Below are 111,833 nucleotides of genomic sequence, written 5' to 3' on the forward strand. Positions count from 1 at the left end.
GACGGCAGCCGGCTCAGGTACCGCTCGATCGCGGCCAGTGTCATGCCCTGGTGCTGCAACTCCTCGATCAGCGCCAGCCGGGCCAGGTGCTCCCCGTCGTAACGCCCCACCCGGCGCGGACCGAGCACCGGAGGGGGCAGCAGTCCCCTGGTGCCGTAGAAGCGGACCGTGCGCACCGTGAGGCCGGCCCGCGCCGCAAGCTCGTCGATCGTGAGGGTCTGCCCCCCGGCGCCGGCCGCGTCGGTTTCGCTCGTCGTCATGTGCAGCAGTATCGCTGTCCCACCAACGCTGTCACACCTCTTGTGCGGCAGGTGGAGACCGGCGGCGGATCATGTGAGAAGTCACGCTGTGTGACACGGACCACCGCATGCCCACGCAGCGTCGTGGGAAGGTGCTGCCTTGGTCTGTGCCGCGAGGGTGGTGCGGGCCTTGTCACTGTACGGACGACCTGGGCACATCCCGCCCGGGCGCACCAGAGAGTGGAACCACCCGTGAGCAAGGACGCCGTCGCCACGGCACAGGCCGCCGCCCATCCCCAGGCGGCCGAACGACCCGCGGACGCGGGCGACGCCGGCTACAGCAAGGACCTCAAGCCCCGCCACGTCAACATGATCGCCATCGGCGGCGCGATCGGCACCGGCCTCTTCCTCGGCGCCGGCGGGCGCCTGCGCGACGCCGGACCGGCGCTCGCGATCGCCTACCTCGTCGCGGGCGTCTTCGCCTTCTTCGTCGTCAAGGCACTCGGTGAGCTGGTGCTCTACCGGCCCTCCTCCGGTTCCTTCGTGTCGTACGCGCGCGAGTTCCTCGGGGAGAAGGGCGCCTACGTCGCCGGCTGGATGTACTTCCTGAACTGGTCCACGACCGGTATCGCCGACATCACCGCGATCGCGCTGTACACCCACTACTGGAGCATGTTCACGAGCATCCCCCAATGGGTGCTCGCCCTGGTCGCCCTCGCGGTGGTCCTGGCCGTGAACCTGATCTCGGTGAAGATCTTCGGCGAGATGGAGTTCTGGTTCGCGATCGTCAAGGTCGCCACCCTCGTCGGCTTCATGCTGATCGGCATCTTCCTGCTCGCCACCCAGCACGAGGTGAGCGGCCAGACGCCGGGCATGGGCATGATCACCGACCACGGTGGCGTCCTCCCGCACGGAGTGATGCCCGTGGTCCTCGTCATGCAGGGCGTGATCTTCTCCTACGCGGCCCTGGAGCTGGTCGGCGTCGCCGCGGGCGAGACGGCGGAACCGCACAAGATCGTTCCCCGCGCGGTGAACTCGATCATGTGGCGGGTGGCCGTGTTCTACGTCGGCTCGGTCGTCCTGCTGGCCCTGCTGCTGCCGAGTTCGCTGTACTCGGGCGACGAGAGCCCCTTCGTCACGGTCCTGTCGGGCATCGGGGTGCCGGCCGCCGGCGACGTGATGAACCTCGTCGTCCTCACCGCCGCGATGTCGTCGCTGAACTCCGGCCTGTACTCGACCGGCCGCATCCTGCGCTCCATGGCCATGGCGGGCTCCGCGCCCAGGTTCACCGGCGTGATGAGCCGCAGCCAGGTCCCCTACGGCGGCATCCTGCTGACCTGCGCGGTCTGCGTCCTCGGTGTCGGCCTGAACTACCTGGTGCCGAGCAAGGCCTTCGAGATCGTGCTGAACGTCGCCTCGCTGGGCATCATCAGCACGTGGGTGATCATCATGATCTGCCACCTGGTGTTCGTCCGCCGGGCCCGCGCCGGCCTGGTCGAACGGCCGCGCTTCCGGCTGCCCGGCAGCCCCGTCACGGAGATCGTCACGATCGCCTTCCTGCTGGCGGTCATCGGCCTGATGTGGAACGACGAGGAGGTCGGCCGCAAGACCGTGCTGCTGGTACCCGTGATCGCGGTGATGCTGGTGGCCGGCTGGTTCGGCGTCCGCCGCCGCGTCGCCCAGCACGCCGCACAGGAACCGCCGACGCCGACGCAGTAGCGACCGGTGTCCCCGTGACCGTGTACGACCACGGGGACACCGTCTGAGGGGGCGCGGCTCAGTGGTCGTGCGCGTCGTTGGTCGCGGCGATCTTCTGCCACGAGCGCGGCTGGGCGGGGGCCCCGGACGCCCCGGGTGCCTTCGTGAGCGACCGGGCGTGGGCCGCCGCGGTGTCCGGCTTCGACGGCTGGAACAGCCAGGTGTCGAACAGGGCGGCCAGCGGCTTGCCGGACACCTCCTCGGCGTAGCGCCGGAAGTCGGCCACGGACGCGTTGCCGTAGGCGTGCTTCGCCGGCCACCCCTTCAGGATCGCGAGGAAGTCCTCGTCCCCGATCTCGCCCCGCAGCGCCTGGAGGGCCAGCGCGCCCCGGTCGTAGACCGCGGCGTCGAACTGGTTCTCCGGACCGGGGTCACCGGGCTTCACCGTCCAGAACGCGTCGTCGGCCGGGTGCGAGGCGTAGGTGTAGTCAGCCAGTTCCTGCGCCGTGCCCTCGCCCTCGTGCTCGGACCACAGCCACTGGGCGTACCGCGCGAAGCCCTCGTTGATCCAGATGTCCTTCCAGCCCCGCACGGAGACCAGGTCGCCGTACCACTGGTGGGCCAGCTCGTGCACGACCACGGACACGTTCGACCCGTTGGCGAACTGCCGCGGGCTGTAGAACGGCCGGGTCTGCGTCTCCAGCGCGTACCCGGTGGTGGTGTTCGGCACGTAGCCGCCGAGCGCGTCGAACGGATACGGCCCGAAGTAGTCGCTCAGCCACTCGGCGACCTCCCCGGTGCGCTCCACACTGGCCCGCGCCGCGCCGTCGTTCGCGCCCAGGTCCCGGCTGTAGGCGTTGACGACCGGGATGCCGCTCCCGGTGGTGCCGGTGGTGACGTCGAACTTCCCGATGGCCAGCGTGGTGAGGTACGTGGCCTGGGGCTTGTCCGAGCGCCAGTTCCAGCGGGTCCAGCCGAGCCGCGAACTCGTCGACTGCAGGGTCCCGTTGGAGATCGCCTGGGTCCCGTCGGGCACCTGCACCGACACGTCGTAGGTGGCCTTGTCGAGCGGGTGGTCGTTGGCCGGGAACCACCAGGCCGCGGCCTCGGGCTCGTTCGCGGCGACGCCGCCGTCCGGGGTGCGGTGCCAGCTGGTGAAGCCGAACGCCTTCTTCGAGGACGGCACGCCGCTGTAGCGGACGACGACGGTGAGGGGCGTGCCCTTGTCCAGCGGCTTCTGCGGGGTGATCTCCAGCTCCTGCTCGCCCGAGGTCGTGAACGACGCCCTGGCGCCGTTCACCCGCACCTCGCCGACGTCCAGCAGGAAGTCGAGGTCGAACCGCGACAGGTCCTCGGTGGTGCGCGCCAGGATGGTCGCCGTCCCCTCCAGCCGGTCGGTGGCCGGCTGGTACTTCAGGCGCAGGTCGTAGTGCGAGACGTCGTATCCGCCGTTGCCGTAGGCCAGGTAATAGGGGTCGCCGATGCCCGGCGCGCCGGGGGAGTGGGCGGCCGCCGACGCCGGGATCGCCAGCATGAGGGAGGCGGCGCCCAGCGCGCCCGGCACGATGATTCTGCGGTGCACGAAAGCTCCAAGTCGTAGGGGCACGGAGTCTGTTCGGAGCCTATTCAGCTCCTGTGGGCACTGTCGTGTCCACGGCCACTGCCGTCACACGATCGCCATCCGGCCGTCATGAGCCACCCGTGGCACCCTGCCGCGCCGGTGCCGGCCGCTGTACCGCCCCGCGGCATCCGGAACGCAACCGTCCGTGCCCTTGCACCGCGGCCACCGCGACCCTCGCCGCCCTCCTCGGCGCTGGATTCGCGCCGCACGGTGTACAGGTCCGCCGGACCGGGGAGGAGGCCGCCTACGTACCGCTGCGCCGGTCGCGGCGCGCCCTGGTGCCCCTGCTCCTGGGCGAGCGCGCGACGTACAGCCTTACGGCGGGTGAACCCGATACCCGCTGCTGAAGAGGTGAGTTCCGCGCCATACGTGGTAAGGGGCGTAGCGGACGGGTATTTTCGGCCACATCGACTTGAAGGGTGCCGCCTGTGACGCAGGACCGACCAAGCGACAAGGAAGAGCACGAACGAGGCACGCTTCCCGGTGCGGAAGCCGGTCTCCCGGGGCAGGAGCACAAGCCCCGGACCGACCGCGTCGTCTTCGGCGTCACGGCCGTCCTGACCCTGGCGTTCGTCGTCTGGGGAGCCGCCGCCACCGACTCGCTGGAGGACGTCTCCACCAGCATGCTCGGCGGCCTGCTGCACAACGGCGGCTGGGCGTTCACGCTGGCCGCGTCCGGGTTCGTGGTCTTCGCCCTGTGGCTGGCGGCCAGCCGCTACGGCCGCATCCACCTGGGCGCCGAGGGCGAGGAACCCGAGTTCCGCACCGTCTCCTGGGTCGCCATGATGTTCAGCGCGGGCATGGGCATCGGTCTGATGTTCTACGGCGTGAGCGAGCCGCTGGCGCACTACACCTCGCCCCCGCCCGGCACCAGCCCGGCCGACTCCGGCGACCGGATGGCGACGGCGATGGCCACCACCCTGTTCCACTGGACGCTGCACCCGTGGGCGATCTACGCGGTGGTCGGTCTCGGCATCGCCTACAGCACCTTCCGCAGGCGCCGCAGGCAGACCATAAGCGCGGTGTTCACCCCGCTCATCGGCGAGAAGCACGCCAACGGAGCGGGCGGCCGGGTCATCGACATCCTGGCCATCATCGCCACGATCTTCGGCTCCGCGGCCTCCCTGGGGCTCGGCGCGCTGCAGATCGGCTCCGGCATGGAGAAGCTCGACTGGATGGACAAGGTCAGCACCGGGCTGCTCGTCGGCATCATCGCCGTGCTGACGGTGGCCTTCGTGGCCTCCGCGATCTCCGGCGTCGAAAAGGGCATCCAGTGGCTGTCCAACACCAACATGGTGCTGGCCCTGATCCTCGCCGTGTTCGTGTTCGTCGCGGGTCCGACCATCCTCATCCTCGACCTGCTGCCGACCTCGGTCTTCGCCTACCTCGGCGACCTGCCGCAGATGGCCGGCCGCACCGAGATCAGCGGCGGCAAGGAGGTCGCCGACTGGCTGGGCAGCTGGACGGTCTTCTACTGGGCGTGGTGGATCTCCTGGACGCCCTTCGTCGGCATGTTCATCGCCCGCATCAGCCGGGGCCGGACCATCCGTCAGTTCATCGGCGGTGTCATCCTGGTGCCCAGCACGGTCAGCCTGATCTGGTTCGCGATCTTCGGCGGTTCGGCGATGCGGCTGCAGGAGCAGCACCGGCTCGGCGACGACTCGACCCCGGAGGGCCAGCTCTTCGGCGTGCTGCACGAGTACCCCGTCGCCACCGCCACCAGCCTGCTGGTGATGATCCTCGTCGGCATCTTCTTCGTCTCGGGCGCCGACGCGGCCTCCATCGTGATGGGCACGCTCTCGCAGAAGGGCGCGCTCGAACCCAGCCGCTGGGTGGTGGTCGTCTGGGGCGTGGTGACCGGCGCGGTCGCGGCCATCATGCTGCTGATCGGCAGCGGCGAGGCGGACGCGCTCACCGGTCTGCAGAACCTCACGATCCTCGCGGCGGCGCCCTTCGTCATCGTGATGATCTTCATGTGCGTCGCCCTCATGCGCGACCTGCGCCGCGACCCCCTCATGGTGCGCGGCGAGATGGCCTCCGAAGCCGTCGAGCTGGCCGTCATCGAGGGCCACAAGCAGTACGAGGGCGACTTCGAGATCCGTATCGGCCCCGGCCCCGGCACGGACGTGGAGGGCGACCCGATCGGCAAGCACCACGAGCACTGACCCGCGCGGTCCCGTCGGCGGCGAACCGGCACCGGCCCCCACGGGCTCGCCGGTCGGGCACGGCCGGTGCATCCGGCCCGGCCCCGCCGGCCGCGACGCGGGCGGTGAGCCCTGCACGCGGCTCGCTGGTCGGGCACGTCGGGTGAACCCGGCTCGGTCCCGCCGGTCGGGACGCGGGCGGTGAGCCCTGCACGCGGCCCGTTGGTCGGGCACGTCGGGTGAACCCGGCTCGGTCCCGCCGGTCGGGACGCGGGCGGTGAGCCCTGCACGCGGCTCGCTGGTCGGGCACGTCGGGTGAACCCGGCTCGGTCCCGCCGGTCGGGACATGGGCGGTGAACCCCGTACACGACCCGCCGGTCAGGACACGAGCAGTCAACCCGGCCCGGTCCCGCCGTCGGGTCGGCGCACGAGCGTCAGGAGGCGAGCCGGGCCGCCTCCTGCGCGCAGCCCCAGGCCACGGTGACGCCCGCGCCGCCGTGGCCGTAGTTGTGCACCAGCCGTCGCCCGTCCGCCAGCGTCCCGCGCTCCAGTCGTACCGCGTCCCGCGCCGGCCGCAGCCCCACCCGGTGCGCGAGCACCCGCGCCCCGGCTATCTCGGGGCGCAGCGCCGCGCACCGCCGCACGATCGCCTCCGCCACCGCCGGGTCCGGCTCGGCCGACCAGGCGTCCTCCTCGGCCGTCCCGCCCAGCAGGAGCCGTCCGGGCTGCGGAAGGAAGTACGTCGTCTCCCCGGAGTCCGTGTCGGCCGACACCAGCCAGTTCCGGATGCCGGGGTTCTCCACCACGACCAGCTGCCCGCGCACGGGCCGCACGGCCGGATCCGGCACCAGGTCCCGGGCGCCCAGCCCCGTGCAGTTGACCACGACCGGCGCGTCGGCCTCGGCCAGGTCGGTCACCGAACGCTCCTCCACGACGCCGCCCGCCCTCACCAGCCGCTCCCGCAGCCAAGGGAGATGAGTCGACATGTCGATGACCGGCAGCCTCGCCCACAGCCCCGGCCCCGCGTACTCCGCGGCCGTGGACGCACGCAGTCCCGGCAGCCGGGCCGCGGCCCACGAACCCACCTCGTCCAGGCCGGTCTCGCCGAGCACGCCCTCCAGCAGGCGCACGCCGGTCTCCTCGGGACGCGCCGCCAGCTCCTCGTACACGTCGAGGGAACGCAGCGCCCAGGCCTGGGCCAGCGCCACCGGCTCGATCCGGTACGGCCACCACAGCCCGCCCGCGACCACCGAGGTGGTCCGCTCCACCGGGTCCCGCGTCCACAGCCGCACCCGCCTGCCCCGCTCGGCGAGGACGACGGCCGTCGTCAGCCCGATCACCCCGCCGCCGACCACGACGACTTCGCCATCCAGTTCGGTATCCACACCAGGACGTTAACCGAACGCCCTTTCCTGAGGAGCGGGCCCTGCCCCGGCCGGCACGGGGGAACCCGGCCGAGCCGACACCCGGGCGCGACTAGGATCTACGGTCTGATGACTGCCACCCTCGTCGCCAAAGACCTCGCCGCCGGCCACGGCGACCGCTCCCTGTTCACCGGGCTCGACCTCGTCGTCGCGCCCGGCGACGTCATCGGCCTCGTCGGGGCGAACGGTGCGGGCAAGTCCACCCTCCTGCGGCTGCTCGCCGGCCTGACCGCGCCGGAACAGGGCGAGCTGCGCCTCTCCCCGCCCACCGCCACCGTCGGCCACCTCCCGCAGGAGCCGGAGCGCCGCCCCGGCGAGAGCGTGCGGGAGTTCCTGGCCCGCCGCACCGGCGTCACCGAGGCCCAGCGGGCCATGGACGAGGCCACGCAGGCCCTGGTCGACGGCGCTCCCGGAGCCGACGACGCCTACGCGACCGCTCTGGAGCGCTGGCTGGCCCTGGGCGGCGCCGACCTCGACGACCGTGCGCAGGAGACCGCCGAGGCCCTGGGCCTGACGGTCGACCTGGACCAGCCGATGACCTTGCTCTCCGGCGGCCAGGCCGCCCGCGCCGGTCTCGCCTCGCTGCTGCTCTCGCGCTACGACGTCTTCCTGCTCGACGAGCCGACCAACGACCTCGACCTGGACGGACTGGAGCGCCTGGAACGCTTCGTGACCGGGCTGCGCGCCGGCACCGTCGTCGTCAGCCACGACCGCGAGTTCCTCACCCGCACCGTCACCAAAGTCCTCGAACTCGACCTCGCCCAGCGGCAGATCAGGCTCTACGGCGGCGGCTACGAGGCCTACCTGGAAGAACGCGAGGTGGCCCGCAGGCACGCCCGCGACGACTACGAGGAGTACGCCGACAAGCGGGCGTCCCTCCAGGACCGGGCCCAGACGCAGCGCGCCTGGATGGACAAGGGCGTCAAGAACGCCCGGCGCAAGGCGGGCAACGACAACGACAAGATCGGCCGCAAGTTCCGCAGCGAGGCCAGCGAGAAGCAGGCCGCCAAGGCCCGCCAGACCCAGCGCATGATCGAACGTCTCGAGGTCGTCGAGGAACCGCGCAAGGAATGGGACCTGCGCATGGAGATCGCGTCGGCGCCCCGCTCGGGCGCGGTCGTCGCCACCCTGCGCGACGCCGAGGTCCGGCGCGGCGCCTTCACGCTGGGCCCGGTCTCCCTCCAGATCGACTGGGCGGACCGGGTGGCGGTGACGGGAGCCAACGGCGCGGGCAAGTCCACGCTCCTCGGCGCGCTCCTGGGCCGCGTGCCGCTCGACGCCGGGCACGCGGCACGCGGCTCCGGGGTCCTGCTCGGCGAGGTCGACCAGGCCCGCGAGCTGTTCCACGGGCCCGAGCTGCTGCTCGACGCCTTCCGCGCCGCCGTCCCCGACACGGAGCCCGCCGACCTCCGCACCCTGCTGGCCAAGTTCGGCCTCAAGGCCGACCACGTCACCCGCCCGGCGTCGAGCCTCTCGCCCGGCGAGCGCACCCGTGCCGCCCTGGCCCTCCTCCAGGGCCGGGGCGTCAACCTGCTGATCCTGGACGAGCCGACCAACCACCTCGACCTGCCGGCCATCGAACAGCTCGAATCGGCCCTGGACGCCTACGAGGGCACCCTCCTCCTGGTCACCCACGACCGCCGCATGCTCGACGCGGTCCGGGTGACCCGCCGCCTGGAGGTGACGAACGGCAAGGTGGCGGAGGCGGCCTCCTAGTGCGGGCAGTCGTGCCTCCACCGGGTGGAACCCTTAGGCGGCACCCCCGGGGGGCGGCACGGGTGGGCGGTGGGGGCACCTCCCGCTCGGACGAAGCCGAGTGCGGGGGAGGGGCACCCCCGCGGCGCCGGGCGGCGCATCCACCCCGCCCCGTCGCCCCGGGCGTTCAGGCCAACCCGGCCCGCCGCAACGCGTCGGCCATCGCCCCGTCGGACGCAGCGGGAGCCGACGACGGACGCCCCTTCCCCCCACCGCCGGAGCCACCCCGCTGCTGCCGCTGCCGCGGCGGCCTGCCACCCCGCTCCTTCTTCGGCTCCCCCTGCGCGGCCGCCTCGTCGTCCAGCCGCAACGTCAACGAGATCCGCTTCCGCGGAATGTCGACGTCCATCACCTTCACCTTCACGATGTCCCCGGGCTTGACCACGTCCCGCGGGTCCTTCACGAACGTCTTCGACATCGCGGAGACGTGCACGAGCCCGTCCTGATGCACACCGACGTCCACGAACGCCCCGAACGCGGCGACGTTCGTGACGACACCCTCCAGCACCATCCCGGACGACAGGTCGGAGATCTTCTCCACGCCCTCCTTGAAGGTGGCCGTCTTGAAGGCGGGCCGCGGGTCGCGCCCCGGCTTCTCCAGCTCCCGCAGAATGTCCGTGACCGTCGGCAGACCGAACGTCTCGTCCACGAACTGGTCCGGCTTCAGCGACCGCAGCACCGCCGTGTTGCCGATCAGCCCGGCCACCTCCTGCCCGGCCGTCTTCACCATCCGCCGCACCACGGGGTACGCCTCGGGGTGCACGCTGGACGCGTCCAGCGGATCGTCGCCGCCCCGGATCCGCAGGAAGCCCGCGCACTGCTCGTACGCCTTGGGACCGAGCCGCGACACCTTCTTCAGCGCGGTCCGCGACGTGAACGGCCCGTTCGCGTCGCGGTGCGCCACGATGTTCTCGGCGAGTCCCGAGGTGATGCCGGAGACCCGGGCGAGCAGGGGCGCGGAGGCGGTGTTGACGTCCACCCCCACGCCGTTCACACAGTCCTCGACGACCGCGTCCAGCGAGCGGGACAGCTTCACCTCGGAGAGGTCGTGCTGGTACTGGCCGACACCGATCGACTTCGGGTCGATCTTCACCAGCTCGGCCAGCGGGTCCTGCAGCCGCCGGGCGATCGAGACCGCGCCGCGCAGCGAGACGTCCATGTCCGGCAGCTCCTGGGAGGCGAAGGCGGAGGCGGAGTACACCGACGCGCCCGCCTCGGACACCATCACCTTGGTGAGCTGCAACTCCGGGTGCTTGGCGATGAGTTCACCGACGAGCTTGTCGGTCTCCCGCGACGCCGTGCCGTTGCCGATGGCGATCAGGTCGACCGCGTGCTCCTTGGCCAGACGCGCCAGCTTGGCGATCGCCTCGTCCCACCGGTTGGCGGGGACGTGCGGGTGGATCACGTCCGTGGCCACCACCTTGCCGGTCGCGTCGACCACGGCGACCTTCACACCGGTACGGAAACCGGGGTCGAGGCCCAGGGTCGCGCGGGTGCCGGCCGGAGCGGCCAGCAGCAGGTCGCGCAGGTTGGCGGCGAACACGTCGACCGCCTCGTCCTCGGCGGCGGTGCGCAGACGCAGCCTGAGGTCGATGCCCAGGTGCACCAGGATGCGCGTGCGCCAGGCCCAGCGGACCGTGTCGGCCAGCCACTTGTCGGCAGGGCGCCCGCGGTCGGCGATCCCGAACCGGCTCGCGACGATCGCCTCGTACGACGACGGCCCCTCGGTGGGCTCCTCGGGCTCCAGGACGAGGTCGAGCACGTCCTCCTTCTCGCCGCGCAGCATCGCGAGGACGCGGTGCGAGGGAAGGTCGGTGAACGGCTCGGCGAAGTCGAAGTAGTCGGCGAACTTGGCGCCGGCCTCCTCCTTGCCGTCCTTCACCTTGGCGGCGAGCCGACCGCGCGTCCACATCCGCTCCCGCAGCTCGCCGATCAGGTCGGCGTCCTCCGAGAACTTCTCCGTGAGGATCGAGCGTGCGCCGTCCAGAGCGGCCTGCGGATCGGCCACGCCCTTGCCGGCGTCGACGAACGCGGCCGCCGCGGCGAGCGGATCGACCGACGCGTCGGCGAGCAGGCCCTCGGCCAGCGGCTCGAGACCCGCCTCTCGCGCGATCTGCGCCTTGGTGCGCCGCTTCGGCTTGAAGGGCAGGTAGATGTCCTCCAAGCGCGCCTTGGTCTCCGCCGCGCGGATGCGCCCTTCGAGCTCCTCGGTGAGCTTGCCCTGCTCGCGCACCGAGTCGAGGATGGCGGTACGCCGCTCCTCCAGCTCCCGCAGATAGCGCAGCCGTTCCTCGAGCGTGCGCAGCTGCGCGTCGTCGAGCATCTCGGTCGCTTCCTTGCGGTAGCGGGCGATGAAGGGCACCGTCGAACCGCCGTCGAGCAGCTCGACCGCCGCCTTCACCTGCCGCTCCCGCACACCGAGCTCGTCGGCGATCCTGCTCTCGATGGATCCAGCCTCGCTGGACGCGCCGGACGTCCTGGACGCGTTTGACCCGGGTGTCGTCACGATCCCGTACCGCCTTCTCACTGAGGTTGCGCGGCAATTGTGGCAGGTGACACCGACAATCGGGGATCAGGGCGCCGTCCGGGCCGGTCGTGACCGACGGGAGGGGTCCCGGATCAGACCCTGCGGCTGCGGGTGGAGGACGAGGCCCCGCCGAAGAGCCGGGCCACGGCCCGGAAGGGAAGCGTCACCACGGTGGCGACCGCTCCACCGATCTGGCGCAGGACGTCTGCGATGGCACGGAACACGAGTAACCCCTTTCGTCTCCCGGCCGCCTCGGCCGGGGAACCTACGGGTACCTCGGTAGCGGCCTCGCATGCCTGTCCGTACACTCCGTCCGCGCCCGGGCGCGTCGTCAGCGCTTGGCGAGCAGGTCCTTCGGGAAGGCACCCGCCCCGAGCGCCGCGCGCGCGAAGACCGAGCCGAGTTCCGTCAGGCGCGCCACGCCCTCGGCGCCCAGGTGCGCGTACGGGGCCGCGTCCAGCCGGTCCGTCTCCCGCTCGATCCCCTCGCGCAGGGCGACGCCCTCCTCGGTCAGCTCGCCGGCCGCGTCGACCAGCCCGCGCTCGCGCAGCCGGCCCGCGGCCGCGTCCCACTCCTCCTGGGTCCAGCCCCGGGTGGTGAAGATCCACTTCGGTGCCATGCCCTTGCCGGTCGCCGTGTGCGTCACCAGTGCCTCCAGGCCGTCGAGGCCCGCGGTCATCAGGACGGCGAGATGACCGTCGCCGCGGTGCTCGCGCAGCAGCGTCGCCGCGTGCCAGAGCGCCAGGTGCGGGGCATCGGGCACGGGCAGGTCGGCGTGGGCCGAGCAGAGCGGGCGGGCGCTGCGGGCACAGCCCTCGGCGGCGCGCAGGGCCAGGCCGGCCGCCTCCGCCATCTCGGCCGACGTCACCGCCTCCTCGCCCAGCAGACGGCGCAGTGTCGCGTCCACGGCACGCAACCGGGCCGCCAGCGCCTGCTGGGGCGTGACCTTCTCCCACACGGCGGGGACGTGCCGGGCGACGAGGTCGTGCTTGTAGTTGTAGAACGCCGCCGTCACGGCACCGGCGCCCACCGGACCGAGCGCGGCGGCGCGCACCGCGAAGTTGACGGCCCGGGCGTCGGTGACCCCGAGAGCGCCCAGTTCCCGTCCCAGGTCGGGCGAGAAGTAGTGCGTCGAGTGCAGCGAGTTGAGGGCGTTGTGGCAGCGGCGCCCCGCGCGGGGGTCGATGGCGGCAGTTGTCATGCCCCGCACGTTACCAACCGCTCAGTACGTCCTGCGGGCCTGCGCGGCGTACGGCAGGAAAGGTGGGGTTCTCGTCATTGCGGACCTCGGGCGGCGGGCGAAGAATCGACGGCATGGCGCAGCGAACCCCGCAGACCGTCCTCGTCCTCCTCTTCGACCGGGTCCAGAGCCTCGACGTCACCGGCCCCGTCGAGGTCTTCGCGGGCGCCGAGCAGCACACACCGGGGACGTACCGCATCCGCACGGCCTCGCTGGACGGCGCTCCCGTCCGCACCTCCAGCGGTCTGACCGTCGTACCGGACCAGGCGCTCACCGACGCGCCGGAGCCGGACACGCTGGTGGTCCCCGGCGGCCGGGGCACCCGCGACCCCGACCCGCGCCTCACCGCATGGCTGCGCGAGCACGGGCCGCGCGCCCGGCGCCTGGTCTCGGTGTGCACCGGGGCGATCCTGCTGGCCCGGGCGGGTCTGCTGGACGGCCGCCGGGCCACCACCCACTGGGCCTACAGCGACCGCCTCGCCCGCGACCACCCGGCGGTGGACGTCGACCCCGATCCCATCTACGTGCGCGACGGGAACGTGGCCACGTCCGCCGGGGTCACCTCCGGCATCGACCTCGCCCTCGCGCTGGTGGAGGAGGACCTGGGCCGGGACGTCGCCCTGACCGTCGCCCGGCACCTGGTGGTGTTCCTGCGCCGCCCCGGCAACCAGGCGCAGTTCAGCGCGCAGCTCGCCGCCCAGACCGCGCGCCGGGAGCCGCTGCGGGAGCTGCAGCACTGGATCACCGAACATCCCGGTGCCGATCTGAGCGTGGAGTCCCTCGCCGCCCGCGCCCGTCTCTCGCCGCGCCACTTCGCCCGCGCCTTCCAGGCGGAGACCGGCATGCCGCCCGGCCGCTACGTCGACCGGGTCCGCCTGGAACACGCCCGCCGGCTCCTGGAGGACACCGGCGACGGCGTCGAGGAGGTCTCCCGGGCCAGCGGCTACGGCACGCCGGAGACCATGCGCCGCGCCTTCGTCAAGGCCCTCGGCACCTCACCGGCGGAGTACCGCCGCCGGTTCCGGCCCGCGCCGGCCCAGTGAAGCCCGTACCCGCACCATCCGTCACCGATCCACCCCGGAAGGAACCGCGTGCAGATCGCCATCGTCCTCTTCGACCGTTTCACCGCCCTCGACGCCGTCGGCCCGTACGAGACCCTCGGCCGCCTCCCGGACGCGGAGACCGTCTTCGTCGCCGAGCGCACCGGCCCCGTGCGCACCGACACCGGGAACCTCGCGCTCACCGCCGACCGGACCCTGGCGGACGTGCCGAGCCCCGACATCGTCGTCGTGCCCGGCGGTCCCGGCCAGACCCCGCAGATGGAGAACGAGACCCTGCTGGCCTGGCTGCGCGCCGCCGACGCCACCAGCACCTGGACCACGTCCGTGTGCACCGGCTCCCTGCTCCTCGCCGCGGCCGGCCTGCTGGAGGGCCGCCGCGCCACCTCGCACTGGCTGGCGCTGGACTTCCTGCGCCGGTACGGCGCCGAGCCGACCGGGCAGCGGGTCGTCACCGACGGCAAGTACGTCACCGCGGCCGGTGTCTCCTCCGGCATCGACATGGGACTGGCCCTGCTCGGCCGGATCGCCGGCGACGAACACGCCCGGGCGGTCCAGCTGCTGACCGAGTACGACCCGCAGCCGCCCTACGACGCCGGGTCCCCGGACAAGGCACCCGCGCACCTCGTCGAGGAGTTCCGCGGCCGGAGCCGGTTCGTCCTGACGTAGGGCCTGTCGTGCGGATCGTTCCGGCGCCCGGAACAAGAACCCTCAGGCCGGGCCGGACCGATCCGCACGACACGCGTCGGGCCCGCTCCAGCCGAACCGCGGCTGCCTGCGCTCCAGGAAGGCGGCGACCCCCTCCGCGGTGTCGCCGCTGCCCTGCGCCTGCGCCGACCAGTGGGCGTTCCGGTCCGTGCGTCCGTTCGCGAACTCCTTCGCCGCGGCCTGGGTGAGCAGCGAGCGGGACGTCAGCACCCGGGTGAACTCCGCCACCCGCTTGCCCAGTTCGCCCTCCGGCAGCACCTCGTCCACCAGACCGGTGCGCAGCGCCCGCCCGGCGTCGATCAACTCCCCGCTGAACAGCAGGTACTTCGCGGTAGCGGGACCCGTCAGCGCCACCAGCCGCCGGGTCGCGGACGACGGGTACACGATCCCCAGCTTGGCCGGTGTCACACCGAACAGCGCCGTCTCCTCGGCGAACCGCAGGTCGCAGGCGGCCGCCAGCTGCGCCCCGCCGCCCACGCAGTGCCCCCGGACCGCCGCGAGGGTCGGCTTGGGGAACGCGGCGAGGGCCTCCTCGGCCCGTACCGCGAGCTCCTGCGCCTCCTGGGCCGACTCGCGCAGGGCCGAGATGTCGGCCCCGGCGCAGAAGGTGGCGCCCTCACCGGTCAGCACCAGTGCCCGCACCGCAGGATCGGCGGCCAGCTCGTCCAGGACGCGGGGGAGCGCCCGCCACATCGCGGCCGTCATGGCGTTGCGCTTGGCCGGGTGGTGGACGACGACGGTGGCGACCGAGTCGGCGACCCGGTGCAGCAGCTGCGGCTCCATGCAGCGGATGCTATCCACCGGCCCGGCGGCGCCGACCGGCCGGGCGGGACAGGAACGATCGTGTGTCAGGCGCCAACGATCAGAAACCGCTCGATACACGCTGACTTGTGTTCAGTCCACGGGGGCGGCGCGGCGCGTTACCGACACTCAGGGGTGTGGTGACTATCGAGCCCAAGGGTGGCGACCGGACCATGGACGAAACCGCGCCCGCCGGGCCGCTGCCGTACGAAGGTGTCTGGCGGTTCACCGCCCCCGCCGTGGACGCCTCGGTACCGCAGGCCCGGCACGCCGTGCGCGACCTGCTGACCCGCCAGGGCGTCCCCGTCTCCGACGACGTCGCGCACGCCCTGCTGCTGATCGTCTCGGAGCTGGTCACGAACGCGGTCCGGCACGCGGCGGTGCTCTCGCCGGTGCTCGCCGTGGAGGTCGCCGTCGGACCGGAGTGGGTGCGGGTGGCCGTGGAGGACGACCACCCCTACCGGCCGACCGCCCTGGAGACCGACCACGGCCGCACCGGAGGACGCGGTCTGCTCCTGGTCCGCGAGGTCACCCGGGAGACGGGCGGGGCCTGCGACGTGGCCCACACCGCGAGCGGCGGCAAGGTGATCTGGGCCGCCCTGCCCCTCAAGCACACCCCGTAGGTCACCAGCCCGCGGACGGGCCCGTCAGCTCGCGGACCGCCGGACGGGCGGCGTCCAGCACCGTCATGAACCACGCCGAGAAGGTGTCCCGGGCGTGCCGCTCGGCCAGCTCCGCCGGGGAGACGAACACCGTCCCCGCCACCTCTTCCGGGTCCGGACGCAGCTCGGCCTGCACCAGACCGACGAACAGATGGTTGAATTCCTGCTCGACCAGACCGGAGTCGGGGTCCGGGTGGTTGTAGCGCACGGTGCCCGCCTCGGCGAGCAGGGAGGGCGACACCCCGAGCTCCTCGTACGTCCGCCGGGCCGCCGCCGCGAACGGCGCCTCACCCGGGTAGGGGTGACCGCAGCAGGTGTTGGACCACACACCGGGGGAGTGGTACTTGCCGAGCGCCCGCTGCTGGATCAGCAGCCGTCCCCGCTCGTCGAAGAGGAACACGGAGAAGGCGCGGTGCAGCCGCCCGGGCGGCTGGTGCGCGGAGAGCTTCTCCGCGGTGCCGATCGTCACGCCGTTCTCGTCGACCAGTTCCAGCAAAATCGCGTCTGCGGTGCCGTTCGACGAGCTGGGCGTCGCGGTGGCAGGAGTGATCGGCATACCCATCCTTCACATCGGTCCTCGCGCCCCAAGTGTGCCGTACGAATCCGGCACTCTCGGCACTTCCCGGCACACCCGCATGTCCCGGGTGCCCGAGCGGGCACCGGCGACGACCGGTCGGACACCGAGCAGGGGTCCGATGGATGATCGTTCCCGGGAGCCACCTGCCCGGAACCTCCGGGCAGCGCAAAGCGGGAGGACGCCGCGGTGCAGCGGGAGCGTACGGGGGTGTTCAGCGGCGCGGCCCGATGCCTACGCGCCCCCGGGTCACCCGTCGGCCGTGCCCCGCCCCGCTGCCGCTCAGCGGCACAGCCGCGCCTCGTGCTCCGCGTGACCGCTGGGCTCCAGCTGGAAAGTGCAGTGCTCCACGTCGAAGTGGTCGCCCAGGCAGCCCTGCAGTTCGTGCAGCATCTTCTCGTGGCCGATCGCGTTCAGCGCGTCGCCGTTCACCACCACGTGCGCCGACAGCACCGGCATGCCCGAGGTGATCGTCCAGGCATGCAGGTCGTGCACGTCCTCGACGCCGTCCAGGGCCAGTATGTGCGCGCGCACCTCGGCGATGTCCACACCCTTGGGGGCCGCCTCGAGCAGCACGTCCAGGGTCTCCCGCAGCAACCGCCAGGTACGCGGCACGATCATCAGACCGATGAGCAGCGACGCGATCGGGTCGGCGGGCTGCCAGCCCGTGGCCAGGATCACCAGCGCCGAGACGATCACCGCCAGGGAGCCGAGCGCGTCCGCCGCCACCTCCAGGAAGGCGCCCCGTACGTTCAGGCTCTCCTTCTGGCCGCGCATCAGCAGCGTCAGCGACACCATGTTCGCCACCAGGCCGATCGCGCCGAAGACCACGGTGGTCCCGCCCGCGGTGTCGGCCGGCGTGAGGAACCGGTCGATCGCCTCGTACAGCACGTAGCCGCCGACCCCGAGCAGCAGCAGGCAGTTCGCCAGGGCGGCGAGGATCTCGGCCCGGGCGTAGCCGAAGGTGCGCCGGTCGCTCGGCGGGCGGCTCGCGAAGTGGACGGCCAGCAGGGCCATGCCGAGCCCCAGCGCGTCCGTCGCCATGTGCGCGGCGTCGGCGATCAGCGCGAGCGAGTCGGCGACCAGGCCGCCGACGATCTCGACGACCATGACGGTCAGGGTGATCGCCAGCGCCACCCGCAGCCTGCCCCGGTACGCGGCGGTCGCCGTCCCGCCGGCGTGTCCTCCGTGCGCGTGCCCGTGATCGTGCCCAGCCCCCATGAGAAAGCCGCCTCCTCGTCCGCGAGGACGCCCGGCATCCGGCGCCCGCACGCCAGTCAACTACGGGCAGGGGGTATCCGGCAACGCGGCACTGAACACCGTTGTCATCTGCTCTGACCTGGGGAAACGTCCCGCAGGTCAGGGCGGTGCGGGGTGAGAGGAGGAGTCGCGTCCGCCGAACGGGCGCACGGGCCGTCGAGGGGTGGCCTGACCCTGCGCGAACGAGCGCGGACACTGTGCGATGTCCGCGATGCCCGGTCTGGGAGCGCGGTTTGTGGGGCGGGCCCCGGATCCACGATGATGATCGCGGCAAAGGCGGGAGCAAGCGGCGTCGACCGACCGTGAAACGGGCGGTGAACACGGCGTTCCCGGCATCCGATAACCTCTGCCGACATGCCGCCCGGGTGCCCCAGGCACGGGCGCTCCACCATGCACAGGCCCGGCGTCCAGGCGCCGGCACCAGGGAGTGAGTTCGGTTGCCGACCGCCATCCTCACCGGTCAGCAGGTCCCCGGTTCGTCGATCGAGGGCGAGCTGCGGTCCCTGGGCTTCGACGTGCACCTCGCCTCCGGCGCGGCCGACGCCGAGACCCTCCTGGCCCGTGTCCCGGGCGAGGAACGGGTCGCCGTGGTCGACGCCCGCTTCGTGGGCCACCTGCACGCCCTGCGCCTCGGCCTCACCGACCCCCGCTTCCCGCTCGCCGCCATCCCGGGCGCCGTGACCGCCCAGCCGGCCGCCCGCCAGGCGATGACCCGCGCGATGGCCCGCGAGAACTCGGCGGGCGGCGGCACCGCGGTGGCCGTCGACAGCCTCGCCGACCGGATCACGGCCGCCCTCGACGCCGACGGCGCCGCCGTGCACCGCCCCGAGCTCGGCAGTCTCGTCGCCGCCGTCCCCGCCGACCCGCAGGCCCGCAACGAGGCACGGCAGGCCGTCGCCGCCGTGGACGACGAGGCCGTACGCCTGAAGTCGGCGGTCAAGGCCCGCGACGGCTTCGTCACCACCCACCTCGTCAGCCCCTACTCCCGCTACATCGCCCGCTGGTGCGCGCGCCGCGGCCTGACTCCCAACCAGGTCACCACCGCCTCGCTCGTCACCGCGCTGATAGCGGCCGGCTGCGCCGCCACCGGCACCCGCGGCGGCTTCGTCGCCGCCGGCGTCCTGCTCATCGCCTCCTTCGTCCTCGACTGCACCGACGGACAGCTGGCCCGCTACTCCCTGCAGTACTCCACGCTCGGCGCCTGGCTCGACGCCACCTTCGACCGCGCCAAGGAGTACGCCTACTACGCGGGCCTCGCCCTGGGAGCCGCCCGCGGCGGCGACGACGTATGGGCCCTCGCGCTCGGCGCGATGGTCCTCCAGACCTGCCGGCACGTCGTCGACTTCTCCTTCAACGAGGCCAATCACGACGCCTCCGCCAACACCAGCCCCACCGCCGCCCTCTCCGACAAGCTCGACAGCGTCGGCTGGACGGTCTGGGTGCGCCGCATGATCGTGCTGCCCATCGGCGAACGCTGGGCCATGATCGCCGTCCTCACCGCGCTCACCACGCCCCGGATCACCTTCTACGCGCTGCTGATCGGCTGCGCGTTCGCCGCGACATACACCACCGCCGGCCGCGTCCTGCGCTCGCTGACCCGCAAGGCCGTGCGCACCGACCGGGCGGCGAAGGCGCTGGCCGACCTCGCCGACTCGGGACCGCTCGCCGAGGCCGCCGCCAGGGGCCTGCGCCCGGCCGCCCGCCGGCTGCCCGGATTCACCGCTCCCGCCGTCGCCCTGCTCGGCGGCGCCGCCGTCGTCGCGACGGCCGCCCTCACCGGCTTCGGCGGCCCCTGGCCGCTGGTCGCCGCGCTGGTGTACGTCCTGACCTCGGCGCTCGCCGTCGCCCGCCCCCTCAAGGGGGCCCTCGACTGGCTGGTCCCGCCGTTCTTCCGGGCCGCCGAGTACCTCACCGTCCTGTTCCTGGCCGCGAAGGCCGACGTGAACGGCGCCCTTCCGGCGGCTTTCGGGCTGGTGGCCGCGGTCGCCTACCATCACTACGACACGGTCTACCGCATCCGCGGCGACGCGGGCGCGCCGCCGCAGTGGCTGGTGCGGACGATCGGGGGGCACGAGGGCCGCACGCTGGTGATCTGCGTGCTGGCCGTGCTGCTCACCGCCACACAGTTCAAGGTCGCGCTCACGGTCCTCGCCGTGGCCGTGGCGCTCGTGGTGCTCGCCGAGAGCATCCGCTTCTGGGTCGCCGCCCACAAGGTCGGCGCACCCGCCGTACACGACGAAGGAGAACCCGCATGATCGGCCTCGTGCTGGCGGCCGGCGCCGGACGCCGTCTGCGCCCCTACACCGACACCCTGCCGAAGGCACTGGTCCCGGTCGGACCCGAGGGTGCGGAGGACAGCATCACGGTGCTGGACCTGACCCTGGCGAACTTCGCCGAGGTCGGCCTGACCGAGGTCGGGATCATCGTCGGCTACCGCAAGGAAGCCGTGTACGACCGCAAGGAGGAGCTGGAGCAGAAGTACGGCGTCAAGCTCACCCTCATCGACAACGACAAGGCCGAGGAGTGGAACAACGCCTACTCCCTGTGGTGCGGCCGTGACGCCCTCAAGGACGGCGTGATCCTCGCCAACGGCGACACCGTGCACCCGGTCTCCGTCGAGAAGACCCTGCTCGCCGCCCGCGGCGACGGCAAGAAGATCATCCTCGCGCTCGACACGGTGAAGAACCTCGCCGAGGAGGAGATGAAGGTCGTCGTCGACCCCGACAAGGGCGTCCAGCGCATCACCAAGCTGATGGACCCGGCCGAGGCGACCGGCGAGTACATCGGCGTCACCCTCATCGAGGGAGAGGCCGCCGCCGACCTGGCCGACGCGCTGAAGGCCACCTTCGAGCGCGACCCGCAGCTGTACTACGAGGACGGCTACCAGGAGCTCGTCAACCGCGGCTTCAAGGTCGACGTGGCGCCGATCGGCGACGTCAAGTGGGTCGAGATCGACAACCACGACGACCTCGCCAAGGGCAGGGAGATCGCGTGCCAGTACTGACGAGGCTCATCCCGTCGCCGGTCGTCGTGGACATCCGCGCGGGTGCCCTCGACGACCTGGGGGGTGTGCTCGCCGACGAGCGCATCTCCCACTCGGGCAAGCTCGCCGTCGCCGTCAGCGGCGGCTCCGGCGCCCGGCTGCGCGACCGTGTCGCCCCGTCCCTGCCCGGCGCCGACTGGTACGAGGTCGGCGGCGGCACCCTGGACGACGCGATCAAGCTGGCCGGTGCCATGAAGGGCGGCCACTACGACGCGGTCGTCGGCCTCGGCGGCGGCAAGATCATCGACTGCGCCAAGTTCGCGGCGGCGCGCGTCGGCCTCCCGCTGGTCGCCGTGCCGACGAACCTCGCGCACGACGGCCTGTGCTCCCCGGTCGCGACCCTCGACAACGACGCGGGCCGCGGCTCCTACGGTGTGCCGAACCCGATCGCCGTCGTCATCGACCTGGACGTCATCCGCGCGGCCCCGGTCCGTTTCGTGCGCGCCGGCATCGGTGACGCCGTCTCCAACGTCTCCGCGATCGCGGACTGGGAGCTGGCCAACCGGATCAAGGGCGAGCGGATCGACGGCCTGGCCGCCGCGATGGCCCGCCAGGCCGGTGAGGCCGTGCTCCGGCACCCCGGCGGCATCGGCGACAACGAGTTCCTCCAGGTGCTGGCCGAGGCGCTGGTGCTCAGCGGCATCGCCATGTCGGTCTCCGGCGACTCGCGGCCGTCCTCGGGCGCCTGCCACGAGATCAACCACGCCTTCGACCTGCTCTTCCCCGAGCGCGCGGCCGCCCACGGCGAGCAGTGCGGCCTGGGCGCGGCCTTCGCGATGTACCTGCGCGGTGCCCACGAGGAGTCCGTCCACATGGCGGCGGTCCTGCGGCGGCACGGGCTGCCGGTGCTGCCCGAGGAGATCGGGTTCACGCCCGAGGAGTTCTTCCAGGCCGTGGAGTACGCACCCCAGACGCGGCCCGGCCGCTACACGATCCTCGAGCACCTCGACCTGAAAACCGACCAGATCAAGGACCTGTACGCCGACTATGTCAAGGCCATCGGTAGCTGAACTACGCCCGGTCGTCCATCCCGCGGGGGTCAAGGACCGGCGCAGCGGTGAGCACTGGGCGGGACGCCTCTACATGCGCGAGGTCTCGCTGCGGATCGACCGCTACCTGGTGAACACCAGGGTCACGCCCAACCAGCTCACGTACCTGATGACCGTGTGCGGCGTGCTCGCCGCCCCGGCGCTGCTCGTGCCGGGCATCTGGGGCGCCGTGCTCGGCGTGGTCGCGGTCCAGCTGTACCTGCTGCTGGACTGCGTCGACGGCGAGATCGCCCGCTGGCGCAAGCAGTACTCGCTCGGCGGCGTCTACCTGGACCGCGTCGGCGCCTACCTCACCGACGCCGCCGTCCTGGTCGGCCTCGGCCTGCGCGCCGCCGACCTCTGGGGCACCGGCCGGATCGACTGGCTGTGGGCCTTCCTCGGCACCCTGGCCGCGCTCGGCGCCATCCTGATCAAGGCCGAGACCGACCTGGTGGGCGTCGCCCGGCACCAGAACGGGATGCCCCCGGTCAAGGAGGCCGCCTCCGAGATCCGCTCCTCCGGCATGGCACTGGCCCGCCGGGCCGCCGGGGCGCTCAAGTTCCACCGGCTGATCCTCGGCATCGAGGCGTCCCTGCTGATCCTCGTCCTCGCCGTCGTCGACCAGGCGCGCGGCGACCTGTTCTTCACCCGCCTCGGCACCGCCGTGCTCGCCGGCATCGCACTGCTGCAGACCCTGCTGCACCTGGTGTCCATCCTCGCCTCCAGCAGGCTGAAGTGAGCACGCCCATGAAGGTCGGCGCCGTCGTCATCACGATGGGCAACCGCCCCGAGGAACTGCGCGCCCTGCTCGACTCGGTCGCCAAGCAGGACGGCGACCCGGTCCAGGTCGTCGTGGTCGGCAACGGCGCGCCCGTACCGGAGGTGCCGGCCGGCGTGCGCACCGTCGAGCTGCCCGAGAACCTGGGCATCCCCGGCGGCCGCAACGTCGGCATCGAGGCCTTCGGTCCCGGCGGCAGTGACGTCGACATCCTGCTCTTCCTCGACGACGACGGCCTGCTCGCCCGCACCGACACGGCCGAGCTGTGCCGCCGGGCCTTCGCGGCCGACGACGAGCTGGGCATCATCAGCTTCCGCATCGCCGACCCGGACACCGGCGAGACCCAGCGCCGGCACGTCCCGCGGCTGCGCGCCTCCGACCCGATGCGCTCCTCCCGGGTCACCACCTTCCTCGGTGGCGCCAACGCGGTGCGCACCCGCGTCCTCACCCAGGTCGGCGGGCTGCCGGACGCGTTCTTCTACGCCCACGAGGAGACCGACCTGGCCTGGCGGGCCCTCGACGCCGGCTGGATGATCGACTACCGGTCCGACATGGTGCTGAACCACCCCACGACCGCCCCCTCCCGGCACGCGGTCTACCACCGCATGGTCGCCCGCAACCGGGTCTGGCTGGCCCGCCGCAACCTCCCCGCGCTCCTGGTCCCGGTCTACCTCGGGGTATGGATGGCGCTCACCCTGCTGCGCCGGCCCTCGCGCCCCGCCCTGAAGGCCTGGTTCGGCGGCTTCCGCGAGGGCTGGGCCACCCCGTGCGGTCCCCGCCGGCCCATGCGGTGGCGTACGGTGTGGCGCCTGACCCGGCTGGGCCGTCCTCCGGTGATCTGACAAGCTCGTACCGAGAGCGTTCCGGCCCCTACCGGGGCACCCAGGTCCATGCCAGGCCCGCACGGCCGAGCATTTCCGAAGACGAAAGTATCCACCAGTGAGTGAGACAACGCACGACGGCACGGTCGCCATGACCAAGCCCGTGTCGCCCGACGAGGGCCTCACACCGGCCCGGCTCGCCGCCAAGTACGGGCTGTCCGTGAGCGGTGCCAGGCCTTCCCTCATGGAGTACGTCCGTCAGCTCTGGGGGCGGCGGCACTTCATCCTCGCCTTCTCGCAGGCGAAGCTGACCGCCCAGTACAGCCAGGCCAAGCTCGGCCAGCTGTGGCAGGTGGCCACCCCGCTACTGAACGCGTTCGTCTACTTCGCGATCTTCGGCCTGATCCTCGACGCGGGCAAGGGCATGGCCAAGGACGTGTACATCCCGTTCCTGGTGACGGGTGTGTTCGTCTTCACGTTCACCCAGTCCTCGGCGATGGCGGGCGTGCGGGCCATCTCCGGCAACCTCGGACTGGTGCGGGCCCTGCACTTCCCGCGTGCCTCGCTGCCCGTCTCGTTCGCGCTCCAGCAGCTCCAGCAGCTGCTGGCCTCGATGATCGTCATGTTCGCCGTGGCCATCGGCTTCGGCAGCTACCCCACGCTGTCCTGGCTGCTGATCGTCCCGGCACTCCTCCTGCAGTTCCTGTTCAACGTGGGTCTGGCGCTGATCGTGGCCCGCATGGGAGCCAAGACGCCCGACCTGGCCCAGCTGATGCCGTTCATCATGCGGACCTGGATGTACGCCTCGGGCGTCATGTTCTCCATCCCGATCATGCTGAAGGACAAGCCGGGCTGGGTCGCCGACCTGCTCCAGTGGAACCCGGCCGCCGTCTACATGGACCTGATCCGCTTCGCCCTGATCGACGGGTACGGCTCCGAGAACCTGCCGCCGCACGTGTGGGCGGTCGCGCTCGGCTGGGCCGTGGTCCTCGCCGTCGGCGGTTTCGTGTACTTCTGGAAGGCGGAGGAGAGGTACGGCCGTGGCTGAGCAGCAGCAGGACCAGCGGGTGCCGACGGTCATCGCGGACGAGCTGCACATCGTCTACCGCGTCAACGGCGCCCGGACCGGCAAGGGCAGCGCCACCGCGGCACTGAGCCGCATGATCAGGCGGGGCTCCGACGACTCGGCGCGGGGCGTGCGCAAGGTGCACGCCGTGCGCGGCGTCTCCTTCACCGCCTACCGGGGCGAGGCCATCGGCCTGATCGGGTCCAACGGTTCCGGCAAGTCGACGCTGCTGCGGGCCATCGCCGGCCTGCTGCCCGCCGAGCGCGGCAAGGTCTACACCGACGGCCAGCCCTCCCTGCTCGGTGTGAACGCGGCCCTGATGAACGACCTGACCGGCGAGCGGAACGTCATCCTCGGCGGCCTGGCCATGGGCATGACCCGCGAGGAGATCAAGGAGCGCTACCAGGAGATCGTCGACTTCTCCGGCATCAACGAGAAGGGCGACTTCATCACGCTTCCGATGCGCACCTACTCCTCGGGCATGGCCGCCCGGCTGCGCTTCTCCATCGCCGCCGCCAAGGACCACGACGTCCTGATGATCGACGAGGCGCTGGCCACCGGCGACCGCAAGTTCCAGACCCGCTCCGAGGAGCGCATCAGGGAGCTGAAGAAGGAAGCCGGCACCGTCTTCCTGGTCAGCCACAACAACAAGTCCATCCGCGACACCTGCAACCGGGTCCTGTGGCTGGAGCGCGGCGAGCTGCGCATGGACGGCCCGACCGCCGAGGTGCTCAAGGAGTACGAGAAGTTCACGGGCAAGTAGCCCGACACGCCGAGGGCCTCGCCGGAGCAGTTCCGGCGAGGCCCCGCGTCTGCAAAGGAACCGTCAACTCCTGGCGTTTACAGGAATCTTGAAGCCGATCGGTGTGTTGTTGTGATGCGCCGTGCACCCCCGGCGCACGCCCTTGAGTTGTACAACGTAAGCTGTACCGGTCCCGAAACGCGGCACATGGGGCGATAATGCCCGACACCCTGGAGCGGGCCAGCCGCGCGGGTGGCAGGGCGGCGTGTCCGAAATAGTGTGTATTGGGTCGGCAGTGTAGAACGGGAGATGTGACGGCAATGGCTACGGAAACTCCCCCGCTCCGCGAGGCGTGCGCCGTCCCCGCCCGGGGCAGCGCGCGATGACGGCGACCGACACGACGGACGCCGTCGACCCGGAGCGCGTGACCCTCGCCAAGGCCGCCGACGAGAACTTCCCCGTCGCCCCCTTCTTCCTGCCCCGCGCCTGGCGCACCGACCTCATGGCCGTGTACGGCTTCGCCCGACTGGTCGACGACATCGGTGACGGAGACCTCGCGCCCGGCGGCGCCGACGCGCGCCTCCTCGGCGTCCCCGAGGACCGCGCCGACGACCGGCTGCTGATGCTGGACGCCTTCGAGACGGACCTGCGCCGCGTCTTCGGCGGCTCCGACGGCTCCGGCGGCCCGCCCCGTCACCCCCTGCTGCGCCGCCTGGTGCCCACCGTGCGGCGCCGCGCGCTGACTCCCGAGCCCTTCCTCGGCCTGATCGCCGCCAACCGCCAGGACCAGCTCGTCGCACGGTACGAGACCTACGACGACCTGCTCGCCTACTGCGAGCTCTCCGCCAACCCGGTCGGCAGGCTCGTCCTCGCCGTCACCGGCACCTCGACCCCCGAACGGATCCGCCGCTCCGACGAGATCTGCACCGCCCTGCAGATCGTCGAGCACCTCCAGGACGTCGCCGAGGACCTCGCACGGGACCGGGTCTACCTGCCCGCCGAGGACATGAAACGTTTCCACGTGCAGGAGAGCGACCTGGCCGCGCGCACCGCAGGCGCGTCCGTGCGCGCCCTGATCGCGTTCGAGGCCGGGCGCGCCCGCGACCTGCTGAATGAAGGAGCCCCCCTGGTGGGTAGCGTCCACGGCAGGCTGCGGCTGCTGCTGGCGGGATTCGTGGCGGGCGGGAGGGCGGCGCTGCGCGCCATCGCCGCGGCGGATCACGACGTACTTCCCGGCCCGCCCAAGTCCGGCAAGGTCCGCCTGCTGCGCGAGGCGGGCGTGGTCCTGCGAGGAGAGAGGTGATCGGGTCCGTGGAGTCGTCAGCCGACATGCCGGCACCGGTGCTCGCCGCCTACAGCTACTGCGAGGCCGTCACCGGTCAGCAGGCACGCAACTTCGCCTACGGCATCCGGCTGCTGCCCACGCCCAAGCGGCGGGCGATGTCCGCGCTGTACGCGTTCTCGCGCCGCGTCGACGACATCGGCGACGGAGTGCTGGCGGACGACGTCAAGGTGGCCCGGCTGGACGAGACCCGGGCCGTGCTCGCCCGGATCCACGACGGCGCGGTCGACGAGGACGACACCGACCCGGTCGCCGTCGCCCTCGCGCACGCGGCCCGGCAGTTCCCGATCCCGCTCGGCGGCCTCGACGAACTGATCGACGGCGTCCAGATGGACCTGCGCGGCGAGACCTACGAGACGTGGGACGACCTGAAGGTCTACTGCCGCTGCGTGGCGGGCGCCATCGGACGCCTCTCGCTCGGCGTGTTCGGCACCGAACCGGGGGCGCGCGGCGCCGAACGCGCGCCCGAGTACGCCGACACGCTCGGGCTCGCGCTGCAGCTCACCAACATCCTGCGCGACGTCCGGGAGGACGCCGAGGGCGGGCGCACCTACCTGCCCGCCGACGACCTCGCCAAGTTCGGCTGCTCGGCCGGGTTCGACGGGCCCACCCCACCGGAGGGCTCCGACTTCGCGGGTCTCGTGCACTTCGAGGTGCGCCGGGCCCGCGCCCTCTTCGCCGAGGGCTACCGGCTGCTGCCCATGCTCGACCGGCGCAGCGGCGCATGCGTGGCCGCCATGGCCGGCATCTACCGCCGCCTGCTGGACCGCATCGAGCGCGACCCGGAGGCGGTGCTGCGCGGCCGGGTCTCCCTGCCCGGACGCGAGAAGGCGTACGTCGCCGTGCGCGGTCTGTCCGGCCTCGACACCCGCGGCGTCACCCGGCGGGCCGTCAGGAGGCGCGCCTGATGGACGCACCGGGCAGACTCGGCACCCAGGGTCCGCACAGAAGGACCGGCGGACGGCAGAGGGCAACCCTCCGGTGGCGGTCGGCGTCCCTGACTGAGACGGTCGGCCGTACGCCGTTCAAACACCACGGCGACCGGACAGGGAAGGGCGCACCATGACGCAGGGCAACGGCACGCGCGACGGCCGGCCGCTCGCGGACGTCCCGGCCCTCGGCCCCGGCGGGCACGCCGTCGTGGTCGGCGGCGGACTCGCGGGGGTCACCACCGCGCTCGCGCTCGCCGACGCCGGCCTGCGCGTCACCCTGCTCGAAGGGCGCCCACGGCTGGGCGGACTCGCCTTCTCCTTCCAGCGCGGCGACCTCACCGTCGACAACGGCCAGCACGTGTACCTGCGCTGCTGCACCGCCTACCGGTGGTTCCTCGACCGGATCGGCGGAGCGGCGCTCGCACCGGTGCAGGACCGCCTCGACGTACCCGTGGTCGACCTGGGCAGGGCCGAGGGCAACCGGCTCGGCAGGCTGCGGCGCGACGCGCTGCCCGTGCCCCTGCACCTGGGGCGCAGCCTGGCGACCTACCCGCACCTCTCCCTCGCCGAACGCGCCTCGGTGGGGCGTGCCGCGCTCGCGCTCAAGGGACTCGACCTCGCCGATCCGGCCCTGGACACCCAGGACTTCGGCAGCTGGCTGACCGCGCACGGCCAGTCGGCGCGTGCCGTCGAGGCGCTGTGGGACCTGGTCGGCGTCGCCACCCTCAACGCGGTCGCGGGCGACGCCTCGCTCGGGCTCGCCGCGATGGTGTTCAAGACCGGTCTGCTGTCCGACCCCGGAGCGGCCGACATCGGCTGGGCCCGCGTACCGCTGGGCGAACTGCACGACCGGCTGGCCCGCGACGCGCTCGACTCCGCAGGCGTCCGCACCGAGGTCCGCACCCGCGTCACCTCCGTCTCGGCGAACGAGAGGGGCGGCTGGAGCGTTCAGGTTCCCGGCGAGACCCTCGACGCGGACGCCGTCGTCCTCGCCGTACCCCAGCGCGAGGCGTACGACCTGCTGCCGGACGGCGCGCTCGACGCCCCGGGCAACCTCCTGGAGATCGGCACCGCGCCGATCCTCAACGTCCACGTGGTCTACGACCGCAAGGTGCTCGCCGCGCCGTTCCTCACGGCGCTCGGAACCCCGGTGCAGTGGGTGTTCGACCGCACCGAGGCCTCCGGGCTGAAGGAGGGGCAGTACCTGGCGCTGTCCCAGTCGACCGCGCAGAACGAGATCGACGAGCCCGTGGCCGTGCTGCGCGAGCGGTACCTGCCCGAACTGGAGCGCCTGCTGCCCCGCGCCCGGGGTGCCGAGGTGAAGGACTTCTTCGTGACCCGGGAGCGCACCGCCACGTTCGCCCCCGCCCCCGGCGTCGGCCGCCTCAGGCCCGGCGCCCGCACCAAGGCCCCCGGCCTGTACCTGGCCGGAGCGTGGACCGCCACCGGGTGGCCCGCGACCATGGAGAGTGCGGTTCGCAGCGGTGTCGGGGCGGCGGCCGCCGCGCTCGGCGCCCTGGGCCGGTCCCGCGGCCTCCTTCCCGATTTCTTCGAGGAGGCCGCGTGAAAGCCGATCCGCGCGGGACCGGTTCCCGCACTCCCGGCACCGCAACTGGAGGAATGACTGTGCCCACTGTGCCCCCGGCCCCGACGGCCGATCGACGGACCACGGTGGACGTGACCGCGCTTCTGGAGCGCGGCCGGACCCTGGCCACGCCGGTCCTGCGGGCGGCGGTCGACCGCCTGGCGCCTCCCATGGACACCGTCGCCGCCTACCACTTCGGCTGGATCGACGCCCAGGGCAACCCCGCGGACGGCGACGGCGGCAAGGCCGTGCGCCCCGCGCTCGCCGTGCTCTCCGCCGAGGTCACCGGCGCCGCGCCCGAGGTCGGCGTGCCCGGTGCGGTGGCCGTCGAACTGGTGCACAACTTCTCCCTGCTGCACGACGACCTGATGGACGGCGACGAGCAGCGCCGCCACCGCGACACCGTCTGGAAGGTGCACGGCCCCGCCCAGGCCATCCTGGTCGGCGACGCCCTGTTCGCGCTGGCCAACGAGGTGCTCCTCGAACTGGGCACCGTCGAGGCCGGCCGCGCCACCCGCCGGCTGACCAAGGCCAGCCGCGCCCTCATCGACGGCCAGGCCCAGGACATCTCCTACGAGCACCGCGACCGCGTCAGCGTCGAGGAGTGCCTGGAGATGGAGGGCAACAAGACCGGCGCCCTGCTCGCCTCCGCCAGCTCCATCGGCGCGGTCCTCGGCGGCGCCGACGAGCACACCGCCGACACGCTCGAGAAGTACGGCTACCACCTGGGCCTCGCCTTCCAGGCCGTCGACGACCTGCTCGGCATCTGGGGCGACCCGGACGCCACCGGCAAGCAGACCTGGAGCGACCTGCGCCAGCGCAAGAAGTCGCTGCCGGTCGTCGCCGCCCTCGCGGCCGGCGGGCCGGCCTCCGAGCGGCTCGGTGACATCCTCACGGCCGACGCCAAGGCCAGCGACTTCGCGAACTTCTCCGAGGAGGAGTTCGCGGCCCGCGCCGCCCTCATCGAGGAAGCGGGCGGACGGGAATGGACCGCCGACGAGGCGCGTCGCCAGCACACCATCGCCATCGAAGCCCTCGACGCCGTCGACATGCCCGACCGGGTACGGGACCGGTTCACGGCGCTCGCGGACTTCGTCGTCGTACGAAAGAGATGATCATTATCGGTCGAATAGCCCTCGCGTAGTCGCCGGCCGGTGTCGTGGAGACACGAGCACCGGCCGACGGCGGACCCAGCAGACGCACCACATGCACACTGCACGAAGGGGAAGCCATGACAGCGACGACCGACGGAAGCACCGGAGCCTCCCTGCGGCCCCTGGCAGCCTCGGCCAGCGACACCGACATCACGATCCCCGACGCGGCGGCCGGGGTACCCGAAGCCGCCGCACGCGCCACCCGGCGCGCCACCGACTTCCTGCTCTCCAAACAGGACGCCCAGGGCTGGTGGAAGGGCGACCTCGAGACGAACGTCACGATGGACGCCGAGGACCTGCTCCTGCGTCAGTTCCTGGGCATCCAGGACGAGGAGACCACGCGCGCCGCCGCCCTGTTCATCCGCGGCGAGCAGCGCGAGGACGGCACCTGGGCCACCTTCTACGGCGGCCCCGGCGAACTGTCCGCCACCATCGAGGCCTACGTCGCCCTCCGCCTGGCCGGCGACGCGCCCGACGCCCCGCACATGGCGCGGGCCTCGGAGTGGGTCAGGTCCCGCGGCGGTATCGCCTCCGCCCGCGTCTTCACCCGGATCTGGCTGGCCCTGTTCGGCTGGTGGAAGTGGGACGACCTGCCCGAACTCCCGCCGGAGCTCATCTATTTCCCCACCTGGGTCCCGCTCAACATCTATGACTTCGGCTGCTGGGCCCGGCAGACCATCGTGCCGCTCACCATCGTCTCCGCGAAGCGGCCGGTGCGTCCCGCCCCCTTCCCGCTGGACGAACTGCACACCGACCCGGCCCGCCCCGTCCCGCCGCGCCCGCTCGCCCCGGTGGCCAGCTGGGACGGCGCCTTCCAGCGCATCGACAAGGCCCTGCACGCCTACCGCAAGGTCGCCCCGCGCCGACTGCGCCGGGCCGCGATGAACAGCGCCGCCCGCTGGATCATCGAGCGGCAGGAGAACGACGGCTGCTGGGGCGGCATCCAGCCGCCCGCCGTCTACTCGGTCATCGCGCTCTACCTGCTCGGCTACGACCTCGAACACCCGGTGATGCGCGCGGGGCTGGAGTCGCTGGACCGTTTCGCCGTGTGGCGCGAGGACGGGGCCCGGATGATCGAGGCCTGCCAGTCCCCGGTGTGGGACACCTGCCTCGCCACCATCGCGCTGGCCGACGCCGGGGTGCCCGAGGACCACCCGCAGCTGGTGAAGGCATCGGACTGGATGCTCGGCGAGCAGATCGTGCGCCCCGGCGACTGGTCGGTCAAGCGCCCCGGACTGCCGCCCGGCGGCTGGGCGTTCGAGTTCCACAACGACAACTACCCCGACATCGACGACACCGCCGAGGTGGTCCTCGCCCTGCGCCGGGTCAAGCACCACGACCCGGAGCGGGTGGAGAAGGCGATCGGCCGCGGGGTGCGCTGGAACCTCGGCATGCAGTCCAGGAACGGCGCCTGGGGCGCCTTCGACGTCGACAACACCAGCGCCTTCCCCAACCGGCTGCCGTTCTGCGACTTCGGCGAGGTCATCGACCCGCCGTCCGCGGACGTCACCGCGCACGTGGTGGAGATGCTCGCCGTCGAGGGCCTCGCCCACGACCCGCGCACCCGCCGCGGCATCCAGTGGCTGCTGGACGCACAGGAGGCCGACGGCTCGTGGTTCGGCCGCTGGGGCGTCAACTACGTCTACGGCACCGGATCCGTGATCCCCGCCCTGACCGCGGCCGGGATGCCCACCACGCACCCCGCCATCCGCCGCGCGGTGCGCTGGCTGGAGTCCGTCCAGAACGAGGACGGCGGCTGGGGCGAGGACCTGCGCTCCTACCGCTACGTCAGGGAATGGAGCGGCCGGGGCGCCTCGACCGCCTCGCAGACCGGCTGGGCACTGATGGCCCTGCTGGCGGCGGGGGAGCGGGAGTCCAAGGCCGTGGAGCGCGGCGTCGCGTGGCTGGCGGCGACCCAGCGGGAGGACGGCTCCTGGGACGAGCCCTACTTCACGGGCACCGGCTTCCCGTGGGACTTCTCCATCAACTACCACCTCTACCGGCAGGTCTTCCCGCTCACCGCGCTCGGCCGGTACCTCCACGGGGAGCCCTTCGCCAAGAAGGCGACCAGGTCCGTCGTGACCGAGCCCGTCACGACCGAGGTGAAGGGCAGCCGATGACCTCGCGGACCGGCCCGTCCCCGCTGCTGATCGCCTGCGCGCTCGGCATCGAGCACCTCGCCCTGCGCACCGGCGACCGCGCCGGCGCCGGCGGGCCGGTCACCGTCCTGCGCACCGGCATGGGCCCTAAGGCGGCCGCACGCTCGGTCGCCCGGGTCCTCGCCGACCCGGCCCTCGACGGCGCCGCCGTGCTCGCCACGGGCTTCTGCGCGGGACTCGCCCCCGGCATGCACCCCGGCGACCTGGTCGTCGCCGAGGAGACCCGGGACCCCGGCTCCACCGTCGCGTGCGTCGCGACCGACCGGCTCGTGAAGGAACTCACGCGAGCCGTCCCCGGGCGCACCGTCCACACCGGGCCGCTCACCGGCTCGGACCACGTCGTCCGCGGCCCCGAACGCGCCGACCTGCTCGCGACCGGCGCGATCGCCGTGGACATGGAGTCCGCGGCCACGCTCCTGAGCGCCGTCCGCACGGGCCCGCGCCCCGTTGCGGCCGTCCGGGTGGTCGTGGACGCCCCGGAACACGAACTCGTCCGGATCGGCACCGTGCGCGGTGGAATATCGGCTTTCCGTGTTCTCCGATCCGTTCTTCCCGCATTTTTCGAATGGCACCGTTCTTTGCTGCTCCCCCGGAGGTGAGCCAGATGGCCATGCCGCTGCGCCAGTCCATCAAGGTCGCTACATACCTGGCCGAACAGAAGATTCGCCGACGGGACAAGTTCCCGCTCATCGTGGAGCTCGAGCCGCTCTTCGCCTGCAACCTGGCGTGCGAGGGGTGCGGCAAGATCCAGCACCCGGCCGGGGTGCTCAAGCAGCGCATGCCGGTCGCGCAGGCCGTGGGAGCGGTGCTCGAATCGGGGGCGCCGATGGTGTCCATCGCCGGTGGCGAACCCCTGATGCACCCGCAGATCGACGAGATCGTGCGGCAGTTGGTCGCCAAGCGGAAGTACGTCTTCCTGTGCACCAACGCCATGCTCATGCGCAAGAAGATGGACAAGTTCAAGCCCTCGCCGTACTTCGCGTTCGCGGTGCACATCGACGGGCTGCGCGAGCGGCACGACGAGTCCGTGGCCAAGGAGGGCGTGTTCGACGAGGCCGTGGAGGCCATCAAGGAGGCCAAGCGGCGCGGCTTCCGGGTCACCACCAACTCGACCTTCTTCAACACCGACACCCCGCAGACCATCGTCGAGGTGCTCAACTTCCTCAACGACGACCTCAAGGTCGACGAGATGATGATCTCGCCCGCCTACGCCTACGAGAAGGCGCCCGACCAGGAGCACTTCCTGGGCGTGGAGCAGACCCGCGAGCTGTTCAAGAAGGCGTTCTCGGGCGGGAACCGGGCCCGCTGGCGGCTCAACCACTCCCCGCTGTTCCTCGACTTCCTCGAGGGCAAGGTCGACTTCCCGTGCACGGCGTGGGCGATCCCGAACTACTCGCTCTTCGGCTGGCAGCGCCCCTGCTACCTGATGAGCGACGGATACGTCCCGACGTACCGGGAGCTGATCGAGAAGACCGACTGGGACAAGTACGGCCGCGGCAAGGACCCGCGCTGCGACAACTGCATGGCGCACTGCGGCTACGAGCCCACGGCGGTCCTGGCCACCATGGGCTCGCTCAAGGAGTCCCTGCGCGCCATGCGCGAGACCGTCTCGTCCAACCGGGAGTGACGTCATGACCGCCATTCCCTTGGGGCTCCCCGGGGTACCGGTCCGGCCGGTCGCCGAGCGACGCGTGTCGCGGCGGATCCAGGTCGGGCCGGTGGCGGTCGGGGGCGGCGCCCCGGTGTCGGTGCAGTCGATGACGACGACCCGCACCTCCGACATCGGGGCGACGCTCCAGCAGATCGCCGAGCTGACGGCTTCGGGCTGCCAGATCGTCCGGGTGGCCTGCCCGACGCAGGACGACGCCGACGCGCTGCCGGTGATCGCCAAGAAGTCGCAGATCCCGGTGATCGCGGACATCCACTTCCAGCCCAAGTACGTCTTCGCCGCCATCGAGGCGGGCTGCGCCGCGGTCCGGGTCAACCCGGGCAACATCAAGCAGTTCGACGACAAGGTCAAGGAGATCGCCAAGGCGGCGAAGGACCACGGCACGCCCATCCGCATCGGCGTGAACGCGGGCTCCCTGGACCGCCGCCTGCTCCAGAAGTACGGCAGGGCGACGCCGGAGGCGCTGGCGGAGTCGGCCCTGTGGGAGGCGTCGCTCTTCGAGGAGCACGACTTCCGGGACATCAAGATCTCGGTCAAGCACAACGACCCGGTCGTCATGGTCGAGGCCTACCGTCAGCTCGCCGCCCAGTGCGACTACCCGCTCCACCTCGGCGTCACCGAGGCCGGCCCCGCCTTCCAGGGCACCATCAAGTCGGCCGTCGCCTTCGGCGCGCTGCTCTCCCAGGGCATCGGCGACACCATCCGGGTGTCCCTCTCCGCCCCGCCGGTCGAGGAGATCAAGGTCGGCATCCAGATCCTCGAGTCGCTGAACCTGCGCCAGCGCGGCCTGGAGATCGTCTCCTGCCCGTCCTGCGGCCGCGCCCAGGTCGACGTGTACAAGCTGGCCGAAGAGGTCACCGCCGGTCTGGAGGGCATGGAGGTGCCGCTGCGGGTCGCCGTCATGGGCTGCGTCGTCAACGGCCCCGGCGAGGCCCGCGAGGCCGACCTCGGCGTCGCCTCCGGCAACGGCAAGGGCCAGATCTTCGTCAAGGGCGAGGTCATCAAGACCGTGCCCGAGTCCAAGATCGTGGAGACCCTCATCGAGGAGGCCATGAAGATCGCCGAACAGATGGAGAAGGACGGCGCGTCGGGGGAGCCGGCCGTCACCGTGAGCTGACACACCACGGACCGAAGGGGGCCCGAGCGTGACGATTCTGGAGAACATCCGGGGACCACGCGACCTGAAGGCGCTGTCCGAGACGGAACTCGGTGAACTGTCCGACGAAATACGGGACTTCCTGGTGCACGCGGTCGCCCGCACCGGCGGTCACCTCGGACCCAACCTCGGCGTGGTGGAGCTCACCGTCGCCCTGCACCGCGTCTTCGATTCGCCGCACGACCGCATCCTGTGGGACACCGGTCACCAGAGCTACGTGCACAAACTGCTGACAGGGCGTCAGGACTTCTCCAAGCTGCGGAGCAAGGGCGGCCTGTCCGGCTATCCCTCGCGCGAGGAGTCCGCGCACGACGTCATCGAGAACAGCCACGCCTCCACCGTCCTCGGCTGGGCCGACGGCCTGGCCAAGGCCCGCCAGGTCAGGGGGGAGAGCAGCCATGTCGTCGCCGTGATCGGTGACGGCGCGCTCACCGGCGGCATGGCCTGGGAGGCGCTGAACAACATCGCGGCGGCCAGGGACCGGCCGCTGATCGTCGTCGTCAACGACAACGAACGCTCGTACGCGCCGACCACCGGCGGCCTCGCCAACCATCTGGCCACCCTGCGCACCACCGACGGCTACGAGCGGGCCCTGGCCTGGGGCAAGGACGTCCTCCAGCGCACGCCCGTGGTCGGCAACACCGTCTACGAGGCCCTGCACGGCGCGAAGAAGGGCTTCAAGGACGCCTTCGCCCCGCAGGGCCTCTTCGAGGACCTGGGACTGAAGTACCTCGGCCCGATCGACGGGCACGACATCGGCGCCGTCGAGTCGGCGCTGCGCCGCGCCAAGCGCTTCCACGGTCCGGTGCTGGTGCACTGCCTCACCGAGAAGGGCCGCGGCTACGAGCCCGCCCTGCGCGACGAGGAGGACCACTTCCACACCGTCGGCGTGATGGACCCCCTCACCTGCGAGCCGCTCAAACCTGCGGGTGGGCCGTCCTGGACCTCCGTGTTCGGTGAGGAGATCGTCCGGATCGGCGAGGAGCGCGAGGACGTGGTGGCGATCACCGCGGCCATGCTGCACCCCGTCGGCCTCGCCCCCTTCGCGGCACGTTTCCCCGACCGGGTCTGGGACGTCGGCATCGCCGAGCAGCACGCCGCCGTCTCCGCCGCCGGTCTCGCCACCGGCGGACTGCACCCGGTCGTCGCCGTCTACGCCACCTTCCTCAACCGGGCCTTCGACCAGCTGCTCATGGACGTGGCGCTGCACCGCTGCGGCGTCACCTTCGTCCTGGACCGGGCGGGCGTCACCGGCGTCGACGGGGCCTCGCACAACGGCATGTGGGACATGTCCGTCCTCCAGGTCGTCCCCGGCCTGCGCATCGCCGCCCCGCGCGACGCCGACCAGCTGCGCGCCCAGCTGCGCGAGGCGGTCGCCGTCGAGGACGCGCCGACGCTGCTGCGCTTCCCCAAGGAGTCGGTCGGACCCGTCGTACCCGCCGTGGACCGGATCGGCGGCCTGGACGTCCTGCACGCCGCGGACCGGCCCGAGGTGCTGCTCGTGGCCGTCGGCGTGATGGCGTCCGTCTGCCTGGGCGCCGCCGAGCTGCTGGAGGCCCGCGGCATCGGCTGCACCGTCGTCGACCCCCGCTGGGTCAAGCCCGTCGACCCGGCGCTCGCGCCCCTCGCGGCCCGGCACCGCCTGGTGGCCGTCGTCGAGGACAACAGCCGCGCGGCCGGGGTCGGTTCCGCGGTGGCCCTGGCGCTCGGCGACGCCGAGGTCGACGTCCCCGTGCGCCGCTTCGGCATCCCCGAGCAGTTCCTCGCGCACGCCAAGCGTGCCGAGGTGCTCGCGGACGTCGGCCTCACCCCGGTCGACGTGGCCGGCCGGATCAGCGCGAGCCTGGCCCTCGCCGGACCGGCCGGTGCGCAGCCCGGGGGACCGGCAGTGGAACAGTCCGGCGACGGACGGATCGTCATGCCAGCGCAAGGAGAGAACTGAATGACCAAGGGGTTCGACCTCGCCGCGCTCCTGGCCGAGCGCGGGGCCGAGCGGTACGAGCTGCACGCCAGGCACCTCAACCACCAGCTGCCGCGCATGCTGCGCACCATCGGCTTCGACAAGGTCTACGAGCGGGCCGAGGGAGCGCACTTCTGGGACGCCGAGGGCAACGACTACCTGGACATGCTCGCCGGGTTCGCGGTGATGGGCCTGGGACGCCACCACCCGGTCGTCCGCAAGGCGCTGCACGACGTGCTCGACGCCTCGCTCGCCGACCTGACCCGGTTCGACTGCCCGCCGCTGCCCGGACTGCTGGCGGAGAAGCTGCTCTCCTACAGCCCCCACCTGGACCGGGTCTTCTTCGGCAACAGCGGCACCGAGGCGGTCGAGACCGCGCTGAAGTTCGCCCGCTACGCGACCGGCAGGAGGAGGATCCTCTACTGCACGCACGCCTTCCACGGCCTGACCACCGGCTCGCTCTCCGTCAACGGCGAGGACGGGTTCCGCAAGGGCTTCGCGCCGCTGCTGCCCGACACCGCCGTCCCGCTGGGCGACCTGGACGCCCTGGCCCGGGAGCTGAAGAAGGGCGACGTGGCCGCCCTGATCGTGGAGCCGGTCCAGGGCAAGGGCGTCCACGAGGCCCCGCCGGGCTATCTGCTCGCCGCGCAGGAACTGCTGCACCGGCACAAGGCGCTGCTGATCGCCGACGAGGTGCAGACGGGCCTGGGCCGTACCGGGAAGTTCTACGCCTACCAGCACGAGGACGGCGTCGAGCCCGACCTGGTCTGCGTCGCCAAGGCGCTGTCCGGCGGCTACGTGCCGGTCGGGGCCACCCTGGGCAAGGACTGGATCTTCCAGAAGGTGTACTCCTCGATGGACCGCGTGCAGGTCCACTCGGCGAGCTTCGGGTCCAACGCGCAGGCCATGGCCGCCGGACTCGCGGTGCTGTCGGTGATGGAGAACGAGGAGATCGTGGCGAACGCCGCCGCGGTGGGGGAGCGGCTGAAGTCCCGGCTGGCGGCGCTGGTGGACCGCTACGAGCTGCTGGCCGACGTCCGGGGCCGCGGGCTGATGATCGGCATCGAGTTCGGCCGGCCCAGCTCCCTGAAGCTGCGCAGCCGCTGGACGATGCTGCAGGCCGCACGGAAGGGACTGTTCGCCCAGATGGTGGTCGTGCCGCTCCTGCAGCGGCACCGGATCCTGACCCAGGTGTCCGGCGACCACCTGGAGGTGATCAAACTGATCCCGCCGCTGATCATCGACACCGACGACGCCGACCGGTTCGTCGACGCCTTCACCGACGTGATGGAGGACGCCCACAACGGCGGTGGCCTGATGTGGGACTTCGGCAAGACACTGGTCAAGCAGGCGGTGGCCAACCGCTGAGGGTGGCTTTTGCCTCAGAGGCAAGAGATTTGCCTCTGAGGCAAGATGCGGGCTGAATGGAGCCATGAGCTCCTCCGAGACCGGCCCCGCCGAAGGGGCGGTCGCCGCCGTCGCGCCCCGGCTCCGTGAGCTGCGGCGGCGGGCCGCCCTCACCCTGGAGACCGCGGCCCGCGCCGCGGGGCTCTCGCCCGCCCACCTCTCCCGCCTGGAGACGGGGCAGCGCCAGCCCTCGCTGCCGATGCTGCTCGCCCTCGCCCGCGTCTACGGTACGACCGTCGCGGAGCTGCTGGGCGAGAGCACCGCCGACCGGGACGCCGTCGTACGGGGTGCCGACATGGAACCCACCACGGCGGGCGGCTGGACGTACTGGCAGGCGGGCGCGCCGGGCCGCGGCATGCAGGCCCTGCGCGTCCAGGTGCCGTACGGCTCGCAGGGCGACGTCGTGCGGGTGCACCCCGGGGAGGAATGGCTGCACGTCCTGCGGGGCCGGTTGCGCCTGCGCCTCGGGGACACCGAGCACCGGCTCACCGCGGGGGACAGTGCCCACTTCGACTCCATGACCCCGCACCGGATCGCGGCCCGGGACCCCGACGGGGTCGAGCTGCTCTTCGTCCACACCCTGCTGCAGAGCCCGACGGCCGCCCTGTGCCTCGGCCCGACCCCTGGAGAGACGCCATGAGCACCATGGAGGACAAGTTCCCGCGCGCCCTGTGGGTGCGGCTGCTCGTCTACATCGCCCTCGGGCACGTCTTCGGCGGCTTCCTCTACCTACTGTTCGAGGTGGGCGCCAGGTGACGTCGTGCGCCGGCGGGTGGCTCAGTCCACCATCCGCTCGCGCAGCCGCTCCCGGGTCCCGGCCGTGACCCGCAGCCCCCGCTCCAGGTAGGCGTCGACGTCGCCCCAGGTCTCCTCGATCGTCTCCAGGGCCGCCGCCAGGTACTCGGCGCGCGCGTCGAACAGAGGGCTGAGCAGCTCCATGACCTCGGGGGAGTAGGCGGAGGCGGCGGAGCCGCTGCGGCGCACCTTGTAGCGGCGGTGCGCGGCGTTCGACTTCAGGTAGTCCTCGACGACTGCGTCGCGCTCGACGCCCAGGGCGAGCAGGGTGACCGCGATCGACAGACCCGCCCGGTCCTTGCCCGCCGCGCAGTGCATCAGTACGGGGACGCTGTCCTCGGCGAGTGCGTGCAGGACCCGGGAGTGCTCCTCCGTGCGCTCCGTCACCATCGTGCGGTAGGAGTGGATCATCCGGTTCGCCGCCTTGTCGTCGGCGAGCAGCTCGCGCAGCTGGTCGAGGTCTCCGTCACGGACCATCTTCCAGAACTCGGCGCCGTCGGCCGGATCGCTCAGCGGCAGGTTCACGTTGCGCACGCCCGGCAGCTCGACGTCCGCCCCTTCGAGCTTCAGGTCGGCCGCGTTGCGGAAGTCGAAGATCGTGTGCAGGCCCAGCGTGGCCAGGAAGGCGGTGTCCTCCCCGGTGGCGTGCGCGAGGTGGCCGCTGCGGAACAGCACGCCCTGTCGCACCCGCCGGCCGTCCACGGTCGGCAGTCCGCCCAGGTCCCGGAAGTTGCGCACTCCGGTCAGCTCGGGTTCGGTCGACGGGACCTGCTGCGTCACGGGGGGCTCCTCCCACTCGGCGCCGCCGCCGCTGCTCGCCGACGGGCACCTCGACGATACGGCATCACCCGTACGGGAAAGCCGTTCGGTGCGGGCTGTTGCGGGCGGATAAGAGTTATCTGTCCGAATTGGTGGATTGATGACAACTGGCCCTGAAATGGCGAAGGCTGGAAAAGGGGCGCGTGAGCAGCGTCATATCCGTGACGGTGCGTTGTCCGTCATGTTCACGTAATTCAGTTGGTTCTCAAGGACTTTCAGGAAAGGCGGGGTGGCGGAAATCGACGCAGGGTTACCGCTTGTTCCCGTAAAGGATCAATCGGAACACCCGTCCAAGGAATCCCACGCTTGTCCGTGCGTGTCCCGGTCCCTTACGTTCACCACCGATCCGGACGGACGCCTAATCCTGCCGCCGACCGGAGCCCGCACTCATCGACCACCCGTACCCGGCAGGAGCGGGGGACCCACAGGTAGAACTGCCTGTTCCGGTTCCCGGAACGGCTTGGGGTAAAGCCGCGTTTCGACGCGGCCGGGCATCTCCAGCCCGCACCCGACAGCTCACCTCGCAGGCGCCGGAGAGGAATTCGCCATGCCCGCGAAGGGTAAGCACCGCCGTACCAGGGCCATGCGCCTGACCCGCACCATCGCCATCGCCGGATCCGGTGGCGCCGCGCTCGCGCTCCCGCTGATGGGCGCCGCCGCCGCCAACGCCGCTCCGGCGCACTCGGTCTCCGAGCAGGCCGTGCAGTCCGTGGCGACGTCGGCGAAGAAGACCGCCGCGAGCGGCTCCGAGAAGAACGCGGATGCCCGCACGTACACCGTGAAGAGCGGTGACTACCTGTCGAAGATCGCCGACGAGCAGGACGTCGACGGCGGCTGGAAGAAGCTGTACGCGGACAACCGCGAGGCCGTCGGCGCCGACCCGTCGCTGATCCACCCGGGCCTCGAACTGTCCATCGGCGGCCAGGCCGCCAAGTCCTCGGCGCCCTCGCACAAGCCCGCCGAGAAGCCGGCCCAGAAGTCGACGGACGCCGAGAAGACCTCCTCCTCGGACTCCTCCGAGTCGTCCGAGTCCGCCGGCACCGGCACCCAGTCCGCGGCCACCACCAGCGGTTACACCTCCCCGGTCGCGGGCGGCACCGTCGGCACGCCGTACCACCAGTCCGGCAGCATGTGGTCCAGCGGCTACCACACCGGCACCGACTTCGTCGTCCCCACCGGCACCTCCCTCAAGGCCGTCGGCGCGGGCACCGTCGTCTCGGCCGGCTGGGGCGGCGCGTACGGCAACCAGGTCGTCATCCAGCTCGCCGACGGCCACTACGCCCAGTACGCCCACCTCTCCTCGCTCTCCGTCTCCGCCGGCCAGTCGGTGACGGCGGGTCAGCAGGTCGGCCTCTCGGGTGCCACCGGCAACGTGACCGGCCCGCACCTGCACTTCGAGATCCGCACCACGCCGGACTACGGCTCGGACATCGACCCGATCGCGTTCCTGCGCTCGCACGGCGTCTCCGTCTGACGACCCGCTTCCGCGCGGCCTCGCGCCCCGAAGGCCGGACCCCGATCCCCGGGTCCGGCCTTCGGCGTATTCCGGAATTGACGAACACTTTAGGCGTGGCCTTTCTCACCGCCCGTCAACCCCGCCCTACGGTCGCGTAGGTCACATTCCAAGGTGAATCATGGGCCGACGTGGCAGACGATTCGAAGAGTGACAGCAGAGCAGTGATCGGGTCGTACGTGGCGGTGGGGGACAGCTTCACCGAAGGCGTCGGCGACCCCGGTCCCGACGGGGCGTTCGTCGGCTGGGCCGACCGACTCGCCGTACTGCTCGCGGACCGGCGCCCCGAGGGCGGCTTCACGTACACGAACCTCGCCGTGCGCGGCAGGCTCCTCGACCAGATCGTGGCCGAACAGGTCCCGCGGGTCGTGGCCCTCGCGCCGGACCTGGTCTCGTTCGCGGCGGGCGGCAACGACATCATCCGGCCCGGCACCGACCCCGACGAGGTCGCCGAACGGTTCGAACTGGCGGTGGCCGCGCTGACCGCCGCGGCCGGCCGCGTCCTGGTGACCACCGGGTTCGACACCCGCGGGGTGCCCGTCCTCAAGCATCTGCGCGGCAAGATCGCCACTTACAACGGACACGTCCGCGCCATCGCCGACCGCTACGGATGCCCGGTGCTCGACCTGTGGTCGCTGCGCAGCGTCCAGGACCGCAGGGCGTGGGACGCCGACCGGCTGCACCTGTCGCCGGAGGGTCACACCCGGGTTGCGCTGCGCGCGGGCCAGGCGCTCGGCCTGCCCGTCCCGGCCGACCCGGACCAGCCCTGGCCGCCACTGCCGCCCCGCGGCACGCTGCACGTGCGGCGCGACGACGTGCAGTGGGCGCGCGAGTACCTGGTGCCGTGGATCGGCCGCCGGCTGCGCGGCGAGTCGTCGGGCGACCACGTGACGGCCAAGGGAACGCTGTCGCCGCACGACATCAAGACGTGGCTCGCCTCGGTGGCCTGAGGCCGGCCCGAGGCGGGGCGGGCCGGGTCACCGGCGTCCGCTCGGCGCCCCCTGACGCCGCGTGGACGCCGGGACCGCCCGCTCCAGGCCCAGCTCCCGGGCCAGCGCCTCGTCCACCCACTCCTGCGCCCGGGCCCGCGACACCGTGCCCGTGTACGACGTGAGCTGTACGGCGAGCCCGTCCAGCAGCGCCGTCAGACGCAGGGCGGCGGCGTCCGGCTCGGGGCAGGAGAACTCGCCGGCGGCGACACCCTCGGCGATGACCGCGGAGATCGCCGCCTTCCACTGGCGGTCCAGCTCGCGCGTGACCTCCCGCAGCGCGGGTTCGCGCGGCGCCGCCGCCCAGCCCTCGATCCACAATCGCCAGCCCTTGGCCTGACCGGTGGGCGCGTACCACCGCACGGCCGCCCGCAGGCGGCGCAGCGGCGACGTACGCCGGGCCAGCAGCCGGTGCAGGTGGGCGAGGTCGGCCTCGGCGGCGTGGGTGAACGCGGCGGCGACCAGCCGCTCCTTCGTGGAGAAGTGGTAGAGCACCAGGGCGTTGCTGACCCCGAGCGCGGCGGCCACGTCGGCGATCCGCAACGCCGCCACGCCCCGCGCCGAAATCTGCTCGATGGCCGCGCGCAACAGCTCCTCGCGCCGCTCCGCCACGCTCAACCGGACTCTCCCCACGCCCGTCACCCTATACAGGCACTCCGGAGCGCGGCGACGCCCTCGTGGTCAGGTCCGGGCCGGGAACACGGGTGTGACCTCCGTCGTTCGAGGTGACGTAGGACGGGATGACCGTCATGAGAACCCGCACCACTCCACCTGGAGGTACCGTGGCCGCTTTCCGTTCCCCGAGTCCCGGGTTCAGCGTGCCGCGGCCCGCCGCCTTCGGCGTGGCCCCGGGCGGCGAGCGCATGGCGCGCATCCGCAGATCGCCGAACTTCCGCGACGGCGTCTTCCAGAACCCCGGCGGTACCGCCAGGATCCGGCCCTCCGGCTCGGCCGCCGAGTTCGCGAAGATCTACTTCGACAAGGAGGCGCGTCGCCGCCGGGCCCCGCAGGGTTCGATCCCGGTGCACGCCACCACCCTCGCCGACCTCGCCCGGCCGTCGGCCACCGGGCTCCGGCTGACCTGGATGGGTCACTCCAGCGTGCTCGCCGAGATCGACGGGCAGCGGGTGCTCTTCGACCCCGTGTGGGGCGAGCGCTGCTCCCCCTTCCCCTTCGCCGGCCCCAGGCGCCTGCACCCGGTCCCGCTGCCCCTGGCCGCCCTTGGGCCCGTCGACGTCGTCGTCATCTCGCACGACCACTACGACCACCTGGACATGCCCACGATCAAAGCACTGGCCGGCACGGACACCGTGTTCGCCGTGCCGCTGGGCGTCGGCGCCCACCTCGAACACTGGGGCGTGCCCGCCGACCGGCTGCGGGAGCTGGACTGGCACGAGTCGACCCGCGTCGGCGGCCTCACCCTCACCGCCACTCCGGCCCGCCACTTCTGCGGGCGCGGGCTGCGCAACACCCAGCACACCCTGTGGGCGTCCTGGGTCGTCGCCGGCGAGGAACACCGCGTCTTCCACAGCGGGGATACCGGCTACTTCGACGGCTTCCGCGAGATCGGCGCCGCGCACGGCCCGTTCGACGCCACGATGATCCAGCTCGGGGCGTACGCCGAGTTCTGGCCGGACATCCACATGACCCCCGAGGAGGGCGTCCGCGCCCACCTCGACCTCCAGGGCAGCACGCCGCACGGCGCCCTGCTGCCGATCCACTGGGGCACCTTCAACCTGGCGCCGCACGCGTGGGCCGAGCCGGGGGAGTGGACGAAGGACGCGGCCGCGGAGGCCGGTCAGGCGGTGGCCTTCCCGCAGCCGGGCGAGCCGTTCGAACCGGCGGGGGAGCTGCCGACGGAGGCGTGGTGGCGGGCGGTGTCGGTTCCGCTCGCCCGCCCGTGGCGCCGTCCCCGACTTGCCGAGGGCGTGGCCGAGTCGAGCAACAGTGCTCTCGACCTTGCGGGTGAGCGCTGACGTCGGCCGGGGGCGAGCTCGGGGAGAGGCACCCGTCCGACTCGGGCCGCGCTCAAGTCGGTGCGCGGCCGGTCCGGACGGCGTCCCGGTCCACGTGGCGCCCGAGCTCCGGAATCGCACCTCTACCTGCGCTCGCGCAACCGGAACGCCGGTCGGCCCGAAACGCCGGCCGCTCGACGGCCCGAGGTGCCGGCCGCCCGACGACGCGACGTGACCCCATGGCCCACGTGTCAGCCGAGGGCCTCGGCCGCTTTGGTCATCGGCCCGCCCGCGTCACCGGTGTTCATCGTTCCCTTCGGTTCGAACAGCAGGATCGCGGTCTCCTCGTCCGCCACGGGGCAGTGTTCGACCCCACGGGGAACCACGAACAACTCGCCAGGCTCCAGGACCACATCGGTGTCCCTGAGCTGGATCCTGAGCCGCCCGCTGATGACCAGGAACAGTTCGTCGGTGTCCTCGTGGGTGTGCCAGACGAACTCCCCCTTCAGTTTGGCCACCTTGACCTCGTAGTCGTTGACCACAGCCACCCGCTTCTGTGACCACAGCTCGCTGAACCGCGCCAGCTTGTCGGCGAGGTTGACGGGCACAACAGACCTGGACATACGGCATCCTTCCTCAGGGCCGGTCAACCGGGGCGCCTCCTCGGACGCCCTTCGGCCGGCTTCACGAGCCTGCCGCGTTCGGGCGGTGCCGGTCTTGTACGTTCCTGGCATGACCGGACACCGACCCCGCGCGTCCATCAGCGCCTGGCGGCCCAAGGTCCCAGGCATTTCCGAGGTCTTCCACGCGCACTTCACCGACCACGCGTACCCGGCCCACACCCACGGCACGTGGGACCTGATGATCCTCGATGACGGTGCGGTCGACTTCGCACTCGACCGCCGCCGTCATGGGGCGACCGGCAACTGTTCCCACAGCGATCCGCGCGGCGCACGGAGCAGAACAGCCCGGATCCTTTGCCGAGTCGTCGGCACGGATCGGTATGACGCCCGGTGGGGCCGCACGGCGAGACGGCCGGGGCACCGTCGCGAGCGGGCCGGTCCGCGAGGCGTTACGGAGCGGTGGGCGGGTGCGGGGAGCGCAGGACCAGCAGGGTGATCTCGCTGGGGGCGAAGACGCGGAACGGCGGGCCCCAGAAGCCGGTGCCGCGGCTGGTGTAGAGGAGGGTGCGGGCGCCGTGCCGGCTGAGGCCCGCCAGGGCGGGCTGGTCGAGGCGGACCAGGTGGTGGAAGGGCCAGATCTGGCCGCCGTGGGTGTGGCCGGAGAGCTGAAGGTCGACGCCGGCGGCGGCAGCCCGGTCGACGAACTTGGGCTGGTGCGCCAGGAGCAGGACGGGCAGGTCGGGGTCGGCGCCGCTCAGGGCTCCGGCGAGGTGCGCGCGGTGGCCCGGCAGGCCGGAGGACTCGGCGGTGACGTCGTCCACGCCGGCCACCACGAGGGTGTCGCCGCCGCGTTCGAGCAGCAGGTGCCGGTTGCGCAGCGGCTCCCACCCCAGCTCGTCCATCAGGTCGACCCAGCCCTGGGCCTCGCTGTAGTACTCGTGGTTGCCGGTGACGTAGACCCGGGCCCGGGTGGCCCGCACGGTACCGAGCGGGGCGGCCTGGGCGCGGCGCTGTTCGGCCGTGCCGTCCGCCATGTCGCCGGTGTGGCAGACCAGGTCGGCCTCCAGGGCGTTCACCGTCTCGCACACCCGAGCCGACCAGCGGGCGCGGTCGAGCGGGCCGTAGTGGGTGTCGGTGACGAGGACGACGCGGGTGCCGTCCAGCCCGGCGCCCAGCCGGGGGAGTGGCACGTCGAGTCGGCGCACGCGTGGCACGCGCCGGGCCTCGGCGTAGCCCCAGACGAGCAGGACGGCGGACACGCCGAGGACGGCCCAGGTGACGATCCGGGCGCGGTCCTGGCTCTCCCCGACGCCGGCCACGGTCAGGGCGAGCCGCAGGAGGACACCGAGCACCACGGACCAGGTGAACAGGACCCAACTGCTCCCCAGCAGGGTGTCACCGATGATCGCCGCCCGGTCCTGCCCACGCCGTCCGTGGCCGCGCACCATCGCGAGCGGCATGCCGACGAGCCCGAGGGCGAACAGGGCGGTGCCGGCCAGCGTGACGGGCAGTGGCCAGTGCTGGCCGCCGTGCAGGAGCACCCAACAGGGCACGGCCCACAGGAGGACGGGGGCGGTGAGGGGGAGGTAGCGCATCAGGCGGTGCAGTCGGCTCTGCCGCGATGCTCGCGCTCCGTCCTCGGCCGGCCGGGTGTCGCTGGTGTCGGTCACGCTTCCCTCCCCGACGGTGCTGCTCTCCCGCGCACTGTATCCGGTCGTTCCGGGGCCGGTCGGGGGGCGTTGCGGAGAGTGTCCCGTGAGGCGGCTCAGGGGCTGGGGGAAGGCATCAGGGGCTGCCGGGCAGCAACGAGGCGTCGGTGGTCACGGCCCGCAGCCGGCCCAGGACGGCCCGGGCCGCCTTGTCGTAACTGGTGAACTCGTTGTGCAGCACCGACTCGGCGTTCGCCATCTCCAGGAACGCCACCAGCTCGAAGGCGAGTTGGGAGACGTCCGTCCCCTCCGCGATCTCGCCGGCCTGCCGGGCCTCGAGGGCGGTGCGCTCCACGTGCGCGAGCCAGTCCGTCCGGGCGCCCGCCAGGGCGTCGTGGACCTTGCCCTCGCGGGCGTCGTACTCGGCGGTGGTCGAGTAGAAGAAGCAGCCGCCGGGGAAGACGCGGTCGCGCGAGTAGGCGAGCCAGCCGGTGCACAGGCGCCACAGCCGGCCGACGCCGGGCGGCAGGTCGCGGGCCGGCCGGACCACGACGTCCACGTACACGTCGATCGCCGCGCGGACGGTGGCGAGCTGGAGCTCCTCCTTGGAGCCGAACAGGGCGAAGACACCGCTCTTGCTCAGCTCGAGTTCGCTCGCCAGGCGCCCCAGGGACAGTCCCTCCAGACCCTCGACCGAAGCGGTCTCCACGGCGCGCTCAAGGATCAGCTGACGGGTCTGGTTGCCCCGGGCGATCCGGCCGTCGATACGTTCAGTCGTGCCCATGCCCTGCCTGCCCTCCCGGGTGCGACCCCCTCGGTGCCGATGAGGTCGCCCGAGTGTAGCGAAGGGGCGGACGCCCGTGCGGTCAGTGTTGTGGCAGGTGGGACGGGCCGGGCCCGTGCTCGACGAAGTCCACCGCGGCCCGTACGACCTCGGGGTCGCCCAGGATGCGCCGGTGCCCGAGTCCGCTGGTGACCACCAGGCGGGCACGCTCGCCGAAGGCGCCGGACAGCCGCCGCCCCTGCTCGACCCCGATCCGGGTGTCGTCCTCGTCGTGGACGACCAGCAGCGGCGCGTTCACCTCCTCGGCGGTGTGGATCGCGGAGAAGGGCGACCGGCCCGCAGGGAGATCGGGGAAGAGGCGGCTCGCCGTCCGCCGGTGCAACTCGGCCTTGAGCCGCGGACTCAGCCCCAGCGCGGTGGCGAACTCGTCGACCAGGTAGCCGAAGTCGCAGACTCCGCCGATGCTGACGACCCGCTCCGCCTTGACCCCGTGCCGCAGCGCGAAGAACGACGCCAGTGCGCCCAAGGAGTGGGCCACCAGGCCGTCGAACGCTCCGTACCGCTCGTGCAGCGCGGTGAGGACGGTGCGGTAGTCAAGGATGGTCGCGCTGCGGCCGGATGCGGCGCCGTGCCCGGGCGCGTCGAACGCGACGACGCGGTAACCCCGGTCCAGGAACGCGGTGACCAGGTCGGACAGCCGTGATCCGCGCGACTGCCATCCGTGCACGAGGACAACGGTGCGCGCGCCGTCGCCCCACTCGTACGTCACGGCGTGCTTGCCGCCCAGCTCCACCCGTCCGAGGTGCGCCCGCTCGATCAGCTCCCGTTCGGCGGGCCGGACCGTGCTGCGTGCGAGGGGCATGTGGAACAGGGCGTACGCGGCCGCACCCGCCGGCCGGCGGGCGACGCGGGAGAGGGTGTTCAGGACGGCACCCGGCACTGTCCGGCTGAGCTTCATGTCCGCTGCTCCTTCATGGGCACGAGAGGGCTGTTAAATTAGCACGAACGACCGTGCACATTTATTGGAAGAGGAGTCGCCGTGACGGACACCATCTGGTTCGCGCCCTGGCGGGACGGTCCGGTGCCGGACGCGGGCGCCGGTGCGTGCGGCGGGCCGGCGCGGCACGTCGTCGTGAGCGTCACCCAGTTCGCCCCCGCCAGGCCCTGGGCGGCGCCCGGTGTCGCCCTGGCCGGACTGGCCCTGCGCAGGGACTGGCGGCACGTCGAGGGTGCGCTCGGGCTCTGGCTCTGGGCCGCGCCCGACCTGCTGCGGCCCCGCTCGGGCTCCGTGACCCTGTGGCGGCACGAGGACGACCTGGGCAACTTCGTGGCGAGCCCCCGGCATCGGCGGATCGTGCGCGCCTACCGCGACCGTGGTGCCCTGCGCTCCACGACCTGGCACACGGACCGCTTCGATCCGGAAGCCGCCCGGCGAACCGCGCGGTCCCTGATCGCGCGGTGGGGCCGGTCCGCGGCGGAGGCGGGGGGCTGAGCGATCACGGTCCCCGTCTCGGTTTCGCTTTCGGTCACCGACAGTGACTGTTTCTGATCGAGTCCGACCAGATTTTCGCCGTGCCGGAACGCTTGCGTATCCGACTTATCGGTCTGTCGTACGAGGGCTCATACCAGAGCGGGACGTTGTCCGAGGGACTTTGGCAACTGCCCACCGCACATGAGGGCCAGGCGACTACTGTCAGTGTCCGTCGGGCGACGTAGGGCCGACGGACCAGTACACGGACCAGTACGAGGACACCGATGTCTCACCTCCGCGCCCCGGCCGCGCGAGCAGACCGCCGTGAGGGCGGGCGGCACGGCCGGCCGGCCCCACGTACCACCGCCGCGCTGCCCGAGACCCACATACGGTCCCAGCTCGTCAGGCTCGCGGTCCTGCCGCCGGTCGCGGTCGCCCTCAGCGCCTGCGCGGTCGTCCTGGTCACCGTCCGGTCCACCGGCGTCCGGCCCGGGCCCGTTCTGTGGGGCGTGCTCGCCGGGGCCGTCTCGGTCACCGTCGCGGCCGTGGTGATCGCCGCCGTCGCCGCCGACCGCGCCGCCCGGTCCGTGCACGACCGCGTCGGCGCGCTGCGTCGCAGCACCGCGCGCCAGGAGGGCGATCTGCGTGCCGTCGTCGAGGCGTTGCGCCGCGGCGAGTCCCCCGCCCCGCGCAAGCCCCGCGGTGGACCGCCGGACGACGCCGACGACTTCGAGCTGCTCGCCGCCGACCTCTCCCGCGCCCACGACGGTGCCGTCACCGCCGTGGTCAGGGCGGCCCAGCTCTCCAGCCAGGCCGGGAGCGAACAGAAGCTGGAGGTCTTCGTCAACCTCGCCCGGCGCCTGCAGTCCCTCGTGCACCGGGAGATCTCCATCCTGGACGAGCTGGAGAACGAGATCGAGGACCCCGACCTCCTCAAGGGCCTCTTCCACGTCGACCACCTCGCCACCCGCATCCGCCGCCACGCCGAGAACCTCGCCGTGCTCGGCGGTGCCGTCTCCCGCCGCCAGTGGAGCAACCCCGTCGACATGACCGAGGTGCTGCGCTCGGCCATCGCCGAGGTCGAGCAGTATTCGCGGGTCCGGCTGGTACCGCCGGTCGACGGCACGCTGCGCGGCCACGCCGTGGCCGACGTGATCCATCTGCTGGCCGAACTCGTCGAGAACGCCACCCTGTTCTCCGCCCCGCAGACCCAGGTGCTGATGCGCGCCAGCCTCGTCACCTCGGGGCTCGCCGTCGAGGTCGAGGACCGCGGGCTCGGCATGCCCGTCGGCGAACAGGAACGCATGAACGCCCTGCTCGCCGACCCCGACCAGGTCAACGTCGCCCGCCTCCTCGCGGACGGGCGCATCGGGCTGTACGTCGTCTCCCAGCTCGCCAAGCGGCACGGGATCACCGTGCGGTTGCAGACCAACATCTACGGCGGTGTCCAGGCCGTACTGGTCGTGCCGCAGGCGCTGTTGGGCGCGGGGCAGGGCGCCCTGCCCGGGGGCGCCGTCAGGCCGGGGCACGTCGCCGGGACCGAGCCGGTGCCCCCGGCGCCCCTCCCGCAGCAGGCGCGGGCCGTGGCCGCCGCGGTACCGGAGACGGTCCCCGAACCGTCCGTGCGGGCCGTGCCGACTGCGCCGGCCGCGTCCGCGGTGCCGATGCCCGTCGCACCAGTTCCCGCCCCTGCTCCAGTGCCCGTTCCCGTGGCGACCGAGCCCGGCCAGGAGGGCGGGGCCGACGGCGCACCCGTACCGCTCCCCGTGCGTGGCACGCACCGGAACCGTCCCACCCCGGCAGCCGCCGCACCCGGGGTGCGGCCCGACGACCGGGACGTCCTCGCCGAACACGCGAACACCCCGCCCGTCCCGCGGCACAGCGCGGTGCGCGGCACCATGGGGAAGCCGCAACTGCCCCGCCGCCGCGCCCAGGAGCACCTCGCGCCCCAGCTGCGCGGCGGCCCCGCGCCGCGCCAGGAACCCGAGCAGTACACCGGCCACGACCCGGGCCTGATGGCGGCCTTCCAGCGTGGCATCGGCCTCGCGGAGGCCCAGCAGCGCACGGAACCGGCGCCCCTGGCACCGACCCTCGCCGACCCGGGCGCGACAGCCGAATGACCACCACCACCCCCACCCCCAGGAGTCGATCCACCATGGCGAGCGACGCGCCGACCGGCCAAGTGTCCGACCTCGACTGGCTGATGAGCGGCCTCGTCCAGCGTGTGCCGCACACCAGCAGCGCCGTGCTGCTGTCCGCCGACGGACTGGTGAAGTCCGTCCACGGCCTCGACGCCGACAGCGCCGACCACATGGCGGCCCTGGCCTCCGGCCTGTACTCCCTCGGCCGCAGCGCCGGCGTCCGCTTCGGCGACGGCGGAGACGTACGGCAGGTCGTCGTCGAACTCGACACGACCCTGCTCTTCGTGACCACCGCGGGCTCCGGCACCTGCCTCGCCGTGCTGGCCGGCCGCGAGGCCGACGCGGCCGTGCTCGGCTACGAGATGGCGATGCTGGTCAAGAGCGTCCGCCCCTACCTGGTCACCGCGCCCCGGCAGTACGCCGTCGAACCCCCGGCGATGAGGCCTTGAGGGTGGCCGCGGCCGGCGACGGGCCCTGGCTCGACGACGCGGCCGGACGGCTGGTGCGCCCCTTCACCGTCAGCAACGGCCGTACCCGGCCCACCGTCGCGCTGGACCTGATGTCCCAGGTCATGGCCACGGGGGCGACCCCCCTCGGCTACCTCGGACCCGAGCACACGCAGGCGCTCGACCTGTGCCGGGCACCCCTCCCGGTCGCCGAGCTCGCCGCCCGCCTGCGGCTCCCGGTGGCGGTCACCAAGGTGCTGCTCTCGGACCTCGTCGACTGCGGCGCGCTGACCACCAAACCCCCCGCCGCGTTCCACCACAACCCCACGGACCGGGCCCTTCTGGAGGCAGTGCTCGATGGACTACGACGACAGCTCTGACTACGCACACGGCGAAGGCGCCGACCCGTTCCCCACCGCCCTGAAGATCCTCGTGGCGGGCGGGTTCGGCGTCGGCAAGACGACCTTCGTCGGCGCGGTCAGCGAGATCGCGCCGCTGAGCACGGAGGAACTGCTCACCACGGTCAGCGCCGCGACCGACAACCTCGACGGAATCGAGAACAAACTCGAAACGACCGTGGCCATGGACTTCGGCCGCCTCACCCTCGACCCCGAACACGTCCTGTACCTGTTCGGGACGCCGGGACAGGAACGCTTCTGGTTCATGTGGGACGAGCTGTGCGAAGGTGCGCTCGGGGCAGTGATCATCGCCGACACCCGCCGCCTGGAGGAGTCCTTCGCCGCCGTCGACTTCTTCGAGGAGCGCGGACTGGGCTTCGTCGTCGCGATCAACGAGTTCGACGGCTCCCACCGCTACGACCCCGAGGAGGTGCGCGCGGCCATGGACCTCCACCCCGGGATCCCGATCGTGCGCTGCGACGCCCGGATCTCCAGTTCCGGCGTACAGACGCTGCTCACCCTGGTACGCCACCTCATCGCCCACACCCCGGCCCCCGCCCCGGGGTTCGGTGCCGGAGCCCGCCCATGAGCTACGACCCGCCCCGCCCGGCCGGACGTCTGCTGCTCACCCCCGAGGACCGGGAGGCCCCCGAGCGGGTACGACGGCTGCGCCGGCTCGGCCTCGCGGAACGGGCCGACCCGGCCCTCGACGCCTTCGCCACGCACCTCGCCGGCCTCGCCGAGGCGCCGTACGCGATGGTCAACTTCCTGGTGGAGGGCGGGCAGTTCTACGCGGGCCTGCGGGTGCCGGACGTGCCTCCGGTGACCCGGGGGGACGGCACCGGTCCCGACTTCGGCCGGGTCCAGCCACGGGACCACGGCTTCTGCCCGCACGTGGTGGTCCGGCGCAAGGCGCTGGTCCTCGAGGACGTGCGCGACTACCCCCGCTTCGCGGGCAACCCCGTCGTCGACACGTTCGGCATCCGCTCCTACCTCGGCGCCCCGCTCATCGACAGCACGGGGACGGTCCTCGGCACCGTGTCCGCCTCCGACGTGCGGCCCCGGACCTGGGGGACCGCGGGCCTGGCGACGATCAAGTCGACGGCGGCCGACCTCGTACGGCGCATCGAGCGCAGCGCGGAGGACGGGCTCCCGCTGTGAGCCGCGGGCGAGCGCGCGGCGCGTGGCCGGTGCTCACGGGGCGCGTGGCCGGCGTCCGCGGCGGACGCGTGAAGGAAAGCTGCGGCCGGGCTTAAGAAAGGCTCGATGGACCGGAGGCGGTGTCGTACGGCAGATTGCTGTGCGATTCCCCTCCCCTTCCCGGACGCGGGCCGCTTCGGCATGCCACCGCCGGGACCTCACCCGTCAGGAGCCGTAGCGTTGAAGGCGCTGGTCAAGGAGAAGGCGGAGCCCGGCCTGTGGCTCGCGGACGTGCCCGAGCCCGTCGTCGGACCCGGTGACGTACTCATCAAGGTGCTGCGCACCGGCATCTGCGGCACCGACCTGCACATCCGGGCCTGGGACGGCTGGGCGCAGCAGGCCATCCGCACCCCGCTCGTCGTCGGCCACGAGTTCGTCGGCGAGGTCGTCGGCACCGGGCGCGACGTCACCGACATCAAGACCGGCGACCGGGTCAGCGGCGAGGGCCACCTGGTGTGCGGCAAGTGCCGCAACTGCCTGGCCGGACGGCGCCACCTGTGCCGGGCCACCGTCGGCCTCGGCGTCGGGGGGGACGGGGCGTTCGCCGAGTACGTCGCCCTGCCCGCGTCCAACGTGTGGGTGCACCGCGTCCCCGTCGACCTCGACGTCGCCGCGATCTTCGACCCGTTCGGCAACGCCGTGCACACCGCCCTGTCCTTCCCGCTGGTCGGCGAGGACGTCCTCATCACCGGCGCGGGACCCATCGGCCTGATGGCCGCCGCCGTGGCCCGGCACGCCGGCGCCCGCAACGTCGTGATCACCGACGTGAGCGAGGAGCGGCTGGAACTCGCCCGCAAGGTCGGCGCCAGCCTCGCCCTGAACGTCTCGGACGCCACCATCGCCGACGGACAGCGCGAACTGGGCCTGCGCGAGGGCTTCGACATCGGCCTGGAGATGTCCGGCCGCCCCGAGGCGATGCGCGACATGATCGCCAACATGACGCACGGCGGCCGGATCGCCATGCTCGGCCTGCCCGCCGAGGAGTTCCCGGTCGACTGGGCCCGCATCGTGACCTCCATGATCACCGTCAAGGGCATCTACGGCCGCGAGATGTTCGAGACCTGGTACGCCATGTCCGTACTGCTCGAAGGCGGGCTCGACCTCGCCCCGGTGATCACCGGCCGGTACTCCCACCGCGACTTCGAGGCCGCGTTCGCCGACGCGGCGAGCGGCCGCGGCGGCAAGGTCATCCTCGACTGGACCGCGTAAGTCATCTGCTTTCTTAGGAGCTTCTGAGATGTTCGACTCCGTGCGCGACGACCTGCGCGCCACCCTCGACGAGATCCGCGCCGCCGGCCTGCACAAGCCCGAGCGCGTCATCGGCACCCCGCAGTCGGCGACCGTCGAGGTCACCGGCGGCGGCCGCCCCGGCGAGGTCCTCAACTTCTGCGCCAACAACTACCTGGGCCTGGCCGACCACCCCGAGGTGGTCGCCGCCGCCCACGAGGCGCTGGACCGCTGGGGCTACGGCATGGCGTCCGTGCGCTTCATCTGCGGCACCCAGGAGGTGCACAAGGAACTGGAGGCCAGGCTCTCCGCGTTCCTCGGCCAGGAGGACACCATCCTCTACTCCTCCTGCTTCGACGCCAACGGCGGCGTCTTCGAGACCCTCCTCGGCCCCGAGGACGCGGTGATCTCCGACGCCCTGAACCACGCCTCGATCATCGACGGCATCCGGCTCAGCAAGGCCAAGCGCCTGCGCTACGCCAACCGCGACATGGCCGACCTGGAGACGCAGCTCAAGGCCGCGGGCGAGGCCCGCCGCAAGCTGATCGTCACCGACGGCGTCTTCTCCATGGACGGCTACGTCGCCCCGCTCGCCGAGATCTGCGACCTCGCCGACCGCTACGACGCCATGGTCATGGTCGACGACTCGCACGCCGTCGGCTTCGTCGGCCCCGGCGGTCGCGGCACCCCCGAGCTGCACGGCGTCATGGACCGCGTCGACATCATCACCGGCACCCTCGGCAAGGCGCTGGGCGGCGCCTCCGGCGGCTACGTCGCCGCCCGCGCCGAGATCGTCGCCCTGCTGCGCCAGCGCTCCAGGCCGTACCTCTTCTCCAACACCCTCGCCCCGGTGATCGCCGCCGCCTCCCTGAAGGTGCTCGACCTGCTGGAGTCGGCCGACGACCTGCGGGTACGGCTCGCCGAGAACACCGCCCTGTTCCGCCGCCGGATGACCGAGGAGGGCTTCGACATCCTCCCCGGGGACCATCCCATCGCACCCGTCATGATCGGCGACGCGTCGCAGGCGGGCCGCATGGCGGAGCTGCTCCTGGAGCGCGGCGTGTACGTGATCGGCTTCTCCTACCCGGTCGTCCCGCAGGACAAGGCCCGCATCCGCGTGCAGCTGTCCGCCGCACACTCCACGGACGACGTCGACCGCGCGGTGGACGCCTTCGTGGCCGCCCGGGAGCAGCTCGCCGCCTAGACCCCCGGTGACCTGAGAGAATCGGTCCCATGATCGAGGCGCGGCGGCTGCACATCCTGCGAGCGGTGGCGGACCACCGCACCGTGACGGCGGCTGCCGCCGCGCTGTACCTCACCCCCTCGGCGGTCTCCCAGCAGCTGACCGCCCTGGAGCAGGAGACCGGGCACCGCCTGGTCGAGCGCGGCGCCAAGGGCGTACGGCTGACCCCGGCCGGCGAGATCCTGCTCAGCCACACCAACGCCGTCCTCGCCCAGCTGGAGCGGGCGGAGGCCGAGCTGGCCGCGTACGGCTCGGGCGAGGCCGGCACGGTCACGGTCGCCTCCTTCGCGACCGGCATCGCCCTCGTCGTCGCCCCCGCCCTTGCCCGCCTCGCCGCGTCGGCGCCCGGCATCCGCATCCGCGTCCAGGACGCCGAGGGCGACGCCAGTCTGCCGATGGTCCTGGACCGGCAGGTGGACGTCGCCGTCGCCGTCGAGTACCGCGGGGCGCCGTCCGCCGACGACCCGCGGCTGACCCACGTCCCCCTGTACGCCGAGCCCTTCGACGCGGTCGTGCCGGTCGCCCACCGCCTCGCCGACGCCGCGGAGGTGCCGCTCGCCGAGCTGGCCAAGGACACCTGGATCGGCCCCTACCCGGGCAACCCGTGCCACGACGTGGTCGTGCTGGCCTGCGAAAGCGCCGGGTTCCAGCCCCGCCTCGAACACTCCTCGGACGACTTCCGTGCCGTGGTGTCCCTCGCCGCGGCCGACGCCGGCGTGGCGCTCGTCCCGCGCTCGGCGCTGCACGGCACCGACCTCACCGGCGTGGTCGTCCGCCCGGTCGACGGGGTCGCGCCCACCCGCCGCGTCTTCGCGGCCGTGCGCCGGGGGGCGGAGGGACACCCGCTGATCCGCCCGGTGCTGGACGCACTGGGCGAGGCGGCACGGACGTGAGGCTTCCGTAACCGGCTCGTCTCACGAGCGGGATAGCGTCCCGCATATGAGAGAAGACGACAGCCACACGGACGCGGTGGACGCCCGGCTCGCCGCCCGGCTGGCCGAACTGCGGGCCGAACGCGGCTGGTCGCTGGGCGAGCTGGCGGAGCGCTGCGGGGTGAGCCGGTCCACGCTGTCCAGGGCCGAGCGGGCCGAGACCAGTCCCACCGCCGCCGTGCTGAACCGCCTGTGCGCGGTCTACGGACGGACCATGTCCCGCCTGCTCAGCGAGGTCGAGGCGGAGCCCGCGCTGTTGGTACGGGCCGCCGAGCAGCCCGTGTGGGAGGACCGCCCGGCGGGCTTCGTCCGCCGCTCGGTCTCCCCGCCGCACGCCGGCCTGCGGGGCGAACTGGTCGAGGGGCGGCTCGCCGCCGGCGCCGACATCGCCTACGACCGGCCGCCGGTGCCCGGTCTGGAACAACATGTCTGGCTCCTGGAAGGGGCCCTGGAGATCACGGCACAGGACGTGCAGCACCGGCTCGCCGCAGGGGACTGCCTGCGGATGCGCGTGTGGGGGCCGACGCGGTTCCGGTGCGCCGGAACCGAGGGCGCGCGCTACGCGCTGGCGGTGGTGCTGCCGTGATCGTGCACCGCGTCGACGAGCACGGGGTGGCGGCGCTGCTGGACGACCTGGCGGCTCTGCTGACCGACACCGTCGCGGGCGGCGCCTCCGTCGGTTTCCTCGCACCGCTCGGTCACGACGAGGCCGTCGCCTGGTGGCGGGGGCGGGCCGCCGCCGTGGCGGCCGGGCAGCTGACCGTGTGGGTGGCGCGAGAGGGGGAGCGGGTGACGGGGACGGTGAGCCTCGCGCTGCCGGACAAGCCCAACAGCCGCCACCGCGCCGAGCTGGTCAAGCTCATGGTGTCCCGGGAGGCCCGCGGCCGGGGCCTCGGCCGCCGGCTGCTGACCACCGTCGAGGAGGCTGCCGGGAGGGCCGCGATCACCCTGCTGCACCTGGACACCGAGACCGGCAGCCCCGCCGAGCGCCTGTACCGGTCCGCCGGGTGGACCAGGGCCGGCACGATCCCCGACTACGCGGCGGACCCGCACGGCCGACTGCGGCCGACGACGCTGTACTTCAAGCGACTCCACGGGTGCGCCGGCACACCGGTCGGTGCGGCGGACGGCGTAGGGGTCGGTGCGGGGGACGGCCCGGCGGGCGGCACGGGTGGCGCATCGCACGGCACGGGTGGCGGTCCGCGGGGCGGCAGGTCGCGCGGCCCGGCGGGTGGCACGGGTGACGGTGCCAGGGACGGCGCGTCGCACCGCCCGGCGGGCGGCAGGCCGGGCAGCACACCGGACGGTGCACTGCTCGGTGCGGGGCGCGGCCCGGCGGGCGGCACGTCGGGAGATGCGGCGCCCGGCCCACCGGGCGGCGCGGAGGCCGGTGCCTCCGCCGTCGCCGGGTGAGTGTCAGTGGCGGCGGATAACGTGCCTGGCATGCCGGACGCAGAAGACGTACGACGTATCGCCCTGTCCCTGCCGGACACGACGGAGAAGATCGCCTGGAGCATGCCCACCTTCCGGGTCGCGGGCAAGATGTTCGCGACGCTGCCCGAGGAGGAGACCTCCCTCGCCGTGCGCTGCCCGAAGGAGGAGCGCGACGAACTGGTGCTGGCGGAGCCGGAGAAGTTCTGGATCGCCGGGCACGAGGCGCAGTTCGCCTGGGTGCGGGCCCGGCTGGCCGCGCTGGAGGGCGAGGACGAGCTGCGTGACATCCTCGCCGACTCCTGGCGCCAGGCCGCCCCGACCCGGCTGCTGGAGGCCCACCCCCGGCTGGGACTGCCCGCCGGCTGAAAACCCCTCAGGCGTTGTCAGTGCCCCGTGGCATGATCCGAAGACGTGCGTGACAGCCGGGACCGGAGGGGGGTCCCGGCTGTCGGACGCACGGCACGATCGGGGGCCGGGGGCGGGTACGGAGCGGTTGGCCGGCGGGGGCCGGCAGGGGAGGGAGAGAAGGCGGCATGGCCGGTACGTCGTCACACGGGGTGCCCGAGGGCGTGCCCTCGCGCGAGGCGCCGGCAGCGGCGCGGGCCGTCTGGTCGCGGGACTTCGCGCTGTTCTTCACCGCCCGGGCCGTGGCCCGGCTCGGCGACACCATGCTGCCCGTCGCGCTCGCCGCCGGCCTGCTCCAGCACGGGTACGGGGCGGGCGCGGTCGGCCTGGCGATGGCCGCGACGGCCGCCGCCTTCGCCGGTCTGGTCGTCTTCGGCGGGGTCCTCGCCGACCGCTTCAGCACCCGCAGACTGATGATCGGCGCCGACCTGGTACGGCTCGGCACCCAGGCCCTGGCCGCCGCGCTCTTCTTCTCCGGGCACGTCGTGCTCTGGCAGATCTGCGCCATCGGGTTCGCCAACGGCGTCGCGGGCGCCGTCTTCCAACCCGGTGTCGCCAGCACCGTGCCCCGGCTCGCCTCCGACGTCCAGGGCGCCAACGGCGCGATACGCGTCGCCGAGTCCGCCGCCCAGCTCGCCGGCCCCGCCGTGGCCGGCCTCCTGGTCGGCTTCGCCTCACCCGGCGGGGTCTTCGCCGCCCATGCCACCACGTACGGGATCAGCGCCCTGTGCCTGCTGCTGCTCAGGCTGCCCCCGCTCGCGCCGGGGAGCCGCGCGGTGTCCGGCCGCGGCGGCAGGGCCTTCCGATCCGACCTCGTGGAGGGGTGGCGGGAGTTCCGGGCGCGGCGGTGGCTGTGGAGCGTCATCGCCGTCTGGTGCCTCTACATGATCGCCGTCTGGGGCCCGACCGTTCCGCTGGTGGCCTCCGAGGTGGTGCGCGAACACGGCCCGCGCGCCTACGGGTTGGTCAACTCCGCCCTCGGCGCGGGGACCGTCGTGGGCGGGTTGCTCGCCCTGCGGCTGAGGCCGCTGCGCATGCTCCGGGCCGGGGCGATCGCCCTCGTCGGCTTCGCCGCCTTCCCCGCGAGCGTCGGTGCCGGCCTCGGCGTACCCGCGATGGCCACCGGAGCCGCCGTCGCCGGGGCCGGCATGTCCTTCTGGGGCGTGATGTGGGCGACCAGCGTGCAGACCCAGGTCCCGCCGGACGTCCTCAACCGCATCCACGCCTACGACGTGGCGGGCTCCCTCGCGATGATGCCCGTCGGCCAGGCCCTGGCCGGCCCGGCCGCCTCCGCCCTCGGCGCCGACCACGTGCTGCTGGTCGCCGGCGCGATGAGCTTCGCCGTGTGCGCGGCCCTGCTGCTGATACCGGCGGTGCGCGGCCTCGTACGGGCCGACGCGTCCGGAGCCGGGCCAGCCCGCCCGGCGAAATCCGTGGACGAGCCGTCCCGGGCACAGCGGTGCTGACCCCGCGAAGCGGCCCGCCGGAAAAGCGATGCGCGACCACCGGCCCGAGTGCGGTATGGTTTTCCTGCGCGTTCGGCCGAGGGAAACCCCAGGTCAGACGGGCAACGGGACGTGGCGCAGCTTGGTAGCGCACTTGACTGGGGGTCAAGGGGTCGCAGGTTCAAATCCTGTCGTCCCGACTGAGAGCAGTCGTTGATCGAGGGGCGGTTTCGGAGAGATCCGAAACCGCCCCTCGATTGTTGTCCCTGCGGCGTGCCTGGGCGACCGGACGAGATGCCCGATATATCACTGTCGGGTGTCCGTGCTCATCCTCTGCCACTTCGCGCTCGCGCTGTTCGCCGCGCCGCTGGTGAGACGGTGCGGCACCCGTGCCTTCCTGCTGCTGGCCCTGCCTCCCGCCGCGACGGCCGTCTGGGCCGCCACCCGGTGGAGCACGGCGGCCGAGGGCGGCGCCGACACCGCCGTGTGGCGCTGGCTGCCGGCCTACCACGTGGACTGGGCGCTGCGACTGGACGCGCTCGCCGAACTCATGGTGCTGCTCGCCGCGGGCGTGGGCACCCTCGTCCTGGTCTACTGCGCCTCCTACTTCGACGACCGGTCGCGGCAGCTCGGCAGATTCGCCGGGAACCTGCTCGCCTTCGCCGGCGCCATGCTCGGGCTGGTCCTCGCCGACGACCTCGTCCTGCTGTACATCTTCTGGGAACTGACCACCGTCTTCTCCTACCTGCTGATCGGCCAGACCAGCGACCACAAACGGAACCGGCGCAGCGCCCTGCAGGCCCTCACGGTCACCGCACTCGGCGGACTGACCATGCTCGTCGGCTTCCTGCTGCTGGGACACGAGGCGGGGACCTACCGCATCTCCGCGATCCTCGCCGACCCGCCGGCGCCGTCGGCGGCGCTGTCCACGGCGGTCGTGCTGATCCTCGTCGGCGCCCTGTCCAAGTCCGCGATCTGGCCCTTCAGCCTCTGGCTGCCCAACGCCATGGCCGCCCCCACCCCGGTCAGCGCCTACCTGCACGCCGCCGCCATGGTCAAGGCGGGGGTCTACCTCGTCGCCCGGCTCGCCCCCGCCCTCGCCGAGGTCACACCCTGGCGCCCACTGCTGCTCGTCCTCGGCTCGGTGACGATGCTGCTGGGCGGCTGGCGGGCACTCAGGCTGCACGACCTGAAACTCGTCCTCGCCTACGGCACCGTCAGCCAGCTCGGCTTCCTGGCCGTCCTCACCGGCGCGGGCGGTCACGACACCGGCCTCGCCGCCACCGCCATGATCCTCGCGCACGCCCTGTTCAAAGCGCCGCTCTTCCTGGTCACCGGCATCATCGACCACGCCACCGGCACCCGTGACCTGCGCAGGCTCTCCGGACTCGGACGCAGGCTGCCCGCCGTGTGCGCCGTCGCCGTGATCGCCGGAGCCTCCATGGCGGCCGTACCGCCGCTGCTCGGCTTCACCGCCAAGGAGGCCGCCTTCCAGGCGCTCCTCGACGGGAGCACCGGCGACCGCTGGGCGCTGGCCGCGGCCGTCGCCGGCTCCGCGCTGACCACCGCCTACACCCTGCGCTACCTGTGGGGCGCCTTCGCCCGCAAGCCGGGCCTTCCCGACACCGGTGCCCACCCCGTCTCCGCGGCCTTCCTCGCCCCGCCCGCCGTGCTCGCCCTGGCCTGCCTCGTCCTCGGCCCCGGCGTGTCCTGGCTCCAGGGTCTCCTCGGCACCTACGCCGCGCAGTTCCCCACCCCCGCCCACCCCGCTCACCTGGCCCTGTGGCACGGAGCGGGCCTCGCCCTCGGCCTGTCCGGCGCGGCCTGGGCGGGCGGCGTCCTGCTGTTCCTCGCCGCGAGTCCTCTCGCCCGGGCGGGCCAGAGGCTCGCCTGGCGCTCCGCGGACCTTGTCTTCGGGCGGATGCTGCTCGCCCTCGAACGCACCGCCCTGCAGTGCACCGGACTCGTGCAGCGCGGCTCGCTGTCGGTGTACCTCGTGACGACCATGAGCGTGGTCCTGGCCGGGCAGGTCGCCGTGCTGGTCGCGGACGAACCCTGGGACCAGGTTCCCGCCCCGCGCCTGTGGGACCACCCGGCCCAGGCCGCCGTCGCCCTCCTGACCTGCGCCGCGGCCCTGCTCTGCCTGGGCGTGCGGCGCCGTATGAAGGCCGTCGTCTTCGCCGGCCTCACCGGATACGGCACCGCGCTGCTCTTCGTCGCCCAGGGCGCACCCGACCTCGCGCTCACCCAGTTCTGCGTGGAGACCGTCTCGATGATCGTCTTCGTGCTGGTGCTGCGCCGGATGCCGGTGCGCTTCGAGGAGAACTTCAGCCGGTGGCGGCGCCTGCTGCGGATGCCGGTGGCGCTCGCGGGCGGCGCCGCCGTCGCCGTCGTCCTGTGGATCATGGCGGGGCACCGCACGGCCGACAGCGCCGGAGCGGCGATGGTCGAGGAGACCTCGCACCACGGGCTCAAGGACGTCGTCGCGACGATCCTCGTCGACCTGCGGGCCTGGGACACGATGGGGGAGTCCGCGGTGCTCGCCGCCGCCGCGATCGGTGTGACCAGCCTCATCTACCTGCACCGCCGCACCGACGGCGCCGAGCAGCCCGTACTGCCGCTGCCCGGCGACCACCCGCACGCCGGGCTGCGCACCGCCTGGCAGGCCAGCCGGTACGAGTCGGCGGGGCTGCCCACCGGCGACGAGGGCGCCCCCGAGCGGTCCTGGCTCGCCGCCAGCGCCACCCTCGCCCCCGAACGCCGCTCCCTCGTCCTGGAAGTGGTCGCCCGCCTCATCTTCCACCCCGTCCTCGTCCTCTCCGTCTACCTGCTGCTGTGCGCGGAGAACTTGCCGGGCGGCGGCTTCGTCGCGGGCCTGACCGCCGGCGTCGCCTTCATCGCCCGCTACCTCGCCGGCGGGCGGCACGAACTCGCCGAGGCCGTGCCCTTCAAACCGGGCCTGTTCACCGGCCTCGGCCTGTTCCTGTCCACCGGGATCGCGCTCGGCGGTCTCGGCGAGGGCACCGTGCTGCACGGCTGGACCTGGCACGGGCACCTGCTGCTGTGGGGCGACGCCCACCTGTCCACCGCCGTCCTCTTCGACTGCGGGGTCTACCTCCTCGTGCTCGGCGTGGTCCAGGACATCGTGCGGGCCCTCGGCGCCCGGATCGACCGCCAGATCGAACGGGCCGCCCCGCGTCCGGAGACGGGCCGCGCATGACCGTGAGCCTGTCCCTGCTGGTGGCCGCCGCCGTGCTCAACGCCGTCGGCGCCACCCTGCTGCTGACCCGGTCCCTGACCCGGATCCTGCTCGGTGCCGTCGTCCTCGGCAACGGCGTCAACCTGCTGGTCCTCGCCGCCACCGGCAGCGCGGGCGAGGCGCCGCTGCTCTACCCGCACATCATCCGCAACCGCGTCACCGACCCGCTGCCGCAGGCCATCGCCCTGACCGCCATCGTCATCACCCTCGCCACCACCGCCTTCCTGCTCGCCATGGCCTACCGCAGCCACCAGGTCACCGGCTCCGACGAGATCAGCGACGACACCGAGGACCGCCTGGTCGCCCTGCGCGCCGAGTTCCTCGACCGGCGCGGCGAACTCCGCGACCGCTACCGCGAGGCCCGCGCCGAGGACGGCGGCGCCGACGCCGAGCAACGCGCCCGCTACCGCGCCGCACGCAGACGGCTGCGCCGGCGGGTCCGGGAGGAACGCGCCTACCAGGCCCGCGCCAACGACGTCTCCGGGAACCTCTGGAACGACATCCTCGGCGCCGACCCCGAGGACTACCGCGAAGGCCGGGAGCGGGGCTCCACCGACGCGGCCGGCCGCCCCGGCCCGGCGCCGGCCCGGGTCGCCGGGCCCTCCAACGACCCCGAGGAGACCGGCCGCGAACCCGACTCGCTCCCCGGCGAGGACTCCTGCCACCCGCCGCCCGACCAGCCCGACGACCCCGAGGGCGCCGGCACGGAAGGAACCAGGTGAACGCGCTCGTCCCGCTCCCCGTCCTGCTGCCCCTGTGCGTCACCGGCCTGAAGCTGGCCATCGGGCCCCGGCTGCACCGGTTCCAGCGCTTCATCAGCCTCGCCGTGCTCGGCGCCGTCCTGGTGCTGTCCGTCCTCCTCATGGTGGCCGCCGACCGGCACGGCCCGCTCAGCGTGCACCTCGGCGACTTCGCACCACCGGTCGGCATCACCCTCGTAGCCGACCGCCTGGCGGGCCTGATGCTCACCGTCTCCAGCGCCGTCACCCTGCTGGTCCTCGTGTACTCCCTCGGCCAGGGCATGGCCGACCGCGACGACCACGCACCGGTCGGCGTCTTCCACCCCGCCTACCTCATCCTGGTGGCGGGCGTCTCCTGCACCTTCCTCGCCGGCGACCTCGTCAACCTCTACGTCGGCTTCGAGATCATGCTCGTCGCCAGCTTCGTCCTGCTCACCATCGGCGGCACCGCCACCCGTATCCGGGCCGGTTCGACGTACGTGATCATCTCGCTGTTCTCCTCCGTGCTCTTCCTGGTCGCCATCGCCATGACCTACGCGGTGGCGGGCACGGTGAACTTCGCCCAGCTCGCCCAGCGGCTGCAGGAGGTACCGCTCGGCGTGCGCACCCTGCTGGAGGCCATGCTGCTGACGGTCTTCGCGATCAAGGCGGCGGTGTTCCCGCTCGCCGCCTGGCTGCCCGACTCCTACCCGACCGCGCCCGCCCCGGTCACCGCGGTCTTCGCCGGCCTGCTGACCAAGGTCGGCGTGTACTCGATGCTGCGCACCCAGACGCTGCTCTTCCCCGGTCACCGCCTGGGCGACCTGCTGATGCTCGCCGCGCTCGCCTCCATGGCCGTGGGCATCCTCGGCGCCGTCGCGCAGACCGACCTGAAGCGGGTGCTGTCCTTCACCCTCATCAGCCACATCGGCTACATGGTCTTCGGAATCGCGCTGGCCGCACGGGCCTCGATCAGCGGGGCCATCGTGTACGTCGCCCACCACATCACCGTGCAGACCACCCTGTTCCTCGTCGCCGGGCTCGTCGAGCGGCGCGACGGCACCACGGAACTCACCCGGCTCGGCGGCCTGGCGAAGGCCGCGCCGCTGCTCGCCGTGCTGTTCTTCGTGCCGGCCATGAACCTCGCGGGCATCCCCCCGCTGTCCGGGTTCATCGGCAAGCTCGGCCTGATGCGGGCGGGCGTCGCCGACGGCGGCGCCTGGGCCTGGGCACTCGTCGCCGGCTCGGCCGCCACCAGCCTGCTCACCCTCTACGTCATGGCGAAGGTCTGGAACCTCGCCTTCTGGCGCGACGCGCCACCCGGCGCCGAGGAGGAGGGCGTCGTGCTGGAGTCCGCCGAGGACGACGAGGACGACGAGGACGGTGACGAGGAGGAGAACGAGGGGGGAGCGGGCGACGCGGGGGAGACGGCCGGTGCCGGGAGCGGGCTGCCGGTGCCCGCGGGTGCCGTGGTCGCCGCGGGCTTCCTCGGGCAGTCCATCACCACCACCAAACGGCTGCCCTGGCCGATGCTCGCGGCCACCGGCGCAGCCGTCGCCCTCGGCCTGTCGTACACGGTGCTCGGCGGCCCGCTCACCACCTTCACCCAGGCCGCCGCCACCGAACTCCTCGCCCGCACCCCCTACATCGAGGCGGTGCTCGGCCGGTGAGCAACCTCTTCCGCGACCGTTCGCCCTACAGCTGGTCCTTCCGGGTCGGCCGCGGCCGACGCGTGCTGGACCTGCCGCTCGTCGGCTGGCTCACGGTGATCTGGATCCTGCTGTGGGGCACCCCGTCCTGGGCCAACCTCGTCAACGGCGTCCTCGTCGCGATCTGCCTGTGCCTGGCCTTCCCGCTGCCCGCCGTGGACATCGGCCTGCGGCTGCGCCCCCTGGGCATCCTGCGCCTCGCGGCCTACCTGCTGTACGACATGTTCTCCTCCAGCGTCGAGGTCACCCGGCAGATCTTCGCCAAGGGCCCCTACCACGCCGCCGTCGTGGCCGTCCCGCTGCGCGTGCGCAGCGACCTCATGCTCACCGCCACCGCGGCGGCCGTCTCCAACGTGCCCGGCGGCTCCGTGATCGAGGTGCGCCGGTCGACGGCCACCCTGTTCCTGCACGTCCTCGACGCCGCCAACCCGGGCGAGATCGAGGGCGCCCAGCGACAGGTGTGGCGCATGGAGGAACTGGTCGCCCGTGCCTTCGGCACCGCCGAGGACATCGCCGACGCCGCCCGCCCCGTACCGGAAGGTGACCCCTCGCCGTGATCCCCCTGCACCGCCTCGAAGACGCCCTGCTCGTCGCCGCGCTCGCGATGATCCTCGTCGCCGGCGCACTGCTGCTGTACCGGATCTGGTACGGACCCTCGATGCTGGACCGCGCCGTCGCGCTGGACGTGGCCGCGGCGCTCATCATCGCCGGCATCGGCGTCAAGGCCGCGCACGACCGAGACTCCTTCTACTTCCCCGTGATGCTGGTGCTCGCCTTCCTCGGATTCACCGGCTCCGTGGGCATCGCCCGCTTCATCGCCGTACGCGACCGTCCTGCCGTGCGGGCGGACGGCAGGCAGGACCACCGGTGAACGCCTGGGCGCAGGCCGCCGACCTGGCCGGGACGGTCCTGTTGTTCCTCGGCTGCCTGCAGTGCCTGCTCGGTGTGATCGGGATGCTCCGCTTCCCCGACGTGCTCTCCCGCAGCCACGCCGCCACCAAGCCGCAGACCCTCGGGATGCTGCTCGTCCTCGCCGGGGTGGCGCTCAGGCTGCGGCACGGCACCGACGTGGGCACCCTCGCGCTCATCGCCTTCTTCCAGTTCCTCACCAGCCCGGTCGCCTCCCACCTGGTGGCCCGCTCCGCCTACCGCACCGGTCAGACGGGGTCCCGGGGCCTGCTGCGGGACGACCTGGACCCGCAGCTGAGCGACGCGGAGGACACCGGCGAGCAGCGGTGACCCGTGCGGACCACCGCCGCCCGCCGCTCACCCGGAGGTCAGCCCACGCACCCCACGTGGGCCAGCGCCTGCTTCAGCAGCACCCCGTGCCCGCCCGGCATCTCGCTCTGCACCGCCTCGGACAGGGCCTCGCGCGGATCGAACCAGACCAGGTCGAGGGCGTCCTGGCGCGGTCGGCAGTCACCGGTCACCGGCACCACGTAGGCGAGCGACACCGCGTGCTGCCGGGGGTCGTGGTACGGCGTGACGCCGTGCGTCGGGAAGTACTCGGCCACCGTGAACGGCTGGAGCGAGGACGGCACCCGGGGCAGCGCCACCGGGCCGAGGTCCTTCTCCAGGTGGCGCAGCAGGGCGTCCCGGACCCGCTCGTGGTGCAGTACCCGGCCGGAGACCAGTGTCCGGCTGACCGTCCCGTCGGGCCCGATGCGCAGGAGCAGGCCCACGCTGGTGACTTCGCCGCTGTCGTCGACGCGCACGGGCACCGCCTCGACGTACAGGATCGGCATGCGAGCGCGTGCCATCTCCAGCTCGTCGGTCGTCAGCCAGCCCGGCGTGGTTTCGGTCATGTCAGACATCGCTTGATCATACTTTCAGCCGTACGAACTTCCCGGGCGGCGCTCCGGGACTGTGACCCGTCCCACGCCGCTCAGCCGTCGTCGATCGGACCGCCGGGCAGCCCGTACACCCGGCGGGCGTTGTCACGTCCCGTCCAGCGGGCCAGGCGCAGCGCGTCCGGCGGGGACAGTTCGTCGGCGTCCAGCCGCTCCTGAAGCAGCCCGGCCAGACCGTGGCGGAAGGCCAGCGCCCCCAGGTGGTGGAACTCGGCCACCCCGTAGGCGTCGGAGCTGTACAGCAGCTTGCGGAACGGGGTGATCTCCAGCGCCTCCGCGAGGATCGCGCCCGCCCTTGCCGGGCCGACGTGGTGCAGGGTGAGCCCCACGTCGACGTACACGCGCTCGAAGACCGCGGACAGGTAGGCCGCCTGGCGCTGGTAGGGCCAGCAGTGCAGCAGCAGCACCGGGATCGTGCCGGCGGTCAGCCGCAGCCAGTCGGTCAGCAGGGCCGGGTCCGCGCGGTGCAGGCGCAGGTCGCCGTCGCCGAATCCCGCGTGCAGCTGGAGCGGCCGCCCGAGGCCCACGGCGGTCCACAGCAGGTGCCTCATGAGCACCGGGTCGTCGAGCCGGCCGCCGCCGCGGGCGAGCCACTTCCGGGCCGCCTCCGTGACCTCGGCGGGCGAAGGACGGGCCGGATCCAGGTCGAAACCGGTGCGGTAGGCGGCGACCGACTTGACGCCCACCACGCCCGGCCGACGTACCGCCTCCCACGCGGCCGAGCGGAACGCCTCCGCGTACCCGTCCGGCTCCACACCGCCCGCCGCCACCGCCTCCGCGACGCCCTCCAGCCGGACCACCTCGTACGCCCGCGCGCCGGCCGCCCGTGCCAGCTCGGCCGGGCCCGTCACGGAGTGCGGGGCGTATCCCGTGTCCACGCAGAACACACCGGTGCCCGCGGCCCGCAGGAACCGCCGGTTGACCTCCGCGGCGCCCAGCTCGGCCCGCCGGGCCACGTACACGTCGGCGGGCGCGTGACGCGGCAGGTCCAGCAGGGGCGCGCAGTGGCGGCGCACGGCGAGGCCCACAGGGCTGTCGAAGGGGGAGACGCCGGGCCACGCCTCGCCCTCGGTGAGCAGGGACTCGAAGTCCGCACGGTCCAGGTCCTCGGTGACCGCGCCGTGGCAGTGGTGGTCCACCAGCTCCAGGGCGGCCAGCCGCTCGTGCACGGCCCCGGCGGCCATCTCAGTACTTCCAGCGGTAGGCCGCCGCGACACCGTCGTCGTCCAGTCCCTCGACCGCCTCGGCCTCGCCCAGGCGTACGGCGATCACCGCGTCGGCCAGCACCCCGCCCAGCGCCTCGCGCAGCACGTCGTCGGCGCGGAACGCCTCCACCGACTCCGCGAGGGTGGTCGGCAGCCGCCGCACGCCGCGGGCCGCCGCGCCGGCCGGGTCGAGCCGGGCCGGGTCGCCGGTGGTCTCCTCGGGCAGGGGCGTGGACGAGACGACCCCGTCGAGGCCGGCGGCGATCACCGAGGCGAGGGCGAGATACGGGTTGGCGGCGAGGTCGACCGGCTTGACCTCCAGGTTGGCGGCGCGGTCGCGGATCCCGGCGGTGCCGGTGACGATCCGCAGCGCCGCCTCGCGCGTCTCCCGGCCCCAGGCGGTGAACACCCCCGCCCACTGCGAGGGGCGCAGCCGCAGATGACTGGCGGGGCTCGGCGCGGTCATCGCGGTGAGCGCGGGCAGGCGGCCGAGGACCCCGGCCACGAAGGACTCGGCCTCGGCGGTCATGCCGTACCGGCCCGCACCGCCCGCGTGGAGGTTCCTCCCGTCGCGCCAGGCGGAGAGGTGGAGGTGCCCGCCGTTGCCCACGCCCTCCCCGAGGACCGCGGGGGCGAAGGAGACGCGCAGCCCGTGCCGCATCGACACGGCCCGGATCGTCTGCCGCACCAGCAGGCTGCGGTCGGCCGCCGCCACCGGGTCTAGCGCGCCCGCCGAGATCTCGAACTGCCCCGCCGCGTACTCGGGATGGAACTGCTCGACGTCCACACCCTGCGCCGCGAGCGCCGCCAGCAGGTCGGCGGCGCAGTCGCTCAGCTCGACCTGCCGGGCGGCCCCGTAGGCCGGTCCGGACACGGCCGGGACGAACGCGTCGCCGTCCGCGTCGCCCCGGCCCACGGACCACTCGACCTCGACGGCGGCCATGAAGGCGATGCCGTGCCGCTCGGCGGCCCCGGCCACGGTCCGCCGCAGGACGGTGCGCCCGCACGCCGGATGCGGCGCGCCCTCCTGCGTGAGCCGGTCGACCGGGGCCCACGCCCAGCCGGGCTGCGCCGCCAGCACGGTCAGCCGGTCGAGGTCGGGGTAGAGGCGCAGGTCGCCGTCCGGGGAGCCGAGGACGTCGGTGGCGACGATCGAGTCGTCGGCCAGGAAGGTGTCGAACACCGGTGACATGCCGACGCCCCAGGCCGCTGCCGAGGCGAGCTTCGCGGTGGGCACGGTCTTCACCCGGGTGATCCCGGCCGTGTCGACGTACGCCAGCACCACGCCGTGCACGCCCTGCCCGGTCAGCTCGCCGCTCAGCGCGGTGGCCCGTTCGGCCGCGCCTGGACGCCCGCCGGACACGGGGTCGCTGTCGCTCACGTCTCGGCTCCTTCGCGTGCGCCGTCCGTCGCGGACCATTGTGCCGTCCGGTGATCACGCTGTCCGGGTTTCGCCGGATGTGCGCACGACGCGGTGGAGCCCGGCCGGGTCAGTCCAGGTTCGTGGGCTGCGGCGACGGGGTCTTGCCGGCCAGGACGGTCTGCAGGCGTTCGGTGCCCTGGCGCACGCCCTGCTGCACGGAGGAGCTCTGGCCGCCGTCCAGACCGCCCCCTGTGACGGTGAGGGCGGAGGTGCCGACGCGTACGGCGGCGACGTCCAGGGTGAGCGTGACCGGGGTGCCGTCGGTGTCGCCCCGCACGGTCACGTGCAGGCCCTCGCGGGCGTCACCCACATCGGGCACCGAGGTCTCGGTGACCTGGACCGTGCGCTTCTCGCCGTCGTCGGTCGCGGTGAACTCGTCGCACTTCTGCGGCAGTGAGGCCATCCACTTCAGGCGGTCGTCGAGTCCCGCGCGGTCGTAGCCGGCGACCTGCTCCAGGAGGCGGGAGTCGCCCTGCTCGAAACCGGTGAGCGCCGACGGTCCGGAGGGCTCGCCCAGCAGGTCGTCGCGGTAGAGCCCGTCGAGGAGCTGCTGACAGTCCGAGGCGTCGGCCTTGGCGGTGAGGAAGTCGGACACGTCGACCTCGCCGACGAGCAGCCGGTCGCGCCACTTGTCCGCGTCCCCGACCTGGTTCCAGTCGCCCTCCAGGTCGGCCTCGGTGAGCAGGGCGGCCTTGGCGCCGGACTCGGTGAGGGCGCCGGGGGAGGCACTGGGCGAACCGGTGGGTGAGCCGGTGGGTGAGCCGCTCGGCGTCTGCTTCGCCGCGTTCCGCTCGGCGACGGCGGCCTGTTCGGCGGCGGTGTCCGCCGCGCTCTCCGAACCGCCGCCGTCCGAGCAGGCCGCTGTGGACAGCAGCGCGCCCGCCGCCAGGGCGGAGGCCAGGAGACGGACGGGGTGGGACGGACGACGGCTCATCGCGGGATGCCTCCTGGGACGGGAACGGTGTCCTCAGCGCATCACCGGGGCCGTGGGCGCACCAGCGCAGGGGGCTGTTCGGGTGAGCCCGCCTCAGCCGCCCGGTGGGGCGAGCCGGTCGGGCGGTGGGGCGGGCAGGGCGAGCCGGTCGGGTGGCCGAGGCGGACCGTCGCGGCGGCCAGGGGTGTTCGGGTCAGGCCGCACGGTCGAGGGTGTCGTCGGCCACGGCCTTGTCCACCGCCGCGCGCACCAAGGCGGCCGCGAGGACGGCGGGGTCGGTGTCGTCGGCCAGGGCCAGGAGCCGCTCCGGGTCCCCGGGCAGACCGAGGCGTTCGGCGCCCTGGAGGGCCTTGCGGTCCAGGAAGGGGGAGACTCCGGGCCACACCTGCTGGACCTCCCGCAGGAAGATGTCCGCGCCGGTCGGTCCCACTCCGGGGAACTCCTGGAGCAGGCGCCGTACTTCGCCGACGTCACCCTCCGCCTCGTCGCGCAGCCTGCGCAGATCGCCGCCCCACCGCTCGGTCAGCAGCTCGGCGGCGTCGCCGAGCTGTGTGGCGGTGCGCTCGTCGTAACGCCGGTAGCCGCCCCGGCCGAGCGCGTCCACCCGCTGCTGCCAGTCGGCGTCGGCCATGCGGCGCGGGTCGCGCAGCCCCGCCTCGCCGAGGGCACGGGCGGTGGCGACCGCGATGGACGCGCTGATGCGGGCGCTGAGCAGGTGCGCGAGGACCAGCAGCCGGTACAGCGGCTGCGGGGTGTCCTTCAGCCGGATGCCCGCCTCCTCGGCGTACGTCCGACCGTGTGCGTCGACGAGCCGGCGCACGGTCCGGCGCTGGTCGGCCGTCACGGCCGCGGCTTCAGCGGGTCGTGACCGACCGTCATGAGCCGGTGGCGCAGGCGGGTGTCGTCGGCCCGGGGCTCGTTCTCCAGGTCGGCCTGCGACGTGACGGTCTCCACGACCTCGCTCATCGCCCGCAGGTCGTCCTCCGTGAGGTCGGTGCGCCGCTTCTGGAGGATGGCGAGGACGTGCCGGCCCAGCGGCGGTCCGGCGTCGTCGGGCAGCGGCTCGGTCAGTTCACCGGAGTCGCGCACCCGGAGCCAGTCCGCGAGTTCCGCGGAGGTCATGTTCACGACGCGGTGGAAGTCCTCCCACAGCGCGTCGAGTTCGAGGGCGTCGGCCATGAGGTGTCCCTTGTTCCGTCGTGCGTACGTGCGTGCTGCGTGGTCGGCCGGAGCAGGGCGGTGCGCTCCGCCTCGTCGGTCCCGCCCCACACGCCCGACGTCTGCCCCGACTGCAGGGCGAACGCCAGGCACTCGGGGGTCACCGGGCATCTGGCGCAGACGCGCTTGGCGGCCGCCGTGTCGCGCAGGGCGGGTCCGACGGTCCCCACCGGGAAGAAGAGATCGGAATCCTCGTTCGCGCAGGCGGCGCGGCGCAACCACTCCATGGGGGCGCGGGTGCCCATGCGGCACAGGGGCAAACGCCCGCCGGAACCCGGGCGGAGGCATCGCGGATCCGGGCCCGACCCGCGCCGGTCAGCGGGCGAGCACGTCGTCCAGGAAGCGGGTGACGTCCGCGAACACCTCCTTCCGATCGGTCTCGTTGAACAACTCGTGCCGGGCGCCCGGGTAGATCCGTTCCGTCAGGTCTCCGCCGCTCAGCCGCTCGACACCGGGGCGGCTGCCGGGCAGCGGCACCAGCCGGTCGTCCTCCCCGTGCACCCACAGCAGCGGCAGCCGGCCGACGTCGCCGCCCTCGGCGACGGTCTGCAGCGTCCGCGCGAACGCCTCCAGGGTCGGCCGCTTCATCGGCCCGTGCCAGACCAGCGGATCCGCCGCGTACGCCGCTCCCACCGCCGGGTCGCGGGAGAGCGAGGCCGGGCTGACGGGGGTGTCGGGGATCTCCTCCAGGGCCAGCAGACGGCGCGGCAGCTCCCAGTCGCCGATGACGGGCCCCGACAGCACCAGGGCCGTCAGCTCGCCGGGGTGGCGCTGGGCGTAGCGGGAGGCGACGAGTCCGCCCATGGAGTGTCCGACCATGACGACCGGCAGGTCCGGACGGGCGGTGCGGGCGAGTGCGGCCACGGCGTGCACATCGGTGACCACGTCCTCGAAGTCCTCGATCACCACCCGCTCGCCGTCCGAGCGCCCGTGCCCGGCGTGGTCCGGGGCGTAGACGGTGCCGCCGTGGCCGGTCAGGACGCCGGCCACCTCCTCGTAGCGGCCGGAGTGCTCGCCGTAGCCGTGGACCAGCAGGGCGACGTAGCGGGGCCGCCGCGCGGGCCACTCGCGGACGGTGATCCGCCCCCGCGTTCCGGTCAGCGTGTGCTCGCGGGCCTCGGCCATGTCTCCTCCGGTGCGTCGGTGACGGTCCGGGGGATCTTCCCAGGACACCGTCCCGAGGTCTATAGTCTAAAACTAGCAGTGCTAATTAAGGGTAGTGCTCATCAAGGTGCGCGGTGGACCGGCGCGGCGGCGGTGCGCCGCCCGGCGACCGCGCGACGACGGTCAGGAGTCCCTCGTGCGTCCCGTCCACTTCGCGGCCGCCCGCCGCACCCCGATCGGCAAGCTGCGCGGTTCCCTGTCGACCGTGCGGCCCGACGACCTCGCCGCCGCGGTGATCCGGGGCCTGGTCGCCGACGTGCCCGCGCTCGACCCGGCCCGGATCGACGACGTCTACTGGGGCGCCGCCAACCAGGCCGGCGAGGACAACCGCAACGTCGCCCGCATGGCCGCCCTGCTCGCTGGCCTGCCCGAGACCGTGCCCGGCGCCACCGTGAACCGGCTGTGCGCCTCCGGTCTCGAAGCCGTCACCACCGCCGCCCGCACCATCGCCGCAGGCGAGGCCGACATCGTGCTGGCGGGGGGCTCCGAGTCCATGAGCCGCGCCCCCTTCGTGCTGCCCCGCCCGGACGAGGCGCTGCCGCACCGCATCGAGACCGCCGACACCCGGCTCGGCTGGCGCCTGGTCAACCCGGCGATGAAGGACCTGCACGGCCTGCTGGCCATGGGGGAGACGGCCGAGGAGGTCGCCGGGCGGTACGGCGTCCCGCGCGAGCGGCAGGACGAGTTCGCCCTGCGCAGCCACCGCCTGGCCGCCGAGGCCCGCAAGAACGGCCACTTCGACGACGAGATCCTCCCCGTCGAGCGCCCCGACGGGGTGGTCGTCGACACCGACGAGTGCGTCCGCGAGGACACGTCGCTTGAGAAGCTGGGCCGCCTCAAGCCCGTCTTCCGCCCCGGCGGCACGGTCACCGCGGGCAACGCCTCCCCGATGAACGACGGGGCCGCCGGCCTCCTCCTGGTCAGCGAGGAGGCGCTGAACGACCTCGGTCTGGAATCCCTGGGCCGCTACGTCGCGGGCGGCTCGGCCGGTGTCCACCCCGACGTGATGGGCATCGGCCCGGTCCCCGCCACCCGCAAGGTCCTCGCCCGGGCCGGCTGGAGCATCGACGACATCGCCGAGGCCGAGTTCAACGAGGCGTTCGCCGCCCAGGTCCTCGCCTGCGTCGACCAGCTCGGCATCGACCCCGGCCTGGTCAACCCCACCGGCGGCGCCATCGCGCTGGGCCACCCGCTCGGCTGCTCCGGCGCCCGCATCCTCACCACCCTGCTCCACCGCATGCGCCGCACGGGAGCCGGCCGCGGACTGGCCACGATGTGCGTGGGCGTCGGGCAGGGCAGCGCGGTGCTCGTCGAACGTCACTAGACACCCCCGGCCACCGAGCCGCCACCCCCGTGCAGAGCCGCAGCAAGGAAACGGAGCAACACCCATGGCAACCCTCTCCGTCGCCGCCATCCTCGCCGAGAACGCCCGGCGCCGCCCCGACAAGGAGGCGCTGGTCGAGGGCGACCTGAGGCTGACCTTCGCCGAGGTGTGGCGGCGAGCCCTGGCCCAGGCCGGTGCCCTCGCCGGCCTGGACGTCCGGCCGGGGGACCGGGTGGCGCTGATGGCGCCGAACACCGCAGAGTTCCCGCAGGCGTACTACGCCGTCGCCGCGGCCGGTGCCGTCGTCGTACCCGTGCACCTGCTGCTGTCGGCCGCGGAGGTCGAGCACGTGCTGCGGGACAGCGGCGCCACCCTGCTGCTGTGCCACCCGGCGCAGGCGGAGACCGGAGCGGCCGCGGCGCGGGAGACCGGCGTCCGGATGGTCACGCTCGGCGACGAGTTCGGCAAGCTCGCCGCGGACGCCGAACCCCTGCCCACGTACGTCACCCGCGACGCCGACGACCCGGCCGTCGTCTTCTACACCAGCGGCACGACCGGCGTCCCCAAGGGCGCCGTGCTCAGCCACTTCAACCTGGTGATGAACGCGACGGTCAACGCCTTCGACGCCAACGACATCCGGCCCGACGACGTGGCGCTCGGCGCGCTGCCGCTCTTCCACGCCTTCGGCCAGACCGTCTCGCTGAACTCCACCTGGCGGGCGGGCGCGACCCTCGTGCTGCTGCCGCGCTTCGACGCGGCGCGCGCCATCGAGCTGATGGTGAGGGAGAAGGTCAACACCTTCCACGGAGTGCCCACCATGTTCGTCGCCCTGGCCGCCGCGGCGGCCGGCGCCGGAGCCCTGCCCGAGCTGCGGGTGTGCGTGTCCGGCGGCGCGTCCCTGCCGGTCGCCGTCCTCGAACGGTTCGAGGAGGCGTTCGGGGCCAGGATCTACGAGGGGTACGGGCTGTCGGAGACCTCTCCGGCGGCGTCCGTGAACCAGCCGGTGTTCGGCGCAAGGCCCGGCACCATCGGCCACCCGCTGTGGGGCGTGGACGTGGAGATCGCCCGCGCCGAGGTCGAGCACGCGGTGGAGCTGCTGCCGACCGGCGAGCTGGGCGAGGTCGTGGTCCGCGGGCACAACGTCTTCTCCGGCTACCTCGGCCGCCCCGAGGCCACCGCTCAGGCGCTGGTCGACGGCTGGTTCCGCACCGGGGACCTGGGCACCAAGGACGAGGACGGGTTCCTCAGGATCGTCGACCGGAAGAAGGACGTCATCATCCGGGGCGGCTACAACGTCTACCCCCGGGAGGTCGAGGAGGTGCTGATGCGCCACCCCGGCATCGCCCAGGCAGCCGTCATCGGGCTCCCGGACGAACTGCACGGCGAGGAGATCTGCGCGGTGGTCGTGCGCGCCCCCGGTACGACGCCGGACGCGACGCCGGACGCCGCCGCGATCACCGAGTGGTCCAAGCAGCACCTCGGGCGGCACAAGTACCCGCGCCGGGTGGAGTTCGCCGACGAGCTGCCGCTCGGGCCGAGCATGAAGGTGCTCAAGCGGGAACTGCGGGCCGCGTACACGGACCGATGAGGATCAAGGGGCGAGACGGTGCCCACGGCACCGCCGGGCACGCATAGCATCGGTCCCCGCAATGGACACCATCTCGCTCTCGCACCTCACCGGCTGGGAATTCGCCGCCCTCGCCTTCGCGGCCCTGCTCGTCGGCTTCTCCAAGACCGCGGTGAGCGGGGCCAACACGGTCAGCCTCGCGATCTTCGCGGCGGTCCTGCCGGCCCGCGCCTCCACCGGCATCCTGCTGCCGGTCCTGATCGCCGGTGACGTCCTCGCCGTCCTCACCTACCGCCGCCACGCCCACTGGCCCACGCTGTGGCGGCTGTTCCCCGCGGTCGGCGTGGGCGTCGTCGTCGGCACCGTCTTCCTGGTGTGGGCCGACGACGCCGTCGTCCGCACGTCGATCGGCGTGATCCTGCTGTTCATGGCCGGGGTGACCATGTGGCGCCGACGGCAGGCCGACGCCGCCGAGCAGCCGGAGGAGGCCGCCTCGCGCACCGGGCGCGTGAAGGCCCGCTCGTACGGCGTCCTGGGCGGGTTCACCACGATGGTCGCCAACGCGGGCGGCCCGGTGATGTCGCTGTACCTGCTGTCCGCGGGTTTCAGGAAACTCGGCTTCCTGGGCACCTCGGCGTTCTTCTTCCTGATCGTCAACGTCTCCAAACTGCCCTTCAGCGCGGGCCTCGGCCTGATCGACGGCGACTCGCTGCTGCTCGACGCGGTGCTGGTCGTCTTCGTGGTGCCCGGCGCGTTCCTCGGCAAGTGGGCCGTGCGCCGGATCAACCAACGCCTGTTCGAGCGCCTGGTGATCGCGGCGACGATCGTGGGCGGTCTTCAGCTCCTGCTGGCCTGACGTGCTGCGGGAGTCCGTGGCTCAGATCCTCCACCAGCAGGCGCTTGGCGATCGCGTCGACGGCGGCCCGCAGTTCCGCGTCCGAGGGGCGGCCGATGTCCCGCTCCACCCGGTCCTCCAGCCAGGTCGCCCAGGCCCGGCCGATGACGAGGGCCTCACGTGCCCCGGCGTCGGTGTGGGAGAGCAGGGAGCCGTCGCGGGTGAGGAACCCCTCGGCCACCATCCGGTCGAAGACCGGCAGCAGCACCTCCGGCGGCATCCGGCGGCGGGCCGCGATCAGACCCAGGCTGGCGTGCCCGACCAGCCGCGTGAACACCTCGACCTGCATCACGGCCCAGGCACCGGCGACGTCCAGCCGGGTGTCGCTGTCCGCGACGATCCGGCGCGCGGTGTCCAGCTCCGTACTGCCGATGATCTTACCGACGGAGGCCTCCAGCGTCCGCCTGCTGCTGGCGTCGTGCGGTGAGGCGAAGCCCTCGCCCATGTCCGTGGACCCCGCCCGGGCGCTGTCGCGCAGCTGGACCTGCTTGAGGAACAGCGCGACCACGAAGCCCAGGACCGCGACCGGCACCGTCCACAGGAACACGGTCTGGATCGTGTCCGCGTACGCGCCGACGACCGGCGCCGACGCCGGGGGCGGCAACCGGTGCACACCCTCCGGACTGGTCGACGCCCTCGCGATCACCGACGGGTCCGCGGCGCCGGTGCGGGCCGCCGCCGCGACGCCGTCGCGCAGGTTGGGACCCAGCGAGTTGGCGTAGATCGTGCCGAACACGGCGGTGCCGAAGGAACTGCCCAGCGTACGGAAGAAGGTGACGCCGGAGGTGGCGGTGCCCAGGTCGGCGTACTCGACCGTGTTCTGCACGGCGATGGTCAGCACCTGCATGGACAGGCCGATCCCGGTGCCGAGGACGAACATGTACAGCGACTCCGGCCCCGCGCCCGTGGCCGGACCCATCAGCGACATCAGGTACAGGCCCACGCCCATCACCAGCGTGCCCACGACGGGGAACAGCCGGTACCGCCCCGTCTTGCTGACCACGTTGCCGCTGAACACCGAGGCGATCAGCAGCCCCGCCACCATCGGCAGCGTCCGCACGCCCGAGACGGTGGCCGAGTCGCCGTCGACGTACTGCAGGTACGTCGGCAGGTACGTCAGCGCGCCCAGCATCGCGAAGCCGACGATGAAGCTGAGGACCGAGCAGACCGTGAACACCGGGTTGGAGAACAGCCGCATCGGCAGCATCGGTTCGGCCGCGCGGGTCTCCACCCAGCAGAACAGTCCCAGCGCGACCAGGCCGCCCGCGAACAGACCGACGATCACCGCCGAACCCCACGCGTACTCGTTGCCGCCCCAGCTCGTCGCCAGGATCAGGGCGCTGGCACCGACCGCGACCAGCGCGATGCCCGCGTAGTCGATGACGGGACGGGAGGCCGACTTGACCACCGGGATGGTGCGGGCGGCGGCGATCACCACGACGACCGCGATGGGCACGTTGACGTAGAACGCCCAGCGCCACGACAGGTGGTCGGTGAACAGCCCGCCCAGCAGGGGCCCGACGACCGTCGCGACACCGAACACCGCGCCGATCGCGCCCTGGTACTTGCCCCGCTCCCGCAACGGGATGACGTCCGCGATCAGCGCCATCGCCGTCACCATCAGGCCGCCCGCCCCGACGCCCTGCACCGCCCGCCAGACGATCAGCAGCGGCATGTTCGTCGCCAGCCCGCACAGGAAGGAGCCGGTGATGAACACCACCGCGGACACCTGGAACACGACCTTGCGGCCGAACAGGTCGCCGAACTTGCCCACCAGGACCGTCGCCACGGTCTCCGCGAGCAGGTACGAGGTCACCACCCACGACATGTGCTCGGCGCCGCCGAGGTCCGACACGATGGTGGGCAGCGCGGTGCCGACGATCGTCTGGTCCAGTGCCGCGAGCAGCATGCCGAGCATGATCGTGACGAAGACGACGTTGCGGCGCCGCCGGTCCAGCACGGGCGGCTGGGCGGCTGCGGTCCGTGGCGCTTCCTCGGCGACTGTCACGCGGCCACGATCACACCGGTGCACCGGCCACGCATGCGGGGACGGTCCGCCCGGGGGTGCCCGAGGACCCGGTCAGCGCTCTCCCGGGTTGCGCCGCAGCAGATACGTGTCCATGATCCAGCCCTTGCGCTCGCGCGCCTCGGCCCGCAGCCGCTCGATGCGGGGTCCGGCCTCCGCGATCGGGCCGGAGTCGAGGATCTCGTCCGGGGTGCCCAGGTAGGCGCCCCAGTAGATGTCGATGTCCTGGTCCGCGTACCGCCGGAAGGCCTGCTGGGCGTCCAGCATGACGACGACGTCGTCCGCGTCCGCCGGGAAGCCCTCGGCGAGCCGCCGCCCCGTGGTGATCTGCACCGGCCGCGCCACCCGGTTCAGCCCGGTGCGGTGCCGGGCCGCCAGCGAGGAGACGCTGCTGATGCCGGGCACGACGTCGTACGCGAACGACACCGCCCCGTGCTCCAGCACCTCCTCCAGGACGCCCAGCGTGCTGTCGTACAGCGCCGGGTCGCCCCAGACCAGGAACGCGCCGCTCTCGTCCTCGCCCAGCTCCTCGGCGATCAGCCGCTCGAACAGGCGGGCGCGGGCGCTGCGCCAGTCCCCGACGGCCGAGGAGTACGCCGCGCCGCCCGCGCCCCGGTCCCGCTCGGGGTCGCGCGCCTCGACGACGCGGTAGGTCCCCTCCGGCACGTGCGTCTCCAGCAGGTGCCGGCGCAGCCCCACCAGGTCGGCCTTGACCTCGCCCTTGTCCAGGACGAAGAACACGTCGGTGCTCCGCAGCGCCCGCACCGCCTGCAGGGTCAGCTGGTCCGGGTCGCCCGCGCCGATACCGATCACATGAATGCTCCGCACGTCACGAGTCTGCCGTACGCCACGGACCCGGCACCCGCCGGGCCGCCCCCTCGGGGGTCAGCCCCGCAGCCGGGGTGCCCGCGTCCCCGCGTCCACCCTTGCGCCGTCCTCCACCTCACCGGCCAGCTCCCGGGCCCACCCGGCGACCGCCCCGAGGTCCATCCCGTACGGCCGCTCGCGCCCGTCGGACGCCGCCCACCCCGTCACGGCCCCCGCCCCGCGCCGCAGCAGCCTGGCTCCGCCGGTGACGTTGCCGCGCGCCGCGTGCGTGAGCCCGACGGCCAGCTGGGCCAGCCCCCGCCACAGCTCCCGCTCCTCGTCGGGCCCCGACTTCCAGGCGTCCTCGAACACCTCGTGCGCGTGGAACGGCTTGCCGTCGTCCAGCAGCCGCTGCGCCTCGGCGACGGTCTCGTCCGGGGCCCTCACGACCCCCTCGGGCTGGCGCGGCACACCGTCCGCCCCGTACGGCAGGGGGCGGCCGAGCCCGTCCCGCGGCCGGGCGTTGCGCGCCCGCCCCTCGTCGTCGCGGTCCCGCGCGTCCGCCGGGCGGCCGGGTGCTGTGCTGTCCATGGGGCTGTCGGCAGGGCTGTCCATGGCACCGATTGTCCCCCGCCCGTGCCCGCTTAGGCGTGGCCCGGCGGGTGGGGTAAAGTGCTGTCCGCGTGATCGCGCGGCGCACCGCGCGTGAGCACATCGGGACGTGGCGCAGCTTGGTAGCGCACTTGACTGGGGGTCAAGGGGTCGCAGGTTCAAATCCTGTCGTCCCGACTCGTGAGAGTCGCAGGCCAGGGCCGGTATCGGAGACATCCGACACCGGCCCTTTGCCGTGGGTCACGCGCGCGGTCCCGACTCCCGCGGCCGCGCCCCCGCGGCGACGAGTACGTCCGCCGTCTCGCGGTGTGCCCCCTGCGCAGCCCAGTCCAGTGGCGTCCAGCCGGTGCCGTGGTCCTCGCGCAGGTTCGGGTCGGCTCCGTGTTCGAGGAGTACGCGCACGGTCTCGGTGTACCCCCAGCACGCCGCACCGCACAGCGGTGTGCCCTCCGAGCCGATCCCGCTCTCCGTGTCGGGCCGGGCGCCGGCCGCGAGCAGCACGCGGGCGATGTCGGCGGCTCCGCTCACGGACGCGAGGTACAGCGGTGTGCTGCCGGCCGGGTCGGCCGTCTCGGCCGGTGCACCGGCCCGCAGCGCGGCCCGGACCGCAGGCAGGTCGCCGACGAGTGCGGCGTCGACGAGACGCCGGGACAGTTTCTTGTGCTTTCGCCTGTTCACACGCACCGAGAGTACGGAGGGCTTGACTTGAAGCGCACTTCAATTCGCAGACTCCCTTCCGTGCCCGGACGACCGGGCGCGCATGGGGAGGAACATCATGAAGTACCGCACCATCGGCACCGATCCGGCGCACCGCCGCGAGGTGAGTGTGCTGGCGCTCGGCGCGATGCTGTTCGGCTCGCAGACCGACGATAAGACCTCGTTCGCCGTCCTCGACCGCTATGTGGAGGCCGGCGGGAACTTCATCGACACGTCCGACAACTACGCCTTCTGGACCGACGGCGGCCAGGGCGGCCAGAGCGAGGAACTCCTCGGCCGCTGGCGGCGCAGCCGCGGGATCGGCGCCGAGGTCGTCATCGCCACCAAGCTCGGCGCGCGCCCGCTGGCGCCGGGCACCGGCTACACCGACAACCCCGAGGGCCTGTCGGCCAAGGTGATCCGCGAGGCCGCCGACCGCAGCCGGGAACGGCTCGGCGTGGAGAAGCTGGACCTGCTCTACGCGCACATCGACGACTTCACCGTGGAGCAGCGCGAGACCGTCGAGGGGTTCGGCGCACTGGTCGCGGAGGGCACGGTCGGGCTGCTCGGCGTCAGCAACCAGGCGGTGTGGCGCGTCGAGCGGGCCCGCGCCCTGGCCGCCGCGGCCGGACTGCCCGGCTACGAGGTGCTCCAGTACCAGCACAGCCACCTGCGGCCCCGCTTCGACCTGCCCAGCGAATTCTCCCGGTACGGCAGTGTCGGTCACGCCGGCGCCGAACTCCTCGGCTACCTGGAGGCCGAGCCGGACCTGACGCTGGTCGCCTACTCGCCCCTGCTGGCCGGTGCCTACGTCCGCGCGGACAAGCCGCTGCCCCCCGACTACGACCACCCGGGCACGCCGGCCCGGCTCGCGGTGCTGCGGGACGTCGCGGGGGAGACCGGGGCCACGGTCAACCAGGTCGTCCTCGCCTGGCAGATCGGCGCGGAACTGCCGATCGTGCCGCTGGCCGGCGCCTCCTCGCTGGCGCAGCTGGAGGAGAACCTGGCGGCCGTGGACCTGGAACTGACCGAGGAGCAGCGCGTCCGCCTGGACACCGCCCACTGAGCCCCGTCCGCCGTGCGGTCAGCCTCTGACCAGGAGCTGGAAGTCGAAGGCGTACCGGGACGCGCGGTACACGTGCGTCCCGAACTCGACCGGTCGGCCGGTGTCGTCGTACGCGGTGCGCCGCATCGTCAGCAGCGCGGCGCCCTCGCGTTCGCCGAGGCGCCCGGCCTCCTCGCGGGTGGCGATGCGGGCGCCGACGGTCTGGCGGGCGCTGTGCAGGGTGATGCCGGACGCGCGCATCATCCGGTACAGGCCGGTCGACTCCAGGCGGGCGTCGTCGAGGTCCAGCAGGCCGGCCGGGAGGTGGTTGCAGAGCAGCGCCACCGGCTGGCCGTGGGTGAGGCGCAGCCGCTCCAGGACGGTGACCCCGGTGCCCTCCGCGACGCCGAGCGCCGCGGCGACCTCGGCGGTGGCCGGGACGTCCTCGTTGCGCACCACCCGGGTGCCGGGGCCTTGCCCGGCGGCCTCCAGATCGTCGTAGAGACTGCTCAGCTCCAGCGGGCGCCTGACCTGGCTGTGCACCACCTGGGTGCCGACCCCGCGCCGCCGGACCAGGAGCCCCTTGTCGACCAGCGACTGGATGGCCTGCCGGACGGTCGGCCGGGACAGGCCGAGGCGGACCGACAGGTCGACCTCGTTGCCCAGCAGGTCTCCCGGCGCGAGGGCACCGTGTGCTATCGCCGCCTCCAGCTGCCGGGCCAGCTGGTAGTAGAGCGGTACCGGACTGCTCCGGTCCAGGGTGAGGTCCAGGGCGCCGGTCGCGGGGGCGGTCACGGCACGTGCGGGGCCGCCGGTCTTCGCCATGGTCGTGCCTCCCTGCGTAGGTGACTGGCTGTCGGGCGGGGGAGCGCCGGGTCAGAGGTGGTGGCGGCGGTCGGCCACCGCGCGCTCGTAGGCCGCCCGCGCCTCGGTCGCGGCCGCGCGCTCGGACACCTCGGCCACCGGCACGTCCCACCACGCCTCGGCCGGCACCGGCTCCAGCGCGGGTGCCGTCTCGACGTACACGCACGTCGGGCGGGTCGCCGCGCGGGCGGTGGTCAGCGCCTCGCGCAGCTCCCGCACCGTCTTGGCGCGCAGGACGTGCATGCCGAGGCTGGCCGCGTTGGCGGCGAGGTCGACGGGGAGCGGATCGCCGGTGAAGGAGCCGTCGGCGGCGCGGTGGCGGTAGTCGGTGCCGAAGCGCTCGGCGCCCACCGACTCGGACAGGCCGCCGATGGACGCGTACCCGTGGTTCTGTACCAGGACCACCTTGACCGGCAGGTTCTCCTGGACGGCGGTGACGATCTCGGTCGGGTTCATCAGGTAGGTGCCGTCGCCGACCAGGGCCCACACGGGGGTGCCGGGTGCGGCCTGCTGCACGCCGATCGCGGCCGGGATCTCGTAGCCCATGCAGGAGTAGCCGTACTCCAGGTGGTACTGGCGCGGGGAACGGGCCCGCCACAGCTTGTGCAGGTCGCCGGGGAGCGAACCGGCCGCGTTGATCACCACGTCCTCGTCGCCGACGACCGAGTCCAGTGCGCCCAGCACCTGCGTCTGGGTCGGCACCGCGCTGTCGTCGTCCGCGCCGAACGCCCTCTCGACGACCTCGTCCCACCGGGCCTTGCCGGTGCGGTACTCCGTCTCGTACGCCGCGTCCACGCGGTGGCCGGACAGCGCCCGGGCCAGCGCGGTCAGGCCGGTCCGCGCGTCGCACACCAGGGTGTCGGCGGCGAGCTTGTGGGCGTCGAAGGCGGTGATGTTGAGGTTCAGGAAGCGCACGTCCGGGTGCTGGAAGAGGGTCCCGGACGCGGTGGTGAAGTCCGAGTAGCGGGTGCCGACACCGATGACCAGGTCGGCGGTGCGGGCGAGGGCGTCGCTCACCGCGGTGCCGGTGTGGCCGATGCCGCCGAGGTCGGCCGGGTGGTCGTGGCGCAGGGCGCCCTTGCCCGCCTGCGTGGAGGCGACCGGGATGCCGGTGGCGTCCACCAGGGCCTTCAGCGCCTGCTCGGCCTCGCTGTGGTGGACGCCGCCGCCCGCGACGATCAGCGGGCGCGCGGCGGCGCGGACCGCCCGGACCGCCTCGGCCAGTTCCGCGGGGTCGGGCGCGGGGCGCCGTACCCGCCACACCCGGTCGGCGAAGAACTCCTCCGGCCAGTCGTACGCCTCGGCCTGCACGTCCTGCGGGAGCGCGAGGGTGACCGCGCCGGTCTCCGCCGGGTCGGTCAGGACGCGTACGGCCCGCAGCGCGGACGCCAGGAGCGCCTCGGGGCGGGTGACGCGGTCGAAGTACCGGGACACGGGCCGCAGGGCGTCGTTGACGGACACGTCGGCCTCGACCGGGTGCTCCAGTTGCTGGAGCAGCGGGTCGGCAGCGTGCGAGGCGAAGCAGTCGCCGGGCAGCAGCAGGACCGGCAGGCGGTTGACCGTGGCCAGAGCGGCGCCGGTGACCAGGTTGGTGGCGCCGGGGCCGATGGAGGTCGTCACGGCCTGCGCGGACAGGCGGTCGAGCTGGCGGGCGTGGCCGACGGCCGCGTGCACCATGGCCTGCTCGTTGCGGCCCTGGTGGAACGGCATCGCCTCCCGGTACTCGACCAGCGCCTGGCCGAGGCCGGCCACGTTGCCGTGGCCGAAGATGCCCCAGACGCCGGTGATCAGGCGGCGGCGCACGCCGTCGCGTTCGGTGTACTGGGCGGCCAGGAAGCGCACCAGGGCCTGGGCGGTGGTCAGTCGGCGAGTGGCGGCGGCGCTCATGCGGACCTCTCCGGTGCGGCGTACAGGGGGAGTCGGGGGTCGACGGGCTGCCCGGGCCAGGTGTCCCGGATCCAGGCGTGGTCGGGGTGGTCGCGGATCAGCCAGGCGCGCTCGGGCTCCGGACCGGCCATGACGTTGAGGTAGTACATGTGGTGTCCGGGGACCGCCATCGACGGCCCGTGCCAGCCGTCGGGGATCAGCACCACGTCCCCGTCGCGGACCTCGGCGAGGACGTCCGTGCCCCGCCCCCGTCCGGAGGGGGAGACACGCTGGTAGCCGAGCCCCGGGGTGCCGTCGTGGGGTGCGAACTCGAAGTAGTAGATCTCCTCCAGCACGGATTCCTCGCCGGGGCGGTGCTCGTCGTGCTTGTGCGGGGGGAAGGACGACCAGTTGCCGCCCGGGGTGAGCACCTCGACCGCGATCAGCCGGTCGCACTCGAACACCCCCGCCGCGCCGAAGTTGTTGACCTGCCGCGAGCAGCTCCCGGTGCCGCGCAGCTCGACCGGTACCGAGGACGCCGGGACGTACCGGGCGGGCAGGCGGCGGGTGCAGCGGGCGCCGGTCAGGGCGAACCGGCCGCCGCCTGCGGAGGTCACCGTCGCACGGGCCCCGCGCGGGACGTACGCGAAGTCGCTCACAGCGGTGAACACACTGTCGCGACCGGTGAGTTCGAAGGTCTGCGCGCCGAAGTCGTCGGTGGCCCCGACGGTGCAGCCGCCGCTCAGCGGCAGGACGATCCACTCGCTCCCGCCGCAGTCGAAGGTGTGGCTGCCGCCGGGCGCGAGGTTCACCACGCGCAGAGCGCTGTGGTCCCACCCGGCGCTCTCGGGCGTCACGTCCACGGCGTACCGGCCGCTTGCCGCCTTGCCCGCGGGAAGGTGATACGTCATCGTCCGCTCCTCCGCCTCTCCTCGTTCACAGCAGTCCGACGGCCGTGTCCACCGCCTGCTCCACGCCGCCCTCGGCCGGGTAGAGCAGCGAGCGGCCCACGACCATGCCCTGCACGGTGGGCAGCCGCAGTGCCTTGCGCCAGCGTTCGTAGGCCGCGGCCTGGTCCGCGGCGGAGCCCCCTATGTCGCCGCCGAGCAGCACCACGGGGAGCGTGGACGTCTCCAGGACCTCGGCCATGTCGTCCGGGTCGTGGGTGACGGGCAGTTTCAGCCAGGTGTAGGCCGAGGTGCCGCCGAGACCCGAGGCGATGGCGACGGAGCGGGTGACGGCCTCGGCGGACAGGTCGTTGCGGACCCGCCCCTCGCTCCGACGGGAGATGAAAGGCTCTATGAACAGGGGCAGTCCGCGCGAGGCCATGGCGTCCACCGCGCGGGCGCTCGCCTCCATGGTGGCCAGCGAGCCCGGGTCGTCGTAGTCGATGCGCAGCAGCAGCTTGCCCGCGTCGAAGCGCAGCCGGGCGATGTCCTCGGCGCGGTGACCGGTGAAGCGGTCGTCCATCTCGAAGGCGGCGCCCGCGAGACCGCCCCGGTTCATCGACCCCATGACGACCTTGTTCTCCAGCACCCCCAGCAGCAGCAGGTCCTCCAGTACGTCGGCGGTGGCGAGCACCCCGTCGACGCCGGGCCGGGACAGCGCGGTGCACAGGCGCTCCAGCAGGTCGGCCCGGTTGGCCATGGCGAGCCGGCGGTCGCCCACGCCGAGCGCGCCGCGCGCCGGATGGTCGGCGGCGACGATCATCAGACGGCCGGAGTCGCCGATCAGCGGGCGGCGCTCCCGGCGCGCCGCGGCCTCGGCGATCGCCTCCGGGTGCCGGGCTCTGACCGCGGTGAGGTCCGGGATGCTGGAGATGGTCAGGGACAAGACGAAGCTCCGTTCAGGGTGTGGCTCGCGCGAGGAGGTCGTCGACCTCCGCCCCGGTGGGCATCGCGGAGGAGCAGGCGAGGCGGGATGCGACGAGGGCGCCGGCCGCGTTGGCGTACCGCATGGTCCGCTCCAGCTCCCAGCCGGAGAGCAGACCGTGGCACAGGGCGCCGCCGAACGCGTCGCCCGCGCCGAGGCCGTTGACCACCTCGACCGGCACCGGCGGCACCTCGGCGGACCGGCCGTCGCGGTGCACGGCGAGGACGCCCTCGGGCCCCTGCTTGACGACGGCCAGTTCCACCCCGGCCGCCAGCAGCGCCTCGGCGCAGGCCCGCGGTTCGCGCACCCCCGTGGCGATCTCGCACTCGTCCAGATTGCCGACCGCGACGGTCGCGTGCCCGAGCGCCTCGGCGTAGTACGGACGGGCCCGGTCCGGGTCGGTCCAGAACATGGGGCGCCAGTCCAGGTCGAAGACGGTGGTGCCGGACTTCGCGCGGTGGGCGAGGGCGGTCAGCGTCGCCGTACGGCTCGGCTCCTCGCTGAGTCCGGTGCCGGTCATCCAGAAGACGGAGGCCGCGCGGATCGCGTCCAGGTCCAGCTCCTCGGGGCGGATCTCCAGGTCGGGTGCCTTGGGACGGCGGTAGAAGTACAGCGGGAAGTCGTCCGGCGGGAAGACCTCGCAGAACGTCACGGGGGTCGGGTACGCGGCGACCGGGGTGACCCAGCGGTCGTCGACGCCGAACTCCTTCAGCGCGCCGTGCAGATAGCCGCCGAACGGGTCGTCGCCGGTGCGGGTGATGACGGCCACGGCGCGGCCGAGCCGGGCGGCGGCGACCGCCACGTTGGAGGCCGAACCGCCGAGAAACTTGCCGAAGGTCTCAACCTCCGCCAGGGGTACGCCCGTCTGCAGAGGATAGAGATCGACCCCGATGCGGCCCATCGTGATCAGATCGAAACGCGGGACTGACTCTGCCATGTGCGACGCTCCTCGGGCTGGGCGGGGGCCTGCCGCCTCCCAGGTGTATGACTCCTGGACGACGCTGTCAATACTTTGTACTTACATTCGGACCTGTGAGTGAAAGGATGTCTTGACAAAGTATTGACAGTGGGCGCCTCAAGGACTTGTATCCGGTCCCAGCGCAGCAACAGCCATTCTTCTCGGGTCTGGCACTCGGGTCTGGCACACGGCTCTCCCGTCGCACAGTCGCACAGTGAGGTGCAGGAAAAGATGGACCGCTCTTCGCACGCCCGCTCCCGCAGATTCGCCCCTGCCGTGGCCCTCGCCGCCGCCGCGGCCCTGACCCTCGCCGGCTGTTCCAGCAGTTCCGGGGGGAAGAAGGCCGACGAGGAGGGCGACTCGGGCGCCTCCGCGGGCAAGGCGAACACCCCCCGTATGACCGTCGCCCTGGTCACCCATCAGGCGCCCGGCGACACCTTCTGGGACATCGTCCGCAAGGGTGCCCAGGCCGCCGCCGACAAGGACAACGCCAAGCTCGTCTACTCCGCCGACCCGAACGCGGGCAGCCAGGCCAACCTGGTGCAGAACGCGATCGACCAGAAGGTCGACGGCATCGCCGTCACCCTCGCCAAGCCGGACGCCCTGCGCAGCGTCCTCGCCAAGGCGGAGAAGGCCGGCATACCCGTGGTCGGGCTCAACTCCGGTCTGGCGGACTGGAAGAAGCTCGGCCTGATGGAGTTCTTCGGGCAGGACGAGAGCGTGGCGGGCGAGGCGTTCGGCAAGAAGCTGAACGAGGTGGGTGCCAAGAAGGCCCTCTGCGTGATCCACGAACAGGGCAACGTCGGACTGACCCAGCGGTGCGACGGCCTGAAGAAGACGTTCGAGGGCTCGGTGGAGAACCTCTTCGTCAACGGCGCCGACCAGCCCTCGGTGAAGTCGACGGTGACGGCCAAGCTTCAGCAGGACTCCGGCATCGACCACGTCGTCACGCTGGGCGCCCCGTTCGCCATGACGGCCGTGCAGTCGGTGGACGAGTCCGGCAGCAAGGCCAAGGTCGCCACCTTCGACCTGAACAAGGAGCTGACCGGCGCCATCGAGAAGGACGACATCGAGTTCGCCGTGGACCAGCAGCCCTACCTCCAGGGCTACCTCGCGGTCGACGGCCTGTGGCTCTACAAGAACAACGGCAACTACAGCGGCGGCGGTGAGCAGCCGGTGCTGACCGGCCCGGCCTTCGTCGACAAGTCCAACGTGAAGGCGGTCGCCGAGTTCGCCTCGAAGGGCACCCGGTGATGAGCGTGGCCCCACAGGCTGAGCCGGCGGTGGCCGCACCGCCGGCCCCCGGCCCCGAGGAAGCCGACGGCCGGACCCGTGAACGCCCCGTGGCGCTGCGGCTGCTCGCCCGGCCCGAGGTCGGGGTCTTCCTCGGCGCCGTCGCCGTCTTCGCCTTCTTCCTGATCGCCGCCCCCACGCTCCGCGACGGCGCCTCCATGGCGACGGTGCTGTACCAGTCGTCCACCATCGGCATCATGGCCCTGCCCGTCGCCCTGCTGATGATCGGCGGCGAGTTCGACCTGTCCGCCGGTGTCGCCGTGGTCACCTCGGCGCTCACCGCCGGCATGCTCAGCTACCAGCTGACCATGAACGTCTGGATGGGCGTGATCGTCGCCCTCGTGGCCTCACTCGCCGTCGGCGCCTTCAACGGCTGGGTGCTGATGAGGACCGGCCTGCCGAGCTTCCTGGTCACCCTCGCCACCTTCCTGGTCCTCCAGGGCGTCAACCTCGCCGTGACCAAGCTCGTCACCGGCAACGTCGCCACCGACGACATCAGCGACATGGACGGCTTCGACCAGGCCAAGGCCCTGTTCGCCTCGTCCTTCGACGTCGGCGGCGTCCAGGTGAAGATCACGGTCGTCTGGTGGCTGGTCTTCGCGGCGCTGGCCACCTGGGTGCTGCTGCGCACCAAGTACGGCAACTGGATCTTCGCCGTCGGCGGCAGCCAGGAGTCCGCCCGCGCGGTCGGCGTGCCCGTCACCTTCACCAAGATCACGCTGTTCATGCTGGTCGGCTTCGGTGCCTGGTTCGTCGGCATGCACCAGCTGTTCTCCTTCAACACCGTGCAGTCCGGCGAGGGCGTCGGCCAGGAGCTGATCTACATCGCCGCGGCCGTCATCGGCGGCTGCCTGCTCACCGGCGGCTACGGCTCCGCCATCGGTCCGGTCTTCGGCGCCTTCATGTTCGGCATGGTGAACCAGGGCATCGTCTTCGCGGGCTGGAACCCGGACTGGTTCAAGGCCTTCCTCGGCGTGATGCTCCTCGGCGCCGTCCTCATCAACCTGTACGTCCGCCGCGCCGCGACCCGGAGGTGATCGGAAATGACCAGCAAGACCCCCGCAGCCCCCGGCACCCACGGCGCCGTCCTCGCCGACCCTGCACCCGAGCAGGGCCGCCCGCTCGTGGAGCTGCGCCGCGCCGGCAAGGCGTACGGCAACATCCGCGCCCTGCACGGCGTCGACCTCGCCGTCCACCCCGGCCGGGTGACCTGCGTACTCGGTGACAACGGTGCCGGCAAGTCCACCCTCATCAAGATCATCTCCGGGCTGCACCAGCACACCGAGGGCGAGTTCCTCGTCGACGGCGAGGCCGTGCGCTTCACCACCCCGCGCGACGCCCTCGCCCGCGGCATCGCCACGGTCTACCAGGACCTCGCCACCGTGCCGCTGATGCCGGTGTGGCGGAACTTCTTCCTCGGCTCCGAGATGACCAAGGGCCCGTGGCCCGTGCGCCGCCTCGACATCGCCCGCATGAAGCGGACCGCCGACGAGGAACTGCGCAACATGGGCATCGTCCTGGACGACCTCGAACAGCCCATCGGCACCCTCTCCGGCGGCCAGCGCCAGTCCGTCGCCATCGCCAGGGCCGTCTACTTCGGGGCCCGCGTCCTCATCCTCGACGAGCCCACCGCCGCTCTCGGCGTCAAGCAGTCCGGCGTGGTGCTCAAGTACATCGCGGCCGCCCGCGAACGCGGCCTCGGCGTCGTCTTCATCACACACAACCCCCACCACGCCTACATGGTCGGCGGCCACTTCAGCGTGCTGCGGCTCGGCACCCTGGAACTCAGCGCCGCCCGTCCCGACATCACGCTGGAGGAACTCACCAACCACATGGCGGGCGGCGCCGAACTCGCCGCCCTCAAGCACGAGCTGGCCCAGGTCGGCGGGGTCGACGTGGACGCCCTCCCGGACGGCGCTCCGGATGCGGCGCGCGTCCCGGCGCCGGACAGTGCCCACAGGAGCGACGGCGCCCACGGGGCCGACGGCACTGACGGGACCGACGCCGTCCACGGGACCGACACGGCCGACAGCACCGACACGACCGACAGCACCGACACGACCGACAGCACCGCAACCGGTACCGCCGAAGGGAAGGCCTGAGCATGCCCTCTGCCCTCGACCGCATCCGCGTCGGCTCGGCTCCCGACTCCTGGGGCGTCTGGTTCCCCGACGACCCCCGGCAGGTCCCCTGGGAACGGTTCCTGGACGAGGTCACCGAGGCCGGCTACGAGTGGATCGAGCTGGGCCCCTACGGCTACCTCCCCACCGACCCGGCCCGGCTCACCGACGAGGTGACCCGGCGCGGCCTGAGGGTCTCGGCGGGCACCATCTTCTGCGGGCTGCACCGCGGCCCCGCCGAGTGGGACGCCACCTGGGAACAGGTCGGCCGCGTCGCCGCCCTGACGCAGGCCATGGACGCGAAGCACCTCGTCGTCATCCCGTCCTTCTGGCGCGACGACAAGACCGCCGAGATCCTGGAGCCGCCCGAGCTGACCGGCGAGCAGTGGACCCACCTCACCCGGGGCATGGAACGCCTCGGCCGCGAGGTGCGGGAGAGCTACGGCCTGGACATCGTCGTCCACCCGCACGCCGACACCCACATCGACACCGAGGAGCACGTCGAGCGCTTCCTCGACGCCACCGACTCCGACCTCGTCAGCCTCTGCCTGGACACCGGTCACTACGCCTACTGCGGCGGTGACAGCGTCAAGCTGATCGAGACCTACGGCGAACGCATCGGATACCTCCACCTCAAGCAGGTCGACCCGGAGATCCTCGCCGGGGTCCGCGAGGGCGGCGTGCCCTTCGGGCCGGCCGTGCAGCGCGGGGTGATGTGCGAGCCGCCGGGCGGCGTGCCGGAGCTCGGCCCGGTGCTCACGGCCGCCCAGGAACTCGGCGTGGACCTCTTCGCCATCGTCGAGCAGGACATGTACCCCTGCGAGCCGGACAAGCCGCTGCCCATCGCGGTGCGCACCCGGAAGTTCCTGCGCTCCTGCGGCGCCTGAGCCGTACCGCGCCGACGGACGGGTGCCCCGGCGAACGGGTGGACGGGTGAGCGGGCGTGCGGGCGTGCGGGCGTCCCGCGAGTGCGCCGCCCGGCGGGCCGTCGCCGGTGCCGCGCGCTAGCGTGCGCAGCACCGGCAAGCACACCTCGTCCCGTTCCGGGAGGCAGCCCATGACCGCGCGTCTCAACCCGTACCTCAGCTTCGACGGCGACGCCCGACAGGCGATGGAGTTCTACGAGCAGGTGTTCGGCGGCACGCTGTCGCTGAACACCTTCGGCTCCTTCGGCATGTCCGACAGTCCGAAAGCCGAGCAGATCATGCACGGCATGCTGGAGACCCCCAGCGGCTTCACCCTGATGGGCGCGGACATGCCGCCCGGGCAGGAGCACCGGCCGGGGAACGACTTCTCGGTGAGCCTCAGCGGTGACGACGAGGCCGAGCTGCGCGGCTACTGGGAGAAGCTGTCCGCCGACGGCTCGGTCGAGGTGCCGCTGGAGAAGCAGATGTGGGGCGACCTCTTCGGCATGTGCAGGGACCGGTTCGGCATCTCGTGGCTGGTGAACATCAGCGAGCCCGCGGGCTGACCCCGCGGCCCGCCGATCCGCCGACGCGTGGGCCCCTGCCGCTCAGCTCCGCCGCACCTCCGCGACCGCCACCGGACGGTGCTCGTGCAGCGACAGCGTGCACGCCTCGGCGATCCAGCCGGCCTCCAGCGCGTCCTCGACCGTGCAGGGCGAGGTGCGGGTGCCGGCGACGACCTCGGTGAACGCGGTCAGCTCGGCGCGGTAGGCGGCGGCGAAGCGGTCCATGAAGAAGTCGTGCGGCGTACCGGCCGGGAAGCTCGCCCCCGGCTCCACCGAACGCAGCGGCAGCTTGTCCTCCAGGCCGACGGCGATCGAGTCGTCGAAGCCGTGGATCTCCATGCGCACGTCGTAACCGCGCCCGTTGTGGCGGCTGTTGGAGACCACCGCGAGGGTGCCGTCGTCGAGCGTGAGGACCGCCCCGGTGGTGTCCGCGTCGCCCGCCTCCCGGATGAAGTCCGCGCCGCGGTTGCCCCCGGCGGCGTACACCTCGCGCACCTCCCGGCCGGTCACCCAGCGGATGATGTCGAAGTCGTGCACCGAGCAGTCCCGGAAGATGCCCCCGGAGGCGGCGACGTACGCGGCGGGCGGCGGCGCCGGGTCCAGCGTCGTCGACCGTACGGTGTGCAGCGTGCCCAGCTCGCCGCCGCGCACGGCGGCCCGCGCGGCGGCGAACCCGGCGTCGAAGCGCCGGTTGTAGCCGATCTGGACCGGCACGTCGCGGCCCGCGAGCGCCTTGAGCACCTCGACGCCCTCCGTCATGGTGCGGGCCACCGGCTTCTCGCAGAAGACCGGCACACCGGCCTCCACGGCGGCCAGGATCAGTCCCGGGTGGGCGTCGGTCGCCGCCGCGACCACCACACCGTCCACCCCCGCCGCGAGCACCGCCTCGGGCGAGTCCGCGACCTCGGCGCCGAACCGCTCGGCGGCGGCCTTCGCGGCAGCCGCGAAGGGGTCGGCGACGACCAGCGACCCGACGGCGTCGAGTCCGGCTAGGGTCTCGGCGTGGAAGGCGCCGATGCGGCCGAGGCCGAGGATTCCGATACGCATGTGCTGTCCTGCTCCTTGTGTCGGGGGAGGGGGAAGGATGTGAGGGGTGTGCGGGGTGGGAGGCCCGGGTCGGGGCGGCTCGGACGGGCCAGGCGCCGGCCCGTTGATCGGCTCCCTCGTCGCGCAGGGCCCCGCCCGCGCACGTGTGCGGGACGCGGCACCGTCGTGCGCCGACAGCGGCGACGTGGTGCTGTCATTCTTGTCCTGACAAACGCGCCGAACAACCTGCGGGCGGCCGGCACCGCGACCGTGTGACGCGCGCGGCCGTCCCGGGCGTGTGACGCGGTCGTCCGGGCGGTCCCTCCTACCGTCGGGACCATGTGGAAATCGACTCCGGCCGGCAGCCCCGAACGGGTGGTGGCTCTGGCCGACGGCGTCTTCGCGATCGCCATCACCCTGCTCGTCCTGGACTTCTCCGTGCCCGGCGACCTGGACGCCGCCGCCTACCGGGCCGAACTGCGCGATCTGACACCCAACTTGGGGGCGTACGCGCTCAGCCTGCTGGTACTCGGACTCTTCTGGCGCGACCACCGCCGGATCTTCGGCTTCGTCGAGCGGGTCGACGGCCAAGTGATCACCCTCTCCCTGGTCGGTCTCGGCGTCGCGGCACTCGTTCCCTTCCCCACCAAGCTCATCTCCGAGTACGGGCGCGAGCCGGTGTCCGTCGCCGTCTACGCGGCCGCGGTCGCCGCCCTGGGCGCCTCCCACCTCGCCCTGGTCGTCGTGCTGGCCAACCGGCCCTGGCTGCGCGGCGACACCGCACCCGAGGAAGGGTTCCTGCTCTACGGCGCGGACATCGCGGCGTCGGTGGTGATCTTCGCGCTGAGCGTTCCGCTCGCCCTGGCGATCGGTCCCGCGGCCATGTGGAGCTGGCTCGTGCTGGTCCCGGTCAAGGGCCTGCTCGGCCGGTGGGTGACGCGGGCCCGCCGCGGCGCCGTCAGCGGGGCGGCTCGGGACTGACCCAGGTGCCGCGCTCCGCCGACCGCGCCATCGCGTCCAGTACGGCCGCGCTGTGCACCGCGTCCGTCAGGGTGGCGCCGTACGGGGTGCCCTCCGCGACGGAGCGCAGGAAGCGGTGGGCCTCGACCACCTTCAGGTCGTCGTAGCCCATGGCGTTGGCGGCGCCCGGCTGGAAGGCCGCGAACTCGCCGTGCCCCGGGCCGACGTAGACCGTGCTGACGGGCTGGTCCTGGTACGCCGTGCCGCGGCTGACGCCCAGTTCGTTCATACGGCGGAAGTCCCAGTGCACCGCGCCCGTGGTGCCGTGCACCTCGAAGCCGTAGTTGTTCTGTTCGCCGACCGAGACCCGGCAGGCCTCCAGCACACCCCGGGCCCCGGAGGCGAAGCGCAGCAGGCAGCTGACGTAGTCCTCGTTCTCGACCGGTCCCGGCTCTCCGCCCGCCGCCCGGGAGTGGCCCGCCGTGGCTCCGGTGGGGCGCGCCCGCTCGGGCAGGAAGACGGCCGTGTCGGCGGTCAGGGACGCGATGTCGCCGAGCAGGAAGCGGGCCAGGTCGGCGCCGTGCGAGGCCAGGTCGCCGAGCACCCCGCTGCCGCCGCGCTCCCGCTCGAACCGCCACGTCAGCGCGCCCTCGGGGTGGGCGGCGTAGTCGCTGAAGAGCCGGACGCGGGCATGGGTGACGGTGCCGATCTCCCCGGCGGCGATCAGGTCGCGGGCCGCCTCGACGGCGGGCGCGTTGCGGTAGTTGAAGCCGACCGCCCCTTGCACGCCCGCCTGGGCCACCGCGTCCGCCACCGCGCGGGCGTCCCGCGCGGTCAGGCCCACCGGCTTCTCGATCCAGATGTGCTTGCCCGCCGCGGCCATCGCCATGGCGATCTCGCGGTGCAGGAAGTTCGGCGCCGTGATGCTGACCGCGTGGACCCGCGGATCCGCGGCCACCTCGCGCCAGTCGCGGGTCGTCGAGGCGAACCCGAACTGCGCCGCGGCCGCCTCGGCCCGCCCGGGTACTTCCTCGGCGACCGTCACCAGCTCCGGGCGCAGCGCGAGGTGCGGGTAGTGGTGCCGGACCCGGGCGTACGCCTGGGTGTGCACCCGGCCCATCCAGCCGAAACCGACGACGGCGACACCGAGTGCCTGGACCATGAGCGCCCCTCTTCGGACCTGTCCGTGATCTCACGAGCCTGTTCGTGATCCCACGAGCGTGATCTGTCCAGGCCACCCTGGGCGGGCAGCGGCATCATGTCAACCTTTTGACAGGACAAAGTCCGGACGGGGTCTCAGGCCGGGCCCAGGTCGATGGCGTAGGCCTTGCGCAGCGTCTCGTGCACCGTCCACGTCGTACGGTCGCCCTCGCGCAGGACCGCCAGGTCGCCCGGCCCGACGGTGAGGGTGGGGCCGCCCGCCACCTCGATGGTGGCCGAACCGCTGAGCACGACGAACATCTCGTCCGCCTCGGTGTCGGTGACGACGCCCGGCGTGATCTGCCAGACGCCCCGCACCCGGCGGCCGTCCGGCGACTCCCAGACCACTCTGCCGGTCACTTCGGGGGTGCCGGACACGATCTGGTCGGGGGAGAGCGGCTCGGGTTCGAGCTCGGCGTCGGGGACGTGGACAACGAGGCTGTGGGTCATGCGGCGACGGTAGCCGTGCCCCGCGGTGCGCCGGAGGAGACAGGGTGTAGGGCATCCGGCCCCCGGTCGGGACACTTCGTCGCGGCGCACGGGGTCCGACAGAGAGCGAACGGGATGGCGGTCGCCGGCCTGTCCCGTCGTCCGGCAGGGGACGTCCGGCGACAGCGTCGGGCCACTGCTTGCGGCTGCCCTGGGTGATCGGCAAGCTGGTGGATGTTCGTGAGGCAGCACGGCACTGCCGGCGACCGCCGAGGCCGTGTGGGGGACGGGGGACCGATGAGCAGACGGCACGTGCGGAAGATGCTGCGGCAGATGGCGAGCGGGGAGCCCGTCGAGGTCACCCTCGCCATGGCGACGATGAAGAAGCTCAGCCGACTCGCCTTCATCGCCCAGCAGTTCGGGTACGGGTACGCGGACATACGGCAGGGCGGGCCACAGGGCAACGGTTTCGTGATGCTGATCGTGCCGGACCCCGGCCCGCAGGCCCGGGCGCGAGCCGCGGAGAACTGGGCGCGGTACCCGAACGCGAGCGACGGGGGTGCGCTCCCGCCCCTGGTGCCCGAAGAGGTCGAGCTTCTCAAAGCCCGCATCACGTTCGACATCACCGCCATGTACACCGACAGGCAGCGGATCCTGCTCACGGGTGTCGGCGCGGTTCCGCTGGCCGTGCCCATCGGCTTCGCGCTCGGCACGGGTACCACCGCCGTGGTTCTCGCCGGTGCCGTGTGGGCCGGGCTGATGGCCCTCCTGCCCGTCGGATTCGCCGTCAACCGGCACTTCAGGGCCAAGTACGCGGCCCTCCTGCGAGCGGCCGGGTTCACTCAGGTGACCGATCAGACCGGGCGGTCGCGGTACGTGCCACCGGGCGGGCAGCTCCCCGGGACCTCCCCGGAATGCGGACCCGCCGCGTTCCGCTCCGGACCGGCCACCGGCTGATCCGAGCGGCCCCCCCCGGGCCCAACGGCCGATCCCTACAGGCCGACCGCCGGTCGCGTCACCGCCCCCGGCGCGACAGCCACGCGGCGACCACCGCGCCGGAGACGTTGTGCCAGACGGAGAACACCGCGGCCGGCAGCGCCGCAAGCGGGCTGAAGTGGGCGGTGGCCAGCGAGGCGGCGAGGCCGGAGTTCTGCATGCCGACCTCGAAGGCCATGGCCCGGCTGCCGGGCTCACCCAGCCGGCCGAGGCGCCCCGCGCCGTAACCGAGCGCCAGACCGAGCCCGTTGTGGAGCACGACCGCGACGAGGACCAGCCCGGCGGCCGACTTGATGGCGTCCGCGCTGCCCGCCACCACGACCGCCACGATCACGGCGATCGTCAGCGCGGACAGCCAGGGCAGCGCCGGCAGCGCGCGCTGCACGTACCGTCCCGCCAGGAGCCGCACGACGACGCCCGCGAGGACGGGAAGCAGCACCGTCTTCAGGATGTCCGTGACCATGGACCCGGCGTCCACCGGGAGGTACTCGCCGGCCAGCAGCAGCGTCAGTGGCGGGGTGACCAGCGGAGCGACCAGGGTGGAGACGGTGGCGACGGAGACCGACAGGGCGACGTCGCCGCGCGCCAGGTAGGTCACGACGTTGGAGGCGGTGCCGCTGGGCGCGCAGCCCACCAGGATGACGCCGGCGGCGAGCTGCGGGGACAGGTCGAGCAGGTGGGCGATCGCCCAGCCGAGCCCCGGCATGATGACGTAGTGCGCGACCAGTCCGAGCGCCACCGCCCAGGGGCGCTTCACGACCCCGCGGAAGTCGTCCGGGGTCATGGTGATGCCCATGCAGAACATCACGACGCCCAGCAGGTACGGCACCGCCTCGCCCCACCCGGTGAAACTCCCGGGGAGCAGCAGGCCGACGGCGCCGGCCAGGAGGACGAGGACCGGGAAGACGGTCACGGCGCGCCGCGCGGAGCGGTCGCCGGCCACGCCGTCACCCGGGTGTTCGGTTCGTTCGGTTCGATCAGTTCGATCGGTTCGTTCGGTACGCACCGTGCGAGACAACGCCTGGTGGGCGGCCCGGCGCAACGCCGTCTCGCGATGTGATCAGCCACCTGACCGCACGAGAAAGGGCCCCCGCGAGCTTTCGCCCGCGGGGGCCCTTCCCACACCGTCGGGACGACAGGATTTGAACCTGCGACCCCTTGACCCCCAGTCAAGTGCGCTACCAAGCTGCGCCACGTCCCGGTGCCGCGATCGGCGTTCTCCGTGATCGCGCTGGTCAAGCCTACCCCATGCGCGGGGCGGGACGGCGTCGCGGCCGGACCCTGCCCACCCCCGTTCCCGGTGACGCCGCGTCCCCCTCTCGGGGGTGACGCCGCGGCCCCTCTCGGGGGGTGGACACCCTCTTGACGCGCTCCGGGTGCCGGTCGACACTTCCCCAGTAATCCTAGTGAACAGGTAGGGAATCACCCGGGGAGAACCATGTCCGTCACACCGCTCGCCCCTGCCCCCGCCTTCCGCGGACGCATCGGCCGCGATCCGCGCAGCGGCCACTACGCCGTACCGCGCCGCTATCGCCTCCACCTGTCGCCCGGCCACGACGACTGTCTGGGCATCGCCGTCGTGCACGCCCTGCTCGGTCTGGACGAGATCTGTCCGGTGACCCTGCTGGCCCCGCGCCCCGACTGTCCCGACGGCGGGTACGCCGCCCTGCGGCCGCTGTACGAGGCCAGTGCCCACCACTACCGGGGACCGGCCGTCGTGCCGGTGCTCAGCGACGGCTGGTCGGGCCGGATCGTCAGCACGCACGCGCGTCACATCACCCGTGACCTCGCCCGGTACTTCACCTCCGTCGCGGGTCCCGTGCTCTACCCCCGCGGCACCGAGGCGGAGACGGAGGCGGTCGAGGAACTGTGCGCCCGCAGCACCGACCCCGAGGCCCTGCCCGGCGTACTCGACGCGCTGGAAACCCGCCTGTCCGCGCACCGCTACGTCCTGGGCGACCGGCTCACCGCCGCCGACGTCGAGGTGTGGGCGGCCCTGGTCCGCCGGGACACCCCGCGCGGCGCGGACGACCACCCCGCTCTCTGGTCCCATGTGCGGCGCCTGACCGCCCTCCCGGCCTTCGGCCGTCACCTCACGGACCGCCCCGCCTGATCACCCCGCGGCAATGGCCGTGTCCGCCGCCCCCCAGCGGCGGACACGGCACGGGCCGCGGAACGTCCACCCTCCCCCGAAGGAGACGTTCCGCGGCCGGCCCCCGGCGCCGGACTGCGGCCGCGGCGACCGGGTGTCGGTGAGCCGCGCGGTCACCAGTACATGACCGCCGTCTCGCCCGCACCCCACGAGGAGTACAGGCGCACCCGGACGACATAGCGGCGGCCCTTGACGAGACGGGCCCTGATCGTGGCGTTGCGGGGTGTTCCCCCGTCGTCCTGTCCGGCGAAGTAGCGGGGCACGCCGTCCCGCTCCTCGAAGACGACGACGACGGCGTCGCTGTCGCCGAAGGTGCCCACCGTGTACTCGCGGGTCTCCGGCGGGTCCACCCGGAAGTCGGCCTGCTCGTCGGGCCCGAGGCCCAGCGGCACCGAGCGGAACGGCACCAGCGGACCGGGGCGGACGGTGGGCGGGTACCAGCGCAGGGCGAACTCCTTGTCGGCGGCGGAGAGGGTACCGGGCGGGTGCAGGCCGGAGCGGTAGTGCTCCGGCTCCAGGATCAGCCCCGAGGGGAAGGGATACTCCATGATCGACTGGGGGTCCCAGACCGGGCCGTTGGCCTCGTCGTCGTCGAGCTTGCGCAGGATGTTGTGGAAGGTGCGCTCCCGGGTCCAGTGGTTGGGCGGGCCCGCCAGCTCCGAGTAGACGGCCTCGTCGTCCCAGAGGAGGCCCGCGAACGGGCTCTGGTGCTCGTGCAGCATGCCGAGCGCGTGCCCGATCTGGTGCAGCGCCGTCGCACGCTCACCCGGCGCGGTCAGGTCCCAGCCGAAGTTCATCGTACGGTCGTTCAGACCGACCCGGAGCGCGTCCTTGCCCACCGCCGACCAGGACCCGTCGCCGGGCTGGAAGCCGATCCGCAGCTCCGCCTCCGACCGGTCCCCGACCTCGGTGAGGCCGATCCCGATGCCGAGGTCCCGCCACTCCCGGAAGCAGTCGCGCACCACGTCCCGCTGCTCCTCGGTCCCCACCCACGACCCGCGCCGAGGCCGTCCGGTGCCGGGCATCGGGACCACCGAGGCGTCGGTGTCGCCCCCGAGGAAGCAGTAGTGCAGCACGGTTCCGTTGACCCACATCCGCTGCCCGCCGACGAGCGCGGCGACCCGCTCGGCGGCCAGCCCCGGAGCGAGCACGGGGCCAGGCTGCCGCGCGAGGGAGCAGTAGCGTGCGGTCATGCCCGCCAGCGTGCCCTGCGTGCCGCCACGGCGCCTGAGTCGAGGGGTACTCAACTCGCCCTGTATCAAGACTGAGTAGGCCGACTCATGTTCCCGTGACGACTTCCGTACGGGATGCGAAGACACTGGAGACCCCCTGGCCGTTCACCGGACGGTCGGACGAACTGGAACTGGTGCGCCGGTCCGTGGGGGCCGGGCACGCCGGACTGGTGGTGACAGGACCCGCGGGCGCGGGCAAGACCCGGCTGGTCACGGAGGCCGTACGCGGCACGGACTGCGCCCGGGCCGCCGGGACGCCCGAGACCCGGGACACCCCCTTCGCCGCCTTCGCCCACCTGCTGCCCGAGGCCGTCACCCTGCACCGGGCGGTACACCTCCTGTCCGGCGTACGGTTGTTGCTGGTCGACGACGCACACCTGCTCGACGACGCCTCCGCCGCCCTCGTGCACCAGCTCGCCGTGCACGGCCGCACCCGGCTCCTGGTCGTCGCCACCGACGGAGCCCCCGTACCGGGCGCGGTGTCCCGGCTGTGGACCGGGGAGTTGCTGCCGCGCCTCACCCTGCGACCGATGCCCCACGAGGACACCGCCCGCCTCCTCACGGACGGCACCGGCACCCGCCTGGAACCCCTGTCCCTCGACCGGCTGCACCGTCTGAGCCGGGGCGACCTGCGGCTGCTGCGCGAACTGCTCTCGGCCGTGCGGGAGGAGGGCCTGCTCGTGCCGGTGCCGGGAACGGACCAGCGGGCGTGGCGGGGACCGGTACCCCTCACCCCCGCGGTGCGCGAGCGCACCGCCCGCGTCCTCGGACGCGCCCGCGCCGACGAGCGGGAGACGCTCGACCGCCTCGCTTTCGCCGAGCCCCTGCCCCTGCCCCTGGACGCGGGCGCCGACGCCTTCGGCCTGCGGGCCCTGGAGCGGTTGGAGGCCGAGGGCCTGGTGGTCGTCGACGACCACGGCGGCGCCCGTCTAGCGCACCCCCTGCACGGCCCGGTCCTGCGCGCCGCCGCCGGCCGGCTGCGGACCCGGCGCCTGGCCCGCACCCCCGACCGCACCGGGCCCGCCCTGGAAGCGGAGCGGGCCGCCCTCGCCCGGCGCATCGAACAGGCCGACGTACGGGAGGGCGAAGCCCCCGTCGGGGACTGGCTGGCCGCCGAAGGGGCAGCGCTGCCGCCCCACTACGCGGCGCTGCGGGCCCGGTTCGCACGGCTGCGGGGCCGGCTGTCCGACGCCGCCGCCTGGGCCCGCGAAGGCCTGCGGACCCGTCACGACGACCCGGCCTGCCACGACGAACTCGCCCTGGCCCTGGCCCAGTCGGGCGACGGACCCCGCGGGATCGGCGGTACGGCCGCGGCCTGCGCCACCTGGGCCGCCGCCGCGCGCGGCGACCTCGACGAGGCGGTCGCGACGGCACCCGCGGGCGACCCGTACGACGCCGTCCGGCTCGGCGCGCCGCAGCGGGCGGGAGGCCGGCTGACCGGTGTCTTCGCCGCGCACGCCGAAGCCCTGGCACGGGAGGACGGACCGGCGCTCGACCGGGTCGCCGAGGAGCTGGAGCGGCGCGGCTTCCTGCTGTTCGCCGCCGAGGCGAACGCCCAGGCGGTACGCGTCCACCGCGACCCGAGCGCCGCCCGCACCGCCCGTACCCGTGCCGTCGCCCTCACCCGGCGCTGCCAGGGCGCCCGCACCCCCGCGCTGTCCGGTCTGGTGCTCGGGGAACTCACCGCCCGGCAGCGGCAGATCGTCACCCTCGCCGCCGCGGGCCTGAGCAACCGGCAGATCGCCGAACGGCTCACCCTCTCCGTCCGCACCGTCGGCAACCACCTCTACGGTGCCTACACCCGCCTCGGAGCGGCGGACCGCGGCGCCCTGCCCTGCCTCGTGGAACTGCCCGAGCCCCAGCCCGCCTGACCGGGGGCCGGGGCCGGGGCCGGGGCCGGTCCTGGCCAGGGGCCCGGGGTCCGGCCGGGAGGGCCTCAGGCCGCCCCGAACGCCGAGAAGGCCCACCCCGTCGCCTGGTGCACGGCGTCGTCCGGCAGCGAGGCCCGCGCGTCACGCAACGCCTCCGCCAGGGACAGGCCCGCCTCCAGCCCCTTGTGCAGGGCGAGCATCAACGGCACCGCGGCGGCGTCGTTCACCGGTGCGGTGCACGCCACCACGCCGGCCGTGCCCAGCGGCAGCAGCGCGGTGACGAGGCCGAGCAACTCGTCGGCGCCGACCGACGCGAACCGCGCGGTGTCGCAGCACGGCAGGATGATCCGGTACGGGCTGCGGTCCAGCCGCTCGAAGTCGTGCACGATGAGCGGTCCGTCCGCCATCCGCAGCGACGAGAACAAGGGACTGTCCGCCCGGAAGGTGCCGTGCGCCGCGATGTGCGCCAGCGCGGCGCCGTCCAGTTCCCGCAGGACCCGCGGCACCCGCGCCGCGTCGCCTTCCAGCACGACCGTCCCGCCCCGGGGAGCGTCGCCTGCCCCCGTCGGCTCCGCAAGCCCGCGCCGCTCGTCCCGGGGCCATCCCCGGCCCGTGTCGTCCCGTCCTCGGCTCGTGCCGTCCAGACCCCGGCGAGCGGGCTCCGTGCCGTCCACGGGCGGGGAGAGACGCGGTGCGCCCGGCGGTTCGTCCGTCCCCGTCGCGCCGCCGGGCGAGGGCGGTCCCGTGCCGTCGACTGCCGCCGTCGGCTCCGCAAGCCCGCGCCGCTCGTCCCGGGGCCATCCCTGGCCCGTGTCGTCCCGTCCCCGGCGGGCGGGCTCCGCGCCGTCCACGGGCGGGGAGAGACGCGGTGCGCCCGGCGGTTCGTCCGTCCCCGTCGCACCGCCGGGCGACGGCGGTCCCGTGCCGTCGACTGCCGCCGCCCGCGGACCGGCGTACCGGTCGGCCAGTTCCGGCACCTCGGCGCCACCGCTGGCCAGACCCGGGCCGCGCACCAGGACCAGGCGGCCGCCGGGCGGGGGAGCGGTGTCCCGGGCGCGGAGCCAGCTGCTCGCCGACGGCGACACGCTCAGGACGCGTTCGCGCAGCGCGGGCAGCAGGGCCCACGGCACCCGGTGCAGCCGGCCCGGCGGGACCACGACGACCGGGCCCGGGCCCAGGTGCGCCGCGGCCGGTCCGAGGAGCAGGTGCTGCAATCGTGCGCCGGCCGCCTCCACCAGCGGCAGCCGCGCCTCGGCGCCCGGGTGGGCCAGCCGCCGCAGCCCCGCCTGCACGTGCTCGGCCTCCACCTCCGCCTCGGCCAGCAGCCCGGCCTCGAACCGCCGCACCCGCCCCTGCCCGCACAGCAGCACGTGCACGCGCCCTTCGAGCACCGCCAGCTCCACCAGCCGTACGTCGTCGCCCAGCCGCCGCAGCAGCCGCGCCACGTCGACCCGGTCGCCGCCGCCGGGCGCCTCGCCCCGTATGTGCAGGGTGCGGGAGCGGATCTCCCGCTCCAGGCGCCGCTGTTCGCGCTCCAGGGCAGGAGCGGGCCGGCCACCGTCCGTGCGCGCCTCCTCCGCACGGGAGGCGAGCTCCCGGAACGCCGTCATGGCGGTCAGCAGCACCGGGTCGGCCGGCGGCCGGGTGGGCGGCGCCGACAGCACCGTCGCCCGCCAGCGCTCGCTCCAGTCCAGCAGCCGCCGAGGGCCGCCCGAGACCAGGGACGCCTGCTGCGCCAGCGCCGCCAGCTCCGCGCCCTGCGCGGTGGCCCGGGCCCGCAGCTCCGAGGCGCCGAGCGTCATCCGGTGGTCGTCGAGGACGTCGAGACCGCGACGGCCGGCCTCCAGCACACCCCGCGCCGACCCGGCCGCACGCGCCCGCAGCGCCTGCGCCGCCCACCCCGTCATCCGCGCCAACGGCGGTCCGCTGTGCCGGCTGCGCGCGGCCACCGCCAGATGCCGCTCCGCGTCCGCCGTCCAGCCGAGGCCCAGCGCGATCCGGCCCGCGAGCAGCGAGGCCTCCGGCGCGGCCGGCGCTCCGAACGCCGCCAGCCGCTCCGCCACCGCCGCCGCGTCCGCGACCAGCCGGCCGGAACCGCCTCCCGTGGCGACCCGCGCCTCGATCAGCACCAGCCGGGCGTGCGTCTCGTACCAGGTGCGCCGCTGCCCGGCGAACAGCCGCACCGCTACGGCCGCGCGCGCGAGCGAGGTCTGCGGCTCTCCCGCGAGCCGGGCCGCCCGCGCCGCGACCAGCAGCAGCTCCGCCCTGCGGGTGGACTGCCCGCCGATCCCGTCCAGCGTGGCGAGCGCTGCGTCCGCCTCCGCCAGCGCCTCCGTCGCCAGACCCGCCGCCATCAGCACCTCGCAGCGCCGGATGGTGAGCATGAACGTCGGCGTGCCCAGCTTCGCGTACCGCTCCTCCGCCTCGTCGAGGAGCCGCAGCGCCGCCGGCACGTCACCCGCGCGGAACGCCGCGAGCCCCCTGCTCTCCACCGCGTCGGCCTTGTCGTGCTCCTGGCCGGTGGTGTCCCACAGCGCCTCGGCCGCGGTGAAGTCCGCGTCGGCCCGTTCCACCGAGCCCTGTGCCAGGTGCACGGTCGCCCGCAGCGTCAGCGCCCGCGCCGTCCAGATCACGTCGTCCGCCTGCCGCAGCACCGGGATCGCCCGCCGTACGTCCTCCAGCGCCTCACCGTGCCGGCCGAGAACCCACCACACGTACGCCCGCCGGAACAACACGCGCGCGCGGGTGTGCCCGCTCCCGCGCGCCACGCCCCGCTCGAACGCGGCCAGCCCCTCCCGCGTGCGCCCGGCGTGCACCAGCGCGACCCCCAGCGTGGCCAGGACGTCCGCCTCCCGCTCGGCCGAGTCGGCGCGGGCGGCGAGATCGCGGGCCCGCCGCAGATGGGCCAGGGCCCGCCGGGTGTCGCCGAAGTCCCGCTGCCAGATGCCGATCACCTGATGGGCGACCGAGGCGTGCAACGGCGAGGGGTCGGCGCCGAGCACCTCCTCCGCCCGCGTCAGCGCTTCGCCCGGGGCGGCGAACACCATCGGCAGCAGGTCGAGAACCGAGTCGTTTCGCGCCGTCACCCCACGGATGGTAATGCTCCGCAACCACGCCCCACAGGTTCGAGTCTGTATCAATCGGCGGCCCCGGGACTCTGGTTGAAGACCGCCGCCACCGCCGTGGTCACGACCGCGGCCACGACCGGCACCGCTCAGTGGGGGAGAAGCCATGGCACCACAGCGATTCCGCGAGCAGTTCGACCAGATCCAGCGCTCGATGCCGGACGTACCGCTGGCCATGGGCCCGGACGACTCCGCCGAGTTCTTCTACGAGAAGGGCGTCGTCCTCGCCCGCGACGGCGAGGAGGCCCGCCTCGTCGAGGACACCGTGCGCGACCACTTCACCGCGATGGCCGGACTGACACCGGACCACGTGCGCCGGGCGAGCCCCGAGACCAACCGCACCGGCATCACCCGCATCCGGGTCGCCGACCCCGGCGAGGGCGACGGCGGCGGCGACCCCACGGTCGCCCACGCCCTGCGCTCCCTGCGGACCATGGAGGGCCGCGCGGGCCGCCGGCTGATCAGCCGCAACCACGTCGTCTCCATCGCCGTCAACGCCTGCCCCGGCGACGAGCCCGTGCCCGTCCCGCTGAGCGAGCCGCCCAACCCGGCCGCCGACGGCACGCCGTACGACGCCTCGACCGCCGTCGGCGTCCTCGTCGTCGACACCGGCCTCATGAACGACTACCGGTCCTACCCGCTGCTGGCCCACACCGAGGGCGACGCCCAGATCAGGGAGTGCGGCGACGACGGCGTCCTGTGCCAGTACGTCGGCCACGGCACCTTCATCGCCGGGCTCGTCGCCGCGGTGGCGCCCAACACCGACGTGACCGTCCGCAACACCCTCAACGACGCGGGCGCGATCCTGGAGTCCGAGCTGGGCGAGAAGCTCTTCGAGGCCGTCGACCGAGGCGGCTGGCCCGAGATCCTCAGCCTGTCCGCCGGCACCTCCAACGGACGCACCGACGGCCTGCTCGGCGTCCACGCCTTCATGGAGGAACTCCGCGACCAGCGCACCCTGCTGGTCGCCGCCGCCGGCAACAACGCCAGCGCCACGCCCTTCTGGCCGGCCGCCTACGCCACCCTCCCCGGCTGGGAGGACTCGGTGCTGTCGATCGGCGCGCTGCGCTCCGACGGCGAGTTCGGCGCCTGCTTCAGCAACCACGGAGCCTGGGTGCGGGCCTACGCCCCCGGCGAGCGCCTCACCAGCGCCCTCACCGGCTTCGGCACCCCGGTGCCGTACGTCTACCAGCACTCCACCTACGACTCCTGCCGCTACGGCTTCACCTACCCCTGCACCTGCCAGTACCCCCGGCACAACGGGGTGCTGAGCGAGCCGGGCGAGGCGCCCGCCAAGCCGGACCAGGTGATGTTCGAAGGACACGCGCAGTGGAGCGGAACCTCCTTCGCCGCTCCCGTGGTCGCGGGCCTGGTCGCCGCCCGCATGACGGCGCACAAGGAGACCGACCCGCGCGCGGCCGGCGGGCAGTTGCTCGCGGCCAACACCGAGTACGCGGAGGTGCGCGGGGCGCACGTGCCCGCGCTGCTGCCGCCCACCTGGCACCCGGTCTCCGTCGACCCGTCGGCCGGCGGGTCGTGAACGGGCTGATGCCGGTCGGAACCATCCGCTCCACGGCGTACGATGGCACGTCGTACACGAGGGGTGGGACCGTGGACCGTGCAGAGGTCGGGGCGCTCGTCCAGTCGGCGGCCGACGGGGACGCGGCGGCCTGGAAATCACTGGTGGACGGGCTCGGCCCGCTCGTGTGGTCCGTGGCCAGGTCGCACGGGCTGTCCGACGCCGACGCGCACGAGGTGTACCAGACCGCCTGGTTCCGTTTCGCCCAGCACCTGGGCCGGATCCGGGAACCCGAGAAGACCGGGTCCTGGCTGGCGAGCACGGCACGGCACGAGTGCCTGAAACTGCTCAAGGCCTCCAGGCGGTGGACGCCGACCGACGACCCTCAGCTGCTCGACCGGCCGAGCGAGGACCGTACGCCGGAGGAGTCGGTGCTCGACTCCGAGGAGGCCGCCGCGCAGACCGAGCGGGTACGGCTGCTGTGGCAGGAGTTCGAGGAACTGGGCGAGCGGTGCCGCCAGTTGCTGCGGGTGCTGATCTCCTCGCCGCCGCCCAGTTATCAGGAGGTGTCCACCGCGCTGGGGATCGCGGTGGGCAGCATCGGGCCGATGCGCCAGCGCTGCCTGCGCCGGCTGCGGGCCCGGCTGGACGCACGGGGGACGAAGTGAGCGACCTCAACGACGAGTTCGACGGGTTCGACAGGCTCGACGGGTTCGAGCAGTACGCCGCGCCCGGTGAGTCCGGCGGCGACCCGGACGACGAGCTGCACGACGGTCTGCTGGAGGAGGAGCTGCGGCAGGCCGCCGCGATCCTCGACCCGGTCCCGGCCGAACTGCGGCGGATCGCCGTCGACGCCTTCGCCCTGCACGACCTGGACGCCCGCGTGGCCGAGCTGGTCTTCGACTCGCTGGTGGACGGCATCCCCGTCAGAGGGGAGGCGGACCCGCCGCGGATGCTCACCTTCCGCGCGGACGGGGTCACCGTCGACGTCGAGGTGACCGCGGACGGCCTGATCGGCCAGCTGCTGCCGCCGGGCCCGGCCGGGATCGAGGTGCTGAGCGGCCCGCGGGCCCATGCCCGGCTGACGGCGGACGACATGGGCCGGTTCACCGGCGCGGCCCCGCCCGCCGGACCGTTCGCGCTGCGGCTGCGCACCGGCCGGGAGGTGGTCGTGACGGAGTGGCTGCGGGCCTGAGCGCGGGGCCCCGGGTGCGGGCGGCACAGGGCAACGCGGGGCCGGAGCGTGATCTGCCGCCGTCACCGTTCGAGACGGAGGCCGTCGCGCCCGCGGCCCCGCGGCGGGCCTGCGGGAAGGCCGTCACGCGGGTGCGCAGCGAGTCGGTGACCCGGCCCTTCGGCACATCGGCCCGTCCGAGGCGGCGCCGAGCCCGGAGACCGCCCGCCAGGCCGTCCCGGCCGTCCCGCCCGCCCGGCCGTCCCGCGCGCCAGGCCGTCCCGCGCGCCAGGCCGTCCCGCGCGCCAGGCCGTCCCGCGCGCCAGGCCGTCCCGCGCGCCAGGCCGTCCCGCGCCGCCGTCCGGGACCCTCACCCCGACACGGCGTCGACGAGCGCCGCCAGCGACGCGGCGACCCGGGACAGACCGGGTCCCGCCGGACCGCCCGGCTCCGTCATGTAGGCGTCCCGGCGGATCTCCACCATCAGCGCCGCGACCTCTCTGCGCTCGCCGTAGAAGTCCAGCGGCACGTACGCCCCGGCGAACGGGCTGTCCAGGGTGGTCTCCCCGCACGGGGCGAACGCCCTGCGGGCCGCGGCGAGCAGCTCCGGCGGCGTGTGGAAGCCGTCGGTGCCCAGACAGACGGGCGGACGCGGCCCCGCGCCGTGCAGCTCGTAGGGGAGCGGCTCGGTCGGGTAGGAGTGCACGTCGACGATCACGGCCCGGCCGGTGACCGCCAGCCGGTCGGCGACCGCCTCGGTCATCGCCCGCGCGTAGGGCCGGAACCAGCGCTCGATCAGCGGCTCGGGATCCGTGCCCCGCGGGCGCAGCGCCGCACGGTGCGAGGTGCGCGTGTACACGGCGCCCATCCCGACGGCCGTCATCTCCTCCCGCTCGTCCGGGAACCGCTCCGGGTCGGTCACCAGCCGCGAGACCCGGTTCACGAACCGCCAGGGCGTGCGGGCGGCCAGGGCCGCGGCCCGCTCGGCGATCTCGTCCGTGTGCGCGTCGGTCATGTGGTCCAGCTCCCGCTCCAGCTCCGCGTCCGTGAGCACGATGCCGGGACGGACGTCGGCGGGGATCTCGCGGGAGGAGTGCGGCACGTGCAGGATCACGGGGGAGGCGGCGGCCCCCGGGAGGAGGGCGAAGGGGGCGGGGGAGTCGGGCATGAGGAGTGCTCCGGAGCTCTGAGGGGCGATGACAGAGGGGCACCCCGCCTCCGGCGAGCGGAGACGGGGTGCCCGTGGGACGCGCGGGGCTCCCGAGGATCAGGCGAGGGACGCCAGCGCCTCGTTCCAGGTGGCCGACGGGCGCATGACCTTGGCGGCCTTGGCCGGGTCGGGCTGGTAGTAGCCGCCGATCTCGGCCGGCTTGCCCTGGACGGCGTTCAGCTCCTCCACGATCTTCTGCTCGCTCGCGGTGAGCGTCTCGGCGAGCGGGGCGAAGGCCTTGGCCAGGTCCGCGTCGTCGGTCTGCCCGGCCAGCTCCTGCGCCCAGTACAGGGACAGGTAGAAGTGGCTGCCGCGGTTGTCGATGCCGCCGACGCGACGGGTCGGGGACTTGTCCTCGTTGAGGAAGGTCGCCGTGGCGCGGTCGAGCGTGTCGGCGAGGACCTTGGCACGGGTGTTGCCGGTGGCCTCGGCGTACTGCTCCAGGGACGGCACCAGGGCGAAGAACTCACCGAGGGAGTCCCAGCGCAGGTAGTCCTCCTTGACCAGCTGCTGGACGTGCTTGGGCGCGGAGCCGCCGGCGCCGGTCTCGAAGAGGCCGCCGCCCGCCATCAGCGGGACGACCGACAGCATCTTGGCGCTGGTGCCCAGCTCCAGGATGGGGAAAAGGTCGGTCAGGTAGTCGCGCAGCACGTTGCCGGTCACCGAGATGGTGTTCTCGCCGCGGCGGATGCGCTCCACCGACAGCTTGGTGGCCTCCACCGGGGACAGGATCTTGATGTCCAGGCCCTCGGTGTCGTGCTCCGGCAGGTACGCCTTCACCTTGGCGATCAGGTTGGCGTCGTGGGCGCGGCCCTCGTCCAGCCAGAACACGGCCGGGTCGCCGGTGGCGCGGGCGCGGGTGACGGCGAGCTTCACCCAGTCGCGGATCGGGGCGTCCTTGGTCTGGCAGGCGCGGAAGATGTCACCGGCGGAGACCGTCTGCTCCAGGACGGCGTTGCCCGCGGCGTCGACCAGGCGGACCGTGCCCGTGGTGGGGATCTCGAAGGTCTTGTCGTGGCTGCCGTACTCCTCGGCCTTCTGCGCCATGAGGCCGACGTTCGGGACCGAACCCATGGTGGAGGGGTCGTAGGCGCCGTTGGCGCGGCAGTCCTCGATCACGGCCTGGTACACACCGGCGTACGAGGAGTCCGGGATCACGGCGAGGGCGTCGTGCTCCTGGCCGTCCGCGCCCCACATGTGACCGGAGGTGCGGATCATGGCCGGCATGGAGGCGTCGATGATGACGTCGGACGGCACGTGCAGGTTGGTGATGCCCTTGTCGGAGTCGACCATGGCCAGCTCCGGGCCCTCGGCCAGCTCGGCGTCGAAGGACGCCTTGATCTCGGCGCCCTCCGGCAGGGACTCCAGGCCCTTGTAGATGCCGCCCAGACCGTCGTTCGGCGTGAGGCCGGCCTTGGCGAGCACGTCGCCGTACTGGGCGAAGGTCTTCGGGAAGAAGGCGCGGACCACGTGGCCGAAGATGATCGGGTCGGAGACCTTCATCATCGTGGCCTTCAGGTGCACCGAGTAGAGGATGCCCTCCGCCTTGGCCCGCGCGACCTGCGCGGTGAGGAACTCGCGCAGCGCGGCGACGCGCAGCACGGAGGCGTCGACGACCTCGTCCTTCTTCACCGGTACGGACTCGCGCAGCACGGTCGTGGTGCCGTCGTCGCCGACCAGCTCGATCCGCAGGGTGCCGTCCTCGGCGATCACCACGGACTTCTCGGTGGAACGGAAGTCGTTCTCACCCATGGTCGCGACGTTGGTCTTGGAGTCGCCGGTCCAGGCGCCCATGCGGTGCGGGTGGGTCTTGGCGTAGTTCTTCACCGACGCCGGGGCACGGCGGTCGGAGTTGCCCTCGCGCAGCACCGGGTTGACCGCGGAGCCCTTGACCTTGTCGTAGCGGGCGCGGACGTCGCGCTCCTCGTCGGTCTTCGGGTCGTCCGGGTAAGCCGGCAGCGCGTAGCCCTGGCCCTGGAGCTCCGCGATCGCGGCCTTGAGCTGCGGGATGGACGCCGAG

The 111,833-nt window shown here is 73.0% G+C and carries 104 protein-coding genes, 3 tRNA genes, 1 pseudogene and 1 riboswitch (2 of these 109 cut by a window edge); of the genes and pseudogenes, 67 read left to right on the forward strand and 41 right to left on the reverse strand.

Annotation, left to right across the window (positions count from 1 at the left end; translation table 11 throughout):
• Positions 1-260, reverse strand: the 5' end (the start) of a protein-coding gene (locus ACIBCJ_RS00450; protein WP_362091162.1) for a MerR family transcriptional regulator. Its footprint begins 490 nt before the window's first position; the window shows 260 of its 750 coding nt (coding positions 1-260); it begins with the start codon at positions 258-260; its stop codon lies beyond the left edge, outside the window.
• Between the two features lie 231 nt (positions 261-491).
• Here ACIBCJ_RS00450 and ACIBCJ_RS00455 point away from each other — a divergent pair, with 231 nt between their 5' ends.
• Entirely contained in the window at positions 492-1,958 is a 1,467-nt protein-coding gene (locus tag ACIBCJ_RS00455; RefSeq protein ID WP_362091165.1) for an amino acid permease, read from the forward strand.
• 58 nt (positions 1,959-2,016) lie between these two features.
• Here the strand turns inward: ACIBCJ_RS00455 and ACIBCJ_RS00460 are convergent, their stop codons facing one another.
• Positions 2,017-3,519 carry a M1 family metallopeptidase gene (locus tag ACIBCJ_RS00460; RefSeq protein WP_365981445.1) on the reverse strand — a complete coding sequence of 501 codons (1,503 nt, stop codon included), beginning with the start codon at positions 3,517-3,519 and terminating at the stop codon, positions 2,017-2,019.
• A gap of 467 nt (positions 3,520-3,986) precedes the next feature.
• Between ACIBCJ_RS00460 and ACIBCJ_RS00465 the strand changes: the two genes are divergently transcribed.
• Positions 3,987-5,723, forward strand: coding sequence for a BCCT family transporter (locus ACIBCJ_RS00465; protein WP_362091171.1), 1,737 nt, complete (start codon positions 3,987-3,989; stop codon positions 5,721-5,723).
• A gap of 413 nt (positions 5,724-6,136) precedes the next feature.
• On the opposite strand, the gene ACIBCJ_RS00470 is transcribed toward ACIBCJ_RS00465, so the two are convergent.
• Positions 6,137-7,087 carry an FAD-dependent oxidoreductase gene (locus ACIBCJ_RS00470; protein WP_362091174.1) on the reverse strand — a complete coding sequence of 317 codons (951 nt, stop codon included), beginning with the start codon at positions 7,085-7,087 and terminating at the stop codon, positions 6,137-6,139.
• Positions 7,088-7,195: 108 nt separating this feature from the next.
• On the opposite strand from ACIBCJ_RS00470, the gene ACIBCJ_RS00475 reads away from it, so the two are divergent.
• Positions 7,196-8,842: an ABC-F family ATP-binding cassette domain-containing protein gene (locus ACIBCJ_RS00475; protein WP_365981446.1), complete on the forward strand. Its 1,647-nt coding sequence runs from the start codon at positions 7,196-7,198 to the stop codon at positions 8,840-8,842.
• A 166-nt stretch (positions 8,843-9,008) separates the two neighbouring features.
• On the opposite strand, the gene ACIBCJ_RS00480 is transcribed toward ACIBCJ_RS00475, so the two are convergent.
• From ACIBCJ_RS00480 to ACIBCJ_RS00490, 3 genes are all read right to left on the reverse strand, one after another.
• The gene (locus tag ACIBCJ_RS00480) at positions 9,009-11,387 is read right to left on the reverse strand and encodes a Tex family protein (protein ID WP_365981447.1); all 2,379 of its coding nucleotides are present in this window, start codon (positions 11,385-11,387) and stop codon (positions 9,009-9,011) included.
• 113 nt (positions 11,388-11,500) lie between these two features.
• Positions 11,501-11,632 carry an LPFR motif small protein gene (locus tag ACIBCJ_RS00485; protein WP_252100479.1) on the reverse strand — a complete coding sequence of 44 codons (132 nt, stop codon included), beginning with the start codon at positions 11,630-11,632 and terminating at the stop codon, positions 11,501-11,503.
• A 107-nt stretch (positions 11,633-11,739) separates the two neighbouring features.
• Positions 11,740-12,609, reverse strand: coding sequence for a hypothetical protein (locus ACIBCJ_RS00490; RefSeq protein WP_365981448.1), 870 nt, complete (start codon positions 12,607-12,609; stop codon positions 11,740-11,742).
• Positions 12,610-12,722: 113 nt separating this feature from the next.
• Here ACIBCJ_RS00490 and ACIBCJ_RS00495 point away from each other — a divergent pair, with 113 nt between their 5' ends.
• Together ACIBCJ_RS00495 and ACIBCJ_RS00500 are read left to right on the forward strand one after the other, a co-directional pair.
• Positions 12,723-13,691, forward strand: a complete 969-nt coding sequence (locus ACIBCJ_RS00495; RefSeq protein ID WP_362510182.1) for a GlxA family transcriptional regulator — start codon at positions 12,723-12,725, stop codon at positions 13,689-13,691.
• 48 nt (positions 13,692-13,739) lie between these two features.
• Complete coding sequence (locus ACIBCJ_RS00500) at positions 13,740-14,375, forward strand: DJ-1/PfpI family protein (RefSeq protein ID WP_365981449.1); 636 nt, start codon at positions 13,740-13,742, stop codon at positions 14,373-14,375.
• A 42-nt stretch (positions 14,376-14,417) separates the two neighbouring features.
• Here ACIBCJ_RS00500 and ACIBCJ_RS00505 read toward each other — a convergent pair whose 3' ends face one another.
• A complete protein-coding gene (locus ACIBCJ_RS00505; protein WP_362091192.1) occupies positions 14,418-15,197 on the reverse strand; it encodes an enoyl-CoA hydratase/isomerase family protein in 780 nt (259 codons plus the stop codon).
• Positions 15,198-15,388: 191 nt separating this feature from the next.
• On the opposite strand from ACIBCJ_RS00505, the gene ACIBCJ_RS00510 reads away from it, so the two are divergent.
• Positions 15,389-15,838 carry an ATP-binding protein gene (locus ACIBCJ_RS00510; RefSeq protein WP_362092539.1) on the forward strand — a complete coding sequence of 150 codons (450 nt, stop codon included), beginning with the start codon at positions 15,389-15,391 and terminating at the stop codon, positions 15,836-15,838.
• Position 15,839: 1 nt separating this feature from the next.
• On the opposite strand, the gene idi is transcribed toward ACIBCJ_RS00510, so the two are convergent.
• Positions 15,840-16,433 carry an isopentenyl-diphosphate Delta-isomerase gene (gene idi / locus ACIBCJ_RS00515; RefSeq protein WP_362509866.1) on the reverse strand — a complete coding sequence of 198 codons (594 nt, stop codon included), beginning with the start codon at positions 16,431-16,433 and terminating at the stop codon, positions 15,840-15,842.
• Positions 16,434-16,733: 300 nt separating this feature from the next.
• The gene (locus tag ACIBCJ_RS00520) at positions 16,734-17,672 is read right to left on the reverse strand and encodes a cation diffusion facilitator family transporter (protein ID WP_362091199.1); all 939 of its coding nucleotides are present in this window, start codon (positions 17,670-17,672) and stop codon (positions 16,734-16,736) included.
• A 476-nt stretch (positions 17,673-18,148) separates the two neighbouring features.
• On the opposite strand from ACIBCJ_RS00520, the gene ACIBCJ_RS00525 reads away from it, so the two are divergent.
• From ACIBCJ_RS00525 to ACIBCJ_RS00620, 20 genes are all read left to right on the forward strand, one after another.
• Positions 18,149-19,966, forward strand: a complete 1,818-nt coding sequence (locus ACIBCJ_RS00525) for a DUF5941 domain-containing protein (RefSeq protein ID WP_365981450.1) — start codon at positions 18,149-18,151, stop codon at positions 19,964-19,966.
• On the forward strand, positions 19,963-20,715 hold the full coding sequence (locus tag ACIBCJ_RS00530) for a sugar phosphate nucleotidyltransferase (RefSeq protein ID WP_127893707.1): 753 nt from the start codon (positions 19,963-19,965) through the stop codon (positions 20,713-20,715). The genes ACIBCJ_RS00525 and ACIBCJ_RS00530 overlap by 4 nt, the downstream gene beginning before the upstream one ends.
• Complete coding sequence (locus ACIBCJ_RS00535; RefSeq protein WP_365981451.1) at positions 20,703-21,764, forward strand: iron-containing alcohol dehydrogenase family protein; 1,062 nt, start codon at positions 20,703-20,705, stop codon at positions 21,762-21,764. The genes ACIBCJ_RS00530 and ACIBCJ_RS00535 overlap by 13 nt, the downstream gene beginning before the upstream one ends.
• Positions 21,742-22,521 (forward strand): CDP-alcohol phosphatidyltransferase family protein, encoded by a 780-nt coding sequence (locus tag ACIBCJ_RS00540; RefSeq protein ID WP_166661551.1) that lies wholly within the window; start codon positions 21,742-21,744, stop codon positions 22,519-22,521. The genes ACIBCJ_RS00535 and ACIBCJ_RS00540 overlap by 23 nt, the downstream gene beginning before the upstream one ends.
• An 8-nt stretch (positions 22,522-22,529) precedes the next feature.
• Entirely contained in the window at positions 22,530-23,402 is an 873-nt protein-coding gene (locus tag ACIBCJ_RS00545) for a glycosyltransferase (protein ID WP_362092541.1), read from the forward strand.
• Between the two features lie 97 nt (positions 23,403-23,499).
• Positions 23,500-24,429, forward strand: coding sequence for an ABC transporter permease (locus ACIBCJ_RS00550; protein ID WP_133885242.1), 930 nt, complete (start codon positions 23,500-23,502; stop codon positions 24,427-24,429).
• Positions 24,422-25,210 carry an ABC transporter ATP-binding protein gene (locus ACIBCJ_RS00555; protein WP_166661550.1) on the forward strand — a complete coding sequence of 263 codons (789 nt, stop codon included), beginning with the start codon at positions 24,422-24,424 and terminating at the stop codon, positions 25,208-25,210. The genes ACIBCJ_RS00550 and ACIBCJ_RS00555 overlap by 8 nt, the downstream gene beginning before the upstream one ends.
• A 361-nt stretch (positions 25,211-25,571) precedes the next feature.
• Positions 25,572-26,492 (forward strand): squalene synthase HpnC, encoded by a 921-nt coding sequence (gene hpnC, locus ACIBCJ_RS00560; RefSeq protein ID WP_365981452.1) that lies wholly within the window; start codon positions 25,572-25,574, stop codon positions 26,490-26,492.
• The gene (hpnD, locus tag ACIBCJ_RS00565; RefSeq protein ID WP_399281513.1) at positions 26,489-27,439 is read left to right on the forward strand and encodes a presqualene diphosphate synthase HpnD; all 951 of its coding nucleotides are present in this window, start codon (positions 26,489-26,491) and stop codon (positions 27,437-27,439) included. Before hpnC ends, hpnD begins: the two co-directional genes overlap by 4 nt.
• The gene (locus tag ACIBCJ_RS00570) at positions 27,439-27,597 is read left to right on the forward strand and encodes a DUF6380 family protein (RefSeq protein ID WP_362091214.1); all 159 of its coding nucleotides are present in this window, start codon (positions 27,439-27,441) and stop codon (positions 27,595-27,597) included. Before hpnD ends, ACIBCJ_RS00570 begins: the two co-directional genes overlap by 1 nt.
• Positions 27,594-29,030: a hydroxysqualene dehydroxylase HpnE gene (gene hpnE, locus ACIBCJ_RS00575; RefSeq protein ID WP_362091217.1), complete on the forward strand. Its 1,437-nt coding sequence runs from the start codon at positions 27,594-27,596 to the stop codon at positions 29,028-29,030. Before ACIBCJ_RS00570 ends, hpnE begins: the two co-directional genes overlap by 4 nt.
• 68 nt (positions 29,031-29,098) lie before the next feature.
• Positions 29,099-30,163, forward strand: coding sequence for a polyprenyl synthetase family protein (locus ACIBCJ_RS00580; protein WP_362092546.1), 1,065 nt, complete (start codon positions 29,099-29,101; stop codon positions 30,161-30,163).
• A 116-nt stretch (positions 30,164-30,279) separates the two neighbouring features.
• Complete coding sequence (shc, locus tag ACIBCJ_RS00585; RefSeq protein WP_362091220.1) at positions 30,280-32,322, forward strand: squalene--hopene cyclase; 2,043 nt, start codon at positions 30,280-30,282, stop codon at positions 32,320-32,322.
• Positions 32,319-32,960 carry a 1-hydroxy-2-methyl-2-butenyl 4-diphosphate reductase gene (locus ACIBCJ_RS00590; RefSeq protein ID WP_365981453.1) on the forward strand — a complete coding sequence of 214 codons (642 nt, stop codon included), beginning with the start codon at positions 32,319-32,321 and terminating at the stop codon, positions 32,958-32,960. Before shc ends, ACIBCJ_RS00590 begins: the two co-directional genes overlap by 4 nt.
• A gap of 5 nt (positions 32,961-32,965) precedes the next feature.
• Positions 32,966-33,988, forward strand: a complete 1,023-nt coding sequence (gene hpnH / locus ACIBCJ_RS00595; protein ID WP_037772613.1) for an adenosyl-hopene transferase HpnH — start codon at positions 32,966-32,968, stop codon at positions 33,986-33,988.
• Positions 33,989-33,992: 4 nt separating this feature from the next.
• The gene (ispG, locus tag ACIBCJ_RS00600; RefSeq protein WP_399281518.1) at positions 33,993-35,147 is read left to right on the forward strand and encodes a flavodoxin-dependent (E)-4-hydroxy-3-methylbut-2-enyl-diphosphate synthase; all 1,155 of its coding nucleotides are present in this window, start codon (positions 33,993-33,995) and stop codon (positions 35,145-35,147) included.
• Between the two features lie 28 nt (positions 35,148-35,175).
• A complete protein-coding gene (gene dxs, locus ACIBCJ_RS00605; protein WP_365978908.1) occupies positions 35,176-37,128 on the forward strand; it encodes a 1-deoxy-D-xylulose-5-phosphate synthase in 1,953 nt (650 codons plus the stop codon).
• On the forward strand, positions 37,129-38,514 hold the full coding sequence (locus ACIBCJ_RS00610) for an aspartate aminotransferase family protein (protein WP_365978907.1): 1,386 nt from the start codon (positions 37,129-37,131) through the stop codon (positions 38,512-38,514).
• A 64-nt stretch (positions 38,515-38,578) separates the two neighbouring features.
• Positions 38,579-39,193 (forward strand): XRE family transcriptional regulator, encoded by a 615-nt coding sequence (locus ACIBCJ_RS00615; protein ID WP_365978906.1) that lies wholly within the window; start codon positions 38,579-38,581, stop codon positions 39,191-39,193.
• Positions 39,190-39,309 carry a DUF6126 family protein gene (locus ACIBCJ_RS00620; RefSeq protein ID WP_133885230.1) on the forward strand — a complete coding sequence of 40 codons (120 nt, stop codon included), beginning with the start codon at positions 39,190-39,192 and terminating at the stop codon, positions 39,307-39,309. Before ACIBCJ_RS00615 ends, ACIBCJ_RS00620 begins: the two co-directional genes overlap by 4 nt.
• A 21-nt stretch (positions 39,310-39,330) precedes the next feature.
• Here the strand turns inward: ACIBCJ_RS00620 and ACIBCJ_RS00625 are convergent, their stop codons facing one another.
• Entirely contained in the window at positions 39,331-40,128 is a 798-nt protein-coding gene (locus ACIBCJ_RS00625; protein WP_362091240.1) for a tyrosine-protein phosphatase, read from the reverse strand.
• 424 nt (positions 40,129-40,552) lie between these two features.
• Positions 40,553-40,710: riboswitch (cyclic di-AMP (ydaO/yuaA leader) on the forward strand.
• Positions 40,711-40,714: 4 nt separating this feature from the next.
• Here ACIBCJ_RS00625 and ACIBCJ_RS00630 point away from each other — a divergent pair.
• Together ACIBCJ_RS00630 and ACIBCJ_RS00635 are read left to right on the forward strand one after the other, a co-directional pair.
• Complete coding sequence (locus ACIBCJ_RS00630; protein WP_362091243.1) at positions 40,715-41,641, forward strand: LysM peptidoglycan-binding domain-containing M23 family metallopeptidase; 927 nt, start codon at positions 40,715-40,717, stop codon at positions 41,639-41,641.
• 203 nt (positions 41,642-41,844) lie between these two features.
• Positions 41,845-42,630, forward strand: a complete 786-nt coding sequence (locus tag ACIBCJ_RS00635; RefSeq protein WP_362508302.1) for an SGNH/GDSL hydrolase family protein — start codon at positions 41,845-41,847, stop codon at positions 42,628-42,630.
• A gap of 27 nt (positions 42,631-42,657) precedes the next feature.
• Here the strand turns inward: ACIBCJ_RS00635 and ACIBCJ_RS00640 are convergent, their stop codons facing one another.
• Positions 42,658-43,302 (reverse strand): TetR/AcrR family transcriptional regulator, encoded by a 645-nt coding sequence (locus tag ACIBCJ_RS00640; protein WP_362508178.1) that lies wholly within the window; start codon positions 43,300-43,302, stop codon positions 42,658-42,660.
• A gap of 149 nt (positions 43,303-43,451) precedes the next feature.
• Here ACIBCJ_RS00640 and ACIBCJ_RS00645 point away from each other — a divergent pair, with 149 nt between their 5' ends.
• A complete protein-coding gene (locus ACIBCJ_RS00645; RefSeq protein ID WP_365978905.1) occupies positions 43,452-44,645 on the forward strand; it encodes an MBL fold metallo-hydrolase in 1,194 nt (397 codons plus the stop codon).
• A 230-nt stretch (positions 44,646-44,875) separates the two neighbouring features.
• Here ACIBCJ_RS00645 and ACIBCJ_RS00650 read toward each other — a convergent pair whose 3' ends face one another.
• Positions 44,876-45,247 (reverse strand): cupin domain-containing protein, encoded by a 372-nt coding sequence (locus tag ACIBCJ_RS00650; RefSeq protein WP_365978904.1) that lies wholly within the window; start codon positions 45,245-45,247, stop codon positions 44,876-44,878.
• A 109-nt stretch (positions 45,248-45,356) separates the two neighbouring features.
• Here ACIBCJ_RS00650 and ACIBCJ_RS00655 point away from each other — a divergent pair, with 109 nt between their 5' ends.
• The gene (locus ACIBCJ_RS00655) at positions 45,357-45,743 is read left to right on the forward strand and encodes an AraC family ligand binding domain-containing protein (protein ID WP_399281523.1); all 387 of its coding nucleotides are present in this window, start codon (positions 45,357-45,359) and stop codon (positions 45,741-45,743) included.
• Here the strand turns inward: ACIBCJ_RS00655 and ACIBCJ_RS00660 are convergent.
• The 3 genes from ACIBCJ_RS00660 to ACIBCJ_RS00670 all read right to left on the reverse strand — a co-directional run bounded on the left by ACIBCJ_RS00660 (position 45,697) and on the right by ACIBCJ_RS00670 (position 48,638).
• Positions 45,697-46,917, reverse strand: a complete 1,221-nt coding sequence (locus ACIBCJ_RS00660; RefSeq protein ID WP_365978903.1) for a metallophosphoesterase — start codon at positions 46,915-46,917, stop codon at positions 45,697-45,699. The two genes, ACIBCJ_RS00655 and ACIBCJ_RS00660, sit on opposite strands and share 47 nt — an antisense overlap.
• 115 nt (positions 46,918-47,032) lie before the next feature.
• Positions 47,033-47,680 (reverse strand): TetR/AcrR family transcriptional regulator, encoded by a 648-nt coding sequence (locus ACIBCJ_RS00665; RefSeq protein ID WP_362091258.1) that lies wholly within the window; start codon positions 47,678-47,680, stop codon positions 47,033-47,035.
• Positions 47,681-47,762: 82 nt separating this feature from the next.
• Positions 47,763-48,638 (reverse strand): alpha/beta hydrolase, encoded by an 876-nt coding sequence (locus ACIBCJ_RS00670; protein WP_365978902.1) that lies wholly within the window; start codon positions 48,636-48,638, stop codon positions 47,763-47,765.
• 81 nt (positions 48,639-48,719) lie between these two features.
• On the opposite strand from ACIBCJ_RS00670, the gene ACIBCJ_RS00675 reads away from it, so the two are divergent.
• The 20 genes and pseudogenes from ACIBCJ_RS00675 (at position 48,720) to mnhG (ending at position 66,948) form a co-directional block, all read left to right on the forward strand.
• Entirely contained in the window at positions 48,720-49,172 is a 453-nt protein-coding gene (locus ACIBCJ_RS00675; protein WP_365978901.1) for a hypothetical protein, read from the forward strand.
• Positions 49,173-49,435: 263 nt separating this feature from the next.
• Positions 49,436-51,271, forward strand: coding sequence for an ATP-binding protein (locus tag ACIBCJ_RS00680; protein ID WP_365978900.1), 1,836 nt, complete (start codon positions 49,436-49,438; stop codon positions 51,269-51,271).
• Positions 51,272-51,306: 35 nt separating this feature from the next.
• Positions 51,307-51,741 (forward strand): roadblock/LC7 domain-containing protein, encoded by a 435-nt coding sequence (locus ACIBCJ_RS00685; RefSeq protein ID WP_133885223.1) that lies wholly within the window; start codon positions 51,307-51,309, stop codon positions 51,739-51,741.
• Between the two features lie 2 nt (positions 51,742-51,743).
• The gene (locus ACIBCJ_RS00690; RefSeq protein WP_133885222.1) at positions 51,744-52,118 is read left to right on the forward strand and encodes a DUF742 domain-containing protein; all 375 of its coding nucleotides are present in this window, start codon (positions 51,744-51,746) and stop codon (positions 52,116-52,118) included.
• A complete protein-coding gene (locus tag ACIBCJ_RS00695) occupies positions 52,096-52,725 on the forward strand; it encodes an ATP/GTP-binding protein (RefSeq protein ID WP_362091274.1) in 630 nt (209 codons plus the stop codon). The genes ACIBCJ_RS00690 and ACIBCJ_RS00695 overlap by 23 nt, the downstream gene beginning before the upstream one ends.
• On the forward strand, positions 52,722-53,297 hold the full coding sequence (locus tag ACIBCJ_RS00700) for a GAF domain-containing protein (protein ID WP_362091277.1): 576 nt from the start codon (positions 52,722-52,724) through the stop codon (positions 53,295-53,297). The genes ACIBCJ_RS00695 and ACIBCJ_RS00700 overlap by 4 nt, the downstream gene beginning before the upstream one ends.
• A 219-nt stretch (positions 53,298-53,516) precedes the next feature.
• On the forward strand, positions 53,517-54,545 hold the full coding sequence (gene tdh, locus ACIBCJ_RS00705) for an L-threonine 3-dehydrogenase (protein WP_365978899.1): 1,029 nt from the start codon (positions 53,517-53,519) through the stop codon (positions 54,543-54,545).
• Between the two features lie 28 nt (positions 54,546-54,573).
• Complete coding sequence (locus ACIBCJ_RS00710) at positions 54,574-55,767, forward strand: glycine C-acetyltransferase (RefSeq protein WP_133885219.1); 1,194 nt, start codon at positions 54,574-54,576, stop codon at positions 55,765-55,767.
• Positions 55,768-55,796: 29 nt separating this feature from the next.
• Positions 55,797-56,699, forward strand: a complete 903-nt coding sequence (locus tag ACIBCJ_RS00715; RefSeq protein WP_362091284.1) for a LysR family transcriptional regulator — start codon at positions 55,797-55,799, stop codon at positions 56,697-56,699.
• Between the two features lie 46 nt (positions 56,700-56,745).
• Complete coding sequence (locus ACIBCJ_RS00720; protein WP_362091287.1) at positions 56,746-57,324, forward strand: XRE family transcriptional regulator; 579 nt, start codon at positions 56,746-56,748, stop codon at positions 57,322-57,324.
• Positions 57,321-57,863: pseudogene (locus ACIBCJ_RS00725) on the forward strand (GNAT family N-acetyltransferase); the annotation flags it as partial. The gene ACIBCJ_RS00720 and the pseudogene ACIBCJ_RS00725, both read left to right, overlap by 4 nt.
• A gap of 318 nt (positions 57,864-58,181) precedes the next feature.
• A complete protein-coding gene (locus ACIBCJ_RS00730; protein ID WP_362508211.1) occupies positions 58,182-58,538 on the forward strand; it encodes an MmcQ/YjbR family DNA-binding protein in 357 nt (118 codons plus the stop codon).
• A gap of 167 nt (positions 58,539-58,705) precedes the next feature.
• Positions 58,706-60,043 (forward strand): MFS transporter, encoded by a 1,338-nt coding sequence (locus ACIBCJ_RS00735; protein WP_365978898.1) that lies wholly within the window; start codon positions 58,706-58,708, stop codon positions 60,041-60,043.
• A 105-nt stretch (positions 60,044-60,148) separates the two neighbouring features.
• Positions 60,149-60,222 (forward strand) — tRNA-Pro (locus ACIBCJ_RS00740).
• A gap of 116 nt (positions 60,223-60,338) precedes the next feature.
• Positions 60,339-63,242: a Na+/H+ antiporter subunit A gene (locus tag ACIBCJ_RS00745; protein WP_365978897.1), complete on the forward strand. Its 2,904-nt coding sequence runs from the start codon at positions 60,339-60,341 to the stop codon at positions 63,240-63,242.
• Positions 63,239-64,003 (forward strand): Na(+)/H(+) antiporter subunit C, encoded by a 765-nt coding sequence (locus ACIBCJ_RS00750; RefSeq protein ID WP_365978896.1) that lies wholly within the window; start codon positions 63,239-63,241, stop codon positions 64,001-64,003. Before ACIBCJ_RS00745 ends, ACIBCJ_RS00750 begins: the two co-directional genes overlap by 4 nt.
• Positions 64,000-65,670 (forward strand): Na+/H+ antiporter subunit D, encoded by a 1,671-nt coding sequence (locus ACIBCJ_RS00755; RefSeq protein ID WP_362091305.1) that lies wholly within the window; start codon positions 64,000-64,002, stop codon positions 65,668-65,670. The genes ACIBCJ_RS00750 and ACIBCJ_RS00755 overlap by 4 nt, the downstream gene beginning before the upstream one ends.
• Entirely contained in the window at positions 65,667-66,266 is a 600-nt protein-coding gene (locus tag ACIBCJ_RS00760) for a Na+/H+ antiporter subunit E (protein WP_365978895.1), read from the forward strand. The genes ACIBCJ_RS00755 and ACIBCJ_RS00760 overlap by 4 nt, the downstream gene beginning before the upstream one ends.
• A gap of 47 nt (positions 66,267-66,313) precedes the next feature.
• Entirely contained in the window at positions 66,314-66,580 is a 267-nt protein-coding gene (locus ACIBCJ_RS00765; protein ID WP_393523847.1) for a monovalent cation/H+ antiporter complex subunit F, read from the forward strand.
• A complete protein-coding gene (mnhG, locus tag ACIBCJ_RS00770; protein ID WP_365978894.1) occupies positions 66,577-66,948 on the forward strand; it encodes a monovalent cation/H(+) antiporter subunit G in 372 nt (123 codons plus the stop codon). Before ACIBCJ_RS00765 ends, mnhG begins: the two co-directional genes overlap by 4 nt.
• A gap of 38 nt (positions 66,949-66,986) precedes the next feature.
• On the opposite strand, the gene ACIBCJ_RS00775 is transcribed toward mnhG, so the two are convergent.
• From ACIBCJ_RS00775 to ACIBCJ_RS00810, 8 genes are all read right to left on the reverse strand, one after another.
• On the reverse strand, positions 66,987-67,514 hold the full coding sequence (locus ACIBCJ_RS00775) for an NUDIX hydrolase family protein (protein WP_030403731.1): 528 nt from the start codon (positions 67,512-67,514) through the stop codon (positions 66,987-66,989).
• Positions 67,515-67,594: 80 nt separating this feature from the next.
• The gene (locus tag ACIBCJ_RS00780) at positions 67,595-68,743 is read right to left on the reverse strand and encodes an amidohydrolase family protein (RefSeq protein WP_365978893.1); all 1,149 of its coding nucleotides are present in this window, start codon (positions 68,741-68,743) and stop codon (positions 67,595-67,597) included.
• A gap of 1 nt (position 68,744) precedes the next feature.
• A complete protein-coding gene (locus ACIBCJ_RS00785; RefSeq protein WP_365978892.1) occupies positions 68,745-70,145 on the reverse strand; it encodes a glutamine synthetase family protein in 1,401 nt (466 codons plus the stop codon).
• A 109-nt stretch (positions 70,146-70,254) separates the two neighbouring features.
• Positions 70,255-71,121 carry a hypothetical protein gene (locus tag ACIBCJ_RS00790; protein ID WP_365978891.1) on the reverse strand — a complete coding sequence of 289 codons (867 nt, stop codon included), beginning with the start codon at positions 71,119-71,121 and terminating at the stop codon, positions 70,255-70,257.
• A 193-nt stretch (positions 71,122-71,314) separates the two neighbouring features.
• A complete protein-coding gene (locus ACIBCJ_RS00795; RefSeq protein ID WP_365978890.1) occupies positions 71,315-71,965 on the reverse strand; it encodes an endonuclease in 651 nt (216 codons plus the stop codon).
• On the reverse strand, positions 71,962-72,300 hold the full coding sequence (locus ACIBCJ_RS00800) for a DUF3140 domain-containing protein (RefSeq protein ID WP_362091328.1): 339 nt from the start codon (positions 72,298-72,300) through the stop codon (positions 71,962-71,964). Before ACIBCJ_RS00800 ends, ACIBCJ_RS00795 begins: the two co-directional genes overlap by 4 nt.
• On the reverse strand, positions 72,246-72,566 hold the full coding sequence (locus ACIBCJ_RS00805; RefSeq protein ID WP_362091331.1) for a WhiB family transcriptional regulator: 321 nt from the start codon (positions 72,564-72,566) through the stop codon (positions 72,246-72,248). Before ACIBCJ_RS00805 ends, ACIBCJ_RS00800 begins: the two co-directional genes overlap by 55 nt.
• Before the next feature lie 88 nt (positions 72,567-72,654).
• Positions 72,655-73,464 (reverse strand): lysophospholipase, encoded by an 810-nt coding sequence (locus ACIBCJ_RS00810; RefSeq protein WP_365978889.1) that lies wholly within the window; start codon positions 73,462-73,464, stop codon positions 72,655-72,657.
• Between the two features lie 175 nt (positions 73,465-73,639).
• Between ACIBCJ_RS00810 and ACIBCJ_RS00815 the strand changes: the two genes are divergently transcribed.
• From ACIBCJ_RS00815 to ACIBCJ_RS00825, 3 genes are all read left to right on the forward strand, one after another.
• A complete protein-coding gene (locus tag ACIBCJ_RS00815) occupies positions 73,640-74,827 on the forward strand; it encodes a thiolase family protein (protein WP_365978888.1) in 1,188 nt (395 codons plus the stop codon).
• A gap of 64 nt (positions 74,828-74,891) precedes the next feature.
• The gene (locus ACIBCJ_RS00820) at positions 74,892-76,415 is read left to right on the forward strand and encodes a long-chain fatty acid--CoA ligase (RefSeq protein ID WP_365978887.1); all 1,524 of its coding nucleotides are present in this window, start codon (positions 74,892-74,894) and stop codon (positions 76,413-76,415) included.
• A gap of 61 nt (positions 76,416-76,476) precedes the next feature.
• Entirely contained in the window at positions 76,477-77,250 is a 774-nt protein-coding gene (locus tag ACIBCJ_RS00825; RefSeq protein ID WP_362091345.1) for a sulfite exporter TauE/SafE family protein, read from the forward strand.
• Here the strand turns inward: ACIBCJ_RS00825 and ACIBCJ_RS00830 are convergent.
• The 3 genes from ACIBCJ_RS00830 to ACIBCJ_RS00840 all read right to left on the reverse strand — a co-directional run bounded on the left by ACIBCJ_RS00830 (position 77,177) and on the right by ACIBCJ_RS00840 (position 80,737).
• Complete coding sequence (locus tag ACIBCJ_RS00830) at positions 77,177-79,297, reverse strand: MDR family MFS transporter (protein ID WP_362508244.1); 2,121 nt, start codon at positions 79,295-79,297, stop codon at positions 77,177-77,179. The two genes, ACIBCJ_RS00825 and ACIBCJ_RS00830, sit on opposite strands and share 74 nt — an antisense overlap.
• Positions 79,298-79,369: 72 nt before the next feature.
• Positions 79,370-80,143, reverse strand: coding sequence for a precorrin-6A synthase (deacetylating) (gene cobF / locus ACIBCJ_RS00835; protein ID WP_133885194.1), 774 nt, complete (start codon positions 80,141-80,143; stop codon positions 79,370-79,372).
• A gap of 57 nt (positions 80,144-80,200) precedes the next feature.
• On the reverse strand, positions 80,201-80,737 hold the full coding sequence (locus ACIBCJ_RS00840) for a DUF309 domain-containing protein (RefSeq protein ID WP_365978886.1): 537 nt from the start codon (positions 80,735-80,737) through the stop codon (positions 80,201-80,203).
• Between the two features lie 100 nt (positions 80,738-80,837).
• Between ACIBCJ_RS00840 and ACIBCJ_RS00845 the strand changes: the two genes are divergently transcribed.
• A tRNA-Pro gene (locus ACIBCJ_RS00845) sits at positions 80,838-80,911 on the forward strand.
• A 63-nt stretch (positions 80,912-80,974) separates the two neighbouring features.
• On the opposite strand, the gene ACIBCJ_RS00850 is transcribed toward ACIBCJ_RS00845, so the two are convergent.
• Positions 80,975-81,412, reverse strand: a complete 438-nt coding sequence (locus ACIBCJ_RS00850) for an ankyrin repeat domain-containing protein (protein WP_365978885.1) — start codon at positions 81,410-81,412, stop codon at positions 80,975-80,977.
• Positions 81,413-81,509: 97 nt separating this feature from the next.
• On the opposite strand from ACIBCJ_RS00850, the gene ACIBCJ_RS00855 reads away from it, so the two are divergent.
• Positions 81,510-82,496 (forward strand): aldo/keto reductase, encoded by a 987-nt coding sequence (locus ACIBCJ_RS00855; RefSeq protein ID WP_365978884.1) that lies wholly within the window; start codon positions 81,510-81,512, stop codon positions 82,494-82,496.
• Between the two features lie 18 nt (positions 82,497-82,514).
• Here the strand turns inward: ACIBCJ_RS00855 and ACIBCJ_RS00860 are convergent, their stop codons facing one another.
• From ACIBCJ_RS00860 to iolC, 5 genes are read right to left on the reverse strand one after another with little or no spacing between them, the layout of a single operon-like run.
• Complete coding sequence (locus ACIBCJ_RS00860; RefSeq protein ID WP_362508256.1) at positions 82,515-83,300, reverse strand: GntR family transcriptional regulator; 786 nt, start codon at positions 83,298-83,300, stop codon at positions 82,515-82,517.
• Between the two features lie 51 nt (positions 83,301-83,351).
• Positions 83,352-85,226 carry a 3D-(3,5/4)-trihydroxycyclohexane-1,2-dione acylhydrolase (decyclizing) gene (gene iolD, locus ACIBCJ_RS00865; protein WP_365978883.1) on the reverse strand — a complete coding sequence of 625 codons (1,875 nt, stop codon included), beginning with the start codon at positions 85,224-85,226 and terminating at the stop codon, positions 83,352-83,354.
• Positions 85,223-86,116, reverse strand: coding sequence for a 5-deoxy-glucuronate isomerase (iolB, locus tag ACIBCJ_RS00870; RefSeq protein WP_365978882.1), 894 nt, complete (start codon positions 86,114-86,116; stop codon positions 85,223-85,225). Before iolB ends, iolD begins: the two co-directional genes overlap by 4 nt.
• A 25-nt stretch (positions 86,117-86,141) precedes the next feature.
• Complete coding sequence (locus tag ACIBCJ_RS00875; RefSeq protein WP_365978881.1) at positions 86,142-87,038, reverse strand: deoxyribose-phosphate aldolase; 897 nt, start codon at positions 87,036-87,038, stop codon at positions 86,142-86,144.
• A 13-nt stretch (positions 87,039-87,051) separates the two neighbouring features.
• On the reverse strand, positions 87,052-88,014 hold the full coding sequence (gene iolC, locus ACIBCJ_RS00880; RefSeq protein ID WP_362091386.1) for a 5-dehydro-2-deoxygluconokinase: 963 nt from the start codon (positions 88,012-88,014) through the stop codon (positions 87,052-87,054).
• Positions 88,015-88,266: 252 nt separating this feature from the next.
• On the opposite strand from iolC, the gene ACIBCJ_RS00885 reads away from it, so the two are divergent.
• The 5 genes from ACIBCJ_RS00885 to ACIBCJ_RS00905 all read left to right on the forward strand — a co-directional run bounded on the left by ACIBCJ_RS00885 (position 88,267) and on the right by ACIBCJ_RS00905 (position 92,919).
• A complete protein-coding gene (locus ACIBCJ_RS00885) occupies positions 88,267-89,289 on the forward strand; it encodes a sugar ABC transporter substrate-binding protein (protein WP_365978880.1) in 1,023 nt (340 codons plus the stop codon).
• Positions 89,289-90,365 (forward strand): ABC transporter permease, encoded by a 1,077-nt coding sequence (locus tag ACIBCJ_RS00890; RefSeq protein WP_365978879.1) that lies wholly within the window; start codon positions 89,289-89,291, stop codon positions 90,363-90,365. Before ACIBCJ_RS00885 ends, ACIBCJ_RS00890 begins: the two co-directional genes overlap by 1 nt.
• A gap of 6 nt (positions 90,366-90,371) precedes the next feature.
• Positions 90,372-91,430 (forward strand): ATP-binding cassette domain-containing protein, encoded by a 1,059-nt coding sequence (locus tag ACIBCJ_RS00895; protein ID WP_365978878.1) that lies wholly within the window; start codon positions 90,372-90,374, stop codon positions 91,428-91,430.
• A 2-nt stretch (positions 91,431-91,432) separates the two neighbouring features.
• Positions 91,433-92,335, forward strand: a complete 903-nt coding sequence (locus ACIBCJ_RS00900) for a sugar phosphate isomerase/epimerase (protein ID WP_362508277.1) — start codon at positions 91,433-91,435, stop codon at positions 92,333-92,335.
• A gap of 170 nt (positions 92,336-92,505) precedes the next feature.
• A complete protein-coding gene (locus ACIBCJ_RS00905; protein ID WP_362508280.1) occupies positions 92,506-92,919 on the forward strand; it encodes a VOC family protein in 414 nt (137 codons plus the stop codon).
• 42 nt (positions 92,920-92,961) lie between these two features.
• Here the strand turns inward: ACIBCJ_RS00905 and ACIBCJ_RS00910 are convergent, their stop codons facing one another.
• Entirely contained in the window at positions 92,962-93,966 is a 1,005-nt protein-coding gene (locus ACIBCJ_RS00910) for a Gfo/Idh/MocA family oxidoreductase (RefSeq protein WP_365978877.1), read from the reverse strand.
• A 318-nt stretch (positions 93,967-94,284) separates the two neighbouring features.
• On the opposite strand from ACIBCJ_RS00910, the gene ACIBCJ_RS00915 reads away from it, so the two are divergent.
• Positions 94,285-94,926, forward strand: coding sequence for a TMEM175 family protein (locus ACIBCJ_RS00915; protein ID WP_365978876.1), 642 nt, complete (start codon positions 94,285-94,287; stop codon positions 94,924-94,926).
• Here ACIBCJ_RS00915 and ACIBCJ_RS00920 read toward each other — a convergent pair.
• A complete protein-coding gene (locus ACIBCJ_RS00920) occupies positions 94,904-96,067 on the reverse strand; it encodes a Gfo/Idh/MocA family oxidoreductase (protein WP_365978875.1) in 1,164 nt (387 codons plus the stop codon). The two genes, ACIBCJ_RS00915 and ACIBCJ_RS00920, sit on opposite strands and share 23 nt — an antisense overlap.
• A gap of 134 nt (positions 96,068-96,201) precedes the next feature.
• Positions 96,202-96,555: a cupin domain-containing protein gene (locus tag ACIBCJ_RS00925; RefSeq protein ID WP_362508288.1), complete on the reverse strand. Its 354-nt coding sequence runs from the start codon at positions 96,553-96,555 to the stop codon at positions 96,202-96,204.
• 276 nt (positions 96,556-96,831) lie between these two features.
• Between ACIBCJ_RS00925 and ACIBCJ_RS00930 the strand changes: the two genes are divergently transcribed.
• On the forward strand, positions 96,832-97,491 hold the full coding sequence (locus ACIBCJ_RS00930) for a hypothetical protein (protein ID WP_365978874.1): 660 nt from the start codon (positions 96,832-96,834) through the stop codon (positions 97,489-97,491).
• A 58-nt stretch (positions 97,492-97,549) separates the two neighbouring features.
• Here ACIBCJ_RS00930 and ACIBCJ_RS00935 read toward each other — a convergent pair whose 3' ends face one another.
• Entirely contained in the window at positions 97,550-98,536 is a 987-nt protein-coding gene (locus tag ACIBCJ_RS00935) for a bile acid:sodium symporter family protein (RefSeq protein ID WP_399281541.1), read from the reverse strand.
• Positions 98,537-98,657: 121 nt separating this feature from the next.
• Positions 98,658-98,731: transfer RNA gene (locus ACIBCJ_RS00940), tRNA-Pro, on the reverse strand.
• Between the two features lie 237 nt (positions 98,732-98,968).
• On the opposite strand from ACIBCJ_RS00940, the gene ACIBCJ_RS00945 reads away from it, so the two are divergent.
• On the forward strand, positions 98,969-99,643 hold the full coding sequence (locus ACIBCJ_RS00945) for a glutathione S-transferase C-terminal domain-containing protein (RefSeq protein ID WP_362091420.1): 675 nt from the start codon (positions 98,969-98,971) through the stop codon (positions 99,641-99,643).
• 152 nt (positions 99,644-99,795) lie between these two features.
• Here ACIBCJ_RS00945 and ACIBCJ_RS00950 read toward each other — a convergent pair whose 3' ends face one another.
• Positions 99,796-100,875 carry a hypothetical protein gene (locus ACIBCJ_RS00950; protein WP_362507535.1) on the reverse strand — a complete coding sequence of 360 codons (1,080 nt, stop codon included), beginning with the start codon at positions 100,873-100,875 and terminating at the stop codon, positions 99,796-99,798.
• A gap of 95 nt (positions 100,876-100,970) precedes the next feature.
• Here ACIBCJ_RS00950 and ACIBCJ_RS00955 point away from each other — a divergent pair, with 95 nt between their 5' ends.
• The gene (locus ACIBCJ_RS00955; RefSeq protein WP_365978873.1) at positions 100,971-102,785 is read left to right on the forward strand and encodes a LuxR family transcriptional regulator; all 1,815 of its coding nucleotides are present in this window, start codon (positions 100,971-100,973) and stop codon (positions 102,783-102,785) included.
• Positions 102,786-102,850: 65 nt separating this feature from the next.
• Here ACIBCJ_RS00955 and ACIBCJ_RS00960 read toward each other — a convergent pair whose 3' ends face one another.
• Entirely contained in the window at positions 102,851-105,832 is a 2,982-nt protein-coding gene (locus ACIBCJ_RS00960; protein ID WP_399281848.1) for a CHAT domain-containing protein, read from the reverse strand.
• Between the two features lie 184 nt (positions 105,833-106,016).
• Between ACIBCJ_RS00960 and ACIBCJ_RS00965 the strand changes: the two genes are divergently transcribed.
• Genes ACIBCJ_RS00965 through ACIBCJ_RS00975 form a run of 3 tightly spaced genes read left to right on the forward strand, consistent with a single transcriptional unit; the run spans position 106,017 to position 108,624 of the window.
• Positions 106,017-107,450, forward strand: coding sequence for a S8/S53 family peptidase (locus ACIBCJ_RS00965; RefSeq protein WP_365978871.1), 1,434 nt, complete (start codon positions 106,017-106,019; stop codon positions 107,448-107,450).
• Positions 107,451-107,458: 8 nt separating this feature from the next.
• A complete protein-coding gene (locus tag ACIBCJ_RS00970; RefSeq protein ID WP_208298276.1) occupies positions 107,459-108,097 on the forward strand; it encodes an RNA polymerase sigma factor in 639 nt (212 codons plus the stop codon).
• Complete coding sequence (locus ACIBCJ_RS00975) at positions 108,094-108,624, forward strand: hypothetical protein (protein WP_399281544.1); 531 nt, start codon at positions 108,094-108,096, stop codon at positions 108,622-108,624. The genes ACIBCJ_RS00970 and ACIBCJ_RS00975 overlap by 4 nt, the downstream gene beginning before the upstream one ends.
• A gap of 349 nt (positions 108,625-108,973) precedes the next feature.
• On the opposite strand, the gene ACIBCJ_RS00980 is transcribed toward ACIBCJ_RS00975, so the two are convergent.
• Both ACIBCJ_RS00980 and ACIBCJ_RS00985 read right to left on the reverse strand, forming a co-directional pair.
• Positions 108,974-109,771: an N-formylglutamate amidohydrolase gene (locus tag ACIBCJ_RS00980; RefSeq protein ID WP_365978870.1), complete on the reverse strand. Its 798-nt coding sequence runs from the start codon at positions 109,769-109,771 to the stop codon at positions 108,974-108,976.
• Positions 109,772-109,870: 99 nt separating this feature from the next.
• Positions 109,871-111,833, reverse strand: the 3' portion of a protein-coding gene (locus ACIBCJ_RS00985) for an NADP-dependent isocitrate dehydrogenase (protein ID WP_362507544.1). The gene runs 257 nt beyond the window's last position; only the last 1,963 of its 2,220 coding nucleotides appear in the window; its start codon lies beyond the right edge, outside the window; its stop codon occupies positions 109,871-109,873.

It is taken from the genome of Streptomyces sp. NPDC051136 (genome assembly GCF_044455745.1).
In the GTDB taxonomy this organism is placed as follows: Bacteria; Actinomycetota; Actinomycetes; order Streptomycetales; family Streptomycetaceae; genus Streptomyces.

Bases quoted from the DNA above. Each gene is read 5' to 3' on its own strand.
- ACIBCJ_RS00475 (WP_365981446.1), top strand. From the start codon at position 7,196: ATGACTGCCACCCTCGTCGCCAAAGACCTCGCCGCCGGCCACGGCGAC.
- ACIBCJ_RS00490 (WP_365981448.1), bottom strand. From the start codon at position 12,609: ATGACAACTGCCGCCATCGACCCCCGCGCGGGGCGCCGCTGCCACAAC.
- ACIBCJ_RS00495 (WP_362510182.1), top strand. From the start codon at position 12,723: ATGGCGCAGCGAACCCCGCAGACCGTCCTCGTCCTCCTCTTCGACCGG.
- ACIBCJ_RS00505 (WP_362091192.1), bottom strand. From the start codon at position 15,197: ATGGAGCCGCAGCTGCTGCACCGGGTCGCCGACTCGGTCGCCACCGTC.
- ACIBCJ_RS00510 (WP_362092539.1), top strand. From the start codon at position 15,389: ATGGACGAAACCGCGCCCGCCGGGCCGCTGCCGTACGAAGGTGTCTGG.
- idi (WP_362509866.1), bottom strand. From the start codon at position 16,433: ATGCCGATCACTCCTGCCACCGCGACGCCCAGCTCGTCGAACGGCACC.
- ACIBCJ_RS00520 (WP_362091199.1), bottom strand. From the start codon at position 17,672: ATGGGGGCTGGGCACGATCACGGGCACGCGCACGGAGGACACGCCGGC.
- ACIBCJ_RS00530 (WP_127893707.1), top strand. From the start codon at position 19,963: ATGATCGGCCTCGTGCTGGCGGCCGGCGCCGGACGCCGTCTGCGCCCC.
- ACIBCJ_RS00540 (WP_166661551.1), top strand. From the start codon at position 21,742: ATGTCAAGGCCATCGGTAGCTGAACTACGCCCGGTCGTCCATCCCGCG.
- ACIBCJ_RS00545 (WP_362092541.1), top strand. From the start codon at position 22,530: ATGAAGGTCGGCGCCGTCGTCATCACGATGGGCAACCGCCCCGAGGAA.
- hpnC (WP_365981452.1), top strand. From the start codon at position 25,572: ATGACGGCGACCGACACGACGGACGCCGTCGACCCGGAGCGCGTGACC.
- ACIBCJ_RS00570 (WP_362091214.1), top strand. From the start codon at position 27,439: ATGGACGCACCGGGCAGACTCGGCACCCAGGGTCCGCACAGAAGGACC.
- hpnE (WP_362091217.1), top strand. From the start codon at position 27,594: ATGACGCAGGGCAACGGCACGCGCGACGGCCGGCCGCTCGCGGACGTC.
- shc (WP_362091220.1), top strand. From the start codon at position 30,280: ATGACAGCGACGACCGACGGAAGCACCGGAGCCTCCCTGCGGCCCCTG.
- ACIBCJ_RS00590 (WP_365981453.1), top strand. From the start codon at position 32,319: ATGACCTCGCGGACCGGCCCGTCCCCGCTGCTGATCGCCTGCGCGCTC.
- hpnH (WP_037772613.1), top strand. From the start codon at position 32,966: ATGGCCATGCCGCTGCGCCAGTCCATCAAGGTCGCTACATACCTGGCC.
- ispG (WP_399281518.1), top strand. From the start codon at position 33,993: ATGACCGCCATTCCCTTGGGGCTCCCCGGGGTACCGGTCCGGCCGGTC.
- ACIBCJ_RS00610 (WP_365978907.1), top strand. From the start codon at position 37,129: ATGACCAAGGGGTTCGACCTCGCCGCGCTCCTGGCCGAGCGCGGGGCC.
- ACIBCJ_RS00615 (WP_365978906.1), top strand. From the start codon at position 38,579: ATGAGCTCCTCCGAGACCGGCCCCGCCGAAGGGGCGGTCGCCGCCGTC.
- ACIBCJ_RS00620 (WP_133885230.1), top strand. From the start codon at position 39,190: ATGAGCACCATGGAGGACAAGTTCCCGCGCGCCCTGTGGGTGCGGCTG.
- ACIBCJ_RS00630 (WP_362091243.1), top strand. From the start codon at position 40,715: ATGCCCGCGAAGGGTAAGCACCGCCGTACCAGGGCCATGCGCCTGACC.
- ACIBCJ_RS00650 (WP_365978904.1), bottom strand. From the start codon at position 45,247: ATGTCCAGGTCTGTTGTGCCCGTCAACCTCGCCGACAAGCTGGCGCGG.
- ACIBCJ_RS00655 (WP_399281523.1), top strand. From the start codon at position 45,357: ATGACCGGACACCGACCCCGCGCGTCCATCAGCGCCTGGCGGCCCAAG.
- ACIBCJ_RS00665 (WP_362091258.1), bottom strand. From the start codon at position 47,680: ATGGGCACGACTGAACGTATCGACGGCCGGATCGCCCGGGGCAACCAG.
- ACIBCJ_RS00670 (WP_365978902.1), bottom strand. From the start codon at position 48,638: ATGAAGCTCAGCCGGACAGTGCCGGGTGCCGTCCTGAACACCCTCTCC.
- ACIBCJ_RS00680 (WP_365978900.1), top strand. From the start codon at position 49,436: ATGTCTCACCTCCGCGCCCCGGCCGCGCGAGCAGACCGCCGTGAGGGC.
- ACIBCJ_RS00685 (WP_133885223.1), top strand. From the start codon at position 51,307: ATGGCGAGCGACGCGCCGACCGGCCAAGTGTCCGACCTCGACTGGCTG.
- ACIBCJ_RS00695 (WP_362091274.1), top strand. From the start codon at position 52,096: ATGGACTACGACGACAGCTCTGACTACGCACACGGCGAAGGCGCCGAC.
- ACIBCJ_RS00700 (WP_362091277.1), top strand. From the start codon at position 52,722: ATGAGCTACGACCCGCCCCGCCCGGCCGGACGTCTGCTGCTCACCCCC.
- ACIBCJ_RS00710 (WP_133885219.1), top strand. From the start codon at position 54,574: ATGTTCGACTCCGTGCGCGACGACCTGCGCGCCACCCTCGACGAGATC.
- ACIBCJ_RS00715 (WP_362091284.1), top strand. From the start codon at position 55,797: ATGATCGAGGCGCGGCGGCTGCACATCCTGCGAGCGGTGGCGGACCAC.
- ACIBCJ_RS00720 (WP_362091287.1), top strand. From the start codon at position 56,746: ATGAGAGAAGACGACAGCCACACGGACGCGGTGGACGCCCGGCTCGCC.
- ACIBCJ_RS00730 (WP_362508211.1), top strand. From the start codon at position 58,182: ATGCCGGACGCAGAAGACGTACGACGTATCGCCCTGTCCCTGCCGGAC.
- ACIBCJ_RS00735 (WP_365978898.1), top strand. From the start codon at position 58,706: ATGGCCGGTACGTCGTCACACGGGGTGCCCGAGGGCGTGCCCTCGCGC.
- ACIBCJ_RS00750 (WP_365978896.1), top strand. From the start codon at position 63,239: ATGACCGTGAGCCTGTCCCTGCTGGTGGCCGCCGCCGTGCTCAACGCC.
- ACIBCJ_RS00765 (WP_393523847.1), top strand. From the start codon at position 66,314: ATGATCCTCGTCGCCGGCGCACTGCTGCTGTACCGGATCTGGTACGGA.
- ACIBCJ_RS00775 (WP_030403731.1), bottom strand. From the start codon at position 67,514: ATGACCGAAACCACGCCGGGCTGGCTGACGACCGACGAGCTGGAGATG.
- ACIBCJ_RS00780 (WP_365978893.1), bottom strand. From the start codon at position 68,743: ATGGCCGCCGGGGCCGTGCACGAGCGGCTGGCCGCCCTGGAGCTGGTG.
- ACIBCJ_RS00790 (WP_365978891.1), bottom strand. From the start codon at position 71,121: ATGAGCCGTCGTCCGTCCCACCCCGTCCGTCTCCTGGCCTCCGCCCTG.
- ACIBCJ_RS00800 (WP_362091328.1), bottom strand. From the start codon at position 72,300: ATGGCCGACGCCCTCGAACTCGACGCGCTGTGGGAGGACTTCCACCGC.
- ACIBCJ_RS00805 (WP_362091331.1), bottom strand. From the start codon at position 72,566: ATGGAGTGGTTGCGCCGCGCCGCCTGCGCGAACGAGGATTCCGATCTC.
- ACIBCJ_RS00810 (WP_365978889.1), bottom strand. From the start codon at position 73,464: ATGGCCGAGGCCCGCGAGCACACGCTGACCGGAACGCGGGGGCGGATC.
- ACIBCJ_RS00820 (WP_365978887.1), top strand. From the start codon at position 74,892: ATGGCAACCCTCTCCGTCGCCGCCATCCTCGCCGAGAACGCCCGGCGC.
- ACIBCJ_RS00825 (WP_362091345.1), top strand. From the start codon at position 76,477: ATGGACACCATCTCGCTCTCGCACCTCACCGGCTGGGAATTCGCCGCC.
- ACIBCJ_RS00840 (WP_365978886.1), bottom strand. From the start codon at position 80,737: ATGGACAGCCCTGCCGACAGCCCCATGGACAGCACAGCACCCGGCCGC.
- ACIBCJ_RS00855 (WP_365978884.1), top strand. From the start codon at position 81,510: ATGAAGTACCGCACCATCGGCACCGATCCGGCGCACCGCCGCGAGGTG.
- ACIBCJ_RS00860 (WP_362508256.1), bottom strand. From the start codon at position 83,300: ATGGCGAAGACCGGCGGCCCCGCACGTGCCGTGACCGCCCCCGCGACC.
- iolD (WP_365978883.1), bottom strand. From the start codon at position 85,226: ATGAGCGCCGCCGCCACTCGCCGACTGACCACCGCCCAGGCCCTGGTG.
- iolB (WP_365978882.1), bottom strand. From the start codon at position 86,116: ATGACGTATCACCTTCCCGCGGGCAAGGCGGCAAGCGGCCGGTACGCC.
- iolC (WP_362091386.1), bottom strand. From the start codon at position 88,014: ATGGCAGAGTCAGTCCCGCGTTTCGATCTGATCACGATGGGCCGCATC.
- ACIBCJ_RS00885 (WP_365978880.1), top strand. From the start codon at position 88,267: ATGGACCGCTCTTCGCACGCCCGCTCCCGCAGATTCGCCCCTGCCGTG.
- ACIBCJ_RS00890 (WP_365978879.1), top strand. From the start codon at position 89,289: ATGAGCGTGGCCCCACAGGCTGAGCCGGCGGTGGCCGCACCGCCGGCC.
- ACIBCJ_RS00895 (WP_365978878.1), top strand. From the start codon at position 90,372: ATGACCAGCAAGACCCCCGCAGCCCCCGGCACCCACGGCGCCGTCCTC.
- ACIBCJ_RS00900 (WP_362508277.1), top strand. From the start codon at position 91,433: ATGCCCTCTGCCCTCGACCGCATCCGCGTCGGCTCGGCTCCCGACTCC.
- ACIBCJ_RS00905 (WP_362508280.1), top strand. From the start codon at position 92,506: ATGACCGCGCGTCTCAACCCGTACCTCAGCTTCGACGGCGACGCCCGA.
- ACIBCJ_RS00910 (WP_365978877.1), bottom strand. From the start codon at position 93,966: ATGCGTATCGGAATCCTCGGCCTCGGCCGCATCGGCGCCTTCCACGCC.
- ACIBCJ_RS00915 (WP_365978876.1), top strand. From the start codon at position 94,285: ATGTGGAAATCGACTCCGGCCGGCAGCCCCGAACGGGTGGTGGCTCTG.
- ACIBCJ_RS00920 (WP_365978875.1), bottom strand. From the start codon at position 96,067: ATGGTCCAGGCACTCGGTGTCGCCGTCGTCGGTTTCGGCTGGATGGGC.
- ACIBCJ_RS00925 (WP_362508288.1), bottom strand. From the start codon at position 96,555: ATGACCCACAGCCTCGTTGTCCACGTCCCCGACGCCGAGCTCGAACCC.
- ACIBCJ_RS00930 (WP_365978874.1), top strand. From the start codon at position 96,832: ATGAGCAGACGGCACGTGCGGAAGATGCTGCGGCAGATGGCGAGCGGG.
- ACIBCJ_RS00945 (WP_362091420.1), top strand. From the start codon at position 98,969: ATGTCCGTCACACCGCTCGCCCCTGCCCCCGCCTTCCGCGGACGCATC.
- ACIBCJ_RS00950 (WP_362507535.1), bottom strand. From the start codon at position 100,875: ATGACCGCACGCTACTGCTCCCTCGCGCGGCAGCCTGGCCCCGTGCTC.
- ACIBCJ_RS00960 (WP_399281848.1), bottom strand. From the start codon at position 105,832: ATGGTGTTCGCCGCCCCGGGCGAAGCGCTGACGCGGGCGGAGGAGGTG.
- ACIBCJ_RS00965 (WP_365978871.1), top strand. From the start codon at position 106,017: ATGGCACCACAGCGATTCCGCGAGCAGTTCGACCAGATCCAGCGCTCG.
- ACIBCJ_RS00970 (WP_208298276.1), top strand. From the start codon at position 107,459: ATGCCGGTCGGAACCATCCGCTCCACGGCGTACGATGGCACGTCGTAC.
- ACIBCJ_RS00980 (WP_365978870.1), bottom strand. From the start codon at position 109,771: ATGCCCGACTCCCCCGCCCCCTTCGCCCTCCTCCCGGGGGCCGCCGCC.